The 114,345-nt window shown below is 49.6% G+C and carries 101 protein-coding genes and 2 tRNA genes (1 of these 103 only partly in view); 51 read left to right on the top strand and 52 right to left on the bottom strand.

Going from position 1 to position 114,345, the window contains the following annotated elements; all coding sequences use genetic code 11:
- Window positions 1-67 precede the first annotated feature (67 nt).
- Window positions 68-1,315 carry a site-specific integrase gene (locus tag JFC11_RS12700; RefSeq protein WP_198349686.1) on the top strand — a complete coding sequence of 416 codons (1,248 nt, stop codon included), beginning with the start codon at window positions 68-70 and terminating at the stop codon, window positions 1,313-1,315.
- A 50-nt stretch (window positions 1,316-1,365) separates the two neighbouring features.
- Here JFC11_RS12700 and JFC11_RS12695 read toward each other — a convergent pair whose 3' ends face one another.
- Window positions 1,366-1,584: a type II toxin-antitoxin system Phd/YefM family antitoxin gene (locus tag JFC11_RS12695; protein WP_198349685.1), complete on the bottom strand. Its 219-nt coding sequence runs from the start codon at window positions 1,582-1,584 to the stop codon at window positions 1,366-1,368.
- A gap of 174 nt (window positions 1,585-1,758) precedes the next feature.
- Between JFC11_RS12695 and JFC11_RS12690 the strand changes: the two genes are divergently transcribed.
- Window positions 1,759-2,070, top strand: a complete 312-nt coding sequence (locus JFC11_RS12690; protein WP_198349684.1) for a hypothetical protein — start codon at window positions 1,759-1,761, stop codon at window positions 2,068-2,070.
- A 127-nt stretch (window positions 2,071-2,197) separates the two neighbouring features.
- Here JFC11_RS12690 and JFC11_RS12685 read toward each other — a convergent pair.
- The 4 genes from JFC11_RS12685 to JFC11_RS19110 all read right to left on the bottom strand — a co-directional run bounded on the left by JFC11_RS12685 (window position 2,198) and on the right by JFC11_RS19110 (window position 4,319).
- Window positions 2,198-2,274 (bottom strand) — tRNA-Pro (locus JFC11_RS12685).
- Between the two features lie 126 nt (window positions 2,275-2,400).
- The gene (locus JFC11_RS12680) at window positions 2,401-3,210 is read right to left on the bottom strand and encodes an inositol monophosphatase family protein (RefSeq protein ID WP_198349683.1); all 810 of its coding nucleotides are present in this window, start codon (window positions 3,208-3,210) and stop codon (window positions 2,401-2,403) included.
- Window positions 3,211-3,304: 94 nt separating this feature from the next.
- Complete coding sequence (locus tag JFC11_RS12675) at window positions 3,305-3,760, bottom strand: anti-virulence regulator CigR family protein (RefSeq protein ID WP_198349682.1); 456 nt, start codon at window positions 3,758-3,760, stop codon at window positions 3,305-3,307.
- Window positions 3,761-3,923: 163 nt separating this feature from the next.
- The gene (locus JFC11_RS19110) at window positions 3,924-4,319 is read right to left on the bottom strand and encodes a prepilin-type N-terminal cleavage/methylation domain-containing protein (RefSeq protein ID WP_269769445.1); all 396 of its coding nucleotides are present in this window, start codon (window positions 4,317-4,319) and stop codon (window positions 3,924-3,926) included.
- Window positions 4,320-4,533: 214 nt separating this feature from the next.
- Between JFC11_RS19110 and pilB the strand changes: the two genes are divergently transcribed.
- Genes pilB through JFC11_RS12640 form a run of 6 tightly spaced genes read left to right on the top strand, consistent with a single transcriptional unit; the run spans window position 4,534 to window position 10,222 of the window.
- Window positions 4,534-6,288: a type IV-A pilus assembly ATPase PilB gene (pilB, locus tag JFC11_RS12665; protein ID WP_198349681.1), complete on the top strand. Its 1,755-nt coding sequence runs from the start codon at window positions 4,534-4,536 to the stop codon at window positions 6,286-6,288.
- Window positions 6,289-6,294: 6 nt separating this feature from the next.
- Window positions 6,295-7,524: a type II secretion system F family protein gene (locus JFC11_RS12660; RefSeq protein WP_198349680.1), complete on the top strand. Its 1,230-nt coding sequence runs from the start codon at window positions 6,295-6,297 to the stop codon at window positions 7,522-7,524.
- 55 nt (window positions 7,525-7,579) lie between these two features.
- Window positions 7,580-8,425: a prepilin peptidase gene (locus JFC11_RS12655; RefSeq protein ID WP_198349679.1), complete on the top strand. Its 846-nt coding sequence runs from the start codon at window positions 7,580-7,582 to the stop codon at window positions 8,423-8,425.
- A 41-nt stretch (window positions 8,426-8,466) separates the two neighbouring features.
- Window positions 8,467-9,063 carry a dephospho-CoA kinase gene (gene coaE, locus JFC11_RS12650; protein ID WP_038484647.1) on the top strand — a complete coding sequence of 199 codons (597 nt, stop codon included), beginning with the start codon at window positions 8,467-8,469 and terminating at the stop codon, window positions 9,061-9,063.
- A gap of 39 nt (window positions 9,064-9,102) precedes the next feature.
- Window positions 9,103-9,336 carry a DNA gyrase inhibitor YacG gene (yacG, locus tag JFC11_RS12645; protein ID WP_038484650.1) on the top strand — a complete coding sequence of 78 codons (234 nt, stop codon included), beginning with the start codon at window positions 9,103-9,105 and terminating at the stop codon, window positions 9,334-9,336.
- A gap of 13 nt (window positions 9,337-9,349) precedes the next feature.
- The gene (locus JFC11_RS12640; protein WP_038484653.1) at window positions 9,350-10,222 is read left to right on the top strand and encodes a DNA replication terminus site-binding protein; all 873 of its coding nucleotides are present in this window, start codon (window positions 9,350-9,352) and stop codon (window positions 10,220-10,222) included.
- Window positions 10,223-10,249: 27 nt separating this feature from the next.
- On the opposite strand, the gene JFC11_RS12635 is transcribed toward JFC11_RS12640, so the two are convergent.
- A complete protein-coding gene (locus tag JFC11_RS12635) occupies window positions 10,250-10,597 on the bottom strand; it encodes a hypothetical protein (protein WP_198349678.1) in 348 nt (115 codons plus the stop codon).
- Window positions 10,598-10,967: 370 nt separating this feature from the next.
- On the opposite strand from JFC11_RS12635, the gene JFC11_RS12630 reads away from it, so the two are divergent.
- Window positions 10,968-11,801 carry a helix-turn-helix transcriptional regulator gene (locus tag JFC11_RS12630; RefSeq protein ID WP_038484659.1) on the top strand — a complete coding sequence of 278 codons (834 nt, stop codon included), beginning with the start codon at window positions 10,968-10,970 and terminating at the stop codon, window positions 11,799-11,801.
- 77 nt (window positions 11,802-11,878) lie between these two features.
- Here JFC11_RS12630 and JFC11_RS12625 read toward each other — a convergent pair whose 3' ends face one another.
- The 8 genes from JFC11_RS12625 to JFC11_RS12590 form a co-directional block, all read right to left on the bottom strand.
- A complete protein-coding gene (locus JFC11_RS12625; protein WP_009724762.1) occupies window positions 11,879-12,253 on the bottom strand; it encodes a histone-like nucleoid-structuring protein, MvaT/MvaU family in 375 nt (124 codons plus the stop codon).
- A 285-nt stretch (window positions 12,254-12,538) separates the two neighbouring features.
- On the bottom strand, window positions 12,539-14,215 hold the full coding sequence (gene rpsA, locus JFC11_RS12620; protein WP_009724761.1) for a 30S ribosomal protein S1: 1,677 nt from the start codon (window positions 14,213-14,215) through the stop codon (window positions 12,539-12,541).
- A 184-nt stretch (window positions 14,216-14,399) separates the two neighbouring features.
- Entirely contained in the window at window positions 14,400-15,089 is a 690-nt protein-coding gene (gene cmk / locus JFC11_RS12615; protein WP_198349677.1) for a (d)CMP kinase, read from the bottom strand.
- On the bottom strand, window positions 15,079-17,370 hold the full coding sequence (locus JFC11_RS12610) for a bifunctional prephenate dehydrogenase/3-phosphoshikimate 1-carboxyvinyltransferase (protein WP_198349676.1): 2,292 nt from the start codon (window positions 17,368-17,370) through the stop codon (window positions 15,079-15,081). The genes cmk and JFC11_RS12610 overlap by 11 nt, the downstream gene beginning before the upstream one ends.
- An 11-nt stretch (window positions 17,371-17,381) precedes the next feature.
- Window positions 17,382-18,473 carry a prephenate dehydratase gene (gene pheA, locus JFC11_RS12605; protein ID WP_038484667.1) on the bottom strand — a complete coding sequence of 364 codons (1,092 nt, stop codon included), beginning with the start codon at window positions 18,471-18,473 and terminating at the stop codon, window positions 17,382-17,384.
- 5 nt (window positions 18,474-18,478) lie between these two features.
- On the bottom strand, window positions 18,479-19,582 hold the full coding sequence (gene serC, locus JFC11_RS12600) for a 3-phosphoserine/phosphohydroxythreonine transaminase (protein WP_038484670.1): 1,104 nt from the start codon (window positions 19,580-19,582) through the stop codon (window positions 18,479-18,481).
- Window positions 19,566-22,340, bottom strand: coding sequence for a DNA gyrase subunit A (gene gyrA / locus JFC11_RS12595; RefSeq protein ID WP_038484673.1), 2,775 nt, complete (start codon window positions 22,338-22,340; stop codon window positions 19,566-19,568). The genes serC and gyrA overlap by 17 nt, the downstream gene beginning before the upstream one ends.
- Window positions 22,341-22,493: 153 nt before the next feature.
- Window positions 22,494-22,928 (bottom strand): acyl-CoA thioesterase, encoded by a 435-nt coding sequence (locus tag JFC11_RS12590; RefSeq protein WP_038484676.1) that lies wholly within the window; start codon window positions 22,926-22,928, stop codon window positions 22,494-22,496.
- A 157-nt stretch (window positions 22,929-23,085) separates the two neighbouring features.
- On the opposite strand from JFC11_RS12590, the gene JFC11_RS12585 reads away from it, so the two are divergent.
- The 12 genes from JFC11_RS12585 (at window position 23,086) to nth (ending at window position 35,468) form a co-directional block, all read left to right on the top strand.
- Window positions 23,086-24,024 carry a recombination-associated protein RdgC gene (locus JFC11_RS12585; RefSeq protein WP_120386907.1) on the top strand — a complete coding sequence of 313 codons (939 nt, stop codon included), beginning with the start codon at window positions 23,086-23,088 and terminating at the stop codon, window positions 24,022-24,024.
- A gap of 58 nt (window positions 24,025-24,082) precedes the next feature.
- Window positions 24,083-25,264, top strand: a complete 1,182-nt coding sequence (locus JFC11_RS12580; protein ID WP_038484681.1) for a 1-acyl-sn-glycerol-3-phosphate acyltransferase — start codon at window positions 24,083-24,085, stop codon at window positions 25,262-25,264.
- Window positions 25,265-25,450: 186 nt separating this feature from the next.
- The gene (locus JFC11_RS12575) at window positions 25,451-25,732 is read left to right on the top strand and encodes a hypothetical protein (protein WP_038484684.1); all 282 of its coding nucleotides are present in this window, start codon (window positions 25,451-25,453) and stop codon (window positions 25,730-25,732) included.
- Window positions 25,733-25,831: 99 nt separating this feature from the next.
- A complete protein-coding gene (metG, locus tag JFC11_RS12570; protein WP_038484687.1) occupies window positions 25,832-27,868 on the top strand; it encodes a methionine--tRNA ligase in 2,037 nt (678 codons plus the stop codon).
- Between the two features lie 92 nt (window positions 27,869-27,960).
- The gene (locus JFC11_RS12565) at window positions 27,961-29,562 is read left to right on the top strand and encodes a sensor domain-containing diguanylate cyclase (RefSeq protein WP_038484691.1); all 1,602 of its coding nucleotides are present in this window, start codon (window positions 27,961-27,963) and stop codon (window positions 29,560-29,562) included.
- Window positions 29,559-30,140 carry an electron transport complex subunit RsxA gene (rsxA, locus tag JFC11_RS12560; protein WP_038484695.1) on the top strand — a complete coding sequence of 194 codons (582 nt, stop codon included), beginning with the start codon at window positions 29,559-29,561 and terminating at the stop codon, window positions 30,138-30,140. The genes JFC11_RS12565 and rsxA overlap by 4 nt, the downstream gene beginning before the upstream one ends.
- Before the next feature lie 5 nt (window positions 30,141-30,145).
- On the top strand, window positions 30,146-30,748 hold the full coding sequence (gene rsxB / locus JFC11_RS12555) for an electron transport complex subunit RsxB (RefSeq protein WP_038484697.1): 603 nt from the start codon (window positions 30,146-30,148) through the stop codon (window positions 30,746-30,748).
- Entirely contained in the window at window positions 30,735-32,414 is a 1,680-nt protein-coding gene (rsxC, locus tag JFC11_RS12550) for an electron transport complex subunit RsxC (protein ID WP_120386904.1), read from the top strand. Before rsxB ends, rsxC begins: the two co-directional genes overlap by 14 nt.
- Window positions 32,411-33,460, top strand: coding sequence for an RnfABCDGE type electron transport complex subunit D (locus JFC11_RS12545; protein WP_198349675.1), 1,050 nt, complete (start codon window positions 32,411-32,413; stop codon window positions 33,458-33,460). Before rsxC ends, JFC11_RS12545 begins: the two co-directional genes overlap by 4 nt.
- Entirely contained in the window at window positions 33,457-34,116 is a 660-nt protein-coding gene (gene rsxG / locus JFC11_RS12540) for an electron transport complex subunit RsxG (RefSeq protein ID WP_198349674.1), read from the top strand. The genes JFC11_RS12545 and rsxG overlap by 4 nt, the downstream gene beginning before the upstream one ends.
- On the top strand, window positions 34,113-34,814 hold the full coding sequence (locus JFC11_RS12535; RefSeq protein WP_198349673.1) for an electron transport complex subunit E: 702 nt from the start codon (window positions 34,113-34,115) through the stop codon (window positions 34,812-34,814). Before rsxG ends, JFC11_RS12535 begins: the two co-directional genes overlap by 4 nt.
- A gap of 15 nt (window positions 34,815-34,829) precedes the next feature.
- Window positions 34,830-35,468, top strand: coding sequence for an endonuclease III (gene nth / locus JFC11_RS12530; RefSeq protein WP_198349672.1), 639 nt, complete (start codon window positions 34,830-34,832; stop codon window positions 35,466-35,468).
- A gap of 53 nt (window positions 35,469-35,521) precedes the next feature.
- On the opposite strand, the gene JFC11_RS12525 is transcribed toward nth, so the two are convergent.
- Entirely contained in the window at window positions 35,522-36,580 is a 1,059-nt protein-coding gene (locus tag JFC11_RS12525) for a tRNA-queuosine alpha-mannosyltransferase domain-containing protein (RefSeq protein ID WP_198349671.1), read from the bottom strand.
- Between the two features lie 153 nt (window positions 36,581-36,733).
- On the opposite strand from JFC11_RS12525, the gene JFC11_RS12520 reads away from it, so the two are divergent.
- From JFC11_RS12520 to JFC11_RS12505, 4 genes are read left to right on the top strand one after another with little or no spacing between them, the layout of a single operon-like run.
- Window positions 36,734-37,108, top strand: a complete 375-nt coding sequence (locus tag JFC11_RS12520; RefSeq protein WP_038484719.1) for a response regulator transcription factor — start codon at window positions 36,734-36,736, stop codon at window positions 37,106-37,108.
- On the top strand, window positions 37,105-39,165 hold the full coding sequence (locus JFC11_RS12515; RefSeq protein ID WP_198349670.1) for a 3'-5' exonuclease: 2,061 nt from the start codon (window positions 37,105-37,107) through the stop codon (window positions 39,163-39,165). Before JFC11_RS12520 ends, JFC11_RS12515 begins: the two co-directional genes overlap by 4 nt.
- Window positions 39,162-39,365, top strand: a complete 204-nt coding sequence (locus JFC11_RS12510; RefSeq protein WP_120386899.1) for a hypothetical protein — start codon at window positions 39,162-39,164, stop codon at window positions 39,363-39,365. The genes JFC11_RS12515 and JFC11_RS12510 overlap by 4 nt, the downstream gene beginning before the upstream one ends.
- A gap of 2 nt (window positions 39,366-39,367) precedes the next feature.
- Window positions 39,368-42,136, top strand: coding sequence for an ATP-binding protein (locus tag JFC11_RS12505; RefSeq protein WP_198349669.1), 2,769 nt, complete (start codon window positions 39,368-39,370; stop codon window positions 42,134-42,136).
- 3 nt (window positions 42,137-42,139) lie between these two features.
- Here JFC11_RS12505 and JFC11_RS12500 read toward each other — a convergent pair whose 3' ends face one another.
- Genes JFC11_RS12500 through JFC11_RS12490 form a run of 3 tightly spaced genes read right to left on the bottom strand, consistent with a single transcriptional unit; the run spans window position 42,140 to window position 44,898 of the window.
- Entirely contained in the window at window positions 42,140-43,267 is a 1,128-nt protein-coding gene (locus JFC11_RS12500) for a DUF294 nucleotidyltransferase-like domain-containing protein (protein ID WP_120386897.1), read from the bottom strand.
- Window positions 43,268-43,297: 30 nt separating this feature from the next.
- Window positions 43,298-43,624 carry an HlyU family transcriptional regulator gene (locus JFC11_RS12495; RefSeq protein WP_120386896.1) on the bottom strand — a complete coding sequence of 109 codons (327 nt, stop codon included), beginning with the start codon at window positions 43,622-43,624 and terminating at the stop codon, window positions 43,298-43,300.
- 53 nt (window positions 43,625-43,677) lie between these two features.
- Window positions 43,678-44,898, bottom strand: a complete 1,221-nt coding sequence (locus JFC11_RS12490) for an argininosuccinate synthase (protein ID WP_038484737.1) — start codon at window positions 44,896-44,898, stop codon at window positions 43,678-43,680.
- A 209-nt stretch (window positions 44,899-45,107) separates the two neighbouring features.
- Here JFC11_RS12490 and rnt point away from each other — a divergent pair, with 209 nt between their 5' ends.
- Window positions 45,108-45,776 (top strand): ribonuclease T, encoded by a 669-nt coding sequence (gene rnt / locus JFC11_RS12485; protein WP_038484741.1) that lies wholly within the window; start codon window positions 45,108-45,110, stop codon window positions 45,774-45,776.
- 199 nt (window positions 45,777-45,975) lie between these two features.
- On the top strand, window positions 45,976-47,235 hold the full coding sequence (locus tag JFC11_RS12480) for a 6-phosphofructokinase (RefSeq protein ID WP_038484744.1): 1,260 nt from the start codon (window positions 45,976-45,978) through the stop codon (window positions 47,233-47,235).
- Between the two features lie 91 nt (window positions 47,236-47,326).
- Here the strand turns inward: JFC11_RS12480 and JFC11_RS12475 are convergent, their stop codons facing one another.
- A complete protein-coding gene (locus tag JFC11_RS12475) occupies window positions 47,327-49,042 on the bottom strand; it encodes a bifunctional protein-serine/threonine kinase/phosphatase (protein ID WP_095603012.1) in 1,716 nt (571 codons plus the stop codon).
- Window positions 49,043-49,299: 257 nt separating this feature from the next.
- On the opposite strand from JFC11_RS12475, the gene ppa reads away from it, so the two are divergent.
- The 8 genes from ppa to purH all read left to right on the top strand — a co-directional run bounded on the left by ppa (window position 49,300) and on the right by purH (window position 58,203).
- Window positions 49,300-49,830, top strand: coding sequence for an inorganic diphosphatase (gene ppa / locus JFC11_RS12470; RefSeq protein ID WP_009724723.1), 531 nt, complete (start codon window positions 49,300-49,302; stop codon window positions 49,828-49,830).
- A gap of 217 nt (window positions 49,831-50,047) precedes the next feature.
- Window positions 50,048-51,928: a protein-disulfide reductase DsbD gene (gene dsbD / locus JFC11_RS12465; RefSeq protein WP_095603013.1), complete on the top strand. Its 1,881-nt coding sequence runs from the start codon at window positions 50,048-50,050 to the stop codon at window positions 51,926-51,928.
- A 296-nt stretch (window positions 51,929-52,224) separates the two neighbouring features.
- Window positions 52,225-52,689, top strand: coding sequence for an acetyl-CoA carboxylase biotin carboxyl carrier protein (gene accB, locus JFC11_RS12460; protein WP_120386894.1), 465 nt, complete (start codon window positions 52,225-52,227; stop codon window positions 52,687-52,689).
- Between the two features lie 30 nt (window positions 52,690-52,719).
- On the top strand, window positions 52,720-54,060 hold the full coding sequence (gene accC, locus JFC11_RS12455) for an acetyl-CoA carboxylase biotin carboxylase subunit (protein ID WP_038484756.1): 1,341 nt from the start codon (window positions 52,720-52,722) through the stop codon (window positions 54,058-54,060).
- A 130-nt stretch (window positions 54,061-54,190) separates the two neighbouring features.
- A complete protein-coding gene (prmA, locus tag JFC11_RS12450; RefSeq protein ID WP_095603015.1) occupies window positions 54,191-55,102 on the top strand; it encodes a 50S ribosomal protein L11 methyltransferase in 912 nt (303 codons plus the stop codon).
- Between the two features lie 99 nt (window positions 55,103-55,201).
- The gene (gene dusB / locus JFC11_RS12445; protein ID WP_120386892.1) at window positions 55,202-56,242 is read left to right on the top strand and encodes a tRNA dihydrouridine synthase DusB; all 1,041 of its coding nucleotides are present in this window, start codon (window positions 55,202-55,204) and stop codon (window positions 56,240-56,242) included.
- Entirely contained in the window at window positions 56,239-56,562 is a 324-nt protein-coding gene (gene fis / locus JFC11_RS12440; protein ID WP_038484762.1) for a DNA-binding transcriptional regulator Fis, read from the top strand. The genes dusB and fis overlap by 4 nt, the downstream gene beginning before the upstream one ends.
- Window positions 56,563-56,622: 60 nt before the next feature.
- On the top strand, window positions 56,623-58,203 hold the full coding sequence (gene purH / locus JFC11_RS12435; RefSeq protein ID WP_198349668.1) for a bifunctional phosphoribosylaminoimidazolecarboxamide formyltransferase/IMP cyclohydrolase: 1,581 nt from the start codon (window positions 56,623-56,625) through the stop codon (window positions 58,201-58,203).
- A gap of 114 nt (window positions 58,204-58,317) precedes the next feature.
- Here purH and JFC11_RS12430 read toward each other — a convergent pair whose 3' ends face one another.
- Both JFC11_RS12430 and folE read right to left on the bottom strand, forming a co-directional pair.
- Window positions 58,318-59,775, bottom strand: a complete 1,458-nt coding sequence (locus tag JFC11_RS12430; protein ID WP_038484769.1) for an NAD-dependent succinate-semialdehyde dehydrogenase — start codon at window positions 59,773-59,775, stop codon at window positions 58,318-58,320.
- 119 nt (window positions 59,776-59,894) lie between these two features.
- A complete protein-coding gene (gene folE / locus JFC11_RS12425; RefSeq protein ID WP_038484772.1) occupies window positions 59,895-60,446 on the bottom strand; it encodes a GTP cyclohydrolase I FolE in 552 nt (183 codons plus the stop codon).
- Window positions 60,447-60,743: 297 nt separating this feature from the next.
- On the opposite strand from folE, the gene JFC11_RS12420 reads away from it, so the two are divergent.
- A complete protein-coding gene (locus JFC11_RS12420; RefSeq protein ID WP_120386890.1) occupies window positions 60,744-61,337 on the top strand; it encodes a hypothetical protein in 594 nt (197 codons plus the stop codon).
- Between the two features lie 56 nt (window positions 61,338-61,393).
- On the opposite strand, the gene JFC11_RS12415 is transcribed toward JFC11_RS12420, so the two are convergent.
- Window positions 61,394-62,368 (bottom strand): serine/threonine protein kinase, encoded by a 975-nt coding sequence (locus tag JFC11_RS12415; protein ID WP_198349667.1) that lies wholly within the window; start codon window positions 62,366-62,368, stop codon window positions 61,394-61,396.
- A gap of 33 nt (window positions 62,369-62,401) precedes the next feature.
- Window positions 62,402-63,121 (bottom strand): ComF family protein, encoded by a 720-nt coding sequence (locus JFC11_RS12410; RefSeq protein WP_198349666.1) that lies wholly within the window; start codon window positions 63,119-63,121, stop codon window positions 62,402-62,404.
- Between the two features lie 86 nt (window positions 63,122-63,207).
- Here JFC11_RS12410 and JFC11_RS12405 point away from each other — a divergent pair.
- Both JFC11_RS12405 and JFC11_RS12400 read left to right on the top strand, forming a co-directional pair.
- A tRNA-Leu gene (locus JFC11_RS12405) sits at window positions 63,208-63,292 on the top strand.
- Between the two features lie 98 nt (window positions 63,293-63,390).
- Complete coding sequence (locus JFC11_RS12400) at window positions 63,391-65,130, top strand: site-specific integrase (RefSeq protein WP_198349665.1); 1,740 nt, start codon at window positions 63,391-63,393, stop codon at window positions 65,128-65,130.
- A gap of 59 nt (window positions 65,131-65,189) precedes the next feature.
- Here the strand turns inward: JFC11_RS12400 and JFC11_RS12395 are convergent, their stop codons facing one another.
- A complete protein-coding gene (locus JFC11_RS12395; RefSeq protein ID WP_198349664.1) occupies window positions 65,190-65,591 on the bottom strand; it encodes a helix-turn-helix domain-containing protein in 402 nt (133 codons plus the stop codon).
- A gap of 1,698 nt (window positions 65,592-67,289) precedes the next feature.
- On the bottom strand, window positions 67,290-67,559 hold the full coding sequence (locus tag JFC11_RS12390) for a hypothetical protein (RefSeq protein WP_198349663.1): 270 nt from the start codon (window positions 67,557-67,559) through the stop codon (window positions 67,290-67,292).
- Window positions 67,560-69,300: 1,741 nt separating this feature from the next.
- Between JFC11_RS12390 and JFC11_RS12385 the strand changes: the two genes are divergently transcribed.
- The gene (locus JFC11_RS12385; RefSeq protein WP_198349662.1) at window positions 69,301-69,558 is read left to right on the top strand and encodes a restriction endonuclease subunit S domain-containing protein; all 258 of its coding nucleotides are present in this window, start codon (window positions 69,301-69,303) and stop codon (window positions 69,556-69,558) included.
- 1,283 nt (window positions 69,559-70,841) lie between these two features.
- Here JFC11_RS12385 and JFC11_RS12380 read toward each other — a convergent pair.
- On the bottom strand, window positions 70,842-71,573 hold the full coding sequence (locus tag JFC11_RS12380) for a hypothetical protein (protein ID WP_198349661.1): 732 nt from the start codon (window positions 71,571-71,573) through the stop codon (window positions 70,842-70,844).
- Window positions 71,574-71,964: 391 nt separating this feature from the next.
- A complete protein-coding gene (locus JFC11_RS12375; protein WP_198349660.1) occupies window positions 71,965-72,579 on the bottom strand; it encodes a recombinase family protein in 615 nt (204 codons plus the stop codon).
- A gap of 293 nt (window positions 72,580-72,872) precedes the next feature.
- On the opposite strand from JFC11_RS12375, the gene JFC11_RS12370 reads away from it, so the two are divergent.
- Window positions 72,873-74,591 (top strand): hypothetical protein, encoded by a 1,719-nt coding sequence (locus JFC11_RS12370; RefSeq protein WP_198349659.1) that lies wholly within the window; start codon window positions 72,873-72,875, stop codon window positions 74,589-74,591.
- 10 nt (window positions 74,592-74,601) lie between these two features.
- Here the strand turns inward: JFC11_RS12370 and JFC11_RS12365 are convergent, their stop codons facing one another.
- Window positions 74,602-75,159: a hypothetical protein gene (locus JFC11_RS12365; RefSeq protein WP_198349658.1), complete on the bottom strand. Its 558-nt coding sequence runs from the start codon at window positions 75,157-75,159 to the stop codon at window positions 74,602-74,604.
- Between the two features lie 276 nt (window positions 75,160-75,435).
- Between JFC11_RS12365 and JFC11_RS19010 the strand changes: the two genes are divergently transcribed.
- Window positions 75,436-77,526 carry a DNA recombination protein RmuC gene (locus JFC11_RS19010; RefSeq protein ID WP_232482893.1) on the top strand — a complete coding sequence of 697 codons (2,091 nt, stop codon included), beginning with the start codon at window positions 75,436-75,438 and terminating at the stop codon, window positions 77,524-77,526.
- Window positions 77,527-78,154: 628 nt separating this feature from the next.
- Here the strand turns inward: JFC11_RS19010 and JFC11_RS12355 are convergent.
- The 7 genes from JFC11_RS12355 to JFC11_RS12325 all read right to left on the bottom strand — a co-directional run bounded on the left by JFC11_RS12355 (window position 78,155) and on the right by JFC11_RS12325 (window position 87,751).
- Complete coding sequence (locus JFC11_RS12355) at window positions 78,155-78,718, bottom strand: hypothetical protein (protein WP_198349657.1); 564 nt, start codon at window positions 78,716-78,718, stop codon at window positions 78,155-78,157.
- Entirely contained in the window at window positions 78,715-79,047 is a 333-nt protein-coding gene (locus JFC11_RS12350) for a hypothetical protein (protein WP_198349656.1), read from the bottom strand. Before JFC11_RS12350 ends, JFC11_RS12355 begins: the two co-directional genes overlap by 4 nt.
- Window positions 79,048-79,540: 493 nt before the next feature.
- Complete coding sequence (locus tag JFC11_RS12345; RefSeq protein WP_198349655.1) at window positions 79,541-80,470, bottom strand: restriction endonuclease; 930 nt, start codon at window positions 80,468-80,470, stop codon at window positions 79,541-79,543.
- Window positions 80,471-80,474: 4 nt separating this feature from the next.
- Entirely contained in the window at window positions 80,475-81,587 is a 1,113-nt protein-coding gene (locus JFC11_RS12340) for an OST-HTH/LOTUS domain-containing protein (RefSeq protein ID WP_198349654.1), read from the bottom strand.
- Between the two features lie 24 nt (window positions 81,588-81,611).
- The gene (locus JFC11_RS12335) at window positions 81,612-82,928 is read right to left on the bottom strand and encodes a GIY-YIG nuclease family protein (protein ID WP_198349653.1); all 1,317 of its coding nucleotides are present in this window, start codon (window positions 82,926-82,928) and stop codon (window positions 81,612-81,614) included.
- Window positions 82,925-85,006 (bottom strand): DEAD/DEAH box helicase, encoded by a 2,082-nt coding sequence (locus tag JFC11_RS12330; protein ID WP_198349652.1) that lies wholly within the window; start codon window positions 85,004-85,006, stop codon window positions 82,925-82,927. Before JFC11_RS12330 ends, JFC11_RS12335 begins: the two co-directional genes overlap by 4 nt.
- Before the next feature lie 3 nt (window positions 85,007-85,009).
- Window positions 85,010-87,751, bottom strand: coding sequence for a DNA methyltransferase (locus tag JFC11_RS12325; RefSeq protein WP_198349651.1), 2,742 nt, complete (start codon window positions 87,749-87,751; stop codon window positions 85,010-85,012).
- 478 nt (window positions 87,752-88,229) lie between these two features.
- Here JFC11_RS12325 and JFC11_RS12320 point away from each other — a divergent pair, with 478 nt between their 5' ends.
- Complete coding sequence (locus tag JFC11_RS12320) at window positions 88,230-88,859, top strand: hypothetical protein (RefSeq protein WP_198349650.1); 630 nt, start codon at window positions 88,230-88,232, stop codon at window positions 88,857-88,859.
- Between the two features lie 39 nt (window positions 88,860-88,898).
- Window positions 88,899-89,939, top strand: a complete 1,041-nt coding sequence (locus tag JFC11_RS12315) for a hypothetical protein (protein WP_038484787.1) — start codon at window positions 88,899-88,901, stop codon at window positions 89,937-89,939.
- Between the two features lie 79 nt (window positions 89,940-90,018).
- Here JFC11_RS12315 and JFC11_RS12310 read toward each other — a convergent pair whose 3' ends face one another.
- Window positions 90,019-90,780 carry an SDR family oxidoreductase gene (locus tag JFC11_RS12310; RefSeq protein ID WP_038484790.1) on the bottom strand — a complete coding sequence of 254 codons (762 nt, stop codon included), beginning with the start codon at window positions 90,778-90,780 and terminating at the stop codon, window positions 90,019-90,021.
- Window positions 90,781-91,009: 229 nt separating this feature from the next.
- On the opposite strand from JFC11_RS12310, the gene JFC11_RS12305 reads away from it, so the two are divergent.
- From JFC11_RS12305 to JFC11_RS12290, 4 genes are all read left to right on the top strand, one after another.
- On the top strand, window positions 91,010-91,480 hold the full coding sequence (locus JFC11_RS12305; protein ID WP_038484793.1) for an FxsA family protein: 471 nt from the start codon (window positions 91,010-91,012) through the stop codon (window positions 91,478-91,480).
- Window positions 91,481-91,710: 230 nt separating this feature from the next.
- The gene (locus JFC11_RS12300; protein WP_009724706.1) at window positions 91,711-92,004 is read left to right on the top strand and encodes a co-chaperone GroES; all 294 of its coding nucleotides are present in this window, start codon (window positions 91,711-91,713) and stop codon (window positions 92,002-92,004) included.
- Window positions 92,005-92,062: 58 nt separating this feature from the next.
- Complete coding sequence (gene groL, locus JFC11_RS12295; protein WP_030072731.1) at window positions 92,063-93,706, top strand: chaperonin GroEL; 1,644 nt, start codon at window positions 92,063-92,065, stop codon at window positions 93,704-93,706.
- Between the two features lie 156 nt (window positions 93,707-93,862).
- Entirely contained in the window at window positions 93,863-94,597 is a 735-nt protein-coding gene (locus JFC11_RS12290) for an RNA methyltransferase (protein ID WP_198349649.1), read from the top strand.
- 74 nt (window positions 94,598-94,671) lie between these two features.
- Here the strand turns inward: JFC11_RS12290 and JFC11_RS12285 are convergent, their stop codons facing one another.
- From JFC11_RS12285 to fabI, 4 genes are all read right to left on the bottom strand, one after another.
- Window positions 94,672-96,018 (bottom strand): Na+/H+ antiporter family protein, encoded by a 1,347-nt coding sequence (locus JFC11_RS12285; protein ID WP_038484802.1) that lies wholly within the window; start codon window positions 96,016-96,018, stop codon window positions 94,672-94,674.
- Window positions 96,019-96,202: 184 nt separating this feature from the next.
- Window positions 96,203-97,438, bottom strand: a complete 1,236-nt coding sequence (locus tag JFC11_RS12280; protein WP_038484806.1) for an acetate/propionate family kinase — start codon at window positions 97,436-97,438, stop codon at window positions 96,203-96,205.
- A gap of 2 nt (window positions 97,439-97,440) precedes the next feature.
- The gene (locus JFC11_RS12275) at window positions 97,441-98,868 is read right to left on the bottom strand and encodes a bifunctional enoyl-CoA hydratase/phosphate acetyltransferase (RefSeq protein WP_120386884.1); all 1,428 of its coding nucleotides are present in this window, start codon (window positions 98,866-98,868) and stop codon (window positions 97,441-97,443) included.
- Window positions 98,869-98,926: 58 nt separating this feature from the next.
- Window positions 98,927-99,700, bottom strand: coding sequence for an enoyl-ACP reductase FabI (fabI, locus tag JFC11_RS12270; protein ID WP_198349648.1), 774 nt, complete (start codon window positions 99,698-99,700; stop codon window positions 98,927-98,929).
- Window positions 99,701-100,025: 325 nt separating this feature from the next.
- On the opposite strand from fabI, the gene JFC11_RS12265 reads away from it, so the two are divergent.
- The 3 genes from JFC11_RS12265 to JFC11_RS12255 all read left to right on the top strand — a co-directional run bounded on the left by JFC11_RS12265 (window position 100,026) and on the right by JFC11_RS12255 (window position 103,414).
- On the top strand, window positions 100,026-101,234 hold the full coding sequence (locus JFC11_RS12265) for an MFS transporter (protein ID WP_038484815.1): 1,209 nt from the start codon (window positions 100,026-100,028) through the stop codon (window positions 101,232-101,234).
- Between the two features lie 162 nt (window positions 101,235-101,396).
- On the top strand, window positions 101,397-101,846 hold the full coding sequence (locus tag JFC11_RS12260) for an ion channel (RefSeq protein WP_038484818.1): 450 nt from the start codon (window positions 101,397-101,399) through the stop codon (window positions 101,844-101,846).
- Window positions 101,847-101,875: 29 nt separating this feature from the next.
- A complete protein-coding gene (locus JFC11_RS12255; protein WP_198349647.1) occupies window positions 101,876-103,414 on the top strand; it encodes a cation:proton antiporter domain-containing protein in 1,539 nt (512 codons plus the stop codon).
- Here the strand turns inward: JFC11_RS12255 and JFC11_RS12250 are convergent.
- On the bottom strand, window positions 103,411-103,551 hold the full coding sequence (locus tag JFC11_RS12250) for a hypothetical protein (protein ID WP_198349692.1): 141 nt from the start codon (window positions 103,549-103,551) through the stop codon (window positions 103,411-103,413). The two genes, JFC11_RS12255 and JFC11_RS12250, sit on opposite strands and share 4 nt — an antisense overlap.
- A gap of 153 nt (window positions 103,552-103,704) precedes the next feature.
- Here JFC11_RS12250 and mntR point away from each other — a divergent pair, with 153 nt between their 5' ends.
- Window positions 103,705-104,181, top strand: a complete 477-nt coding sequence (gene mntR, locus JFC11_RS12245) for a manganese-binding transcriptional regulator MntR (protein ID WP_038484825.1) — start codon at window positions 103,705-103,707, stop codon at window positions 104,179-104,181.
- A 14-nt stretch (window positions 104,182-104,195) separates the two neighbouring features.
- Here mntR and JFC11_RS12240 read toward each other — a convergent pair whose 3' ends face one another.
- From JFC11_RS12240 to JFC11_RS12190, 11 genes are all read right to left on the bottom strand, one after another.
- A complete protein-coding gene (locus tag JFC11_RS12240; RefSeq protein WP_084183730.1) occupies window positions 104,196-104,912 on the bottom strand; it encodes an RES family NAD+ phosphorylase in 717 nt (238 codons plus the stop codon).
- Entirely contained in the window at window positions 104,906-105,304 is a 399-nt protein-coding gene (locus JFC11_RS12235; RefSeq protein WP_095603026.1) for an antitoxin Xre-like helix-turn-helix domain-containing protein, read from the bottom strand. The genes JFC11_RS12240 and JFC11_RS12235 overlap by 7 nt, the downstream gene beginning before the upstream one ends.
- A 309-nt stretch (window positions 105,305-105,613) precedes the next feature.
- Window positions 105,614-106,555, bottom strand: coding sequence for a glycosyltransferase family 2 protein (locus tag JFC11_RS12230; RefSeq protein WP_051626480.1), 942 nt, complete (start codon window positions 106,553-106,555; stop codon window positions 105,614-105,616).
- 79 nt (window positions 106,556-106,634) lie between these two features.
- Complete coding sequence (locus JFC11_RS12225; RefSeq protein ID WP_198349646.1) at window positions 106,635-107,846, bottom strand: CDP-glycerol glycerophosphotransferase family protein; 1,212 nt, start codon at window positions 107,844-107,846, stop codon at window positions 106,635-106,637.
- Window positions 107,847-107,886: 40 nt separating this feature from the next.
- Window positions 107,887-108,348, bottom strand: coding sequence for a glycerol-3-phosphate cytidylyltransferase (tagD, locus tag JFC11_RS12220; protein WP_089038491.1), 462 nt, complete (start codon window positions 108,346-108,348; stop codon window positions 107,887-107,889).
- Window positions 108,349-108,375: 27 nt separating this feature from the next.
- Window positions 108,376-109,296 carry a glycosyltransferase family A protein gene (locus JFC11_RS12215; protein ID WP_051626481.1) on the bottom strand — a complete coding sequence of 307 codons (921 nt, stop codon included), beginning with the start codon at window positions 109,294-109,296 and terminating at the stop codon, window positions 108,376-108,378.
- A gap of 88 nt (window positions 109,297-109,384) precedes the next feature.
- A complete protein-coding gene (locus tag JFC11_RS12210; protein ID WP_198349645.1) occupies window positions 109,385-110,599 on the bottom strand; it encodes a glycosyltransferase family 4 protein in 1,215 nt (404 codons plus the stop codon).
- A gap of 158 nt (window positions 110,600-110,757) precedes the next feature.
- Window positions 110,758-111,963 (bottom strand): DegT/DnrJ/EryC1/StrS family aminotransferase, encoded by a 1,206-nt coding sequence (locus tag JFC11_RS12205; protein ID WP_198349644.1) that lies wholly within the window; start codon window positions 111,961-111,963, stop codon window positions 110,758-110,760.
- Window positions 111,956-113,032 carry an ATP-grasp domain-containing protein gene (locus tag JFC11_RS12200; protein WP_198349643.1) on the bottom strand — a complete coding sequence of 359 codons (1,077 nt, stop codon included), beginning with the start codon at window positions 113,030-113,032 and terminating at the stop codon, window positions 111,956-111,958. The genes JFC11_RS12205 and JFC11_RS12200 overlap by 8 nt, the downstream gene beginning before the upstream one ends.
- The gene (locus JFC11_RS12195; protein WP_198349642.1) at window positions 113,025-113,648 is read right to left on the bottom strand and encodes a sugar transferase; all 624 of its coding nucleotides are present in this window, start codon (window positions 113,646-113,648) and stop codon (window positions 113,025-113,027) included. The genes JFC11_RS12200 and JFC11_RS12195 overlap by 8 nt, the downstream gene beginning before the upstream one ends.
- An 83-nt stretch (window positions 113,649-113,731) precedes the next feature.
- Window positions 113,732-114,345, bottom strand: partial view of a UDP-glucose dehydrogenase family protein gene (locus tag JFC11_RS12190; RefSeq protein ID WP_198349641.1) — the final stretch only. The gene runs 769 nt beyond the window's last position; only the last 614 of its 1,383 coding nucleotides appear in the window; the start codon falls outside the window, past its right edge; the stop codon is at window positions 113,732-113,734.

The following is a 114,345-nucleotide window of genomic DNA, read 5'->3' as shown; positions in this document are numbered from 1 at the left end:
TGAAAGGCGTTACTTTAAGAGCCTAACGGGTGTCTAAAATATCCGGGGCGATTCAATTAGTGGTTTTATGTGCACAATTTACAGACGTGACCTCATAACGTTCTCGTTTCGCTACCGCTCAAAACTGACTTCCAAGCGGCCGGTCATGAAGATTGGCCGATACCCATCTGTATCTGCTGACGAAGCCAGAGAAATCGCAAAAAAAATGTCGCTGGGACTGGCCAAAGGAATAGAGCCTAGGCTCGAAGAAGATGCCGCCATCAAGGCTCAAAAGCATATCGAAGAACAACAACGCCTGCAGGATGCAACGATTATCAAAGTATTCCTTGATACCGTTTATCGGCCACACAAAGAGCGTATGAAACGAGGCAACGAAGACCTTGAAAGACTTGATCGTCATTTTAAGCCCTGGTATCAGAAACGCATGCCTGAACTCAGCAAGGCTGACGTAACTAGGTGGCACCATGAGCTTGAAAAAACAGGCTTAGCGTTTCTCACCATCAAACGTTCCTACGATGTGCTTCAAAATATGCTTAACATCGCAGTTGAAGAAAAATTCATACATGAGAACCCAATCAAGAATGTAAGGCTTAAGAGACCAGTCGCTGGGGATGATCAAGGTATTGATGCTATCCGCTCCCGCCGTGCTTTAACGGACAGAGAAATCGACGGACTCTTTAGGGGGCTTGCCATCTATACCCAAGACCGGAAGGACATGCGGCGACGTTCACGTGCGAAAAAATCTAACCGTCACCTTCCCGACTGGGATCATCTGACCTATGTCGACTATGTGGTTCCGGCAATTCTCGTTATCTACCATGCTGGTTTTCGTCCAGGTGATGTCTATGGATTACGCTGGGAGAACGTAAATTTTGAAACACAAATTATTACCAAGGTCATTGAGAAAACAGCACACCACAGCATACGACCAACCAGCTTCCCTATTTCGGAACCACTCTTGGAGGTTTTGCAGGCTTGGTGGGAGCAAAACGGGCGGCAAAGAACTGGCTATGTCTTTCCGTCACCTAAAACCGGCCGCCGCTTATCTGCCAGTGCCCTAGGACGACATCCTTGGGCAGCTGTCAAAAAATTTGGGGGGTTAGATGAAAACCTTGACCTATATACGCTGCGCCACAATTTTGCATCCCAGCTCATTATGTCAGGGGCCGATTTGATGACTGTTATGAAGCTAATGGGGCATAGAGATATTGCAACGACCATAGAGCACTACGGCCACTTAACGGCAGACCACATCCGCAACGCTCTAGATGCTTTGAATCGTCCCGCCAAAGCAAAACCGCCATTCAAATACTGAAGACCTCAACAACCTCTGCTCTAGTGCTATCAAGAGCCAAGAGCAGAGGCTCAGTTATTCATGCCATCGAGCGGAGCATCCCATCCCTCAACATAATCAATCTCGCCTTTCATGCAACCATACAGCTGTTTAGCGCCGTCGATTACCTTGAAGGGCACAAGCTGAACGTAAGATTTTCCATCCAACGTGATATTGATCTCTTCCCCTGCAAGCGCCTTCTCGATGAGGGAGTGAAGTTGTTTCTCTGCCGTTTGAACTGAAATAATCAATTTAAAATCTCGTATAAGCTGTCTTCGATCAAACTGTTGCAGGGTTTATACCATCATTTTTGCTTACACTCTCGTGACATATACGCAAATATCGAACACTATAGAAAAAAACACATGCACAATTCGCTCTGAGGTTTTGACAACACACCAGAGTAGAAAGGAATGGCTCTTAAAATGTTGTTGCAGAAAGTTTTCAAATTTGGGGCAGTATGGGCTTTTTTCTTGATTGTGCCAATGGCTATATATTCAATGCGCTCCCCTACAACCGTCGATGATTATGTAGCCTGCGCAGCGGTAAGGGTAATGTATAAGGATGAACCGGGTGTGCGGAATTGGCTGGATCTAGCAATTGACCGTGCAAGCGAAGATGGCCAAAGCTTATACTACCACGATCTTATCCCGGCCTTGGATGCTTATGTGGAAAAACTACTCCAATCCAGTGATCGCAAACAACTAATGCGTGTTTACATAGACCGTTGTCGTTAATACAGAAAAACCCTTTCAGCGTGACGAGGTGTCATACCGAAAGGGCCAATTGCGGACTAAGGCAGGATCATTAGATATTAGCTAGAGAGCTGTTAGCTTTTGATAACCTACAAGTCCTTGAATTCTTTGGTCGGAGTGACAGGATTCGAACCTGCGACCTTTGCAACCCCATTGCAACGCGCTACCAAGCTGCGCCACACTCCGATATCTTGGATTGGCAACGAATGTTAACCAACATCGTTTGCCTCAAGACGGTGCGTATACTAGCGCTTTCTTAACCAAATGAAAAGCTCTTTTTGCGCTTTCTTTTCAATTGGTTGCCGCTTGCACTTAATCGATGCTCTTAAGTAGCGATGCCATGGCATCATATACCTTGGGCGTTGTGACGAGCAGTTGCTCTGGGTAGAGGTCAACTGGCACGCCGTCAGGTACCTCAGTTAAGTGGCCTACTTTCGCGCCTGCTTCGCGAGCAATGACCCAACCCGCGACAAAGTCCCATGGTGAAACGCTTTCGTAATACGCGTCTAAGCGGCCGCAGGCGACATCACAGAGGTCAATCGCAGCTGCGCCATTGCGACGAACATCCTGACAGTTCACCAACACGGCTTCCAAACGTGGTAGAAGCTGTTTGCGAGCCTGTTTATCGTAGGGAAAACCGGTAGCCACCAGAGTGCTTTCAAGCGTATCAGCATCACTCGGTTTGATTGGTTGCTGATTGCAGTACGCACCTAATCCTTGCGCGGCACTGAAGGTATCACCCAAGAAAGGCGCGTGAACCACGCCTACTTTACCGATGCCGTTCTCTATCCAGCCAATCGACACCGCCACATGGCGCAGGCCTTGGGCAAAGTTGACGGTTCCATCGATAGGATCTACCACCCACAGCTGCTCGGCGGGGGTATGCAGCGCACGCTCAGGGCTTAGTTCTTCACTCAGCCTCGCTTCACCAGGAAAATGCTCCTCCAGGCGCTGGCTAATTAGCGTATCAACTGCCACATCAACATCGGTAACCAGCTCAATGCCGGCTTTTAAACGTTGACTGAAGTCTTGCTGTTCGCGGGCGCGGCGAATCATATCGCCTGCCTCCTCCGCAATACGCACTGCCAGCGCCAGCCGCTCTTCTAGGGTGTAAGCCGTCATTAACGCTCCTTACTTGATGGTTTCACATTGCCTGAAATAAGCTCAGCTTAAGCGGTGACGCATGGCATTACCATGACGCCATGCGAAACAATCCTTAACGAAGTGCATCCACCAGCACATCGACAACGATACGGGTAGCCGCCTCAATGAGTACGACATCGGCCCCTACGCGCTCCCATTCGTAGCCGGGATACTGGGGAAGCTGAGATGCCAACGGACCATCAAAGCGTTTTGCAATTCCCGGAGGAAGGGGTTTACCGCGTTCTAAGTTGCGCTGAATACCCGGCGGCAATGGCTGGGCACGTGGCGCATCGTATTGCCGCAAGAGACGAAGCAGTTCACGTTCGTTGATACGAGGAAGATCTACAACGCGTTCGTCGCGATGGCGACGCTCATGTCGGCCTATATCCTGCCCGCCACGCTGGCGCTCGGAATGTGGGCTGCTGTCTCTAGCACCATGGGCGGGTGCGTGTGCTGGCTGTGCGACTGCCGCCACTTGCCACAACAGGGTGCAAACTAACAGGCAAGCGCTAAGAGAAATTGATTTCATTATCGGCTCCTTATGACCAGGAGCATTGAGTATAGAGAGCAAATGCGCAGGCAGTGTGAAGATTGAACAATATTAAAAATACGGGCAAAAGCCTGCAGATACAAAAAAACCATTAGCTGGCACAACGACCAAAGCTAATGGTTAGATTTTAAGGCGCTGTACACTATTCCTCGGAAGTCATAGAAATTATCCCGCTTCCAGATACATACACAGTTTCCTGACGATCCTGAGTTGAAACTTCAATAGCTTCTAATGATTGGTTATCTTCAGCGCCTGCAAATACATTGAACAGCTCCTCAACATCAGTGCTATCAGCACATGACTGAAAGCTGAATTCAGGCGCGCCCTCTCCGAGAGACGCTTCCGCGATTGAAAGTGTTCGATATGAGTTGAGTTCTCCAACACATGCTGAAGCCTCTGAGCGGTCCAAGTAGCTTCCATACTTGGGCACGCCGATGGCAGCCAAGATGCCGATAATAGCAATGACTACCATCAGTTCAATGAGAGTAAAACCACTCTGTTTGTGAATTGTAGTTATTTTAAAAAATCTTTTATCCATAACACTTCTCCTTTGTATTATTAAACTTCCTCTTCAATAACATGAAGACCGAAAGTGTGTTAAACAAATCAATGCCACAATATTTAACAACACCAACAGCTTCTCAATGCTATATTTAACCAACTATAGCAAGCTCACCGTTACATTTCCGTTGACCATTAATAATAATTAATATTTAACACAAAAAATAAAATAAACATGATTGAGTTTAGCCATGAACGATTTAACCCCCAGGCCGGCGCTGAGCAAGGCGGCCATGCATAGCGGCCTGCACGGTATCGCTAAACGGCTGATAGAACATGGCGTGCTGACCGAAGCCCAGGCGAATGTCGCGGAAAGCACAGCAACAGAGCTTGACGTGTCGCTGTTACAGCACGTGGTCGATAGTGGGCTAGTAGAATCAGGCGCAGCAGCGCTGGCCGCTGCTTGGGAGTATGGTTTACCGGTCGTTGACCTAGATGCCATTCGTATAAACGCGCTACCACCCGCCAGCGACTACCCCGTTAAAATATTAGAGCGTCTAGATGTTCTTCCCCTGGCACGCCACGGGCACCGCCTTACTGTCGCTGTACCCTACCCCGCTACGCTAACCCAACTGAATGAACTTCAATTTGCTACCGGGCTAAGTGTAGATGGAGTACTGGCTCCCGCTGATCAACTTAAAAACACTCTAACGCAGTATCTAGCGCAAAATGAGCGCAGCATGCTAGATGAACTGGAAAACGTAGATGATGCGGTCAGCGCGTTGAGTATTGTTCAGCTTGACGAAGATGAGGCGACATTAGACAAGGCAGTAACAGATAGCGAAGATGCCCCCGTCGTTAAATTCGTCAATAAAATACTGCTAGATGCTATCAGTCGCGGCGCTTCCGATATTCACTTTGAGCCCTATGAAACCCAGTACCGGGTGCGCTTTCGTATTGATGGCATGCTGCTTGAAATTGCTCGCCCACCTTTTGCGCTGCGGCACCGCATCGCGGCACGTGTAAAAATCATGTCTCGGTTGGATATCTCTGAGCGGCGCCTGCCTCAGGATGGTGCAATCAAGCTGCAGCTTTCACGCACACGCTCAATTGATTTTCGAGTGAACTCACTGCCCACCGTGTTTGGTGAAAAAATAGTACTGCGTTTGCTAGATCCTGCCTCTGCTCAACTCGCTATCGAGCAGCTAGGCTTTAGCCCTGAACAGCAGGCCGTTTATGAACACGCGCTTAAGAAGCCTCAAGGAATGATTCTGGTTACCGGGCCTACGGGGAGCGGTAAAACAGTGACGCTTTATACAGGTATCAACATTCTTAACCAAATTGAACGCAATATCTGCACCGCCGAGGACCCGGTAGAAATTAAAGTGCCGGGGGTCAATCAGGTGAACGTTCTCCCTAAAATCGGTCTGAACTTCGCCAGCGCTCTGCGCGCCTTTTTACGCCAAGACCCTGATGTCGTCATGGTGGGCGAAATTCGCGACTTGGAAACCGCCGAAATTGCCGTAAAGGCAGCCCAAACAGGCCACTTAGTGCTATCTACCGTACACACTAACTCCGCCGCTGAAACGCTAACCCGTTTAGCGAATATGGGCATCGCATCGTATAACATCGCAAGCTCCGTTAGTTTGATCATTGCCCAGCGCTTGGCACGCAAGCTATGCGACCTATGCAAAACACCCGCTAAGATTCCTAACGAAGCGCTGCATCAGGCTGGCTTTAGCCAACAGGACATTCGCAACGGCACGATTTATTCAGCGGTCGGCTGTAAACAGTGCACACAGGGCTATAAAGGTCGTATTGGTATCTATGAAGTGGTGCCTATTACTGATGCTATGCGCCAACTGATTATGCGCGATGGCGATGCGCTGGATATAGACCAACAAGCGCGCCGCGAAGGTTACCCTAGTCTTTATCAGCGTTGCCTACGTCGTGTGCTGGATGGCAGCACTAGTCTGGAAGAAGTTAACCGCATCAGTAAGGAGTAACGCGCCATGGCCAACGCTAAAGCATATCGCACCAAGCCAACGCCGCTACACCGTTGGAAGTGGGAAGGCAAAGGGCCACAAGACCGAGCTATGCGAGGCGAGCTGATTGGCCGCACCAAGCCGGAAATCATTGAACAACTGGCTAAGCAGCGTATCGTCGCCACAAAAGTCCAAAAACGCAGCAGCTTTAGTGGTCGCAGCAAGGTAACCAACGTCGATATCATGATTTTTGCACGGCAAATGGCCACTATGGTACGAGCAGGTATCCCTATTCTTCAGGCGTTACAAGCCGTTTCTGAAAGCCTAAAAAAACCCGCGATGGCAGCACTAACCCAGCAAATCATGGAAGACGTCTCTTCGGGTGATAGCCTTTCCAGCGCCATGGCAAAACACCCCAAACAGTTTGACCGCCTGTTTGTTAGCCTAGTCGACGCGGGTGAGCAGGCTGGTGCGCTTGACCAGATGCTGGAGCGGGTAGCCAGTTATAAAGAGAAAGTTGAATCACTCAAAAATCGTGTCAAAAAAGCACTCTGGTACCCCACTACGGTGATGATCATTGGTATTGCCGTTACCATGCTGCTACTCATCAAAGTCGTGCCTGAATTTGAGAGCATGTTTCAAGGTTTTGGCGCAGAACTGCCAGCGCTCACTCAGTTTACGGTTAACTTATCGGACATGGCCCAAAAGTACTGGTTACAAGCAACGGGTACACTAATCGGCAGTATCATGCTGCTGAAAACTGCAGCGCGACGCTCACCACGCGTCGCTTATCGGTTAGACAGCCTGATGCTTCACCTGCCTATCCTTGGCGATATTTTACACAAATCGGCTGTCTCACGATTTACACGCACTTTAGCGACTACCTTTACTTCTGGCGTGCCACTAATTGAGGGGCTCGAAACTGCCGCAGGTGCCGCGGATAATCGCGTGTACATCAGAGCTATTAATGAAGTGCGCCAAGATGTAACTACCGGACAACAGCTGCATTTCGCCATGCGTATGACCAACCGCTTTCCAGCGCTGGCAGTTCAAATGGTGAGTATTGGTGAGGAAGCCGGCTCACTGGATGCCATGCTTAACCGAGTAGCCGATTACTACGAAGAAGAAGTGGATAATAAAGTAGACGCCCTGACCTCGTTAATGGAACCGATTATTATCGTTGTCCTTGGCGCGCTAGTGGGCGGCGTTGTAGTCTCCATGTATTTGCCTATTTTTGAAATTGGCACCGCACTATAAATAAACCGTTCATACGCACTTCCTCAACAAGCACTTCCCCAACAATTGGAATACCATGGGTTTATCACCAAGCTTTTACCTCTTTTTTGCTTTACTAATCGGCCTCTGCTTTGGCAGTTTTCTTAACGTTGTCATCACCCGTTTACCCGTTATGCTGATGCGCCGCTGGCGCAATGAAGCACGTGCCTCCCTTGAGCTGGCCGAAGAAACATCCCCCCGCTTTAACCTTGCTACTCCAAGGTCAATGTGTCCACGCTGCGAACACCCAATTGCTTGGCACAATAACCTACCCTTAATAGGCTGGCTAAAAAGAAGGGGGAAATGCGCTCATTGCCAAACCTCCATCAGTGTACAGTATCCATTCGTAGAGCTGATGGGCGGAATACTTGCAATCGTGGTTGTGGCCTTGCATGGCCCGACGCTAAGCGCAATGTTTATCTATGGTGCTTGTATAACGCTACTGGCTTTGGCAGTGATCGACTTTCGTGCCTATTTACTCCCTGATATGTTGACCCTACCGTTGTTATGGGCTGGCTTAGCTTACCAATTGCTCTTTCAACCCCTGCTGCTCCCTGGCGCTGTTATCGGCGCAATGGCGGGCTATGTTGTGTTATGGAGCTTTTACTGGCTATTTAAGCTCATAACAGGCAAAGAAGGCATGGGATTTGGGGATTTCAAGTTACTCGCTGCCCTTGGCGCTTGGGTGGGTTGGAGCATGTTGCCGCTACTGATTATTTTATCTGCGGGTATTGGCGCAATCATAGGATTAGCCGCTCAAGCTATTTCTCCCCAGTTACGTGGCCAACCTCTCCCCTTTGGTCCCTTTCTTGCGCTGGCGGGCTGGATTTGCCTACTTGTAGGCAACGAGTTAATGACACTCTATACGTCGTTGCTGTATTAAGCCTAATGTCGGTTTTAATTCAATTTTTTTTAGGAGCATGCATGATCATTGGACTGACAGGTGGTATAGGTTCGGGAAAGTCTACTGTTGCCCGTGCGTTTGGAGAACTGGGGATTGGCTGGGTAGATGCCGATGATGTCGCTAGAGAAGTCGTTGCCGTTGGCGAACCCGCACTAGCTGCTATTGCCGAACACTTTGGCACAGACGTATTGAACTCCGACGGAACACTGAATAGATCAGCACTGCGTACCATCATTTTTGAAGATCCTGCACAACGGCAGTGGTTAGAGTCTGTCACTCATCCCAAGATACGCGAACGCCTTCTTTTGCATCTGGACCGTCTGCAGGCGCAGTCGCCTTATGTATTATTAGTGTCTCCTCTGCTTTTTGAGTCTGGTCAAGATAAGCTGGTCAATCGTACGTTAGTCATCGATGTGCCCGAATCGCTGCAATTATCACGCACACTTGCCCGTGATGGGGTGAGTGAATCCCAGGTGCGTGCTATCCTCGCCGCCCAACTTCCACGCGAAGAACGCCTTGCTAAAGGCAATGATGTCATCGACAACAGTGGTGACCATGCGAATATGATGCGCCAGGTCATCCAACTGGATCTTCGTTATCGCGCCGAGTGCACTTAACGACGTACTTGAGACGCACTTTTGAAACAGGAGTTTGTCATGCCCACACCGGCAAATGATTCACCGCTAGAGGTTGCTTGCCCCCAATGTGGCAAGAAAGTTATCTGGGGGCCAGAAAGTACTTATCGCCCTTTTTGTAGCAAACGTTGCCAACTGCTTGATTTGGGCGCTTGGGCGGAAGAGTCGCATCGCATTGCAGGTGAATCCGCCATGGATGAGGCAGACTTAGATACCCTGCTTGCTCAAGCAGATAGAGACACACCTCTTTCTTAAAGGCTCGCCCAACATGACTGACGCCACGCTGCCTCTATATCATCTACTGCATGAGCTTGATGCCCACTTTGATCAACTGGTAGCTACCATTGAGCGGGCTGCAGCGCTATACGAATTTAACCCACCACCTACTTGGCGGTTTCATCATGACGTTAGCGAGCCTATTTGGTTGCGGGATGCACTACTGGACATGTGGCATCAGCAGGGACAGGATGGCCGCGAAACGCGTAACTACATCGCAGTCATCGCCGCTAACGATGATTTATTAGCAGCGTGTCATCAAATTAACCACGCAAAGGCAAATATCAGCGACTTACTCGCGCGCATTAAGCAGTCTCATCCAAACGCGTTGAGCGACGCTAAGTCTCGTTTACCAAACCGTCATCCCCATATCGACGACATACTGCGTAAAAGCGGATTTGCAAGACTCCATCTAAAACAGTGCTGGCGACAACTCCCCATTGCCCCTGCGCCGGTGTCTAGAGTTAGGCTAGCGTGGTATAGCAGCGGTCGCTCAATCAAACGCGTTAGTGTTCAAGAGGCTGAGCAAAAATTATTACAGCTAGACAGTGATGCACCACATATCCGCATACAACTACGCAAGCTCGCCAGCATTCCAAGTGGAGAAATATTGGCGCAGGTGCAAACCCAAGCCCCTTTAATGCGCGCAAATCTGTTTTTTGTCGAACCGCTTGCGGATGGACACACGCGACGAGCACTTAATATTGCAATGCCGCTAATTGTGCCTGCAAATGAAGGACGATTACCACATCTCAAAGCCCCAGCAGAAACGCCTCCAACGACTCGCACAAGAGCTAAGCGGCGCGACGAAAAACTCGAAGATGACGTATATTTACCTAGCTTACGCATCTATCGGTATCGCTAGCGAGCTACCTCACCTCATAACGTCGCATTATCTACCTGCTACAGGCACGCCATCAAGCTTCCACTGCTTAGACTCCAGCAGCGCGTGTACGACCTCGCTTACATCTCGCTCCGACAAATCATATTCGCCAATCAGCACTTTTAAACGTTGATCAAACAAGCGCTCTTGCTCATGCGAATGTGCCACTTCGTCTGCAGCTTGATCGTCAGCTTCCAACGCCGCAATTGAACGTACTGGCGGTCCCGTTGGAATATTGAAATCGCTGTTAGGATCTTCTAACTGGCGCAGCGCTTGCGCGAAGGCATCATCCAACTCACGAAACTTACGTAGTTTTTCACGCTCATCTAGCTGTTTTTGAACCTTTTGATATTTCATCGATGTTTCATTTACACCTTACTTGAAATGGATGACAAGTCTGCTGAAACAGACCTTTTTCCGACAAAACTGTGCCCAAACGCGTAAAGCCTCTGAGCAAACTTGCCTTTGCTCTATCTTCCCAGCATAAAGGCATCACAGCTTAGTAATAAATAAGCTGCTCCCGATATAAAACAGGATGCTCCTACTGGCAGAGCAAAAACGCCCAGTTAAGCAACCTAAGGTGGCGCATATAGCGGCAAATTCATCTAGTAGGCAAGCAGCAATGTTAATCGCCTATTAGATCACTAGCAACGCAAGCACCGGGATGGTGCATTACAGGTGAGATGAGTAGCGCGACCTGTACGACTTAAGCATAGGAGGCCAGATAATGTTCAATGCAATGATGCGAGCTGAGATCTGGCTGCAAGACACTCTCGATAAACCGCTTGGAATCGAAGACCTTGCTAACCACTTAGGATACTCAGCATCACAAATACGCCGGCAGTTCCGCCACTGCTTCAACATTTCACCTAGTGCTTACCGTGAAAAAAGGCGTCTTGAGCGAGCCGCTGTCTTGCTTTCACTCACCTCACAAAATATAGCGCAAATCGCTATTCGTTGTGGATATACTAATCACTCTTCTTTCTCACGCGCATTTCAGCGCCGCTATCGGCTGTCACCCCGCGAATATCGCCAAGTGGTAAGCAGCCTGTATCTTCTGAACAGACCTGACAAAAAATTCACAATCAGCATTGAAAAAAACCGTCCCGCACATGTGGTTTTAATGCGCTTGTACCAAGCACCAGACCACATTCATGGGCTAGGCAACACAAAGTATCACGCTAACCATTTAGAGCACCTACAAGCCCAACTAGAGACATCTACCCCAACCATGGTATTGCCAGACCTTTTAACAGAGAAAGTGACGGCCGCTGTAGAAGAACCTGCACCGAACCACACTAGAACTGATATCGGGCTCTATCTAGAAAATAGAGATACTGCCGAATATCTAGCACTGCCAGTCAACTACCGTCGGGTAGACATTCCTTCACGCTACTATGCAAAAATATACTTCGATAACATTTCACAATTATCTTATGTAATGTCTGAAACGCTAGTGGCATTAATGGATGAAAAAAATCGTTTAAATATCAGCGGTGATGCACCGCAAGTATTATGGCATCCAGATCATATTGAGCTACGAATACCTTTATCTGCCTAGCCAGCCTGAATAGTTTTTATCCGCTTTCATTAAACCAAAACCGGCACTTCTTGTTAGAAATGCCGGTTTAAAACGACTCAGTCTTCCATACGCTCTAGCCAGGATTCGACAGCCTCATCACCATGCTCATCTTTCCAGCTACGCAGGCCTTTATGATTACCGCCGCGGGTTTCAATCACTTCACCAGTATGCGGGTTCTTATAAATCTTCAGACGACGCTTACGACGCGTAGAGGATGCCGCAGCACCTTTGGATCCACGCTGATCCGCGTTAGGGTCCAGCAATGCAATAACATCAGAAGGGCGCTTACCAAACTCGTTCATTAACGCTTCAAGCTTAGCTTTAAATTCAAGCTCGCTTTTCAAGCGCTGATCACCTTCCAAGCGCTGTAAGTCTTCTTGTAGTTGTTTTAGCTGCTGTTCCTTTTGAATATACTCATTTAATAACGACATGGGGATTCCTTTTAGCATAGGTTTGACTGCGTGAGTTAATCAATCTACCAACTCAATACGCACGAGTTCAGGATGCGCGCACATTATTGCTTTAAATGCGCCAGCTGACAATAGTCTAGTTGACTTTAGCTTAAATACTAATCAATTTTTATTGCTTAGTTGGAACTATAAAAACTAGCTTTATACGCAAGTCAAACATAGGCTAGTGATCTATTTCACATCATACAAATTCATAAAAAACGCCGCCCATTAGGGCGGCGTTTTTCTGGGCTATCAACTACTTAATTAGTCTTGGCCCATCTGCTGTTTGATTAGATCACCGATAGTGGTCGGACCACCTGCTTCCGGCTCTTGATCACGCAGCTTCTTCAGATTTTGACGAGTATCATCTTGCTCTTTCGCTTTAACCGACAGATTGATCTGACGACTCTTACGATCAACGCTTACGATACGCGCTTCAATGCTATCGCCTTCATTCAGCACGTTACGGGCATCTTCAATGCGATCAGCACTGATTTCAGACGCCTTGAGGATAGCAATAACATCCGTCGCTAGCTCAACGTGTGCTTCTTTGGCATCAACTTCTACGATACGGCCTGTAACGATGCTGCCTTTGTCGTTAACCGACAGATATTCAGCTACTGGATCGGAATCCATTTGCTTAATACCTAAGGAGATACGCTCACGCTCAGGATCGATTGAAAGAATAACGGCTTCAGCTTCGTCACCTTTCTTGAAGTTACGGACGGCTTCTTCGCCAGTTTCTGTCCAAGAGATATCAGACAGGTGAACCAGACCATCAATACCGCCTTCAAGGCCGATGAAGATACCAAAGTCAGTGATTGACTTGATAGTACCTGAAACACGGTCGCCCTTGTTGTATTCAGCGTTGAAAGTTTCCCAAGGATTAGCAGTACACTGCTTGATGCCCAGAGAAATACGACGACGCTCTTCATCGATATCAAGAACCATAACGTCAACATCATCGCCCACTTGGACAACTTTAGACGGATGGATGTTCTTGTTAGTCCAGTCCATTTCTGAAACGTGAACCAGACCTTCGACGCCCTCTTCCAGCTCAGCAAAGCAGCCGTAGTCAGTCAGATTAGTGACGACTGCGTGCACTTTGGTGCCTTCCGGGTAACGGTCTTTGATGTTGACCCAAGGATCTTCACCCAGCTGCTTAAGACCTAGAGATACGCGGTTACGCTCACGGTCAAACTTCAACACTTTGACGTTGATCTCGTCGCCAACAGCAACGATTTCAGACGGATGCTTAATGCGCTTCCACGCCATATCAGTGATGTGCAGCAGGCCATCAACGCCGCCTAAATCAACGAAGGCACCGTAATCAGTCAGGTTCTTAACGATACCTTTGATTTGCTGACCTTCCTGCAGGGTTGCCAGCAGTGCTTCACGCTCAGCACTGTTTTCAGCTTCCAGCACGGCACGACGCGAAACAACGACGTTGTTGCGCTTCGGGTCAAGCTTGATGACTTTGAAGTCTAGCTCTTTGTTTTCCAGGTGCGCAGTGTCACGAACCGGACGAACGTCAACCAGAGAGCCCGGCAAGAAGGCACGGATAGAGTCGACGTCGACGGTGAAGCCGCCTTTGACCTTACCGTTGATCACGCCCTTGACGACTTCGTCTTTCTCGAAGGCTGCTTCCAGAATCTTCCAAGCTTCTGCGCGCTTGGCTTTTTCACGGGACAGACGCGTTTCACCAAAACCATCTTCTACGGCTTCAAGTGCAACGTGCACGTCGTCACCGATAGCGATGGTCAGTTCACCGTTCTCATCGCGGAATTGTGACGCAGGGATCTGACCTTCAGATTTCAGACCAGCGTTAACGGTAACCCAGTCACCGTCAATGTCGACAACCTGAGCCGCGACAATTGCGCCTGGCTCCATGTTGATGTCGTTAAGAGACTGTTCAAACAGTTCAGCAAAGCTTTCGCTCATGGTTTTCCTACGTGATCAACGTTGTTGAGGCATAAATGCCTTCTCCGTACCACCAGCAAGTACGGGCCTAATGTCATTCAGCTTCTGGAGGTGTTAGCGCTGGTTAGACCTGACCGGGCTCTCTGATATGGAGTTATCGCCCTGCCACGTCGTGACACCTTTCCAAAAACGCCGCAAGGGAGAATCAAATGCCGCCTACTATGCCACGTTGGTCTAGTAATTCGGTCAACTGATCAACCACTTCCGGTATGCTCAGGCATGTGGTATCAAGCGTTATGGCATCATCTGCCGGCTTGAGAGGAGCCACACTGCGCTGCGTATCGCGTGCATCGCGTGCCTGAATCTCCTTTAAAAGACTCGATAGACTAGCATCCACCCCGGCTTCCTGCAACTGTAGATGCCTACGCCGAGCCCGCTCCTGCGCACTTGCAGTCAGAAAAATTTTTAATGGCGCATGAGGAAACACGACGGTTCCCATATCACGGCCGTCGGCTACTAGGCCTGGCGGTTGTTGAAAATCTCGCTGACGCTGAAGCAATGCTTCACGAACTTGCGGTAGAGCCGCCACACGGGATGCGCGCTCACCAGCCTGCTCTGTGCGTATCGCTCGGGAAACGTCTTCACCTTCCAAAAGCGTGCGAGGCTGCCCATCAAGCACTGGGAAGGCAACATCCAGCTGTGTGGCAACCAACGCCAACGACACTTCGTCATCCAAGGCCACGTCATGCTTTAAAGCTGCCTGAGCAGTAAGCCGATAAAGCGCCCCACTATCTAATAGGTGCCACCCCAGACGTTCAGCGACCAGCCCACTGATGGTGCCTTTACCTGCACCACCCGGCCCGTCAATCGTTAGCACAGGGGCTTTAATCGGCATTAGCTCCCTCCACATTTACCTGCATTCCGATACGCTGCGCCAAAGCCACAAAATCAGGGAAAGAGGTAGCCACATTCGCGCAGTCATCAATAATAATCTCATCGCTTGCACGCAAAGAGGCTATTGCAAACGCCATGGCAATACGGTGATCACCTAAACTATCAATTCGACCGCCACCGTAGCTCGCCACAGCATCGTCAACATTGCCAACAATATCAATACCATCTTCAACAACCGTGTGCTCAACGCCTAATATCGCCAGCCCATCGGCCATTGCCTGAATTCGATCAGACTCTTTGACCCGCAGTTCTTCAGCACCGCGCAAGCGCGTTTTGCCTTGCGCGTTAGCAGCAGCGATAAACAGTGCGGGAAACTCATCAATGGCAAGCGGTACTTGATCAACCGGGATATCAATCCCTTTTAAAGGCGCATAGCGAATACGGATATCCGCCACCGGCTCACCGCCTACCTCGTGCTCATTTTCAAGCGCTAGGTCAGCCCCCATCAGGCTGAGGATGTTAATCACACCAACGCGCGTAGGGTTGATACCTACGTGCTCAAGGGTAATGTCAGCCCCTGGCGTAATAGCCGCAGCGACGAGGAAGAACGTGGCAGAAGAAATATCAGAAGGGACATCTATCGGGCCTGCTGTCAGCTTACCGCCACCTTGAAGCCAGCAAGTATCGCCCTCGCGCGAGACCTCGTAGCCAAAACCATTAAGCATACGCTCGGTGTGATCGCGAGTAGGCGCTGGCTCACGCACGCGAGTTTCACCTTCGGCGTACATACCGGCTAATAGCAAGCAGGATTTCACCTGCGCACTGGCCATCGGCATGTCGTAGTAAATACCCTTCAATGCGGCGCCACCTTTAATTTTAAGTGGCGGACGCCCACCTTCAGCGGTGTCGATAGTCGCCCCCATCAAGCGCAGAGGGTCAGCAACGCGCCCCATTGGCCGTTTGGTTAACGACTCATCACCGGTTAGCTCACTATCAAACGCTTGGCCTGCCAATAATCCCGCAAACAGGCGCATGGCAGTACCTGAATTACCCACGTACAGCGGGCCTGCCGGGGCTTTCAAGCCATGCATCCCTACGCCATGGATAGTAACTCTCCCCTGATATGGCCCCTCAATGGCAACACCCATTTCACGGAAGGACTGCAAAGTCGCGAGGCTATCCTCACCCTCTAAAAATCCTTTAACTTCGGTAACACCCTCCGCCAGAGCACCCAGCATAATGGAGCGATGGGACATTGATTTATCGCCCGGCACGCGCAGACGGCCTTGCGCCTGGCCGCCCGGCTGCACCCGATAAGTCACTTTACCGTGTGGTTGCATATGATATTCCGCCTGATAGCTGGTTTTATTCAATAACGTATCGAAATAATGGCGTGCATGACTGGCACGATCAAACGTTGCAATAAGGGCATCGCTATCGCCACCTTCTACCGCCTTCCGCAACCGAGCGAGCCCCGCCTCAAAATCATCTAACGACGACAAGACGGCGTCCCGGTTGGCAATAAAGATATCTCGCCACATAACAGGGTCGCTGCCCGCGATTCGGGTAAAATCACGAAACCCACCGGCTGCATAGCGAAAAATTTCTAACCGCTCGTCTTGACGTGCCAGCGTATCGACCAACGAAAATGCCAGCAAATGCGGCAAATGACTGGTACGCGCCAACACTTGGTCGTGCCGCTCTACACTCATTTGCAGTACATCTGCGCCAGTGGCACACCACAACGCCTCAACCCGCGCAAGCGCTCCTGCGTCGACATTCGGCTCAGGCGTTAGTATCACTTTGTGATTGATATAGAGGGCGGGATCTGCTGCGGCAACACCACTTTTTTCAGAGCCTGCAATAGGATGACCTAGCACCACTGAAGGGGGCACCTCCCCAAAGGCACGCACAGCACAGTCACGGATCGTCGCTTTCGTGCTGCCCACATCGGTAATCACCACGTTTTTAGACGCACGGTGAAGCGAATCTGCCAGGGTGGCCATCACACTCTCCATGGCCAATACCGGTACGGCCAAAATCACCATAGAGACGTCATCAAGCAGTTCTGCTAGCTGCGAACCACCATGGTCTATCAACCCTAAATCAATCCCCAAGGCGATTTCTGACGCATTGGAGTCACACGCTGAAATATGTCCTTTGAAACCTGATTGCCGTAGCGCGGCGGCCAGCGACCCCCCGATCAAGCCAAGGCCAACAATCAGCAGGTGCGACTCTTGGCAAGATGACCGAACCCCAGCGCTAGATGCCAACGCTTGCACAGCACACTCCGTCACAGCACGCCTAGAGGATAGGAGCCAAGCACACGCAGCTCAGAAGCACGTAGTCTTACCTCTTCGAGCACTGCCGCGACCTGCGGCTCATCCCGATGCCCTTTGAAATCGATAAAGAACACGTAATTCCAAACACCAGTCCGCGAAGGCCGTGTTTCGATCCGCGTTAAATCAATGCGGTGACGATGGAACGGTTCCAACAGATCATGCAGTGCACCGGGCTGGTTACGCATAGCGACAACAATTGAGGTTTTATCCTCGCCAGATATCGGCACATCTTGATTACCAATAATCAGAAAGCGCGTGGAGTTATCAGGGCGATCTTCAATCTTTTCGGCAATGCGCTCTAGACCATACAGTTTGGCCGCCATATCTCCGGCAATTGCTGCACTGTGCCACTCTGTTTTGACCAGCTTGGCAGCTTCTGCGTTAGAGGAAACAGGCACCCGCTCAGCATGAGGATAGTGAGCATCAAGCCATTTACGGCACTGGCCAAACGATTGCGGGTGGGAATAGATGCGTGAGACCTTATCCCGACGCGTGGTTTCACTAATTAGCAGGTGGTGGTGAATGCGTAGTACTACTTCACCGCAGATCTTGATCGACGAGTCCATAAAGGTGTCGAGCGTATGATTGACGACTCCTTCGGTAGAATTCTCTACCGGCACCACCCCGTAATGAACGGCGCCTGCCTCTACTTCACGAAAGACTTCATCAATCGCCGCCATCGGCATACTGACAGCGCTCTCGCCAAAGTGTTTAAGCGCGGCCTGCTGGGTAAAAGTACCCTCAGGGCCTAAGTAGGCAACTTTGACCGGCTGCTCCAGCGCAAGACACGCCGACATAATTTCACGAAACAGCCTCGCCATCTCTTCTGAATCTAGCGGGCCTTGATTCAACGACATAATACGGCGCAACACCTGCGCCTCTCGCTCAGGACGATAAAATACGGCGTCTTTATCTTGAGCAAGTTTAACGTGTGCCACCTGCTGGGCGCAGTTGGCGCGCTCACTAATCAAACGCAGAATATCGCCATCCAACTGGTCGATACGTTGACGTAAGTCGTCTAAATTAATCGGCGTATCGGACATGATGGTTAGCCTCTTCGTTGTTCAAAGTCCGCCATAAAGGCGATTAGCGCATCAACGGCCTCTTCAGGCACCGCGTTATATAAACTCGCACGCATGCCGCCAACACTACGATGGCCCTTTAGGTTAAGAAGCCCCGCCTCGTCAGCTTCTTGCAGGAATACGCTATCTAAACTGCTATCGGCTAGCACAAACGGAACATTCATGCGGGAACGGTTACGGCTGGCAATCGGATTAGTATAAAAATCACTGGCATCAATAGCAGCGTAAAGCTTCTGTGCTTTGCGCTGGTTAATGTCATCCATCACCTCTAAGCCACCGATGTCATCTTTTAACCACTGGAAAACAAGGCCAGCCAAGTACCATGCAAACGTTGGCGGCGTATTGACCATAGAGCCTGCGTCTGCAAGCATTTGATAGTCAAACAGCGACGGAATGGAGCTAGGCGCTTTGCCGAGCAAGTCATCACGAATAGCAACCAGAGTTAAGCCAGCCGGGCCAATGTTTTTCTGAGCTCCCGCGTAAATCACTCCAAACTGCGTTACATCGATAGGGCCAGATAGAATGTTCGAGGACATATCGCATACCAGAGGCACATCAGCACCATCTGCGCGCTGCACCCTTGGCGTATAGTCGAACTCTAAACCACCGATGGTTTCATTTGAGGTGTAATGCAAGTAAGCAGCATCGCTGCTAATCGCCAGTGCATTTTCATCCGGCACCGCCGTATGACCATTATCTTCACTACTCGCTGCCACATTACAGTTAAACCCTAACCGCCGGGCTTCACTAATCGCCTTTTTGCCCCAAATGCCTGTTTGGATAAAATTGGCGCTTCCCCCTTGTCCAAGCAAGTTCATCGGCAGCATCGCAAACTGCATACTGGCTCCGCCTTGCAAGAAAAGCACTTTGTAATTACTGGGAATATCCAGCAAATAACGCAGGTCTGCTTCTGCTCGATCCGCAATAGCGACAAACTCATCACTGCGATGACTCATCTCCATAACAGACAAGCCACGCCCTTGAAAGTCCAGCAGTTCGTTGCGCGCACGTTCAAGCACGGCAACAGGCAGGGCCGCTGGCCCTGCACAAAAGTTATAATGACGTGTCATCGGTTCCCTGTTCCTGTTCGCCATCGTCAGCGCTATCTGGCTTGCCTGGATCAACAGCATCGCTATCGACGACATCGGTATCAATCGCACCGGTGTCTAGAACGTCTGTTTCTGAACTATCTGACTCAAGCTCATCTACTTCGGCAGGCTCATCCACACGGACAGTTTTAACTAGTTTTTCTTCTTTACCCAGGCGAATCAGCATAACCCCCTGAGTATTTCGCGAGGTCGTGGACACTTCTTCAACCCGAGTGCGCACCAAGGTGCCGCGATCAGTGATCAGCATCATTTCATCGCTGTCATAGACTTGCATTGCGGCTACCAGAGCGCCATTACGTTCGCTGGTTTGCATGGCAATAACACCCTGCCCACCACGACCACGCAGCGGAAATTCTTCTAGGCGCGTACGCTTACCGTAGCCATTCTCACTGGCCGTGAGAATATAGATTTGACCTTCCGCTTGAGCATTCTCGGCCGTGACAACCTGGCTATCAGCATCTACATCGGCGTCATCTTCAGCGTCAATTTGCTGGCTCTTAGGAATGATCAAGCTAATAACTTCAGCATCCCCCGCCAGACGCATACCGCGCACACCACGGGCGGTACGCCCCATGGCGCGCACATTGCCTTCTTCGAAGCGGATAGCCTTACCGTTAGAGGAAAGCAGCATGGCGTGATCAGAGCCAGACGTAATAGCAGCCCCCACCAAGCGGTCGCCCTCTTCCAAATCAATAGCAATCAAGCCGACACTACGTGGGCGAGAGAATTGCTCAAGACTGGTGCGTTTAACGGTACCTTTCGCCGTGGCAAAGAAAATGTAGTGCTCAGGATCGTAATCACGCACTGGCAAAATGGCGTTGACGGCTTCGCCTTCTTCAAGCGGTAGCATATTGACCAGTGGCTTGCCCCGAGAGCCACGACTGGCGTTGGGCATCTCATACACTTTCAGCCAATACACCTTACCCCTGTTAGAGAACAGCAGCACAGTGTCATGGGTAGATGCGACCAGCAGGTGTTCAATAACGTCTTCATCTTTCATCGCAGTGGCTGATTTACCTCGTCCACCACGGCGCTGAGCCTGGTAATCAGACAACGGCTGAGTCTTGGCGTAGCCTGAGCGGGAAACAGTGACCACCATATCTTCTTCAGCGATGAGATCTTCAATCGACAAATCAAGGTGGCTCGCCTGAATTTCCGTACGGCGGTCATCGCCATACTGCTCACGTACAGCATGCAGCTCTTCTCGGATCACTTCCATCAGACGATCTGGAGAAGCCAGGATGGTCGTAAATTCCGCGATTTTCTCAAGAATCGACAGGTATTCGTCTAACAGCTTCTCGGTTTCAAGACCCGTTAGGCGATGCAGACGAAGCTCTAGAATTGCTTGAGCCTGCGCGGGCGACAGTCGATATTCCGTCGCCGCCGTATTTAGACCAAACCCTTCATCTAGCTCTTCAGGCTTGCATGAGGTTGCGCCAGCGCGTTCCAGCATCGCGGTAACCTGTCCAGGCTTCCACGTTTTAGCCAACAATTTTTCACGCGCTTCAGAGGCATTGGGAGATGCCTTAATCAGCTCGATCACTTCATCAATGTTGGAGATGGCAACTGCCAAACCTTCCAACAAATGACCACGCTCACGGGCTTTTTTCAATTCATACAAGGTACGGCGAGTAACAACTTCACGGCGGTGGCGAATAAACGCCTCAAGCATCTCTTTTATGTTCAGAGTGCGCGGCTGACCATTTTCCAGCGCCACCATGTTAATCCCAAACACATTTTGCAATTGTGTTTGCGCAAACAAGTTGTTGACGACGACATCACCCGATTCGCCGCGTTTGATCTCGATCACTACGCGCAGGCCGTCTTTATCCGACTCATCGCGGAGTTCAGCAATACCCTCGATTTTCTTCTCTTTTACCAGCTCAGCGATTTTCTCGATCAATCGCGCTTTATTCACCTGGTAAGGCAGTTCAGTGATAATAATGTGATCTCGACCACTCTTATCATCATGCTCAATCGTGTGGCAGGCACGCACATAGATACGCCCGCGCCCGGTGCGGTAGGCGTCTAAAATACCCGCGCGACCGTTGATAATGCCCCCGGTAGGGAAATCCGGCCCTGGAATGTACTGCATGAGGTCATCAACGGTGAGCGTGTAATCATCAATTAACGCCAGACAACCATCAATTATTTCCCGCATGTTATGGGGCGGAATATTGGTCGCCATGCCCACCGCAATCCCTGATGACCCATTGATTAACAGGTTAGGAACTTTGGTTGGCAGCACGGCTGGAATGCGCTCGGTGCCGTCGTAGTTATCGACCCAATCAACGGTATCTTTTTCCAGGTCAGCTAGCAGCTCGTGGGCAAGGCGTGCCATACGCACTTCGGTGTAACGCATGGCGGCCGCGTTATCACCGTCAATAGAACCAAAGTTACCCTGACCATCCACCAGTACGTGACGCATGGAAAAGTGCTGGGCCATACGAACGATAGTGTCATAGACCGCACTGTCACCGTGCGGATGGTATTTACCGATGACATCGCCGACGACACGCGCCGACTTCTTGTACGGTTTATTCCAATCGTTGCTCAGCTCGTGCATGGCAAAAAGCACGCGCCGGTGAACAGGCTTGAGGCCGTCACGCACATCGGGAAGAGCGCGACCAATAATGACACTCATCGCGTAGTCGAGGTACGACTGTTTAAGCTCGTCTTCAATATTGACGGGCAAGATTTCTCTGGCGATGTCACCCATGAAAGTCAGATCCTTTGCACTGCATTGGCACTGCGAGAGTTGAAAGCGCTTAAAAAAGCCGCCCTTGATACCACACCAAGGCGGCGCGCAGAGTCAGCACCATCATACCACTGCATAAGCACCATGGGCAGTCAGTGGCAACGGCATTACGCTTTACGCTAAAAAGGCGCCTTTATCGACCACAAGCCCCTCAAACACCTCTCGCACGTCTCCTTCAATAGGAGCAGCCTTATTTGCCTTCGTATCTAGCAGCACAAAGGTCAAATCTGCCTGAGCAACCAGTACGCCGTCTTGACGCACAATTCGATGATGGCAAATCGCGCTACGATCACCCACATCTACTATGCCGGTCATAACCTGCAAATCATCGTTCTGAACAGCGGCTGCTCGATAATCAATATTCAGATTAACCACGACAAACGCTCGGCCTGCCTTATGAAGTTGATTTATCAGGCTCGGATGGTCATCAAAAAAAGCCCAGCGCCCCTCTTCCATAAATTCAAGATAGCGCGCGTTGTTGACGTGACCGTAGCCGTCTAAATGGTAACCACGTACTCGCAGTGCAACACTGGATATTGCTGTAGACATAACACCCCCATTTTTAAAAATCTGTTAACCATTCACAAAACCTCTCAAATCAAACACAAGTTTTAAACCAGTGCAACAACAAGGCAATCCCCTAAGGCGCTGGTAGGAAAGGCTTGGTTTCGCCATAATGTGCCACCTTTTTAATAGGATTGGTGACATGTGGTTTAAGCACCTACATTTATACCGCCTTCACGGCGCCCCTGAGCTTGATAGCGATACACTAGCGAATGCACTCGACGAGCATGCAGCCAAGCCGCTAGGCAGTGCGGATGCGCGTCGTTTAGGGTGGACAGCCCCGGCAGGACGACTAGGTGGTGGTCAGCGGCTGCATGAAATCCAAGGCCACCGACTACTTTCAGCCCTGCGCCAAGAGCGCTTGCTTCCTGCGTCTGTAGTAAAAGAGGAAGTGGACGATAAAGTCGCTGATATCGAAGCCAGCGAAGGGCGCAAGGTAACGCGCAAAGAAAAAACGGCGCTGAAAGAGCAAGTCACTGAGGAACTAATGCCCCGCGCATTTGTTCGCAGTCAGAAAATCGATTTATGGTGGGATACGCGCCGTCAATTAATTGGCGTCAATGCCAGCTCTCGTACACGGGCAGAAGACGTGCTGGATCTACTACGTGAAACGTTGGGCAGCTTGAAAGTCACGCCGCTCACATCACAAACACTGCCTATCCGTGCGATGACGCAATGGCTGGGCGAAGCGGAAAGCCGCCCTGCCGACCTTGTGTTAGGGGATCAGGTTGAGTTAAAAGCCAAAGGCGATGATGGCGTGCTGCGTGCTCGCCAAGTTGATCTAGACAGCGACGAGATCCAGCAATTGCTTGAAAGCGGACGTCAAGCCAGCAAGCTCGCAGTTAGCCTGGAAGGTCGTTTAAGCTTTGTTCTGCATGATGATTTAGCGCTGAAATCATTGCGTTTTGGCGATGCATTAATAGAGGAAGCTGATCACGCAGATGATGGCGATGATGCACTTGCTCGCTTAGAAACTGATTTTATTTTGATGGCGCAGGCACTTTCTGACGATATTCCTCGCCTAATCGAGTGGCTGGGTGGTGAAGCTCAGCGCGAAGCTGCTACGCAGCCAGACGCTTAATTCAGCCGTTAGCCTGCTGATATAAACTGTTTATTTCTGCCTATATCCAACGGATCGCATGACTCATCACAACAACGCACTTAACGCCGACACCGCCAACGACCCCTGGGCTGACATTCGCCCCTATATGGATCATGAAGTGGCCAATGTTCTTGAGCGCCTATCACATGATAGCGAGCTTTTAAATGCATTGACTCAGTTCAGGCTCCCGCGCATGGCCAAGTGGGCGCCCCCCATCGCCCGCGCTTTAGCAGGCCATGCCGTCCGTCGTGAAGTAAAGGGCGTTACATCCGTATATGACTTCCAGATGCGTATCGCCAGCTATATGGAGCGCATGATTCGCACCACCACGGATGCCTTCGAAGTCTCCGGGCTTGATAAGCTCGATAACAACAGCGCTTACCTGTTTATAGGCAACCATCGCGATATATCGCTAGACCCCGCCTTTGTGAACTATGCGCTTTATCTGGCTGGTCGCGATACAGTACGTATTGCGATCGGAGACAACCTCCTGAAAAAGCCTTACGTCACCGATCTGATGCGGTTAAACAAAAGTTTTATTGTACCGCGCAGCGCCCGAGGCAAGCGTGCGATGCTGGCGGCATATCAGCAGTTATCAGCCTATATTCGTCACTCAATTACTGTTGATCAGCACTCTATTTGGATGGCGCAGCGAGAGGGTCGTGCTAAAAATGGCATTGATCGCACCGATCCCGCCATCATCAAAATGCTGACCATGGCCAGACGCAACGCTGACCGGGATATGGTATTCGGTGACGCCATTGCCGAGTTGAAACTGGTGCCGGTATCAATTAGCTACGAATACGACCCTTGCGACCATCAGAAAGCTCAGGAACTCCACGATATCGCTACCGAAGGAAGCTACGCGAAAAGCGAATTCGAAGATATTCGTTCTATTGTGTCAGGAATCACCGGCTCTAAAGGTCGGGTGCAACTGCGTTTTGGTAGCCCAGTAGGCGCTGATATGGCAACGCCGGATGAAGTGGCAGCAGAGATTGATCGCCAAGTGATCGGTGGCTATCGCCTGTTTCCTAGCCATTATTTAGCACTGGAAGCCCTAGGCGAATCACCAGAACTGATCGCCCGCAAAACGATAACGCGTCAAGACAGAGAGCGCTTTAACGCTCGGCTGGCTAGCATACCTGAAGCGTTGCGGCCTTATTGGTTGGAACAATACGCCAACCCTGTCAAACACAAGGCTGGGCGCCTGAGCCTTTAAAGCGCAAGGGTACTGGAAACATACGTCCAGGAAGCAACCTTACTGGAACAGTGTGCTAGTAAAAGCCAATAGACTGCATCCAATGCTTCCAGGAACCCATGCTCAGCTGTAAAAAAAGTGCTATGGTCAAAGCATTCATTGGTCTCGCTTGAACATCCCTCAAGCGCGGTCTTAAGGAGAACTCCAATGTCCGCATCAGAAATTCAAAAAACACGTATTATTAATGAACTACGCGATTTTATTCGCAAGCTGCTCCAAGACCCAAAAATCTTAGAACAATCCCTAGCGATTGCACGACAGCAGCTAGTCGAAGGCAACAGCCCTGCCGTAATGGCCAAAATTGCCAACGAAATCTCCGACACTACGAGCGTCCATATTCCCGAAGACCCCACTGAGCACTCTGAAGCTGACAAGCTTTTTTTAGAGCTTCTGCGTGAAGTCGTTCAGGAAGAGCAGGCACTCTACTAATGGAGAAATAGCTGTAAGCAGCATGTTGACGTTACCGGCGAAGCGCACCCCTACTTCGCCGTCTTTATTTGCACTGCCTAACCGGAATTATCATTCACCATGTCAAATACTGCCCCGCGCAACATCTTGGTGACAAGCGCGCTTCCTTATGCCAATGGCGCCATTCACTTGGGTCACCTTCTTGAGTACATCCAAACCGACATTTGGGTGCGTTTTCAAAAAAGTCGTGGACAGCAGTGCTACTACGTTTGCGCCGACGACGCCCACGGCACTGCCATTATGCTGCGGGCTGAGCAGGAAGGTATTACGCCCGAAGCCCTGATCGAGCGCGTTTCCCAAGATCATCAAGAAGATTTCGCCCGCTTTGGCGTGGGATTTGATAACTATCATTCCACCCATTCAGAAGAAAACCGCTATTTTAGCGAACTGATCTACACCCGCTTGCGTGATAAAGGCCATATTGCCACCCGCGATATTGAGCAAATGTTTGATCCGCAAAAGGGTCTATTCCTAGCTGACCGTTTTATTAAGGGCACGTGTCCTAAATGTGGTGCCGATGATCAATATGGCGATAACTGTGAAAAGTGCGGTGCCACTTACACGCCTGCTGACTTAATCAACCCTGTCTCAGCTATTTCTGGGGCAACGCCAGAAGTACGTAGCTCTACGCATTACTTCTTCAAGCTGCCAGACTTTGCTGAATTTCTTCAGCAATGGATTAATGATGGCCATGTACAGCCACAAATTCGTAACAAGCTGATGGAGTGGTTCGAGTCGGGCTTTAATGAGTGGGATATCTCCCGAGATGCGCCCTACTTTGGCTTTGAAATTCCTGATGCTCCAGGTAAATACTTCTATGTCTGGCTAGATGCCCCCATTGGCTATCTAGCAAGTTTTAAAAACTTATGTGATCGGGAAGGTATCGACTTCGATACCTTTTGGAAGAAGGGTTCCGATGCAGAGGTTTACCACTTCATTGGCAAAGATATTGTCTATTTCCACGCCCTGTTTTGGCCTGCCATGTTGCACGGTGCAGACCTTCGTACGCCGACTGCGGTCAACTGTCACGGTTTCTTAACTGTAGACGGTGCCAAGATGTCAAAATCTCGTGGCACTTTCATCAAAGCAGCTACCTACGCTGAACATTTAAATCCAGAGTATTTACGCTACTATTTTGCCGCTAAATTAACGTCCAAAGTGGATGACCTGGACCTTAATCTCGACGACTTTTCTGCGCGAGTTAACTCTGATCTAGTAGGAAAAGTTGTCAATATCGCCAGCCGCTGCGCCGGCTTTGTGAAAAAACTGGGCGGCGGCAAGCTGGCTGAACACTGTGCCGAACCACAAATGGTCGCGCGCTTTATCGCGGCTGGCGATGAGATTGCTGACGATTTTGAGGCGCGTGAATTTAGCCGGGCCATGCGCAAAATTATGGAATTGGCCGATGAAGCCAATACGTACATCGCCGACAAGGCCCCCTGGGCACTAGCCAAGCAGGAAGACCAAGACGCCGAAGTACTGGAAATCTGCTCAGTAGGCATCAACTTGTTCCGCCAGTTGATGGTCTATCTTTCACCTGTGGTGCCAACCATGGCCGAACAGGCACGTGAATTCCTGGCGATTGAGTCACTTGACTGGGACAGCCGCAATACCGTACTAGTCAATCACTCAATTAATAAATTCAAGCCATTAATGACGCGTGTTGAACGGGCTAAGATTGACGCTATGATTGAGGCATCCAAGGAGGATTTAGTGGAAGAGCAGAAACTGAAAAACACTCCCAAAGGTCCCCTGTCGGAAGAACCGATTGCGGCAGAAATCAGCTTTGAAGATTTCGCTAAAGTTGATTTACGCATTGCCCGCATTGCCAAGGCACAGTACGTTGAAGGTGCTGACAAGCTGCTCCAGCTTACGCTGGATTTAGGTGGTGAAACACGTAATGTCTTCTCAGGTATTCGTTCTGCCTATTCACCAGAAGCACTTGAGGGCCGCTTGACGATCATGGTAGCTAATTTAGCTCCTCGTAAGATGCGCTTTGGTTTATCAGAAGGCATGGTATTAGCATCTGCTAACAAAGAAGGCATTTACCTACTTTCCCCCGATGCCGGTGCGGAACCAGGACAGCGCGTAACTTAATTAGGTATACTTTGACAAAGGGGCTGAGCACGCAACCTCAGCCCCTTTTTCATGAGTTCATACTGATATTTTAACCCTACTGAGTTCGCTATATGCACCAGCGTATCCCACGCTCATTGCGTTTTCGTTTTTTCGCTGCCCTTGGCGGATTACTTCTATGTGCAATAGCCGCGCTGGCATCAATAAGCGCATGGCTTATATTCCCGGCACTGCAAGCAGAAGAACGGGCTACGGTAAAACGGGAGCTGGACCGTGTTGAACGTAGCTTTGAGTTGGATCAACAGCAGCTACATTCGCAAGTACGGGACTGGGCTCACTGGGATGATACTTATCAGTTCATACAAGGAGAGTATCCACGCTATGCAGACGTCAACTTTAGCCAAGAAATGTTTGAAGACATGCGCTATCAGCTCATGGCATTTTTCACAGCCAGCGGAGACGTGCACTTTCTTGCTGGAATAAATCCAGTAACAGGCGACTACCAAACATGTAGAGCCCCTATCGATGACTGCAGTTGGATGAACCCATGGGTAACCAATATGCAGACAGCCATTGCCGAAAACAGAACCGATCAGAGTAGCATTTACCCTGACCGTCCTCCGGCAATAATGGCCTCTAGCCCAATTTTACGCACTGACAAAAGTGGCACGGCAGCTGGGTGGTTATTCAAGACGCGCTCATTAGATGATGATTGGTTGGCGTTTATGGAGGTTTATACAGGGCTACCTATCACCCTCAACCTCAGTAAGGAGACGATTTCTATCAGCGATGTTTTCAGCTTTTCAGGCAATACGGTATTTGCCGAACGTTACTTCCCTACATCGAGCTCTCTCAGCTCTGTATCGTTAGGCGTAGGCATTGAGCTTAATCGTACAAGTTATTTAACCAGCTTAACCACATTTCGTTATGTGCTGTTATGGACCGCTGGCTTGATGATCATGGTCATTGCCTTGGTACTACTGCTTCTTGAGAAAATTGTGCTAAAGCCGCTACGTTTATTAACTCAATTTACTCAGCAAGTAGGCATTGATGGGGCGGATGCCCATGGGCTTACCAAACGCAACGATGAGATAGGGCTACTGGCACGTACGTTTCAAGAGCAATTCGCCTGCCAGCAGCAGCTCAATGCCGAGCTGCTGAAGCTATCCACCCATGACGCACTAACGGGTCTACCTAACCGCCGGCTTTATGATCAGCGCCTAGAAACGGCCTTTTCAGACGCTGTCTCAACACCAAGTGAATTAGCGGTTATGATGTTGGATATTGATCACTTTAAGCTGTACAACGATCACTACGGTCATCAACAAGGCGATGAATGTTTGCAGCAAGTTGCTGGCGCTTTTAATAGCATCGCAACCAAATTCAACTTCCTAATTGCCAGAACGGGAGGAGAAGAGTTCAGCGCCATCTTGCCGGGAGCTTCTCCAGATTCTGCCAAGGGCATTGGCGAGCAACTGACGCGAGTGATAGACCAACTGCAGCTACCCCACGCCACATCACCCGTGAAGCCCTATGTAACGGTAAGCGTTGGTATCGCTACGCTGAAAGATAGCAAATCGCCTTCGCCAAGCGCCATAATGAGTACAGCCGACCAAGCGCTCTATCTTGCAAAAGCAGCCGGAAGACATCAGGTTGTGCTATTTACCCCCCCTAAAGCCAGTAACACTCTTTCTGCGCAAAATACGCCGCTATGAATGAACTCTTCTTGATTTTGGTCAGTACTGCGCTGGTCAACAACTTCGTATTGGTACAGTTTTTAGGGCTCTGCCCGTTTATGGGGGTTTCCAATAAGCTGGAATCCGCGATGGGTATGTCGCTAGCGACGACGTTCGTGCTGACACTAGCATCTGCCGCTAGTTATGTGGTCTATCATGGCTTACTTGTGCCCTTGGACGTTACCTATCTTCGCACTATCAGCTTTATCGTTGTTATTGCCGCCGTCGTGCAATTTACCGAAATCATGGTGCGTCAACTCAGCCCCCTATTGCATCAAGTGCTGGGGATCTTTCTACCGCTGATTACGACTAATTGTGCGGTACTTGGTGTTGCCCTGTTATCGCTTAACCGCGAGCTGAGTTTCTTTCATACGACTCTCTATGGCCTGGGTGCTGCGCTTGGGTTTTCGATGATTTTGGTGCTGTTCGCAGCGATGCGCGAGCGATTGGCCAATGCTGATATACCAACCCCGTTTAGAGGTGCCGCCATTGCAATGGTCACAGCGAGCCTTATGTCACTGGCATTTCTCGGTTTTTCAGGATTAGCACAGGGGTAACCGCCATGGGAGACATCTTTTCTTGGTGGGGCATTCTCAGTGCAGTGGGTGTGTTGACCGGAATTGGAATAACGTTTGGGGCACTACTGGGAATGGCCAGTGTGCGCTTCAAGGGCGAAGAAAATCCGCTGGTAGAGCAGATTGATGCGCTGCTGCCACAAACCCAATGTGGCCAGTGCGGCTACCCAGGCTGTCGGCCGTATGCCGAAGCCATCAATCAGGGCGATGCGTTAAATAAGTGCCCGCCTGGCGGCGAAGCGACTATTCACGCATTAGCCGACTTATTAGGCCGAGAGCCTGTGCCACTGGATGGCGAAGCAGCCACCGAAGATACCGTCGCATTTATTCGTGAAGCCGAGTGCATTGGCTGCACTAAGTGCATTCAAGCATGCCCAGTAGATGCCATTATTGGCGCTGCAAAGCAAATGCATACAGTGATAGAAGATGAATGCACCGGCTGTGATTTGTGCGTTGCGCCCTGCCCGGTCGACTGTATTGATATGTTGCCCAGAAGCAAGCCTCTCAACCAATGGCAGCCTGTCGTCACCAACGCACCTTTAATCACCAGCGATCGCCAGCTAACCAGGAGCCAGCATGCCGGCCTATGAATTTCCGGGCGGCATTACTCCGCCCGAACGAAAAGATCGCTCGAACCAATCGCCGCTTCGCAACGCGACTTTGCCTACCCAAGTAACACTTCCGCTCAAACAGCATTCAGGTAATCCCGCGATCCCCTGTGTTGCTATCAATGATACGGTTCAGGTGGGTAGCCTAATTGCCCAGCGAGACGGCATGGTATCGGCCAACCTGCACGCCAGTATTAGCGGGACAGTGACTCAGATTAGTGATAACGCCATCACCATCGACGCTGATGGCTTAGATCGCTGGCAAGTGCTGCCCTCTCTTAACTGGCGTGCCGAAGACCACCAAACGACCATTGCGAGACTAGACAGCTGCGGGCTAGTAGGCCTTGGTGGTGCCGGTTTTCCCGCTTATATCAAAGCCCAAATAGCGGATCATCACCGCATTGATACGCTCGTCGTCAACGCCGCCGAATGCGAGCCATATATCACAGCAGACGACTTGGCTCTTCGCCACTATCCAACCGAGATACTGGAAGGCGCGCAAATGGTCGCTAGGCTCTGCGGTGCCCATCAGATTGTGGTGGGTATTGAAGATAATAAGCCCGAAGCGATCCATGCATTAAAGGAGGCGCTCTCTCACTTTCAACAGTCTGACTGCCAGCATCCAGTGAGCATAACGATGAAGGTCATCGAGACCCGCTACCCCAGCGGTGGTGAGCGCCAATTGATCAAGAAACTGCTCAACCTCGATGTTCCCAGTGGTGGCCTTCCTGCCGATGTCGGTGTTCTCTGTCACAACCCCGGCACACTGCTGGCAGCGCTATACGCAGTTCGTGATGGCAAACCTTTGGTCGAGCGAATTGTCACCTTGACGGGAGACGCCATCAGCACACCAGGCAACTACTGGGTACGCCTTGGTACATCTATTGAAACGCTGCTTCAGCAGGTAGGGTTAGCAAACCAGCAGCTTCATCAAGTCATTGTGGGCGGCCCGATGATGGGCTTACCACTCACAACACTTGATGTCCCGGTGACCAAAACGACAAACTGCTTGATTGCAGCCACCCGTGAAGAACTTCCTCCAGCCCCCAGTGAGTCTCCCTGCATTCGCTGTGGCGCTTGTGAAAGTGTTTGCCCTGTTCAGCTTCTTCCGCAACAGCTGCATTGGTATGCCCGTGCAGAGAACGACGCTACATTGGAAAAATTCCACCTATTTGATTGTATTGAGTGCGGTGCCTGCAGTTATGTTTGCCCTAGTTATATCCCATTAGTACAAGACTATCGTTCGGCAAAGCAGCGTATTCGCGTTAAGCGCATTGAGTCCGCCAAAGCCGAGCACGCTAAACATCGATTTGAATTTCGTCAGGCTCGCCTGGCGCGCGAGAATGCCGAGAAGCAAGCTCGTCGCCAAGCGAGGCAGGCACAAAGTCGTCAGACGTCAGATAGCTCAAAGGCAACCGACAGTACAGTGCAAGTGGTGGATTTACGCAGCTTGCGCATTGCTCAAACCGCCGCTAAAGCGGCAGTGAGAAAAGCTGAAAAAACCCTCGCAAGGGCTGCAGCAGAAGACCCAAGTCAGCGCCACGATGATTTAGAAACTCAACTTGCCACCGCCCAAGAAAACCTTAAGGCAGCTGATACTCGGCTGGCTGAAGCTCGCGCCACGATGGCACAACAGGAATCGCCATGAGCATGATGCACGCCTCGCAGCGAACGACTGAATCATTAAATACGATGCCACCCACCGCCCATCTAATGCGATGGGTAATCGTCGCCACCGTGCCTGGGCTTGCCGCAATGACGTTTTACTTCGGCCTGGGCGTTATTAGCAATGTGCTTTTAGCAGCCCTGTTTGCACTCGGCGCAGAAGCGCTGGTGTTAAAACTTCGCCAGCGCCCGTTACAGCCTGCACTTAGAGATTCAAGTGCAGTATTAACCGGCGTACTGTTAGGTGCATCGCTACCACCTGCTAGCCCCTGGTGGCTCCTTGGGATAGGCGTTATTGCGGCCATCGTGGTTGCTAAACAACTGTATGGCGGCCTAGGACAGAATCCTTTCAATCCCGCCATGGTGGGCTACGCACTACTACTCGTATCGTTTCCCACTTACATGACGTTATGGTCGCCGCCGCAGCCTCTAATCTCTGAAAACCTATGGGTCCAGATAAGCGGTACCTTACCGACTTCCACACTTGATGCACTAAGTGGTGCTACGCCGCTAGATGCCTTTAAACATAAAGGTGAAACGGTACTGGCCAGCGAATTTTGGGCTAGTCAGCCTTTACCTGAAGGGACATTGAACGCTTGGCGCAACGTCGCGCTAGCCTGGTTAGCAGGTGGACTGCTATTAATTGCCAAACGGATTATCAGTTGGCATATCCCTGTTGCAATGCTTGTTAGCATAACAGTGCTCGCCACGCTTTTTTATGCCAGCGACCCAAGTCACTTTGCTTCACCACTGTTTCACCTAACCACAGGTGCAGCAATGTTTGGGGCCTTTTTCATTGCCACCGATCCCGTCTCGGCAGCGACCAGCCGCCGAGGAAAACTGTTTTTCGGCGCGGGGATTGGCGCGTTGGTCATGATTATTCGCACGTTTGGCGGCTACCCCGATGCCGTGGCATTTGCCGTTTTACTAATGAACTTATGTGTACCGCTATTGGATCTCTATACCGTGCCACGCCCTACGGGCCAGCCTAAAGCACAGCAGCATGCAAAGCACGGTGACTCACCATGACGCCCCGCCAAGCCATGCTACGCGGCGCTTTCGCCTTAGGAATGTTCTCACTGGTCACTGCTGGCAGCGTTGCGTTGACCCGTGCGGTGACTGCCGAGCGTATCGCTGATCATCAGCTAGCCTATCAACACCGCCAACTGCAGGATGTATTGCCTGCCGCATTAACAGATATAGCGGTTCAAACGGTTTTAGATGGCGTATTCAAGCTCCCTAACCCGGAACAGTTGGGGCACCGCGAACCTCAACATGGATGGTATGTCCAGCGCGATCATCAGCGGGTCATCATCCTGCCAGTCGTTACTCGCCAAGGTTACAATGGCGAAATTCGGCTAATGGTGGGCATTGACCAGCAACAACGCATTACCGGTGTGCGCGTTACCCACCATCAAGAAACGCCTGGGCTTGGCGATGACATTGAGCGCCAGCGAAGTGACTGGATAACCGAGTTTAATGGCTTGAGTTTAAACAGCCTGCCGCCAGGTGGATGGGCCGTACGTAAAGATGGTGGCCACTTTGACGCTTTTACGGGCGCCACCATTACGCCACGCGCAGTCGTCAACGCCGTCCATAGTGCACTGAGCTATGTCACCGAACATGTCGCCGAAAACGCCACCGAAACAGAACTCCCTATCACCTTCGAAGAGTCCAGCCAATGAGTCAGTGGCGCGAACTAGCCCGAAACGGCCTATGGTCGAATAACCCTGCTCTCGTTCAGTTATTGGGGCTATGCCCCTTACTGGCTGTTAGTGGTAGCGTTGTCAATGCACTGGGATTGGCATTCGCTACCCTGCTTGTCATGGTGGGCGCTAGCACTACTATTTCACTGATTCGCCACCAGGTTCCCAGCGCAGTAAGACTGCCCGCCTTTGTCATGGTGATTGCCGCTTTCGTGACCTGCGCTGAGCTTTTAATGGCTGCATTTGCCTATTCGCTTTACCAAGTGTTGGGGATTTTTATTCCGCTGATTGTCACTAACTGCGCCATTTTAGGGCGTGCAGATGCGTTCGCTTCCCGCCAGCCAGTCATACCGGCTGCCATTGATGGCTTTATGATGGGCCTCGGGTTCGGTGCCGTATTGATTCTGCTCGGGGCACTTCGCGAGCTACTTGGGCAAGGCACGCTGTTTAGCGATATGGCGCTACTATTTGGGCCTATTGCTACCAACTGGCAACTCACCTTCGTAGATGATTATCAGTTTTTGTTTTTCGTGCTGCCGCCCGGGGCTTTTTTCGTTGCGGGGCTATTGATTGCGTTAAAGAATGTACTTGATCAACGCCGTAGCGCTCGCGCGCAACCTGCTCAAGCAGTGCCCCGAACAGATCGTCGAGTACGTGTTACTGGCACTATCAAATAACCAAGAGAGCATCCGATGAATGCCCAAAAGCGTTATGAAATTTTTGCTCGCCTACAGGCGGAGAATCCCCATCCCACGACTGAGCTAAACTGGAGCACGCCCTTTGAACTGCTAGCAGCAGTGCTGCTGTCTGCTCAAGCGACGGACGTGGGCGTTAACAAGGCCACTGACAAGCTTTTCCCTGTGGCCAATACGCCGCAAGGAATTATTGACCTGGGTATCGATGGGCTAAAAAGTTATATTAAAACCATCGGGCTGTTTAACACTAAAGCCGAAAACCTGATGAAAACCTGTCACTTGCTGATCAATCAACATGGTGGCGAGGTGCCTAAAACACGCAAAGCGCTGGAAGCCTTGCCGGGAGTAGGGAGAAAGACCGCCAATGTGATTCTAAACACCGCGTTTGGTCAGCCCACCATCGCCGTAGACACGCACATTTTTCGAGTTTCTAATCGCACGGGTATCGCCAAAGGCAAAGATGTCGTTGAAGTTGAGCAAAAGCTACTACGCCATGTTCCAAATGCATTTAAACAGGACGCCCACCACTGGCTGATTCTACATGGGCGCTATACCTGCATTGCCCGCAAACCACGCTGCGGCAGCTGCATTATTGAAGACCTGTGCGACTATAAAGACAAAACCGAACTTGCTTAAGCCCACTGGTTGTTAACGTGAGCAAAGCAGGACCTCGACCAACAATTCAGTGATCAGTGCCCCATCAAAAGCGCACGGTAAGCGCGACGCCATTCGGGCCACTGCCACTGCTGGGTATTCAACAGTGCTGGTTGGCTAGCGGGATCGGTTAACCAAGCGTGCAGTCGTTGGTAAAGCCCCTCTTGCGTGCCATCAAAGCGATAGTCATTAGGGTAGAGTTCGGGGAAACACAGCCTGTCGGGTACTAGCGGAATCGCGCCGCGCTGGGCAGCTTCCATAATGGCTAACCCCTGGAACTCGTGCCAAGTAGTAGAGACCACAATACCACCACCCGCTAGCAACGCTCGGTACTCTGCTTCTGGCTGCGGCCCCCAGCAAATCGTGTGCGCCGCCAAGCGTTCTTCTGCCTCTTCAAAAATAGCGGGTACATCACGAAATCGCTGCCCAAGCACCGCCAGCTCAAAAGGAACCTGCTGCTCACTCAGCTTGAACAGCACCGCAAAGAAATCCTCGGGGTTTTTATCGTACTCCCAACGATGATTCCAAATAATCCGCCGTGGGTGTGCGTTAGTTGGGGAGGCTTTACCTGACGGCATTATTGGCACAGGCAACACTTTTGACTGTTGGCGTAAACGCTCTAACGGTTTAGCTGCTGGCAGGTTTTCAGGCATCTTTTTTAACCACCGCCGCGCGCCGTCAAAAAAAGAATCACGGTTGTAGGCGGTATTAAACACCAACGTATCCGCCGCCAACGCCGCGTATAAATTGACCATTTTGGCCTCCACTTGGGAGATTTGATCACTAGACTCTGGGTAAGCAAACTGGTTTTCATGAAAGTAAACAATCTTTCTGGCACGCCCTAAATGAGGGAATAAGCCAACGAGCGTGGCAATATCGACCATCGAAGTGGCTAACACAACCTCATAGGGTTCACTCAGTGTCTCATACTCTTTTAACCACCAACTCAATGGGTTACCGCGGATTCGCCACGAAAAGTGGCGTGGCGGCAAGCTCAGCAACGTCCAAGAGACATCATTTACTTCAGCCATCAGACTTTGTGCCCAATAGCGGTGACTAACAGCCTCATAAGCAGACAATAATAAAACGCGCATAAACACCTTAATAAAAGCCCATTAAGCGAAGTAAAAAGCAGCCACTTGATGAGAGACGTTACGAGCATTCGGCCAAGGTCGTCTTGGCCTAACCTGTCGCGCTACATACACTCTAATCAAACACCTAACAACGACCCCTTTAGGGAGGGCATCATGGCCAAAGTACTCGTGGTCGACGACGAGCCCAATATTGTACTGTCTCTGGAATTTTTAATGGAGCAGGCAGGCTTTCAAGTTGTCACCGCCTACGACGGAGAAGCCGCACTCGAACGTATCAACGATTCCGCCCCCGACCTGCTGCTGCTTGATATCAGCCTGCCCGGAATCAGCGGTTTTGATGTACTAGAGCATCTTCGCCGTTCAGAAGCGACGGCCCAACTGCCGGTCATTATGCTGACCGCCCATGGGCGAGATATCGAACGTGAGAAAGGCTTAGCGCTAGGGGCTGATGACTACATCACCAAACCGTTTTCGACCCAGTCGCTAATTGAAAAAGTTAAATCACTGCTCAATGGTAACCCGCAATGACCCGTGATGGGCTCCCTAAACGTCAGCGACTCATTGGCCTATGGCTGCTGCTAAGTGGTATCAGCTTGCTGGGGGGCGCTATTTTTGCTGCGTGGCTGGATGCTCAGCTTTCGCCTACTGGCCCTACCCGTGTAGCGCTCTGGTTGGGCAGTTTTTCCGGCGGCGCAACGATATTTTTAGTTGGCCTGCTACTAGAACGCATGCTGTTCACCCCTCTACGCCATTTACAGGTTCAGCTAGCCAGATTAGTGGCAAACCCAGATGCTCGTGATGAACACCCACCAGAAGGCTGGCTAAAAGGGCTTGGCCCTGACCTACGAAGGGTGCATGAGAGCTGGCGCATTGACCGCAATCAATTAGCCACGGCTCATGCCGATGGCGCACGCAGCGCCGCAAAAATACGCCGCGAATTAGAAACGCTGCTACAAGTACTCGAAACCCCTTTATTGCTATGTGACCACCACCGCCGTTTGATGCTATTCAATCAGGCCGCGGAAGATTTCTTTGGCGATAATACGGCGTTAGGCTTGGGTAAACGCTTAGAAGCGCTACTACCCGTTGCCAGCCTACAACAAGCTCTCAGCCAACTACCAGCGGATGGTTCGCCCCGTGAACTGCTTGCCCCTTGTGATAACCGCTGGTTAAAGGTTGTGCTACGTCGAGTTCCTGGCAGTGATGGAGAAACACTACTAACGTTTAGCGATGCAACCGCGTCCTGGTCAAATGAAATGGGTGTTAGAGCAGAACTCGCCACCAAGCTACCCCTCCTACGCCAACATACGGCAAGCCTGACCAGTGCAGCGGATGCACTGATACAACTGCGCCATAACGGCACTGAGAACCCTATGTTACGCCAGCGGTTCGAGCAGGTAATCCAAGAGGAAGGCGCCACCCTAGGTGATAATGTTGGTCAAATCGGACAGTTATTGGATGATTTGCAACATCAAGGCGAGCGCTTAACCCCCATGTGGTCGAATGACTTCTGGCAAGCCCTGGATGAACGCTTAGATCCAGCGCATCGGCTCATCACCCCCGTCGGCATGCCTGCCTGGTTTAAAGGCGACGCACCGGCACTGATTGTTCTGTTTGATTCCTTAGTCAAGCATCTTAATTCTCACCTGCCGGTTAGCCATTTTGAAGGTGAGATATGCCTTGGCAACAAGCGGGTTTATTTGGACTTAATTTGGCAAGGCAGCCCCTTACCAGAGCATGAGCTAGCGAAATGGCGTCGCCAGCCTCTGCCATCGCTGCCGCTTAATCCGCTGGTGTCAGACGTACTGCGCCAGCATGCGAGCGATATTTGGAGCCTTGCTGACGATGATGCTATTCATGCGCGCCTGCGCCTGCCGCTACCAGCCATGGAGCGCGTCGGGGCGCCTCGAGAAACCGCACCTCCGCGACCAGAGTTCCATGATTTCGGCATTGCTGACCTGCCGCCACCCGATGAAGAATTGGCTAACCGCACGTTACGCAGTTTAGAGGTGGTTGCATTTGATACTGAGACCACCGGCCTTGAGCTTCGCCGAGGGGATACGGTGATTAGCCTAGGGGCTTGTCGGGTGGTCAATGCGCGGCTGTTGGCCAGCGAGGTCTTTGATCAAAAAGTCGATCCGAAACGTCCAATCCCCCCTACCAGTACAGCGATACACGGATTGACAGATGCTGATGTGGCCGGCGCGCCGCCCCTTGATATTGTCCTAACGCGCTTTCGAGATTACGTCGGTGAAGCGGTTTTATTAGCGCATAATGCCGCGTTTGATATGCTCGCCATTACTAACAAAGGGGTTGTCTTTGATATGCCTGTCATCGATACCTTATTAATCTCAAGAGCATTAGACGAAGCGTTAGATGGGCATGATTTAGATACCTTGGCACAACGATACGATCTTACGTTCCCACCAGGCACTCGCCACACGGCGCTTGGTGACGCCCGTGTAACCGCTGAGTTATGGCTAGCGTTGTTACCCCGGCTTGAAGCACGTGGCGTGGATACGTTAGAGCAGCTGTTGGCGCTGCAGGCCAACGCGTTTGATCGCCAGGATGCCAGTGCCTCATGAAACATCCAGGCTCACGGCAAATCGAGCGTTTAATAGCCTTATTCGCCCTAGCAACACTGCTCTTCAGTCCCCCACTGATTATCATGGTTGACCGGCTCACCTCTTTGAGCATGAGCTGGCTGCCGCTTTATCTGTTTATTGCTTGGGGTGCGGTAATTGGCCTCACCGCCTGGTTAATGGAACAACGTTCGGGACGCTGATCATGCGTACAGATGCAGTGATTCTAGGAACGGCATTTGGCTATTTGGCGCTTCTATTTGTCGTCGCCGCGTGGGGGGACCGTCGTGCCGAGCAGGGCCGATCATTAATTGGCTCGCCCACGGTATATGCGCTATCGATTGCCGTTTACTGCACTGCCTGGACGTTCTATGGCAGCGTGGGACGCGCAGCAGACCATGGCCCCAGCTTCCTGCTTATCTATCTTGGTCCAACCCTGGCGATGCTTCTCGCCCCTGTCGTCATTCGCAAAATGGTACGCATCGCATCCCGCCAGCGCATCACTTCTATTGCTGATTTCATTAGTGCTCGTTATGGCAAAAGCACCAGCTTAGGCGCACTCGTTGCATTAATGGCCCTTATTTGTATAACGCCCTACATTGCACTGCAGTTAAAAGCGATCACCGTTAGCCATGCAGTACTTGTGAACTACCCCAATACAGCGGATGCCACCCTGGTTGATGAGCGTTTCTGGCTGGACAAATCGCTTTGGGTCGCCTTAGTGCTTGCGGTATTTATTATACTTTTCGGCACCCGCCATCTCGATGCCAGTGAACGACATGAGGGAATGGTTGCTGCTATTGCCTTGGAATCACTGGTGAAGCTAATTGCGTTTATGGCCGTCGGTATTTTTGTGGTGTTTGTGTTGTATGAAGGCCCCAGTGCGCTATTCGCCAGCGTCGCCACAATGCCAGAAATAGCGGAAAAAATGGGGTTGGAAAGCGTACCAGGCGGTGCCACTGGCTGGGCCGGAATGCTAATACTTGCTTTTCTGGCTTTTTTAACCCTGCCTCGTCAGTTCCAGGTGCTGGTTGTCGAAAACGTCGATGAACAGCATTTAGCCAGGGCGAGCTGGTTATTTCCGCTTTATATGTTGCTCATCAACCTGTTTGTTATTCCTATCGCCTTTGCTGGTCTTCTGTTAGGAGCTGGCGCGGGCGATTCCGATAGTTTTGTGCTGACACTACCCCTTTCTGCAGGGCTTGAAGGATTACCCTTACTCGTATTTATAGGCGGTCTTTCAGCAGCTACTGGCATGGTGATTGTTGAAACGATTGCACTTTCTACCATGGTGAGTAACCAGCTCATTATGCCCTTACTGCTAAGAACACAACGCCTTCACCTGAGCACGTCCGGCGAGTTGGCAGGTTGGCTGTTGGGCATTCGCCGAATTGCCATCGTTTTGATACTGCTGCTTGGCTATCTATATCACGCGCTGATTGGTGACTCCTACAGCCTTGTCACTATCGGGCTTGTCTCCTTTGCGGGGGTGGCACAATTTGCCCCAGCCCTGTTAATTGGCCTCTACTGGCGCGGCGCGACTCGCCAAGGAGCCACCGCTGGCTTAATCGCAGGCTTTTTAGTCTGGTGCTATACGTTACTGCTGCCAGGTTTTGCCCAATCCGGTTGGTTAGATGCAACGTTTCTAACTCAGGGGCCATGGGGCATTTCATGGCTGATGCCTTACCGCTTATTTGGCCTGGAAGATTGGGATATTTATTCCCACGCACTGCTGTGGAGTATGCTGGCAAATGTTGGCTTACTGATTGGCGTGTCACTTTTTAGCCGCCCTACGCCACTTGAGCAAACCCAAGCCGCCCTTTTCACTGGCGCCTTACACCCTAACTTGCAAACGACCTCTTTATGGAGAGGACAGACGACTCAAGGCGCCTTAAAAGAATTACTTATTCGCTACCTTGGCAACCAAGTCACCCATCGGGTGTTTAACCAAAGCATTAATAAAAGCGACTACCGCTCAGACGAACCGGCAACGGCCGATCTAATTACCCGTTCAGAGCAGGCGCTAGCAGGCTCTCTTGGCAGTGCATCAGCGCGCGTACTAATCAATTCAGTGGTACGCGGAGAAGCACTGGATCTTGAGTCGATTTTGAGTATTTTAGACACCACGTCACAAACCCTGGAGTACAACCGTCGACTAGAGCAAAAATCACAAGAATTAGTCGCCGTAAGTGACGAGCTACGCAGTGCCAATGAACAGCTGCGCGAGCTTGACCGCCTGAAGGACGAGTTTGTCGCTATGGTAAGTCATGAGCTTCGAACCCCGCTAACCTCGATACGCGCGTTTGCCGAAATATTACGCGATAGTGATCAATTACCCGATGAAAAACGCCAACATTTTCTGGGCGTTATTGTCCATGAGAGCCAGCGTCTTTCGCGTTTAATCGAGGAAATTCTTGACCTTGCGCGCTTAGAGAGCGGTCGCTTGACGCTTCATCCTGTCACCCTCGACCTAGCAGCCCTAGCGAGGCAGAGCATCGATGCAGTTGCCCGCTTACATGAAGATCGAGGTATTACCCTCGATATCAGTTTAGCGGCTGACCCCGCCATGGTGGTCGGTGACCAAGACCGCTTGGAGCAAGTCATTATTAACCTGCTCGATAACGCCAGTAAATTTGCTGACCGCCAGCAGCCTCAAGTGCGGCTGGCACTTTATCGGCACCGTAATCATTTTCGTTTAAGCGTTGAAGATAACGGCCCAGGTATCAGCGCTGACGAGCGTGAGCGCGTATTTGAGAAATTTCATCAAATACAGCAAAGCGGTGAGACACCACGCGGGCGCCCCAAAGGTAGCGGCCTTGGCTTACCTATCAGTCGAGGCATTATTGCTCACATTGGTGGAAGGCTTTGGGTGGAAGACGCTAAAACGCTAGGTGGCGCATGCTTAACCCTAGAGCTGCCAGCAGCCCCTAAGGAGTCAACTCTAAGTAACTCTTCGCAGCTTACAGGGGAATAGCCGTTATAAGCGCTTTACTTGGTTAACAAACGCTTTGATTTGCTGTAAATCAAATTTCAGCAGTAACCTCTGATCATCACGAAGACGTCGCAGGTCCACCCAGCCGTCAGCTGTCTGCCCGTGATACTTATTGTGGCGCTGCTGCTCTAGCAGCAAGTGCTGCATACGGTTAAAAGCGGCTATCAGTAAGTCCGATTGCTCCTTCGTCAACGCACGTGTGAAATGGGCAAGTGCCGTTAGCCGTTCACGTGTTCCTATCTCACTTCGCTGGTATCGCACACAGAGTAATCGGGCAGCGCTTATTAGAGGCATCAATCCTTGTCGCTTAAGATCGATTGCTTGGTCATAGGGAGCAGCTAGCCCAGGATGTGAAGCAATGCGACCAAACCGGTCAAGCGCCACCGGCAACTCATCTAACAACGCCGCCATTTCATCCATGAACAAAGGCGCGCTTGAGAGAGTTGAACGCACCCGTTGGCCTAACGTTTGTGCGAGCTCAGGATTCCCTGCCACAGGATAAAAATCGAGCCATATATTGGTTTGCTGCACCCGCTTAACCTGACGATCCGCACTCCAAATTGCAAATTGCTGCTGCCATTCGCTCAAGCGCTTGCGCCACATTGGCCAACGCGCCATGACATGGCCACGGCAAAGCGGAATGCCTGCTTCATCTAAGCGTTGTGTAAAACGTTCGCCTAGCGCCTGAAAGTAGCCATCAATTTCAACGTGTCGAGCGTCAGGATAGTCGTCAATAATCAGCGCATTGTCCTGGTCAGGCCCAAGCAAGCTTTCAAAGCGTGCCGCCGAGCCGAGCGTAACAACGCAGTAATCCACCGGCGGCTTACCCCACCCTTGTGCCTGCATTTCATCTAGCGCTGCTGCTATCGATTGGCGATAAAGCCAAGCGATGTGGTCGCTAATGAGTTCGCTAATACGCCAAGCAGGCAAGTCATAACGCAGCAATGTCTCAACAAAAGAGAGCTGTGCGGCATAGGCGTCAGATAAGGATGGATTAAAAAGAGAGGTATGCGCGTAAAAATCGCGAAGTGGAGCACTTAGCGCCGAGATATCCAATGAGCCATGATGACATACCAAGGAGCGCCAAGGGGAAGCACGGTACACCATGTGCATACTCCGCTCCTCAACTAAACGAAAAGCTTGCTAGGTTTCACTAGCATTACGAGGATCAGCCGTAAACATCTCCTCACCCACTTCATCAATAAAGCGCTGCGCTTTAGCGACCATCATCGCATCACAGGCTTCACGACCTGGCAGCATGTCAGAGCGTTCAAAGCGGTGCTCGTGAGTAACGCCCTCGCCATCCAACTTACGGATCCAACCGCTGACGCGAAATTGTCCACTTTGGTTATCAGGCTGAGACACAATTAAGTACTCTTTATATTCAACTGGCTCGGCCGCTTTGGTGCCTCCTTCCGAGGCTCCAGCACCCGCGCCACCCAACAGGCCAGAAAATAGTTTTTTAAACATTCGGACTCCTTCGCAACAAAAGCGGCCAGACTTCGCCTGGCCGCTTAGCATGCTTAGCTCTGTTGACGACCTTTACCGGCAGCAATCCGTAGACGCAATGCATTCAGCTTAATAAAGCCTTCTGCGTCTTTTTGATCGTACGCGCCCGCATCATCTTCAAACGTTGCAATCGACTCATCAAACAACGACTGCTCGGACTTACGCCCTACAACCGTTGCATTGCCTTTATAGAGCTTCATGCGAACAACGCCCGCAACGTTTTTCTGTGTTTCGTCGATCGCCGCTTGTAGCATACGACGCTCTGGACTCCACCAATAACCGTTGTAGATCACTTCAGCGTATTTAGGCATTAGTTGATCTTTCAAGTGCGCTTCTTCACGGTCAAGCGTCAGCGACTCAATGGCGCGGTGAGCACGGAGCATGATCGTGCCCCCCGGTGTTTCGTAGCAACCACGGGACTTCATACCAACATAACGGTTTTCAACGATATCCAGGCGGCCAATACCATTATCGCCACCTAGCTTGTTAAGCTTTTCAAGCACTTCATGAGGCTTAAGCGCTTCACCATCAATAGCGACGATATCGCCATTCTCAAACGTCAGCTCTACATAAGTCGGCTGCTCAGGCGCGGCTTCAGGAGAAACACTCCAACGCCACATGTCCTCTTCTGCTTCGGCCCATGGGTCTTCCAAAATGCCGCCTTCATAAGAAATGTGCAGCAGGTTGGCATCCATGGAGTACGGTGATTTTTTCTTTTTATTAGAAAAATCAACGGGAATATTGTGCTCTTCGCAGTAAGCCATCAACTTCTCACGCGAAGTGAGATCCCACTCGCGCCAGGGCGCAATAACCTTCACGCCAGGTTTGAGTGCGTAGCCACCCAGTTCAAAACGAACCTGATCGTTACCTTTACCCGTTGCACCGTGAGAAATGGCATCAGCGCCCGTCTCATTAGCAATTTCAATTAAGCGCTTAGCAATCAACGGACGAGCAATAGAAGTGCCGAGGAGATACTCGCCTTCATAGATGGTGTTCGCTCGGAACATTGGGAATACATAATCGCGAACAAATTCCTCGCGAAGATCTTCGATATAGATCTCTTTAACACCTAGTGCTTGAGCCTTAGCGCGTGCGGGCTCGACTTCTTCACCTTGACCGATGTCGGCTGTAAAGGTCACTACCTCGCAGTTGTAGGTCTCTTGCAACCACTTAACGATAACGGATGTGTCCAGGCCGCCTGAATACGCCAGCACAACCTTTTTGACATCGGACATTCTTTGCTCCTTGTTCATGAAAAGTAGTTCACCCAACGACACCGCGCTGAGCGCAGTGCAATAACATAAACTACGAGTATAGCGCTCTCAATGCTCAGCGAATACCGTCAACGACGCCTAAGGGGTAAAGCTGCTAGAATCATAGCCAACAAAGGGGTTGCTTTAACCGCTTATTTTAACTACTTACTCGCTTTACTAAGGAGAGCTGCATGAGCGAGGCATTTGCCCGCGAATTGATGGCCCAACGTTTTCGCAGTTATCTGCCGGTTGTCATTGATTTAGAAACGGGTGGGTTTAACGCCCAAAGTGACGCAGTACTCGAAATTGCTGCCGTGACGCTTACCATGGACCCTGACGGTAATTTATTACCCGACGCCACTTACGCGTATCACATTCATCCGTTTGAAGGCGCGAACGTTGAGCAATCTGCGCTTGATTTCACAGGCATTAATCTAGATGACCCACTGCGTCGCCAAGTGGCGCTAAGCGAATCTGAAGCGCTAGGTGAAATTTTTCGCCCCATCCGCAAATCAATCAAGGCACATGGGTGCTCTCGGGCAATACTGGTTGGTCATAATGCTGCCTTTGATCATGGCTTCCTAAATGCGGCGGCGAACCGCTGCAGCGTAAAACGGAATCCGTTTCACCCTTTTTCCAGCTTTGACACAGCAACCCTTGCAGGCTTTGTATATGGTCAAACAGTGCTTGCTCGTGCGTGCCGTGCGGCAGGTATCGAGTTTGATAACAAGTCCGCCCACTCGGCCCGCTACGATACCGAACGCACAGCAGAACTCTTTTGTGCGATGGTCAACCGCTATAAAGACTTAGGCGGATGGCGGCTGGCTCAGCAGGAACAAGAACTGGATGACAGCGAGTAATGAGCCCCAAGATGCACCCACTGAGGCTTTGCGCTAAACTTCGCCGCTGCAAACCCCGCGTTTGCACAATTTTATATAGAAGCGTGCTCTAGCATTACACGCGTCTAAACGCACAACGATTAACACAGGCAAAGGATAATTATTGTCCTTTGCTTGACTACTGTTTTAACCATCCGTTTTCAGGAGATGAGACGTTTCCATGGCCCAGCATAATGCCTTTTACGCCCAGTCCGGTGGCGTTACCGCCGTCATCAATGCCAGCGCCTGTGGCGTTATCGAAGCTTGCAGACAAGCGCCCGACCAGATTGGCAAGGTATATGCCGGTCATAACGGCATTATCGGTGCCTTAACGGAAGACCTCATCGATGTGACTCAAGAGAGCGATGAATCGATTGCTGCCTTGCGCCACACGCCTGGCGGTGCATTTGGTTCCTGCCGCTATAAGCTGAAAGACATTGACACTCACCGTGCTCAATATGAACGCTTAATCGAAGTCTTCAAAGCCCACGATATTCGCTACTTCTTCTACAATGGCGGCGGTGACAGCGCAGACACCTGCCTCAAAGTGTCCCAACTGTCTGAAAAACTCGGCTACCCGCTAACTGCGATTCATGTACCGAAAACTGTTGATAACGATCTGCCTATTACCGACAACAGCCCCGGGTTTGGTAGCGTTGCCAAATATATCGCCACCTCTACGCTTGAAGCCTCATTGGATATTGCGTCTATGTGCGCCACATCCACTAAAGTATTCGTCCTTGAAGTGATGGGCCGTCATGCTGGCTGGATTGCAGCTGCAGGTGGTTTAGCGGGTGAAGGCGAAGGCGAGCCGCCTCACCTGATTATCTTTCCTGAAGTATCGTTTGACCGTAAAGCGGTCATGGCGCGCGTTGAAGAGTGCGTTCAGAAGTACGGTTATTGCGTCATCGTTGTTTCTGAAGGCGCACGCTATGAAGATGGCACTTTCCTTGCCGATGCCGGCAATACGGATGCCTTTGGGCACCGCCAATTAGGCGGCGTAGCGCCGACACTTGCAGGGATGGTGAAGCAAGACCTTGGTTACAAATACCACTGGGCAGTTGCTGATTATTTACAGCGCGCGGCGCGCCATTTGGCCTCTAAAACCGACGTTGAACAAGCCTATGCAGTGGGCCGCGAGGCGGTAACATTAGCACTTGCAGGCAAAAATGCCATGATGCCCGCCATACGCCGTATTTCACAGGAACCCTATCAGTGGGATGTCATCTCGGCGCCGCTGTCACAAGTGGCTAACCAAGAAAAATTCATGCCACGGGATTTCATTAGCGAAAACGGTTTTGCGATTACACCCGCTTGCCGAGCGTATCTCTCTCCGCTCATTCAGGGCGAGGATTTCCCTCCGTTTGAAAACGGCCTGCCTAAAGTAGCTAAGCTAAAGCTCGCAAAAGTGGAACAGAAACTGCCTAAATTCACGCTGTAAATAGTTAGCGTGTTGTAAAAACGGGGCGATGAAATGATTCATCGCCCCGTTTTTTATGGTTAGCGTTTATTAAGTGAGCAACGTTAAGCTTTTAGCGCAATAACCAAGAAAGCACCAATAAGAGCAGCAGAATACCCGCCACCCCCTGCCAAAAACGCCGTGACTCTTGGCGAGGCTCCTCACGACTGGGCACGCGCCCTAACGGGACTCTTAAGGCATGAAGAAATTCGGAGAGCCGCCTAAAACGCAGTGCACGCTGAGGATCTAGAGCACGACGCAACGCGTCATCAAGCTCAGCCGATATTTCTGGATTGGTTGTTCGGGCGCTACGGTAGCTGAGCTCTTCAAGATCGGTGTGGCTGCGCAGTCGATTAGGCGTCAACGTATAAGGCAATGCCCCTGTCAGCAACCAATAGACCGTTGATGCTAATGAATACTGGTCACTGCGCCGACCTACGCTATCACCCAGTGCGTACTCAGGGGCCGTGTGTTCATTAAAACCAATTTGGCGAAGTAGCTCGCCCGAGTGGCGATGGCCATCCACCTCGCGCATGTGGCAGGCACTGAAATCTGCCAACACGAGTTTGCCGTGGGGGTCGATCAGTACATTATCAGGGGTAATTTGCTGATGAATGATATCGCGATGATGCAACGCTTGAACCGCTTTACCCAGTTGATTGGCGATATCCAGACGCTGCACCAAACTCGCTTGTGGGTGCCTTTCTGCCCACTGGCGGAGCGTTTCACCTTCAACGTGCTGCATTAAGTAATAAAGGTAACGGCGTGGTCGTGACGACTGCATTACTTTGACTACAAAGGGCGAATTTACACGCTCTACCACCCATTGCTGCAGTAAAAAATGTTCCAGATAAGCGTTACGCAAAGAGAGTTCTGGGCTGGGTGCTTTCATCACCATTTCACGCTCTGAATGCACATCACGGACGCGATAAACTCTTGATTGCGCATTACGTGACAGCACCGACAGCACCTCAAGCCCATCAAACCGCTCTCCTGGCGTCAGCTCAGGGGGAATAGGCAGGTCACCATAAATAAGCCCTGGGTGATCTTCAGACTCTTCCGGTAGCTCATCAATACGCAGCAGTTGGAAGCAAAATTGATCACCTCCATACCCCCTATCTTGGGCACGCTGCTTTGCTTCGCTCGCGAGGCACTCACAGGCTGCGTCTAGATCACTGGCATTTTGGCGGATCAGACGAACGTAATCAGATGGCATTAAGGTGCCACGGACGCCCTGAGTAGTAAAAACAAAAAAGTCGCCCTGTTTAAGCGGTAGATGGGTATAGTCGATATCGACGCTTCCATCCATCCCCAAAGCACGTGAGGGGTAACGATAGCCGCCAATATCGGTCACATGGTCGCGGGTTAGCTGCTCGAACTCAGCGCCTCGCAATCGAAAAACTAACGTATCCCCCATATGAAATAGGTGCGCTTCACGCTCGCGAAAGACCATCGCGGATAGCGAAGATACAAAACTTCCTTCTTTAACATGCTTGCTTTGGCTGTAGCACCAACCATTAAGAGCACGAAGTACCCGGGTGGCCGACGTTTTCGTGTCCCAGTGGTCAGGCGTAGAGTAATAGTCAGCCAAAAAACCGCGAACACTTAAATCACCTGCCTGTTTAGCCAAGGTGTTACGAGAAATCGAGTCACTAATAACTGCGCACCCCCCTTTTACTTTCAACAGCTGCGCATCAGGCAACCGCACCGACATGGAGCTACGGTGTAGACGCCTATCAGGGGCCACAAAGGCTTGGCCATAACTAATTAGTAACTGGGCGTGCGCCAACTCATCCTCCTAGGCTTTAGGCTCTTCATGGGAACCACACAGTGGTTATGATACACGCTGATCAAGGGAAGCGATGCCCGCCAAACGTCGTGATGGCGAAAAACGACGCTTATTTTTGGATTCATCGTCATTGTTAGCGGCACACACCTATGTCGCATTGGTAATCCACTAGCCAACTTCGTATAATTCTCCGCCATTAATGCAATGCATCAACTGCTTAGCCTTCGCACTAAATAAGCCAAGCCAAGGAATAAACGATGAACTTCGATAACATCCCCGCTGGAAAGGATCTGCCCAACGATATTTACGTGGCGATCGAAATTCCCGCTAATCACGCGCCGATTAAGTATGAAATCGACAAAGATATGGGTGCCCTTCTGGTTGACCGCTTCATGGCAACCCCCATGTTCTATCCGGCTAACTACGGCTTTATCCCCCACACCCTGGCCGATGATGGCGACCCGCTGGATGCTTTGGTAGTTACCCCCCACCCCGTGGCTCCGGGCAGCATTATTCGCGCTCGCCCTGTTGGCATTTTGAATATGACCGACGAAGCAGGCGAAGATGCAAAATTGGTATGCGTCCCGCATCCCAAACTGAGCACTCTGTATGATGATGTTCAAGAAGTGACTGATCTTCCTGAACTGCTACGTCAGCAAATCGCTCACTTTTTCGAGAACTATAAAGACCTCGAAAAAGGTAAGTGGGTGAAAGTAGAGTCTTGGGAAGGTGTTGAAGCGGCACGCAAAGCGATTGAAAAATCAGTCGCGGCTTACCAAAAAGCTTAATCTATCGGGTTGAGCAATAAAGTCAGACCGCACTTCCTCTTAAAGGCTGCCCATGTGGCAGCCTTTTCTATTATCTGTCGTTTAATTCCGAGGCCTGAGATTCAACATTAACGCAGCATGAAGAAGCGCGTCACGTCACCGCAGCATCTACGCTGACATCACAAGGTAGGATATGCTATTTCAAAATCTCCCTGATCCGTCTGCGTAAGGATACTTCGTGTTGCCTTTTAAGCGTTTAAGTCTGTTACTGTTACTCTGCTGGCTTCCCCTGCTAGCCCATGCTCAGTGGTTTTCCTCTTCCAGTAATCAAAGCGATTTTTTACCTGTTCTAGAAGCCTTTCAGCCTACTGCTTGGCATGATGGCAGCGCCATTTATATTGGTATCGATATTGCGGACGACTATTATTTATACCGCCACCAATTTAGCGTTAGCAGCAAAACGGACGCTGTATCCCTTGATGAACCGCTACTTCCGCAAGGAACATTCACAACTGATGAATTCATGGGCGATGTGTATGTTTTTCGTGACAAATTAGTCTTTGAAACGCCATTTTCCCCCTCCTATAGTGGCCCGATCGATATTGAACTGACGTTCCAAGGTTGTGCCGACGCAGGTCTTTGCTATCCGCCAGAAACTATATCGCTTGAAGCCTTAGAGTCATCTCCTCCCACGGCCTTTGCTGACTGGGACGCTGCAGATCATGCACTGTCAGGCGCTGAAGGCAGCGATGACCAGCAAATTAGTCAAACCGCGGGCACCAATAGCAGCACTGAATTTTCAGCTCCACAAAGCGAAGACAGCCGCTTTAGCGCATTGCTCGGCAGCGCCAGCCTCCCTCTTGCCTTGGGGTTATTTTTTATCGCTGGACTGGGCCTTACTTTCACGCCCTGCGTCCTACCGATGGTGCCTATTTTGTCTTCAATTATCGTAGGACAAAAACCAACTCGACCCCGAGCATTTGTACTCTCAGCCAGCTATGTTTTGGGCATGGCGTCCACCTACGCGTTAGTCGGTGTGTTGATGGGTCTGTTTGGCGCGGGCTTAAATCTTCAGGCCCACCTGCAATCAGCGCCGGTGCTGATTACCTTTGCTGTTCTATTTACGCTATTTGCCTTAGCTATGTTCGGGGCGTTTGATTTAAGAGTTTCGCCGCGACTGGCCGCTAAAATTGACGGCTGGCAAGCACGTGCACAGCAAAGCGGCCCTGCAGGCTTAGCCCTGGCAGGCGCACTATCGGTATTAGTGGTTTCACCCTGTGTAACAGCCCCACTTGCCGGTGCGTTGGTGTTTATTTCCTCGACCGGAAACGCTGCCATGGGCGGAGCTGTTTTATTTGCACTAGGCCTAGGCATGGGTGTGCCACTGCTATTAGTGGGTACCTTTGGGGCAACGCTGCTACCCCGCTCAGGCGCTTGGATGAACGGCGTTAAAATTGCTTTCGGATTGCTGTTACTGGGCGTTGCCATTTGGATGGTTGAGCGATTAGTACCGCCTTCGATAGCGCTTTTGCTCTGGGCAGCGCTGGCCATAGGTAGCGCACTCATGCTGGGCGCCTTAAATATGAATCAGTCACAAGGCTGGCCTAAAGCACGACAAACATTAGGACTGATGTTACTGGCATGGGGCATTGCTCTTGTCATTGGCGCTGCCCAGGGCGGCAGCAACCCATTGCGCCCCTTAACGGTATCCAGCTCCTCAACGGACAGCGGCACGCCGCAAGCAACGCTTGCTTTTCAGCAAGTTGATGAACTGAGCGCACTTGAAACCGCACTCTCTGAAGCCGCAAGCGCCCAACAGCCTGCCTTTGTTAATTTCACTGCTGACTGGTGTATCTCCTGCAAGCTAATGGAGCGCGATGTTTTTCCAGACCCCAATGTGGTCGCTGCATTGAACGATTTCCGCCTGATTGAGGTCGATGTCACCAATACGGATGCGCAAAGTCGGGAACTGCTAAACCGATTTAACTTATTCGGCCCACCAAGCCTGCTTTTTTTTAGCCAGGGCGAAGAAGTACGGGATGCACGCATTCAAGGTGAAATAACGGCCACCCAGTTGGTACAACACCTGGAAGCGTTACGACGCTGGCAACAAGGCTGAGCTGAAGCCTATGACCACCTAGTGTCGCGAACGTCGTCAAACGGTTGTTTAAATAACCAGCAACGAGCTTATGTCGGCCTTCACTAGACATGCCCGTACTTTTTCGGCAAACTTCGCAGCCATATCAGCTAAAATCTTCATGTTTTAGGACTTAGCACCGGGTAACGTTCAACATCGTGCAGCGTTCTCTTCATTTTCAAACAAGGTTTACTGCGCTGTAACGGCGCTCAATGCAGTTGGCGATACAATACTCAACTGCATTGCGATTAACTTTCATCACTTTTGGGGCAACAGGTATGGATATTCGTAAAGTTAAAAAACTGATTGAACTCCTCGAAGAATCAAACATTAGCGAAATCGAAATTCAGGAAGGCGAAGAGTCCGTCCGCATCAGCCGCCATCCGAATGGTGCAACATGGCAGCCTCAGCCGATGCCACAGTACGCTCAAATGCCGCCTATGCAGCAGGCACCAGCTCAACCCAGCGCTTCGGCTGCTGATGCAGAGCCCCAAGGCGTAAGCTATCAAGGTGAAGCGGTTAATTCACCCATGGTAGGCACGTTCTACCGTAGCCCAGCACCGGGCGCCAAATCGTTTGTGGAAGTTGGCGATACGGTTAAGCAAGGCGATACGGTATGTATCGTTGAAGCAATGAAAATGATGAATCAAATTGAAGCCGATCGCGACGGCGTCGTCGAGGCCATCCTAGTGGAAGACGGAGAGCCGGTGGAATTCGATCAACCTATGATCGTCATCGCTTAATCTTTCACAACAACACGGGTGGATTCTCCCATGCTGGACAAGGTACTTATCGCAAACCGCGGCGAGATTGCCCTTCGTATTCTCCGGGCCTGTAAAGAGCTAGGGATTAAAACCGTTGCGGTTCACTCCAAAGCCGACCGTGAATTGATGCATGTTCGCTTGGCCGACGAAGCGGTATGCATCGGCCCCGCCTCCTCAGCGCAGTCGTACTTGAATATTCCTGCATTAATAAGCGCTGCTGAAGTGACAGATTCAAGCGCCATTCATCCTGGCTACGGCTTTCTCTCGGAAAACGCTAATTTTGCTGAGCAGGTTGAGCGCTCTGGCTTTACCTTTATTGGCCCGCGCGCGGAAACTATCCGCCTGATGGGTGATAAAGTTAGTGCCATTGAAGCAATGAAGATTGCTGGCGTTCCTACCGTGCCTGGCTCAGATGGCCCGTTAGGTGACGATGAAGCCACCAACCTAGCCACTGCACGCCGCATTGGCTATCCGGTAATTATCAAAGCTGCTGCAGGCGGTGGTGGCCGCGGCATGCGGGTGGTGCACACTGAAGGCCATCTGCTTTCAGCCATTACTGTCACTCGCACTGAGGCGCACTCAGCGTTTGGCGATGGCACGGTTTACATGGAAAAATTCCTTGAGAAACCCCGCCATGTTGAGGTCCAGGTGCTGGCTGACGGCCAAGGCAATGCTATCCACCTTTATGATCGCGACTGTTCTCTACAGCGTCGTCACCAAAAGGTTCTGGAAGAAGCGCCGGCCCCTGGAATCGACCCGGAAGCGCGTGCAAAGGTGCTAGAAGCATGCCGCCAAGCATGCCTCGAAATTAACTATCGTGGCGCGGGCACCTTTGAGTTTCTATACGAAGACGGTGATTTCTTCTTTATTGAAATGAATACCCGTGTACAGGTAGAGCACCCTGTCACCGAGATGGTCACAGGCGTAGATATCGTTAAGGAACAGTTGCGCATTGCCTCCGGCCTGCCACTTTCGATTCGCCAAGAAGATGTAAAGATCAATGGCCATGCCTTTGAGTGCAGGATCAATGCGGAAGACTCGCGTACGTTTATGCCCTCTCCGGGCAAAGTCACCCTGTTCCATGCTCCGGGCGGCCTTGGCGTGCGTATGGACTCTCATCTGTACACTGGCTACACCGTACCGCCTCATTATGACTCACTGATCGGCAAGCTAATCACCTGGGGGGCTGATCGCGAGATTGCCCTGACGCGTATGCGCAACGCCCTAGATGAGCTGCTAGTCGAGGGGATCAAGACCAATATTGATCTGCAAAAAGATTTGGTGAGAGATAGTTATTTCCGCCAAGGTGGCGTCAACATTCACTATCTTGAAAAGAAACTCAGTAGCTAATACCAGAAATTAATATCTGCAAAGGCGCTGAGCTGAATAGATAGCTGATAATACTCAACGGGGTGGCCATAGCCACCCCGTTATTGTTTTTTACCTTTGCGTGAATGCACGTACGCAGTGGAGATTACTGATGCCCTGGCTCCAACTCAAAGCCCACGTTGCTCCAGAACAAGCCGAACTACTAGAAGATCTACTGTTAGAGGAAGGCGCGACGGCCATTGGCCTTCAAGATGCCCACGATGATCCTGTTTTCGAACCAGAGCGAGGTACTACCCCGCTTTGGCAAGATACAATTCTCACTGGCCTATATGACGACTTAGACGGCGTTGAAGCCATGCTTGAGCGCATTCAAGCCGCTTGGTCTGAGCAAGTCCCCGGCGAACCCTGTCCAGACATTGCGTATGAACTATTAGCCGATAGAGACTGGGAAAGAGAATGGATGGATGACTTTACGCCGTTGCGAATGGGCCAACGGCTATGGATCGTACCGAGCTGGCATGAGCCCCCAGAAGCCAATGCCGTCAATCTCATTCTTGACCCAGGCCTTGCCTTTGGCACTGGCACCCATCCCACGACAGCGCTTTGCCTGGAGTGGCTGGATAGCCTTGCGGTTAGCGGCGGACTGGAAGATAAAACCGTCCTAGATGTGGGCTGCGGCTCAGGCATTCTTGCCATTGCCGCGCTAAAGTTAGGGGCAACCCACGCCGATGCTACTGATATAGATCCACAGGCACTTCAGGCAAGCCGTGACAACGCAGCGCGCAATCAGATTAGCGACGCACAATTGTCCCTTTACTATCCTGAACAGCTGATCGACGGCCACTACCCAGTTGTCACCGCCAATATTTTAGCTGGGCCATTAGTTGAATTAGCCCCAATGATTGCAGGCCATGTCGCACCCGGCGGACAAATAGCATTGTCTGGCATTTTAGCGAACCAAGCGAATGAGGTCTTGCAAGCCTACGAAGCCCAGGGCTTGATAATGGAAGAGCCCACAATTCGCGAAGGGTGGGTTCGTCTATCAGGCTACCGCGCCGTTTAATCTAGCCAACGGCCTTCACCCCATCGCCGAGTAGGCGTATCATACGCCCCCTTGAAACGCCTACTCGGCGATTTTTATCTGTATCTACAGCGCAGCACAATGACCACACAAAACTTTCAGCCACCAATGATAGGGCCTCACCAACTACCCAACCAAGTCATCTTGGCACCGATGGCTGGCGTTACCGATCGCCCATTTCGCCAACTTTGTAGGCGTTTAGGTGCTGGATGGGTGGTCGGCGAAATGGTGACAGCCGACCCCTCTCTTTGGCATACCCGAAAGTCCAAGCTACGCATGGATCACCAAGGCGAGCCCGACCCACGGGTTGTACAAATTGCCGGGGGTGACGCTGAAATGCTTGCCAATGCTGCGCGCCTTAACGCCGAACTAGGCGCCCAGGTGATTGATATCAACATGGGATGCCCAGCTAAAAAGGTCTGCAATAAGGCTGCTGGTTCGGCCCTAATGCGTGATGAAGCCCTAGTAGCCGAAATTCTAGACGCCGTTGTAAAAGCCGTTGATATTCCAGTTACCTTAAAAATTCGCACAGGCTGGTCTGCTGAAGCTAACAATGGCCTACGCATTGCTAAACTCGCGGAATCTGCAGGCATCCAAGCCTTAGCAGTACATGGACGTCATCGAGAGCAGCGCTATACTGGATGGGCTGAGTACGACACTATCGCTGACATAAAATCGCACCTGACGATACCGGTTATCGCCAATGGGGATATTACCAACCCTCAAAAGGCCAAAGAGGTCTTGTCATATACAGGTGCCGATGCAGTAATGATTGGCCGCGGGGCGCAAGGCAACCCATGGATATTCGAGCAGATTACCCATTATCTTGCCCATGGAGAACTGCTAACACCCCCAACTCTTGATGAGCGCCGCAACGTTCTCAATGAGCACTTACAAGCTCTGCACACGTTTTATGGCGATACAATGGGTGTTCGCATAGCGCGAAAACACCTAGGTTGGTACTTGAACGAAGACCCTCGCTTCAACGACAAACAGTATTATCTGCTGAAGCAGCAATTTAATGCGCTTGCCACCCCAGCATCGCAATTTAATTGGATTAATGATGCCATGACGCAAGACGCTGCAGAGCGTCTGCTAGCTAAAGGAAGCCATGCTGCATGACTGAACGCGACCTGCTTTCGAACGAGCTCTCTCACCGTCTCTCAGGCACTCTGGCGGACCCCGCCGCGAGCGTACCGCCCCAACCACTTAGAGAAGCGGTTGAGACAGCGATACGCCGTTACTTCGAGCATCTCGATGGCAGCCAGGCAACTGATCTCTACGCGATGGTGATGGCCGAAGTAGAAGCGCCGCTACTTAGCTGCGTAATGGAACATACTGAAGGCAACCAAACCCGAGCCGCGGATGTATTGGGTTTAAACCGTGGCACATTGCGCAAAAAACTTAAGCTCTATGGATTGATTGAAGGTGACGCCCCATAAGGGGCGTTGTCGTTTGTAATTTTCGATGTTAACTCCTTGACTCTGCACACGAGCACTCTAATGGCTGATAGTACTGCTACCCCCGTCCGTCGCGCCCTTTTGAGCGTATCCGATAAAACCGGCATTGTTGAATTCGCCCGCGGTTTAAGCCAACACGGCGTAGAACTTCTTTCAACTGGCGGAACCTTCCGACTGCTTCAGGAAAATTCTATTCCTGTTAAAGAAGTCTCTGAGCACACTGGTTTTCCTGAAATCATGGATGGCCGTGTAAAAACACTGCACCCCAAAATCCATGGTGGAATTCTGGCGCGCCGCGGTCAGGATGATGCGGTGATGGCAGAGAACGACATCACCCCCATCGACATGGTGGTCGTTAATCTTTATCCATTTGCTGCCACTGTTGCCAACCCAGACTGCACACTGGAAGACGCCATCGAAAATATCGATATCGGCGGGCCGACCATGGTGCGCGCATGCGCAAAAAATCACGCCTTTACCACCATCGTGGTAAATGCCGATGACTATGCTCGGGTACTGGGAGAACTGGCTGCGCAAGACGGTCAAGTGAGCGCCGCTACCCGCTTTGATCTGGCCGTGAAAGCATTTGAACACACCGCCGGTTATGATGGCGCCATTGCCAATTACCTTGGCCGTAAAGTGACTAGCGAAAACGCAACGTTTGCTCGCACTTTCAACCTGCAATTGGACAAAAAGCAGGACATGCGATACGGCGAGAACCCGCATCAGCAAGCTGCTTTTTACGTAGACCCCCAAGCAAGCGAACCGAGCGTCGCCACTGCAAAAACTCTGCAAGGTAAGCCACTCTCCTTCAATAACGTGGCCGACACAGATGCAGCATTTGAATGCGTTAAAGCGTTTGATGAAACGGCTTGTGTCATCGTCAAACATGCCAACCCTTGCGGTGTAGCTATTGGCGCTACTGCACTTGAAGCATATGACAAAGCCTTCGCTACCGATCCGACCAGCGCTTTTGGTGGCATTATTGCGTTTAACGTGGCGCTAGATGCCGAAACCGCTCGGGCAATTATTGATCGCCAGTTTGTTGAAGTTATTATCGCACCCGGCGTGAGTGATGAGGCAGCAGCTATCGTGGCAGAGAAGCATAATGTACGCCTGCTTGATGTCAGTGCCCACTGGCCTGGCGAAACACAGCCTGCGTTTGACTTTAAACGTGTTAACGGCGGACTGTTGGTACAAGAGCGCGACCAGGGCATGGTAACCCGCGAAGAGCTGACCGTGGTTAGCGAACGTGTTCCAACAGAACAAGAACTTCGCGACCTCGGTTTTGCTTGGCGAGTCGCTAAATTCGTTAAATCGAATGCGATTGTATACGCCAAAGAGGGTCAAACAGTGGGTGTTGGCGCAGGCCAAATGAGCCGCGTTTACTCAGCGAAAATTGCGGGCATTAAAGCGGCAGATGAAGGTCTTTCAGTACCAGGCTCGGTAATGGCGTCAGATGCATTCTTCCCCTTCCGCGATGGTATTGATGCCGCCGCAGCCGCAGGCATTACTGCCGTTATTCAACCAGGCGGCTCCATGCGTGACCAGGAAGTCATTGATGCCGCTAACGAAGCGGGCATTGCCATGGTATTTACTGGCATGCGCCACTTCCGTCATTAATCGACTCGTCTTGCCATAAAATCAGGCCCCCAGCGGATTTTTCCGATGGGGGCCTGCTTGCTGATAGTGCTGTTTATTTATAGCACTATAAATTTATAGTACTTGCGCCTGCGCTTAACCTAGATCAATACACAGATATTTTGTCTCAAGGTACTCTTCCAAACCTTGATGCCCACCTTCACGCCCAAGGCCGGACGCTTTAACGCCACCAAAAGGAGCGGCTGCATTAGAAATAAGGCCGGTGTTAATTCCCACCATGCCATACTCAAGTGCATCAGCGACGCGCCAAACGCGACCCAGATCTTGTGAGTAGAAATAGGAGGCTAAACCATACTCGGTGTCATTAGCCATCTCGATAGCAGTTTCCTCTTCATCGAAGGGAAAAACTGCCGCCAGAGGGCCAAAGGTTTCTTCGTGAGCCACCTTCATCTTATCTGTTGCAAAGCTAATCAGCGTCGGAGTAAAGAAGTTTCCACCGAGTGGATGCGGATGGCCACCTAGCAGCAGCTCAGCCCCATTGTCGACCGCATCCTGCACATGCTCACTAACCTTTTTGACCGCCTCACCATCGATCAAAGGACCAATATTAATATTGGGCTCGGTGCCATTACCTACGTAAAGCTCACTATTCATAGCAACCGCCAACTTCTCACAGAAGGCGTTAATAACGCTGGACTGCACCAAGAACCGGTTAGTGCATACGCATGTTTGACCAGCATTACGAAACTTCGCAGCCATGGCACCTTCTACAGCGGCATCAAGGTCTGCATCTTCAAAAACGATAAAGGGCGCGTTGCCACCCAGCTCAAGGGATATTTTCTGCACGTGCTCAGCCGCCTGAGCCATAAGCTTGCGACCAACTTCCGTAGAGCCCGTAAAGGTAATTTTGCGCACTTTGGGTGATTGAGTAAGTGCACTGGCGATATCTGCAGCACTGCCAGGCACTACATTAAACACGCCACGGGGAATGCCTGCTCTTTCTGCCAACATGGCGAGAGCCGTTGCAGAAAATGGCGTTTGGCTTGCAGGCTTAACGACAATCGTACAGCCCGCTGCTAACGCGGCGCCTGCTTTACGCGTGATCATAGCAGCCGGAAAATTCCAGGGGGTAATAGCCCCCACAACACCGACAGGCTGTTTTGTCACCACAATACGCTGGTTCGATTTAGCGGCGGGAATAGTCTCGCCATAAACACGGCGCGCTTCTTCTGCAAACCAACGTAAAAAACTAGCGGCATAGACAATCTCGCCCTCTGCCTCTTTTACTGGCTTGCCTTGCTCGTAGGTCATGAGCAAAGCGAGATCGTGTTTATGCTCCAGCATGAGATCATGCCACTTCAGCAGCAGATCAGCTCGTTCTTGAGCCGTCAACGCACGCCAGGCGGGTAGCGCAGCATCCGCCGCATCGATAGCGCGCTCAGTCTCAACTTTGCCCAGTCGTGGCATATCACCAACGGGCTCGCCCGTCGCAGGGTTTAAGACATTAATTTGCTCACCGCTGTCGGCGGCTACCCAGCTACCATCGATATAGGCAAACGGGCAATACAGCTGTGTTTCTTTCAGCGCTTCCATGACAGACTCCTGACCAAATATTGGCCTCACGGGCTCATTGACCTGTTCATGCTAAGACGAAACCGCGTGTTTAACCAAATCTTTGCAATGAAATCTGCCAAAGATTCTTAGCCAATATTTCAGCTGATTAACGTTAAGAACTCCTGCCGCGTTGCTTGGTTGCTGCGAAAACTCCCCAGCATCACAGAAGATGTCATGCTTGAATTTTGCTTTTCCACACCGCGCATCATCATACAAAGATGGCGTGCCTCAATCACCACAGCGACACCTCTTGATTGGGTAACTTGCTGCACTGCCTCAGCAATTTCACGCGTCAAGTTCTCTTGAATTTGCATACGCCTAGCATACATATCAACAATACGGGCAAACTTCGAAAGTCCTAGTACTTTTCCGCTAGGCAGATAGGCGATATGGCATTTGCCAATAAAGGGTAGCAAGTGGTGCTCGCACATGGAGTACAGTTCAATGTCTTTTACAAGGACCATTTCATCTGTTTGTGACTCAAATACTGCGCCATTAACAATCTCCTCAAGTGATTGCTGGTAGCCAGCATTCAAGAACTGCATTGCTTTTGCGGCTCTTTTGGGCGTATCGCGCAGTCCTTCACGGTCAGGATTTTCACCGATTGCGGCGATAATGTGGCGATAGTGTTGAGCAATGTCGTCGGTCATTTGAAGCCTCATCAAAACTGTACGTGCTAGCCACTGAAAAACGTCTGGACTACTAAAGCGTTTAATCAACAGCGAAATATTGCTATCTATCAATAGCTGAGAGCTGTGAGCCAATCATGTACAAAAAATATACGCTAAACAACTTTTGCACAATAATAAACACCACATCCCGTTATTTTAACGCACCTAACCCTGCTGTGGCAGAGTGCCGCGCACCCCCCTTTGAGACTATTTAAGCTGTGCTATCATGGATCGAACTAGTCAGCTTAATTCGTAGCGCTCATCTGAGAGTTCCTTATGTCATTCAAACCTGCACCGTTTTTCTTAACTGCCCTATTGGGAACTGCATTGGCAACACCCTTGTTAGCCGCCGAACAGACATTAACACTACCTAAAGGTGCCAGTGTCGGTGTCGAGGTCATCGAAGAGTTTGCTTTTACCGACAGCCAATCGCGTTATGAAGATATCTTACTTCATCCCACCCAAGCTGGCAGTGCCTCGCATCAGTTGCCCGAATACTGCGTTTTAGTCGCCAATGCACAGTACACTAATGGACGCATTCGCATTACAACTCAAGACGCAACCTGCATTGAAACACACGATGCTGAAAGCGCTATTTTCACCGGTTCATTTAGTGCCGGTGCGTATGCAGAAGACGGTCAGTATGGTCTTGCCTGTGATGAGTCGCCTTGCACCTTATCGCCAGGCCAAGCATTCGTGGTGACACTGGATGAAAATATCGATATCAACGCTCAAGATAACCCTTCAGCGGAGATTAATGCTGCTCGACGAGAGGCTGATGGAGAAGGCGTAGCCAACCCCATCCCATCAGATCGGCCTGACCCGGATGCAAGCGCTGAAAACCCACGCTCCGTCAATCAACCTGAATAAAACCACGTCACTCATCATCAATGGGGCCGATGCTTAATTAACTACCGTTGCAATTGTTATGCTAGCCAAATAAGCTTTTCAAGCTGTAACAACTGCTGCTCAAGCTGGCGGATGTGCTGATCCCAATAACCGCTCTCCGCCAGCCATGGAAACGCACGAGGAAACGCTGGATCATCCCAGCGAGAAACAAGCCACGCGGTGTATCGGATAAGACGATAAGCCCGCAACGGCTCGATTAGCGACATCTGGTGTTGCGGAAATGTTTGCTCCTCTTCATAGCCTTCAACAATTTCACTTAGCTGTGCACGCCAGCCAGATGGATCATCAACGGGTAACAGCATCCATATATCTTGGATAGCGGGCGCCATAAGGCAATCGTCAAAATCCACCAAGGTAAATGATTCATCTCTTCCTAAAACATTGCCCAGATGACAATCACCATGCGTTCGAATCATTTGATTGCTGGCGATGGGGTGCTTTTCAAGATGACGAAGAATTTTCTGTACAACGTTGTGATAAGCGCGCTGCTGATGCTTGCTTAGCCTTTTACTCTCGATAACACGGGCCTCAGCATCATGAATATCGCCCTGCCACTCTAATGTTGGACGGTACACAAACGCCTTTCGTGATGACACTGCATGTAACCGCCCTAACGCATTACCTAATGCAAAAAGATGCGAAGGATTGTCTAACTCAGGCGCTTGACCACTGCATTGAGGGTAAAGCGTGAAGCGAAATTGCTGGTAAGTATGGAGTGATTTGCCATGCTGATCCCGCCAGGGCGCAACAACGGGCACATTAGCAGCAGCCAACTCTTGAAGAAAATCATGCTCTTCCTGAATGACCTCATATGCCCAACGATCAGGACGATAGAACTTCACAACCCAGCGCTTACCGTCATCGTCACGAAACATCAGCACTCGATTTTCATAGCTATTAAGTGCAAACGGTTCGCCAGCTGGCCAAATCCCAACAGACTCCGCAGCAGACATCACTGTGTCCGGAGAAAGCGTACTAAACGGGTGTGGCATATACCGCTCCTGTGCAATTAAGCCTGCATTCTATCAATTATGCACCAGAGGTGTTCGAGCAACTGCCCAAATATCGACACGTTTAGCACCCGCACGAAGCGCTTCTTCAGCAAGTGCTTGGCAGGTCGCGCCAGTAGTAACAACGTCGTCAATAATCGTGAGATGTGGTGGGAGTGGACCATTAATATGAAAGGCACCTACTAAATTTTTTGCTCGCTCATTTCTGTTTAACGTCCGTTGAGAAGGCAGCTGTTGACGACATTCAGCCGTTAACACGGGCAATTTGACCCGCTTGCCTAGTTGATCAGCCAACCAGCGAGACTGATTAAAACCACGCTGCCGCGCTCGAGTGGTATGCATCGGCACAGGCAAGAGACCTCCTCCCAAATAGCTGGGAGCTTTACTCATCATCAGCTCTACCAGCAACATTCCCGCACGGGGCGACGCATTAAATTTAAAGTCATGAACTAACTCTCTTATAGGCTCTTCAAATAAAAGCTCCACCGTCGCGACGGTAAACGCTGGAGGGTTCTCTCTGCAGTGACCACAAACAGATTGAACGGATGCTACGCCCCCAACACCCCAAGGCTCTTTACACTGCCAGCAGCCATTGGCATTCCACGGCAACTGTTCAAAACACTCCTGACACCAACCACCACTGGTTTGCCCGGGAGAAAGGCAAAACGCACAGTAGCCTGGCAGCCCCTTTTTGGCCCAAGTGTTTGCACCATGTACCAACCGCGTCAGAAACATACTTTTCCCAGACTGGTTTAATTAACAATTTTAATGATACACCGTTGACATTAATACGAATGCTGTTAATATACGTCTCGTCTTCAGCGGATGTGGTGGAATTGGTAGACACGCTAGATTTAGGTTCTAGTGCCGTAAGGTGTGGGAGTTCGAGTCTCCCCATCCGCACCAATTTTTGATCCAACTTATACGGATCATAGCTTTCAGCGATATCAATCGCATTGCCAACCGAAGGTGTGACACTTAGGTGTGACATTCGGAATTTAAAAATGGCATACGGAAGCTACCTTTCAAGAAATCGTCATAACTCAATTTTCTACGCTCGTGTAATCATTCCTCTCGCTCTTCGAAGCCATTTTGGCGGGAAGCGGGAATTTCGGCTTAGTTTGAAAACCCCCTGCAAAGCAACAGCCAAGCGTCGTGCTATGGAAATTTGGCTCAGCTTCCAGGTTGTCTATGATGCCTTGAGGAATGGTAAGTCATTGAACGACATTCATATCCCTTATGGTGCCCTTGCGGCTTTAAAACCCCATCAGAAGTCGCAGCAAGCCCAGGCCCCTCTCTTTGCTTTATCTGACATACCCATACCCATGCAACGTCCGCCCTCAAAGCCACTAGCGCTTAAGGGACTGGTGCTTCATTACATGAAAGACGCCTATCTTGGCCAAGAGGTAGAGGTAGATTTTGGTTGTCCCGAAAAAGAAGCGGACATCATCATCAGGCTCAGGGATGACCTCGATCGGCGTATGGGCAGGTCCGCGCTCACTCAAACAGCTCATTCATCTTCACATACAGCCGTTGCTGACCAGAAGCTATTTACCGAGGTAGCTGATGACTATATAGAGCTGTATAAACGGAACCGTGAATACGACAAGACACTGCGGTCGAGCACTTTCGATAAAGAATCTCGAAACGTTTCTTTCTGGAAGTATTATTTTCAGGAGACCTGTCTTCATGAGATCGACATCAACGCATGTCGAGAAGCCGAACAGCACTGCCGTAACTACCCCAAAAATGTAGACGCAAAGATCGCCGCAACTATGTGCCGTTCGTCTCACGACAGACCTATCACAGGTTCCCAGGCGACCAAGAACCGCTTACTAGTGCTAAAAAACATATTAGAGCACGCGCGTAAATACGGCTGGATTGAGACCAATCCCGCCAGCGTTATAGACACAACGCAAAGACGGAGTGCCAGTGAAGTCGACAAGCACCCCTTCACCATTGAAGAGTTGAAGCTGATATTTCCTGGCTCAAGCTATGGCGACAGCTTCACTACACGTTTCAAGAAGCGTGATACATCTTACGATTGCGCTAAATACTGGACGCCTCTCATCGCACTACTGTCGGGCGCTAGGCTTGGAGAAATCATCCAGCTTGAGCTAGACGACATCAAAAATGAGGCCGGAATCTGGTTCTTTGACATTACGACCGAAAGCAGCTCCAAAGATAGCGGCAAAGAGCTTAAGACCAAGGGATCACGACGACGTGTTCCCATCCATTCGGTGCTTATTAAGATTGGCCTGCTTGATTACGTTAAGCAAAGACGGGAGCACCCTCTTCGCCCCACTGGACTTTTTGATCAATATGTCCGAGGCGCACCAGGAAAAGGAAAAATAATCACCGAGTGGTTCAAAGGCGGGCCTAACGGAGTCGATAGACACGGTAAGCCACGTATTCGCTACGGCTATTTGGATAGATGTGGCGTTTTGTGCCGCCCAGATCAACGAGCTGATGGTTCAAGCGTGTCATTTCACTCGTTTAGACACACGTTTGCCGACGCTGCTCGACGAGGCAAACTGCCTAATGGCGAAATCTTGCGTGATGAAGACACCCGCTGGATATTAGGACACGCCAGCTCATTGATGACATCGCGGTATGGCAGGGGCAAAGAATTATCGTTTTTGCAGTCAGTAGTTGAAGCCGTCCAATATCCTGGGATTGAGTTATCGTCAATAAGATGGCAATCCTTTCAAAAGAAATCCGGTGTAAGCGCAGTCCATTCGTAAGCGAAACAACGAATACACACCGAAGCTGACGTCCAGCTTCGGTGCTGCTGCCTACTTCGTTAGGGCTTAGCAAGCTCTTCCTTGAGCCGCATAATGCTCATAAAACCCTTTCTCAACTCGTCGGTTATCTCGGGATCGCTACTGTCGGTAGCATGACGCCAAACCTCAAGTAGATTACGCTCATTCTGCGACGTAAACGCTCCAAGACTCTGCTCAATAGCTGCCAACGTATCCGGCACATACTCGCTCATCACTGCTCGGAATAACCACGCCAGGTCGACATCTAACACGCGCGCCATTGGCCGAACCTTATCCAGTGGCAGCCTTGTCTTACCGCTTCTTATCATGGTGATGACGTTATGGTTGCTGTAACCAAGCGCGTTGGCTAGATCTGCATTCGCCAAACCCAGCTCTTTCTGACGCTTCACAACAAAATCCGACACGCTGCTACCGTTCAACATCGCAATGCTCCTTCGTTAATGGACATGAGCATTATTTTCCGCTGAGGACTGGTGTGAAACGGAAATTTAGCGGCGTAGTCAGCCCAATGTGAGCGGAAGTTTTCACAGCAATAATGTGACGTTTCGCCACTTATACTAAGGCCGAAAAATGTGACGTTTGTAAGCCAAGTATAAGAGTAAATGTGACGTTTTGTTTTGACCCTCTGAAACAACCTCAAACCCCCATGATACGGGGGTTTTCTTTTGCTCAAGATACCCTCAAAACGCCAAAAACAACGTCAACATAACGTCACATTTTTGGGCGAATTTTCAAGACTTATAGTTAAGCGCAAAAGAAGCGTTTTAAGACGTTTCCCGATCCGACATATACGTTGACTAGCATCGAGCAGGGAAACGTCACACAGACGAAATTTGACAGCTTCCCGACACACTCAAGCATCCAACGTGAGCAGCAGGAAACAACATCACCCCGATCATGCTCAAAAGCGCTCAGAGAGACGAACATCCAGGCAGAAGGCTCGGCGGCCGCCCGCTCACTCCGACCAATTTCCCTTACTTGTATTATTACTAATTACTTCGGAGAGGATATTTATATAGAGGGAATGAGGCATTCAATACAAGAACTCTGCCTAAACTGAAATCCTCGGAACAGGGGTTTCTCCCCTCGCAGGCTCAGGGAAAGCAGACCACCAAAGGCACGGTCTCTTCCGGCTCAGGCTATCCCGTGTCCCAGGCTGTTCCGCTGACCCTCAGAATTCCGCCGAACACCACGAAAACAAGGTCTATTTTTTACAAGGCACAGCCTCGTCGGCACCCCCTCCCCGAACACCATGAAAACCAGACCGGTTTTTTCAAGGCACAGCGAATCAAACCGAAGAACCTCAGATAGAAACAAAATGCCAAGAGAGCAAAACAACAAGACCAGAACCGGAGAATCAACCGCTCATGGAGAAGCTTGAAGCCAGAGAAAAGGAATCTGATCGCGGAGACACCAGCCTATGAGAGAGCCGTGTAAGCAGCAGCCTACTCACAGAAGCCCGATTATTCACCGGTGAGAACTGTTTACGCCGTGTAAGTGGCAGAGCCTTGTGAGTTTTGCTCGTAGGCAGAGACCGTGTAGGAAAGACTGAGAGTGGCGAAAGCGTTAGGGAGGAGAATTTGGCGGGAATGCCGCCTCTGCCATCGCCACGCTCTTACACCGAACCTTGGCCGCCCACCATTGGGAAAGGCTTTGCCTAGATTTTTCGAGAGAGCCACGGCGCTGCGGGTCTGCCGTTACCTGATTAGCTCGGCATTGAAAACGGCTCTGCCTACATTCATCTGAAGCTGCCAAGGCGTCTCCCTAATAACCGTGGGATTGGGAAAAGCTCTGCCTACATAGGATAACGGCTGCCAAGGGAGCTGCCTCACGACAACCGCCACGCACAGGGAAAGCCGAACGATTTCCAATCACGCCAAGGCAGTGATCACGGCAGTGTCCATGAGGTGCAAACCGAGGAGTAAAGGATGAGGCGGAGTTCTTGTATTGAATGCCTCATTCCCTCTATATATAAACCCTATTCCGAAGGTATTAGAATCTTGTAGCAGTAGAGATGGTTGGCGGAAAAAACGCCTTACTTAGATAGAAAAACAAACTCTCGGAGAAAGAAGAGAAAAACTGGCCAAGACGCCCCGCACCTGCTTCTCTTTGGCCATCACCTACTGACTCAGGTCGATCTCAGCCCCAAGGTGCTGAAAATACATGTCCGCCTGGAACACAAACTCAGCCTGATAACCTCGGAACTGAGCCTCGGTCATCATGTCACTTAGACTCTCAGGAAATTCGCCTCTCCAGATGGCAATCGCCTCGGCCATAGTGACGCTGCGGCTAACCTTTAACCGCGCACCCTTCGCCTTAACGAATAACCTTGGCCCTCTCTCAGGGTGCTTGGTCATGTAGACGGTAATTTCGGCGAGGTCGTTTGTCATCGTCGCTCTCCAGGATTTTGCTTAGGCAATCGACAGCTAGATCATCCAGCGGTGCTTTCTTCACCTTGAACGATCACAACACATTTGTTCCTCTGGCCTTTTCCGCTTCAAAACCCATCAAATTCACTCACCAAGACGTTTTCTCACGCTGATAGCTAGGTAGTCTTAGCTTTCTGCTATCGCGCCTTTAAACGCACTACAGAGCGATTGGTGAGAGATCGCAAGCTTCACAATAAACACCGGCTATGACTCTTGGCCCTGCGCTCGCGTCCATGTGATGTATATTCCGTCCTACTGGGACCGCCCATTCCGTTTGAACATGATTTCGTATCCCGTTATACAGTGACCGATTTTAAGTCGTCTCTGGAATCATTGGTCACGTTCATGAGAATACCCATGCGGAGGGCTTATAGTTTTTAGTGCCAGGGCGTCATCACAAAAGGGGCGAATAAGTTTACCGCCACCACAACGCCTAACTGGATACCCGCTATGTCAATACAGGTGCAGCCGATGACTTTACTGCCCATTTCGGGCAAATACGGAGTGGAAAAAATGCAACCAATCAAAGCAACAAAACCCTCACGAAGCCCGCACCACTGCTGGCTTTCGACCATCTACGCATCAGTTAGTGTAGTAGCTGTTTAATTACACTAACTAACAGGTAATAAACGTGATTGAAAAAGAGACTGAACAACCGAGGTCAGTTACTCACTCTCTGCTGTGAAAGCATTGAAGATGAGGGGAGTGAGGGAATGAGCGCGCGGCGCGGCGCTCGTCAGATAGAGCTGATCACCCTTTCATGTCCGATCCAGCCTCTCCAGCACCAACGTATTGATACTGACCTTCACTCTCATCGTATCTCACGTAGCTAACTACGTTTTAGCCTTTCAGCATGAAAGGTGCAGAGCAATACCGTCTCCGAAGTAGCAAAGACTATTTTCTTAACGATAACGGTCTTGCTCAGCGTTGACCTCACTCTCTCTGCTTCGGTGAGCAGCTACGGGATTGTGTGTTCCGTTTGCTTGAAGGCGTGTTTGCTGAAATCGCTAGGATTAGTTTGCCTAGCGTTTTCCTACGACTTTCCGGTTAATAAGCTCGGCACTCTCAGAAAACAGCTCGAATCAAGTTACTGCTGGCCTAGAATTTTCACGTCACCAGTCACACTCACCCTTTCACTGATGAGTCACTCACCGCTGTAGACAATAAAGTAAATTTAGACTAGAAAGGTGCGTCCTAGAATAACTTGAGCAGCTAAGTCAGGAAGCAGACCATTGAAAGATAAAATCGAAAAAGCGTTAGTGTCACCGGGCTGGATGCGTCTGTGGATGGTAGGCAGCGCGCTCTGGTTCTTGCTGTGCGTAATCCTGTTCATCACTACTTTTTTTTCATCCCATCCTGTGTATTCCGAATTGGTTTTGATGGCTCTGTGGTCGGTGCTTCTACCAGCTCTGGCCTTTTGTTCCGGTCTCACCATCCGTTGGATTATTCGGGGTTTCCTTTCAAGCTAGCAGCAAACTACCATTGCTTTGCTTCCCATCCATAAAACACCTTCCAAAAGCCCTATTTAAGCCTTCCAGGACGTTCTTACTAGCGACCCAAGGAAAGCCCAACCCCCTCCCAGCTTCGCTCCTTAGAACGCAAATTTGGAAGCGTTGGAGCTTAGTTTCAACGTAATCAATTCGCTGTTCACTCGACTCAGGCTATTCTTGAATCAGGCGAAGTAAGTAAGGAGCTTAAGCAAATGAAAATCTCAGTTGATGAGGCGCAGCAACAGTTAGAAGAGGTCATCGCGTTGGCACAGCAAGGACATGACATCACCATCAGCGGGGACGCAGGCACCGTGAAACTCATGAAGATCCCGACGACAGCGAATGGTGATGACCATGGCTGGCAGTCAATATTCGGCGTGATGAAAGATCAAATCACTTACGAGGAAGGCTGGGACGCACCGCTTACGGGTGATCAAGCAAAAGAAATATTCGGCGAGGAAAAAGCCTAGAGGTAGTGAGTGCAAGCCTCATCCATGGCCAGCAATGCTATGCTCCAGGCTTCCCTGATCAATGCGGGTGTTGAGGTTCGCGAGTTTCGGCCTCGCTACTACATTCACATCCCGCACCAAGTATAAGAATAGTCAAGTATAAGCGCCATTGGCTCAATTTAATCAGCCACTTACGATCTACCTCTCCGAAGCAATAATCTGCTTGCCATGTCTCCATCCCCTGTAGATAATATCACTGTGCATGCAGCCAGTTCGGAATGCACACACCTGCGGAGGTATCGGAGAAACATACGTTCGGCCACAGGTGAAAAGTCAGTGAAGTTATCAGTGATTCATGCCAGAGGGAGCCGACGAAAGGTGACCTACGCAGACATCGATAAACTCACCGACGACAGCCAGAAGAGATCCGCGACAATAGGCTGTGCCTGAAGAGGTTCTCCTGATCACCATCAGGGGTCACTGAACGGGGCGTTGCGGGCGTTACATGGGATCGCCCGGATCTCACAGATCCATGTGACGTTGTTCAGTGCAGTGAGGGATGGCCCCATACGGATGTCGGATCGTTTGATCTTATACAAGCATGGGTGGCTGGAGGGGAAAAGCCTTACCGGAGCCTTGATGCGAATAGCGTCTGCTCTGGTAAGGAGTTTTCCACCCTCCCCACCGGATGCCATATTAAAAAGACTATTAAAAACACTACTTTTATAGAAAAAAACGAATAAACCCGAAAAAATCGACGATAACCGAATACCTCTGCTTATCACTGAAAATCACTTTACCTCTCAAGCCTTGCTCTTAGCCAACAAGCGCACTAGACACCCAACACTAAGTCCTTACACCAAGTCATTTTAGCCTCTCTGCTCTCTGCCTAACTGACCTACTGACCTACTGACCTACTGACCAACCAGAAAGTAACCGTTCAACAGCCGCTAATCCTAACTACCAAGTCAGAACTGAAATTCGCGAACGCGCGCGCCGACGTCGGGGACACTTTGCCGGAGAAGAGTTCGCCAATGAGACGGGCCTGAACTGAAACCCCTAGGTTTTTTCGCGGATGCTGTGGGGAGTGCTGCCTATTCGAGAGACGAAATAGGCGCCTCCCTTATAGAACCAAGGGGGCGGATTTTCTGGTGCCCCACTGCAACAAGCGACACCCTTATACGTAGAAGCTGAGCGTCAGCTCTCTGGCTAGGGCTAGATCGAGCAGAGAAGCGTCCCTGAGCGCGTTCGTATCCGACACGATCGATACATAGGGGAAACGAAACGGAGCTTATACGCGACCATTACGCACCTATAGTGAGGCGCTCACTTGCGCGATGTGTGCTTTCACTAAAATCAACAAGCCGTTCCAGGTTTTCAATGATACCTAGGATATCGAAATAAAGTAGGTAACCCTCCCTCGACAAACTGCCGACATTGCCGTCTTCCATCTGATGCAGCCACCCTTTCAGCTCATCGATTTGTTGCTCGACTGAAACGCCACTAATCCCTTCACCGGTCATGGGGTTAATCATCAGAGTCAAATTTCGTTGCTGCTGATTTAACAGCCGACCTGCCAATTCATCCACCTGGCTAGATAGTTCCGCGAATAGCCCCTGTTGCTTGATCTCGTCGATGGCCAAGAAAAATTCCGGTATTCGCTTATCGTAGTAACCTGAAACTCCGCCGTGCTGACACATAGTCAAGGTCAACATCTGTCGATAAACGGTCACTCGGCCTTCCTCAAGGCTTTTGATACCCCTTTCAGCCCCTCCGGTAAGCTCTTTGAGCCTGATGCCGTCACCGAAAATTTTTAATTCTGAAAAGCCGCCCCAAAGGGCGATGACAACTCCAGCCAGAAGCGATAGGCCAAGCAATGAAACAAATGCGCCGACTTCTAGCTGTCCATTGACCAGCAACACAATCGCCAGCACTGTCACAAGTAAAAGTGCCACCAAGGCAGCCGTCTTACGTTTATGCTGGCTGAGCAGTTGAATGAGCCTCGCCCAATGGCTCTTTTCAGTTTTCTGACTCATGCCCACCTCGGTAAATTAAGAATAGGTTGGTCATCTTGATGTCCGGCCAGTATTGACAAAGATAGGCAACGAACACAAACCATGTCGATAACTAAATGTTCACATTAGCCACCAGCTTCCGCCTTTCCTGAAATCCAAAATGGAAACAGCCTTATTGAAGGCTGGATGACAGACACTGCATGCAGAGGGTTTTACAGAGACCAGTAATGCTAATCATCCTGCCATCATCGGGATTAGTGGTTCTTCTTGCTGACGCGAAAACCTGCGGCTACACACTTCGCAAAAGATGTTTAAAAGCACGTAGCATTGCACTGAAGGGTTTCACAACGCAGAGAGGGAAAAGCGCTCAAGGTGCAAATTTGAGCGCTTGAGGGCATCATTTATGTCGGCGTCAACTTGCTTGCTTACTCATTTGCAGGTTAGCTTCATCCAACCACCCCTCCTCAGCAGCCTTACGGCAAGCTCGCTTCACAGATGGAGTGGAAATTCCAAAATGCTTAGCAGTCTTGGCTATCGACTGTTTGTTTTGTGATCGCCACAGCGCCACTGCTCGATCATCAATGACCTTCTCACGACCAAACTGTAAGCCGTCTTTCTTTGCCCGCGCGATACCGGCCATTTGCCGCGCCTTTATGTTGCTCCGTTCTAATTCGGCAATTGCGGCTAGCATCGTTAACATCGCCTTACCTATCGGGGTGCCCAACTCAAACCCCTCTCTAATTGAGATAACAGCCACTCCTTTCGCGTGCAGGGATTCGACGGTGTTTAAAACATCGATGGTATCGCGCCCTAACCTATCGATGGCATAAACAACCAAAGTGTCACCCTCGCGCACATAGTTCATTAAATTGCTAAAGCCCTCACGCTTCTCCGTTTTAACAACACCAGAGACAGCAGCATCTTCAAACCAACGATCAACTGAGTAGCGAGACTCTATTTCACTTTTTTGTGAACCAGTCTGTTGATCGTCAGTGCTCACTCTTAAATAACCGACAATAGCACCCATAAAAACTCCTTCGGCATATAGCTCACAACTTGGGTTAGCAGTATTATATATGGATCAAAGCTATTTTTACGTATAAGAGCCTGGCAGTCATGCACTTTTCAAACTGGATCTTAAAGTGAACCTTTTGATACACCAACTATAAGGCAGCGTGACTTTTAAATTAATAACGCATTAACGTGACTAATCACGCTCACCTAAAGAGCAATTTCGCAGAAATTTAAAGCGCTGCGTATAGACAAAAAAATACCGACCCAATAGAGGCCGGCAATCAACAAGTTGAGATAAATTGTAACATGAAAAAATCAAAAAAGTGCGCTTCTCGCACCGTCAGAACATCAACAAAAGAAGTAAATAACTCGTTACTTATTAATCATTCAAATGCAGATCGGGTAAGACGCTGGCACCTTCCACATGCCATCGGACAGCACTTTAGCCAATTCAAGGCGACTGCCGACAATCTCATAATCAAACGCTGGAAAGATCAGCAGCTCCGGCAAGTGCTAAATGGTCGTAGCATTTCCCTGGAGTTGCGATTCTATTTCTTGGTTCTTTGCGAATTAATAGATCAGCGAGATGGCTGGACTCTGGGTTTTCTGACCGTCAACTTCTCTCAAGCACTCAGCGAAAAGATTGCCAATGAAAAAACGCGCTCACCCGCCGGTAAGTATGCCAACCGTATCAACAAAAAATTCCGAGAACACGGGGTCAGAGCGTTATGGTTCGGGGTGCTTGAGGATCATAAAGGCAACCTGCACTGCCATGGCCTTATTGGATTTCACAAAGATGACGAGGCCAAGCTAAAGCAATGTCTCAAAGTTGACACCGACAAGGATTCGGGCATTAAGTTGCAGACTTCTTACAAGAAGCGACCTTCTCCAAACAGTCACACAGTGACAACATCGAAATCAGAAAATTGCAATATATTTCAAGAAGCCAATATCGACATTGGTGCTGCGGATTACATATCAAAGGCTTTGGAGAAGAAAAGCGACTATATGGAAAAAGGTAAATGCCGGATATATGCGCCTAACGAGCTGCGTTCAACAGCACATTCCCGCTATGAAGAAATGCGCAGTAAACAAAACCGTTTTCGAAGTGCAACTTTCGACACCACGACATTGAACTGCCATCAGGCGTTGACCTACCTGCTGAAGGGTTGGGTGCCAGAGACGATAGACCCTGGCCAGGCTCGCCTTGATGAGCAGCGCATAATAGACATAGATAACGCCTTAGCATGGGAGCATTTCCGCAACAGCGAACCCTCGTATGATTGGCAGTATGAGGAAGACGATCCGTCGGTAGATGCCTACTTTGACGCCGAGCAAGAAATAGCGGAAGGACTGTCAGAGGGCGAATATGACCGTGTGGTCGAAGAGGCAGAACGCTTTATAGATCAAAGTGCCCCTACTGGGGAAATGACAGAAGGCGAATACGACTGGCTGATGTCGGAAATTGCTGTGATCGCTAAGGAGCAGGAGAAAGCACGCTCATTATCGGAAGGCCAATACGAAGCGCTAATGCAGGAAATCAGCAGTGATATTGAGCAATACCGCCAGGAAGAGCTTTTATGGCAGGCTCCAACTGACCCGGCTGTATCGGATACTGAGCTTGAGGCCTTTATGAAACAGCAGGCGCTTAATGTTGCTGAAAAACCTTCGATAACGCCAGGGCAAAATAGCTCTCTAACGCTCACCTTAACGACAGACACGAAAATGGCGCTATACGCTATGTCGGTGGTCAATAACCCACCAAGTCAGTCATGTATAGCACGGCAAATTAACACCGCTTACGGTGCTCACCACCCTCCTCTAATAGCACCCCTAAACACCCCCTATAAAGCTCAAATTGCGCGCTTAAGACGTCTTAGCGCTTGGGATAGTTCATTATATAGAAAGACGAAAAAAACGCCCCTGGAGCTTCCTAGAGGCGTCATGAAACTCTGCCGACGTTATCAAATGAGTAGCCTGATAACTGAATGGCCACCGCCGATGGCAACTACATGCAGGTCATAGCAGCCAAGTATCAGCGGTTATCATTGTAAGCCTCTGATGAATCGTATTGGATGGTTTTGATCATTCGGCTCTTTTCTATGCGCATAAAATTCAGGCAGACGTAGGGCGCTAGTCCATTTACCAAGGCAAATTGAAAATCCCTGACCACATATACAGGGAGATGAACGAACGCTCTCCAGCCTTCTTGCCGATAGTTACGATTAAGATAGCCTATCGAAAACACGTCGTTAATGACCGGAACCAGCCTTTTGTCCTTTGTTTCAAACTGCGGCTGACCATCCTCCTCTTTGATTTGTATGTCAGAGACACGCATCGATTCCCATTCATGCGGTTTGGTCGTAAGTAATTGCACTGCACAAGTCTGACCCGCCTTGTTGTTAGGAGCCAGGATGGTGGTCTCAAGGTTTAGTGTCATACAATTGGAAAGAACGAGGTCATCGCCTGACATCAGCGAAATTCTACTAATATCCGCTAACCCTGCTGAATAGTGGCTATTGAATGAAATGACCTCTAAATCAAAGTGCTCGAATACCCTCTTCTTTCCTTCATGCCAGCTTGATGTTGTCATCACTCTCACTCTTGTTAATGCCCTCTCGCATCATAAGCAGTGTATTAACGGCTGTCGGGGTATTTTTTACGGCGAATACATCTCAGTCTTATCACGCCGAATATGGACAATAATTGATAATTTTGTAGGAGATCGTTTACATACAACCTAAGCCCTCTGAGGTATTGTTCAGAAACTTAACTTAATGTAACAACCTGGCTTGAAAGGTCTCACTGCGCAATACAGGCAGCCCGCCCAACAAGTCCCTTTGCCCTTTGGTCAGATCAGGAGTTCTCGATGGAACAGCCCGTAAGCCTTGCACTTATCGGCAGCGCCTTATTTATCTTGGGTGCATTGCTTACCTTTGCTTTCCAGCAGTGGCGCATTTCGTCGCTGCGAAAGGATAAAAATGCCGTTCAATTATCACTCCAATCAAAAGAAGCTGAACTTCAAGCCAGAGAATTTGATGTCAAGCAGCTAAATCAATCGCATACCGCCGTCACCGATGACCTTCAAGCTGCCCAAGAGCACTTATCTACACTGCAAAAAGCTCTGGATAGTGAGCGTGATAACTTGCAGAGCGTGAGGCTGGAGCACGCCACAGATAAAGAGGCGTTGGCAGGCGTTAGAAGGGAGTTATCGGATTACCGAGACACTGCCCAGCAACAAAGAGACGACCTTAAAGCGCAACTTGATGAGGCTCAGCAAGAGGTCAAAGCTCGTCAAACCCAGCAAGATGAGCTTAACAAGCAACTCACAGAACTTAAATCTGGACTGAGCGACCGCGAATCCCGGCTCGAATCACGAGAAACCAGCCTTCAAGAAGCTCAACATCGTATCAATACGCTCGATCAAGAGCTTACGTCGCTCCGAGAGTCATCCCAAGAAAAGCTCGGCGCACTCAATAAAGACCTAGCGCAGGTGCGCGAAGCATTAGGCAGCGCTCAGGCAGATCTGAAGTCACGCACTCTGGCCCTCGAAGAAACTCAGACAAAGCTAGCATCCACCGAAAACACTTTGAACCAACAGCGTCAGGACTATCAGAAAAAACTTGATGATGCCTATCAGATAATTGCCGAGTTACGGGAAGCCAACGGCAGCATCCAGTCAGACCTGCATGCGGTAAACACCAACCTCAAAGAAGCTCGTGAACAGCGAGATATTGCACAGAAGAGCCTTAAAGAGCTTCAGACCACCTACCATGCTCTGAAAAACGAGCATGGTGAGCTGCAAACTCGTATGGAAGAAAAGGAGCATCAATTCAACCGTCAGTTGCAGTGGATGGAAGACAGCAAAAAGCAGCTCAAAGTAGAGTTCGAAAACCTAGCCAACGAGCTGCTCGATCAGAAAGGCAAGGCATTTTCATCTCTCTCGGAACGTAACCTAACCGAGCTACTCAAGCCGTTCCAAACCGAAATAAAGGGCTTCCGAGACAAAGTGGAAAGCCTGCACACCCAGGAAACTGAACAGCGGGCCAGCCTACGAACAGAGCTAAAGAATTTACAGGATTTGAATAAGGACATTACCGATCAGGCAGCGCAGCTTACCCAGGCACTTAAAGGTCAAAAAAAGGTGCAAGGCAACTGGGGTGAGTTGATGCTCGAAAACGTCCTCGATAGTGCGGGGCTGCGCCCTGGGGATGATTATCAGCGCGAAAGAAGCTTTGATACCGAGGAAGGAAAGCGCCGTCCAGACGCTGTGATCTATTTGCCACAGGGCCGTCATCTGGTCATTGATGCCAAAACCTCGCTCAACGCCTATCTGGAGTATGTGAACGCAGATGATGACCTCTCACGGCAAAATGCGTTAGCGGAGCACACCAAGGCTGTTAGTTCACGCATTACCGAACTGGCGGACAAACATTATTACGATCTTCCGGGTCTTAACTCCCCTGAAGTCGTTGTGATGTTTATCCCGATTGAATCGGCCTACGTTGAGGCAGTTCGTTATGACAGCACGCTCTATCAACGTGCTATTGAGAATAATGTGCTGGTCGCCACCCCAATAACCTTGCTAACCAGCCTCAATATTGTCAGTCAGCTATGGCGATTTGAAAACCAGAGTAAGCACAGCGCTGAACTGGCTAGCCGTGCCGAACGTTTTTATAACAAGCTCTCCAGCTTCGTTGAGAGCATGCAGGACGTTGGTAAGAAGCTGGACGGTGCTCGGGGAAGCTATGACAAGGCGCTGGGACAACTGGTCAACGGCAGAGGCAATCTAATCAAGCAGGCACATGAGTTTAAAGAGCTTGGCGTCTCAGTGAAGAAAGAACTACCCGCTGACATTCTGGAACGTGCGAAGCTTGAGATCGGCTCATCATCTGACAATACCCACTACCTAAGAAACGAACACCGGACTGAAGAGAGCGCAGAAAATACAATTGACTAAATGCTTACTCGACGGCAGCACAGTGCGCTAATGACCTGACAACCTCTGCACTACCAAAGAGGATACAAAGACCAAGGCTTAACGATCGATTGGGTGGCGGATCACCTTATTCTAGCCCCCCCTTTTCATAAAAAAGTCTATCGGGGACATGGACTGATACGACAGACCTTATGCGATTTCCCCTGCCCTAAATCAAGGCACGATGGCCTATACCCGCACCTAGCGTTCTTCGTGCTTTACAACTGGAATCGGCCGCCTAACGATGCAACTAGGTAATTGGACTGGCCCTATGAGCGAGTATCAAGTCGCATCTTGAGGTCTCAAAATGTCAATTTGGCAGCGATTTCTGGTGGTTGTTTACCCTCAGTCGAGCATGCAGTGGTTATGTGCATATAGTGCTCACCAAGATAAACGCTTCGCGTGTAATGACGTGGGTTGATGTTTGCGCCCAGCGATAAGAAACCTTGACATTAAACTTGAGTGGTAATAACTGCCTCTGAAGGCCTGTGTGATTGCGTATAACTTAATTCAAGCTGTTACTTATTGGTTCAGATAGCAAAATTTATTGAAAGTTGGTGAGAGGATAAAAAAGCCACAAATGACGGCTGCCAATTTAGCTTATTAGAGATTAGCTATTTGAAGAATTCGAGGTATGGCTTTTATTAAGAGAAGTATTAATATCGCCAAATTTAATTTTTTCCAGAGACTTACAGGCCTCAATTAAACTAGACTCTAACTGGTCGACCTCCGAGCGATGAATATCATGAATATCTGTGCCAAGCGTCGGGTCAAGAGAATTATTAGAGCGCAATGCATCATCAGAAGGAATTTTGACAAAAGGTGCACTCGGATACTCAGCAAATAAATTAACTAATTTCTGAGAAAGTGAATTGATTTTCTTGATAATATCTTTTTCTTGATCCACTGAAACTTCATTTGGCTGCTGTTGTTGTCTTGGCTGCTGTTGTTGTCTTGGCTGGGTATATTGCTCAGGCTTAGCATTTTGACCAGGCATTGCCTGGACTTGTTGCTGCGACTGAACCTCGCTAAATCTTGGAGCAAAAACCCCAGTTTCTTCGAGATCCATCTGGGCATACTTACTTCGGGCCTTTACGAGGATTGGGACAAGCGCTCCTGCCGCAAGCAGAATGAGCAGTATCGGGAAAATCATCAACCAGTTTTGAAAAGTCATGTCCTTTCTGCTCCTTGATCTTGCCGTGCCTTATCCGCGGCGTGTCTTTCTATGACAAGATTTTTGCGTATAAGCTCCCTGACATTTTTAAGGGTCACATCGGATATTTCCTTTAAGTATCCAAATATTAAAATTGAACCAAGACCGAGGAAAATACCTATCCAAGCTGCGATTGGGGTCATAGCATTAGTTAAGGGGGCCAAGAGCCCGCCTATAAAGCTTAAAGCCAATACAGTAGCACCAAATCTATCAAGACCATCAAAGAATGCCCTTGCGAACACCAGCCATCTTTCGGTCTTTCTTAGCGCTTTAACAGTTGGTCTTGTCATTTTTTTATTTCACTAGTTTATATCTACTATAGCAGAATCTTACAGCTTGATGACTCAGCCAAGCAATTGAAAACAATGAGTGGGCTTTATAACCCCTAACCTATTGAAAACCCACACTCTGTAAACCTGTTATTTAGATGCACGCGGCATAGACTGCCTTGCAAAAAAATTCGTAGAGGCCGGCTCTCAGTCCTGGTGAAAGGTAGATGCGCCCTTGACTGAATCCACAGAAGACTGTCATATCAGCAGTGGCGTTGTAGCTGCTCTTGCCGATTTTCTGTCATCATTAAAGTGGCAATTTGCCAAGCGAACCCGTTTCATAATGAAGGCCGATTCTTGCTCGGCCATTTCGCCTGTATAAAGCGAAACAGCACAGCGGAATATTCTGTTGGGGTCATCATTTTCATTGGCAACGGCTATTTTATTACCCGCGAATTCTATTTGGCCAAATCACACAGCCTGAACACGTAGTAGACACCGTATTCAGGTCATATCACTCTGCAAAATAGTCGCTATCGAGTCGCTTGACGATGTATTGCTCTACAGAAGAAACCCCAACATCATGGTCAATCATCAAGCGAGCAAGCCGGCGACCGGTTATCAGAACTATTCGGCTATCAATCATTGTAGCGTATTCACTTGCTTCTTTAGTAAAGCCAGATGTAGTGATAAATACGCCCTTTTTAGCTCTTCGCCCTTGCAAGGCACCTGCAAATTTTTGTATTTCAGGCCTACCAACTACTCCTTCCCACCGCTTAGCTTGAATATAGATCACATCAAGGCCTAAAGGGTCTTCGTCAATAATTCCATCAATACCGCCATCACCACTTTGCCCTACAGCGCGGGATGCATCCGCTCTATCTCCTCCGTATCCCATAGCGACTAAAACATCAACGACCAATCGCTCAAAGAATTGAGGCGTAACTTGTTTTATTTGATCGAGAACTTCAAGCTCTAAGCTATCACGCATTTCTTCCCAAGCTTGCCCTAAAGCTTCTTCTGGGGTTTTTTCTTTAACAAATGTCGTGACATTAGTTGGCTGAAGTGCATCACCTTTAGACTGCTTTGATACTGTAGGCTTATTATTCTTAAACTCACGAAAGTCTTTAAACTGCATAAGATCATTGATACCAATATACGAATTGGTGTCTTTCAACAATTCTTGACCTCGCCCCGTTATTGAATAAACGCCTCTACGACTGGAATAAAGCGCCCCAGCTTTCTTTAAATATGTAACAGCCCAACCTACTCGGTTATTAAAAACTTTAGCACGACCACTTGGCAGCAACTCCTCAAGCTCCTCACCGGTCAGACTGAATTGCGTGGTCAATTCAGAGCAAATCTCCTTAACAGTCTGCTCCTTTCCATTTTCTAAAATCTCAAGAACTGGTCGCATCAATGATTGATAATCTGGGATACTCAAGACATCATCCTTTAATCTTTATATAAATTACTCGACTCGAAATTTGATCAGGCAATGTTTCTTTTTTTAGATCCAAAAAGCCCAACTCCTCCATAAAAGCTGACAATTTTTTCTCCTTTTGATACCAGCTTTTAAAACCTGGCTCGTTTTCTTTTATCCACTCGCCCACATTAGCTAAATTAGACCAACCAGAGCTTTCAGAGCACGCATCACAAGCCTCTGCTAAAATTCCTCTCAGCTCCCATTCTGAAAAAGTTATTGTTGAAGGCTCAGAACCAAGATCGCTAGACTTAGGCTCTAACTTTTCATGTGATAACTTATCGTAATCATCATGGTCCAAGATCATATAGCTTGAATTATTACCAGCAGAGACCAATGCTACGCCATGCTCTCTTAGAAGATGTGCTCTATAGTTTTTTTGTTTCCTCATTTTTTTTCCGCATAAGGCACATTCAATCTTGAACGAAGATTCATCTACACATGATTTTCTTTCGTTCTGCTTAGCTTTCAACGAGCTTTGAGCTGAATTTGTTTTTTTACCTTTAGAAATAATATCTGCTAGGGACCCTTGGAAGTATAGTTTTTTTGCCACATCATCTATAGGCCAAATTTCTTTTGTTGACTCATCTATACAACAAATTCGTCCAACAAATATGCGAGCATCCCCTCTTACTGACATAGAACGTTTAATTCCATTGCTAAATTTTGCTCTAAGCATCGATGTGGAGCTGAAGCTGTTGTATGAGCAAGAATCGGCCACTATAATTTTTGCGGTTCGGCTTAACGTTTTATTCTCAATATTAAAAATTGATTTTAAATTATTTTTTCCGACACTCGAAGAAGCATTATCAAAGCAAGCATGTTTATACCACGGGGGGCCAAGGGGTAAATCTAGCCACACGGCCCCGCCGTTATGTTTAATAAAAGCCACATCGCTCTTACAAATAGGGCACTGGGTTAAGTGATTTTCTGTTTCGACAGCACTATCAACTTTCAAATATGGCTGCCGATGATTTCCAAAATATCCACGACCACCACCAAAGTTTCTTCCTTTGTGTCCATCCCCTCCCCATCCGCATCGACAGTCCGGTGGGTGATTATTAGCGTTGCACCCCATACATAACTCCCTGTAGTTTTATTTTTACTTTTTCAACAAGCGCCCTGTTGTGTTATCCATCCGATACTGAACAATAGTGCCATCAACAATACGTGTGACAATTTCACGAGCGGCAACCAACTCCACATCGAACCATTCACGGGGCCGGTAGGTGCTACCGTCGCGACTATGCAATAAAACGTTAACCCGCTGCTGATGAAGCATGGCATGCACTAAACGCTCAAACCTTCTCGGATCGAGGTTGTAACACTCAAAAGAAGCGACAATCTGCACTGGCGCTTCCAAATATGTCTGCTGCCTTTCCGCTCCGGCAAGGCGCTTCTCCAACGCTTTTTCGGAGTAGCCGATCTTGTGAAGGTTACGGATGCCCGCTAGTGCTGGATCTTTACTCAGCGAGCGTAAAATGTAGATGACGCCAGTCCGCTTATCATGATGGGTAATGCCTTGCATCGAGTCGAATGTGCTATCGGGCCGCAAGATGCGACGCCCTGTTGCGTCTTTGTAAAGCGCTCTAGCAAGCGAGCGAAGTAGCAGGTTAGATTCGGTGCCGTTATCAAAGATCACGCGAAGGCGGGGATTGTAGCGGCCATTTTCACCCTCATTAGCCCCCACCTCATCCACCAAACACATCATGCCGTTAACAACGAAGAAGTCACCCTTCTCGATTTGCGACTCACGCTGAAAACGGATGGCCTCGGCATCACCTTCGGTGAGTTCGTCACGAACTTGGTCAAATAAGCCTGAGAACCGATAGAAATCAGAGCAATGCGTTCGTTGTGCGATCTCATCAGGCGAGTCGCGCTCGCTGCGTTCTGGAATATGAGTCATATCAAAGATTGACTCGACGCCCTCGTCACCGCTGCTCAACAGCCCTAGAGCATCACTGTTCCAAATGTCATCAAGCGAAGTAACGCTCTCAGGAGACAGGGACTCATCCGTCGTTGCAGGTTTAATCGCCTCGGCCTCAACTAGCCCACCTTCCTCATATTGCGAGGCTTCAGCATCACGTTGTGCCGTCTCCCCCATATCCTTCTTAGCGCTATCTAACAGCCCAAGCGAATCGACCTCTGCCAAAGCCCTAACATGGTCGGGATCGCGCCTTAGCGCTGCTAAATGAACTGCTAACGTGGCCTCAGACAAGTCATCAGCCGCTTGATCCGGCTCACGCTCATTCTGTGTAACAAAGGACTCGACCGCCTTCAGTGTTGCCACCAAACGCTGGTCAGCAGAAGGCACAGAGGAAGAGATAGCTGAAACATCCAACAACCCCAACTCATCACTATCTAAAAAAATGTCATCTAGCGTTCGACGTTTTAACGGCTCTCGACGGGTTCTGATCATGCCGACGCCCCGCGCATCCTCTCTCTCTTCTTCTTTTGGATATAGGCCAGTGCTTCTGCGTAACGAACCTCCATGTGGTCATCGCTGTGGATCGAAGGCGGGTGCCCTTTCTCTTGAGTAAAAGCAACAATCTTCGGCCACAAAACAACAGCTTCCTCCTCGGACATCTGCGTCCGATTCCCGACCACCGTATCTTGAATAACTTTCAGCACAGGTGCGGTTAACGCTTTGGACAGGATTTCGTAGGCACCCTGGAAGGGGTTGATTTGATTAATCAGGTCGACGTTGAGATGTTCGATATTGACGAACTTTTCGCCAATCTTGATGAACTGACGGCTACCCTTAACTTGGTCATTTCCAGCGTTATCAGCAAATTCTCGGCCATCTGGTGCCTGATCGGGATCTACCGGCTGACCATCACTATCAGTCTTATAAACTTGATTTGGCTCGTGGATTTCGGCCCCGTCCGGTAGATCTTCTTCACTAAACAAGCCGCCTGATGAACGAGCACCAATGGTGGTCAGGACAGTCTCGCGCAATAGCTCCTGCTCGCCCTCATCTAAATCAGGGTGCATCCGCTCGATGATCTTCGGTAGCTCAACCTGATTGATAACTTCTGGCTCGGCGTCTTCTTTAACGGCTGTAGCGGCTACTTCCGGCTTTTGTAGCAAAGCCGCAATGATGTCTTCCTGGCCTCCAGACTCCAAAATTCCCATTACCTTGTCGGATACTGGCTTCTGGGTGTCATCAATGATGACTGTATTTGGACCGACCTCTTCGTTTGGCCTCATGCGTGAACGTGGCTTGAAGGACACGCTAGGAGCCAGCACCTGCTCCATTAAGAGCGACACCGTAATAGCCTTGAGCAAATTATTGACGCTGACTTTTACATCCTTGTCGTCAGCATTCGGCTCGGCGATCAAGTTGGTAAATTGGGCGTGAGTTTTACCTTCACTATCACGGGTAGCCCGTCCAATGATCTGAACGATCTCAGTCATTGAATTACGGTAGCCGATGGTCAACACATGCTCGCAATAAGGCCAGTCAAAACCCTCTTTAGCCATTCCCAGGGCGATGATCACATCAACATCTTCAGGACGCTCAACATTGCGGAGATATTCTTGGACATCTCGACGGACAGGCGTATCAGTCACTAGGTCAGCGACCTTTAATACTTTGCCGCTAGGGTGTCGCACCGTCACGATACCCGTCTGACTGTCCTGCACTTCTACTTCACCCAGTGCATCCAGAATGTGGTCGACTTCGCCATACTTGTCTTTGGTGCTTTCCATGCTATTAACATTGGGAATATGAACGATGGTCTTTTTGTCAGGATCAAGCACCTCCCGAATGGCATCCAGATAACCACCTTGATAGAAGTGGTAGCCAATACCTAGCGATTTGAGGTAACGGTAGCCGTTTAGCTGCTCGTAATAGGTGTAGGTCACCTTATCGAACGCGGCTTCATCATCAGGAAGCAAAATGGGAGCAGCATCACCACGGAAATAGCTTCCAGTCATGGCGACAATATGCGCATCGGAGCCGCGCATGAGGTCATCAATCAAGCCCCCTAGCCGGTTCCCTTCATCGACGGAAACATGGTGAAATTCATCAATGGCGACCAGACAACCATCAAAATCAGAGGATTTCAGCTTGGCAAACGCATACCGCAAAGTAGCGTGTGTGCAAACCAGGGTGCGAGCGTTAGGGTCATCGAGGAAGCGACAAAAGGTATCCACCTTGCCGCTATCACTGCCCGCTCGGCATAAATCGTAGCGATCATCGACATGCCAATCGGCATCAAAGCCGTGCGAGGTAAGATCGGTGTTCTTGAAGGATGCGCCAATCGACATCTCTGGCACGGCCACAATGGCTTTTCGCAAGCCCAAGTGATGCAGCTTGTATAACGCCAGAAACATCAAGGCACGAGATTTTCCAGAGGCAGGCGGCGCTTTCAGTAGCAAGTATTGGCTATCGCGCTTTTCATAGGCTCTCGCCTGCATTTCGCGCATACCCAGGGCATTACTGGTCGCACTCTTTCCATTGCGGGCGTATTCAACCTTGATCAGCTCAGCCATATCTTATCCCTCCTTGGTAGTCTTTTTACGTGCTTTCTTGGTATTTCCGGCCTTGGCGACCTTTTCAGCCTCAATCAGTTTTTCATAGCGGGCCAGCAAGTATTCCTGGCGTTCAGCCGCATCACGGAAAGGTCGTTCGCGATAAAGCTTTTCAACGGCTTCATCGAGCGCCTGATGTGCCTTCAGCAAGTTTTCGGGCATTTTGTCGGGATCGTAGAGTTGCGCCATCGACTTATCAGGATGGTCAGCACGTGCAAGAATGACTGCACGGCCCAGTTTTTCAATCACTTCCTTTTGCTTATTTGAAGCGCTCGGCCAAGGAAATGTATTGTATACAAGGGTTGCTGAATAACCGTAGTCACTCTTTAGACGGCCACCTACCAGCCGCATCCAATCAAGGTGCATGATTGATGACAGGATCGAAAATTCATAAAGTTCACCGTCAGGGATTATGTAGTTCTTATTGTTCGTAATTACCTCGAAATTTATAACCCCCAAAGGCACATACGGCCTTCTTACCGAAGTAAAAGCTGGAACCAATATATAGCTACCCTCCTCAGGCTGTGCCACCTGGAGGAATTGATGAGGCCTTTTAGCTCCCTGAATAGCTGCGGCATGCCCGGCCTTAATACGAAGAGCGCGAACGGCATCAACACGCGACTTGACTGCTGGTATATTCAAAATTTCTTCAGGAGCCCCGATTAGCCATAGACACCAGCGACAGTCACCTCGTAAGAACTCTTGAGCCCCAATTAAGGGCTTAATCCAAGGTGCAAGCTGAGGCTCATTTTCAAGTAAATGTTCTTTCTCCGACTGAGAAAAGATTAAGTTTCCGCCATCTGTAGGCTTATTACCAAAGACCATTTTTGGCGAATTAACCAGAGGCCTGCTGCGACTGGCCACAATTGTGTTCCCGCCCTCCAATAGATACGGACTGATGTTATTTACAAACTTTATTCGCCACTCTCCAGAGACGAATTGGTATAGTCGCTTTTGAATTGGGTTCTTACTTAGACCAATAATTACAACATGAACGCCTGCGTTGCCTTGAGCGCTATTTTTCCAAGGAAATGTTTGATAACAGAAAGATATCTCCACACCAGAGTCTAGGATATCTGGCCATAGAGTTGCGACTTGCTGTCCTTGACAAATTGAATTGGTTGTAACAAAGGCGGCTTCACCACCGAACTGGAGGTAATTTGCCGCCTTTCGCAGCCAGCAAGCGACATAGTCAAGATAGCCAAGCGATTTTTTTCCAAATACACGTTTCATATCGCAAATCTGATCTTCGCTTCTACCAGCAGTGCCATGAAATGGTGGATTGCCACAAATATAAACCTCAGTCTTCTCCCCATTTTGGCAAACTTCTCGCCAGCTCAATTGCAAGCTATTTCCAGCAATAAGATGACCAGCTGCTTTAAGAGGAAGCAGTGGCTCTGCATGGCCAAACTCTTTAGCAAACAGCATATTCATCTGATGCTCAGCCAACCACAACGAGAGCTGCGCCACCTCATGGGCGAAGTCATCAATCTCGATGCCATAGAACTGGCTGAGTCGAATACCGCTCATAAATATTTCGTTCTGCTTTTGCTGGCCAACATCCTGCATGGCCCGAAACACTGCCATTTCTAGCCGTCTCAGCTCTTTGTAGGCAATAATAAGGAAGTTGCCTGACCCCATCGCCGGATCAAACACCTTGATATGTGCCAATCGCTCCAGCAATGCTTCTAGTTTTTTGCGATTACCGTTGGCCTTGTGCAGCTCGGCATACAGCTTGTCGAGGAAGAGTGGGCGGATCACCTTCATGATATTCGGCACAGAGGTATAGTGCTGACCCAGCGAATCGCGGCTTTCCTCATCAACTACCGCCTGAAACATCGAGCCAAAGATGTCAGGATTTACGGCCTCCCAGGCGAGTTGGCCGCACTCGATCATCATCCGACGGCCCTTGCCCCGAATTTCCGGCACAGGCAGGTCATCGCGGAACAAGCCGCCGTTGACATAGGGAAACTGGACAATATGAGCTGCCAAATCAGCAGGACGCTCATTGTCTGGCTGATTCATTACTCGAAATAACTGCGCCAACAATTCCGGCAATCCTTCACCATCTTCACCGCTGGCCTCCGTAATGACCTTAGTAAAGGCATTCTTGGGGAAAATACCGGTATCTTCGGCAAAATAACAAAACAGCAGACGGGTCAGGAAAACATTGAGCGAATGCAGCTGCTCCGGCGTGCTGAACTCGTTGACTTCCTTCAGACGGTCGAACAGCCGCCCCATCTTGGCCGCTGCCTTTAGATCAGCCGAGGCTTCAGTAAAGTGTTTGGTGCGCTCTAGCCCTGCCATAGGCGCAAAGAATAGGTATTGCGTGGCCAAATCGCTAAACGGCACTTCCAGACGCCCACTAGACTTGGTATCCAGCGCTGTCAGCTCATGAAAGTCTGTAACAACCAGAAAGCGGCATTTGTGTCGGGCTGGCTCATCTTCATCTGCCAACACCTGGAGAGCTTCATGAATGCTTTCGCCCTGTCTGACCGGCATGAAATACAACCAGTTTTTCAGAGCGACGTGGCCATCGTCCTTGCGGCTAGTTACGTTACGCTGCCCGCCATTTCGAACCTGAGTGATAGTGGCCTTGGGGAAGCCATAGGCATCGAGGAAGGCATAGATAAACTCGCTAGGCTCAGCATCTGACCGCGTTGCCGCATTAAGCGCATCCATACAATAGGTCTGATCAAAAGCCATTCGCCTAACACTCCCCCGCCAGTTAGCTCTCACTGAGCTTTAGTTCATTTTTATTAGAGTCTACTTAGGCAACCACTGCGTGTCACTTTAAAGACACCCTTATTGCGAGCCGCAGCCAAGGGAAGAAGTGACAAGAAAGCCTCTTTTGAAACGCGGGTTGTCAGCTGACAGATCAGCCGCTAGGATACGGAGCTGTTTTCACTCCACTTAGGTGTGACACTCTTGAAAATTGGTAAGCAAGCGCTATCCGATAAGCGATTGATTTGGAAGGGAGCTTTGGTGCCATGTGTGTGGGAGTGATCTTCTCCCCATCCGCACCAATTTAAAGGCCTTTGCCTTCGAAAAATTCGGTAGCTTTATGCTAACCGAATTTTTTTGTTTTACGACCCCAACATTACTCAACTAGCTGACCCCAACCTCTTTTTGAGCTACGTTAGCAGTTATCAATGCCACTTTGATTTGAGAAGGATCTCAACCCATGGAATGGCTTAAAGATAACGCCCAAGCAATCTCTGCGATTGCCAGCATCTGCACCCTTCTTGTCTGGGTATTTTATGCCCAACTGCTTTACAACGGCTATGTCCGCCAGCGACGCCCTAGGATTATCGTTAACAGAGGCAAGGGTGTTGGCAAAGACGCGCTCTGCTTGATAAGCAACATGAGCAGTGAAGCCATTTATATTCAGCATTTAGTTGCTGTATTACACACGAATGAGCAAAGCTATGAGCTTGATGTTGTGGAATATCAGCAGCAAAGCGGCGATGATGAAAAAGCAGGTTATCGGACACACCAAGGCCCCCTAGCGTCGGGCGACTATCTTCACATACAATCCTTTGGCGCTATCTTGCAGCAACTTATCCGCCACTATGGTATTGATGAGCACTCTTTAAGACAGCATACGCCTCAACTCGAAATACGCGTCATCGCTATTTATAGCTCTGAAGATATGCCTGTCGGCGCAACACGGCACTTTGAATTAAACTTGTCAGCCGACCCGCTTCAACAACTAACCCCGCTGCAGGTCGATACGAAACGCATGACCAGTCGCCGGGAAAGACAACGCGTACTGCAATGGGCTAAAGATATTGAAATGTACAAAGCAAAATAACAAATCGCATTCGGACAACATTCTTCTAGGGACCCTTCGATGAAATCAGTGCTCGCTGTCGTTTGCCTTGGCGTATTTTGTGCACTGTCGCCACTCTCTTATTCTGCTGAAACCTCTATTGCTGGAGCTACCACTGCAGAGACCTATGCTATTGAGGAGGAAGATAGCGACTTACCGGAGTGGGCTGAAGCGCGCGTTGAGCCATTTCGAGCAAGCATTGGCAACTGGGTAGACAACACATCAAGAAACATTGACTCTTTTTTTGGTGGTGATCAATCAGCTTCTGTCGATAACAGATCTTACCTCCGCCTTGGCCAGGAAATTGACTGGATGGAAGGCGAAGGCACTAGCGGAGACATTAGCGTGCGTTATCGCATCGATCTTCCCACGACAGAAGACCGCCTTCGCTTAATCATCGAAAGTGATCCAGAAGAATCACAAGGCACGTTGGCTGATCAAGGCTCTGGGCGGCTCTATAACGATCAGCGCGATCGTAGAACATCGACATTCGGCCTTGATTGGTTAGAAAGTAGAGACAAACGTGAGAACTGGAGCAACCGCTTTGGCGCTGGCGTACGCCTTCGTCTGCCTCTTGACCCCTATGTCCGCTTTACCAGCGAACGCCTGTGGGACTTTAAGGATAGCCCCTGGCAGCTAGAATCATTTAATCGACTATCCTGGTTTAACAACTCAGGTTATTCAGCACGCACCGAGTGGGATTTTGGCCGCCCGCTTTCCACCAATCGCCACCTGCGATTTATCACCAATGTGCAATGGCGTGAAGAGGAAGACACGCTTGAATACAGTGAGGTAGTGCAGCTAAACCAGCGTTTGAACCGCCGTAGTGCACTTCGCTATTCAGCTATCGCTATTGGCGAAAGCCTGTCTAACCCACGAATGACAAACTACTACCTGCAAACTCGCTACCGCAGAGATATTCATAAAGGAATACTGTTTGCAGATGTCATTCCAGAACTGCATTTTCAGCGAGAGGTTAGCTACGACCCGCGCTGGGCGATGACATTACGGGTAGAAATGTATTTCCAGCGCGAACTCCAGCGCGATTACTTCCACTTCTAGCAATTAGTGGCCCACCGCGAACACGCGATAGGCCACTGGCAGTTCAGCCAATGGGCTATTAGCTGGTTGCTACCGTTATTTAAAGCCGCAAACCACCGTCGCACTCGATAATTCGCGCCGTGAAGTAATCATTTTCAAAAATGAAGGCAACGCTTTTCGCGATGTCATCCGGATTACCCAACCGCTTAAGAGGCACACTGGAAGAGATTCTTTCCAACATGTCGGGGCGCATGGAAGCTGTCATGTCGGTTTCAACAAACCCTGGCGCTACGGTTCCAGTGCGAATACCGTAACGGGCAAGCTCTTTGCCCCAGGTAACTGTCAACGCATGGACACCAGCTTTAGCAGCAGCATAGTTACTTTGCCCCATATTTCCGGCTCGGGAAATACTTGAAATATTGACAATAACGCCCTGGTGCCCAGCTTCTACCATCTGCGTTGCCGCTTCCCGGCCGCACAGAAAAACGCCGGTTAAATTGACATCAAGCACTTTCTGCCAAGCAGATAGCGACATACGTTTTTCAACTACTCCTTCTTTTGCTTTGATCAGCAAGCCATCGTCAGTGATCCCTGCATTATTAATACAACCGCCTACCGGTCCCATGCGGGCCGCAATGTCAGCAAATGCCTGCTGCACTGACTGCTCATCAGCCACATTGGTCACAAATGCGTGTGCTTGAATATCTTGAGACGCTAACGCTGATACCGCCTCATCCAATGCTGCTGCACTCATATCCAAAAGCGCCAACCGAGCACCTTGCTTGCCTAGCCGCTCCGCCATAGCAAAGCCCAGACCGCGGGCTCCCCCGGTAATCGCGATCACTTTATTTGTCAGGTTCATCTGATTCTCCTTAGGCCGATACTTATAAAGACCGATACTTTAAATTGCTTGCTAAGCGCTACCTATATCGCCTCGTAAAATGGCGCCATTGTGCATCGCAGCATAGAAGCTATTGAGCGAAATATCGAGCATTAGAACACATACGCAAGCAAGCTAACCGAACGCTGGCTGCTTGTTTTCGTGAATTCTGCCACCATATTGACGAATTACGTTTGTTATGGAGTCTGTCATGCCCATTCTTCTTTTTATATCGCTGTTTACGTTAGTTGATTTTGTACTACTGTTTTCGATCGGTAGCCAAATTGGTTTATTAACTACTCTGCTTCTCGTACTGGGCACTGGTTTCATTGGACTACACCTAATTCGCAAAGAGGGTGTTTCCACTCTGGCGCGCGCGCGACAGCGCATGCAAGTGGGCGAAATTCCCTCTCAAGAACTGTTTACCGGGGCCGCACTAATTTTCGGCGGCGCCCTACTTTTAGCCCCAGGCTTTCTCTCTGACGCGCTAGGTATCGCCTGCCTGCTGCCTAACGCTCGCCAGTTAATATTTAAAGCCCTCACCTGGCTAGGCTTAAAAAGCACTGCTGACCAACAGCAGCAAGCAAGCTACGAACAGGCCCAGACATCACGCTCAAGCAGTCAAGAAGGGCCGATTGAAGGTGAATTCATTAGCCGCGATGAAACAGCAAGGCGGCGCTGAAGGCTCATCGAAGAAGAATGCCAAAAAACCACATTTTTTTATCACTTACCCCTTGAAAGGCTACGAGCAGCCCCCACTTTTGAGTCAGCACACAAGTTCGGCGGATGCACTAGCTTTCGCCATTAACATGAAGGTGACTTACCTTCACTTTTCGCGGGCAAGAGGCCCACGAAAATCTCATTTAGCTAACTGCCCTTATGGGCTTTGACGATACTCAGGAGAACGTGAGCATGAATATCCGTCCTTTGCACGATCGCGTCGTTGTTCGTCGCGTGGAAGAAGAGCAGAAAACCGCTGGCGGCATCGTGCTTCCGGGCAACGCCCAGGAAAAACCCACTCGCGGTGAAGTCCTGGCGGTTGGTAATGGTCGCATTCTCGACAACGGTGACGTTCGCCCGTTGGACGTTAAAGTTGGCGACTCGGTGATTTTCAAAGACGGTTTCGGCGTTGAGAAACAGAAAATCAACGGCGAAGAAGTTCTGATCATGAGCGAAGCCGATATCTTGGCAGTTGTCGAAGGCTAAATCTCGCCTCGACTACTTACTTTTCCTTTTTAATTTCAATGTTTAGGAAATAACGAACATGGCAGCTAAGCAAGTTAAGTTCTCCGATGATGCCCGCAAACGCATGGCACGTGGCGTTGACGTTCTGGCCAACGCAGTAAAAGTTACTCTCGGTCCGAAAGGCCGTAACGTGGTACTGGACAAGTCCTTCGGCGCACCGACCGTTACTAAAGATGGTGTATCAGTTGCCAAAGAGATCGAATTGAAAGACAAGTTCGAGAACATGGGCGCGCAGATGGTTAAGGAAGTTGCTTCCAAAACGTCTGACGCTGCAGGCGACGGTACCACTACGGCAACGGTTCTGGCTCAAGCCATTGTCGCAGAAGGCTTGAAAGGCGTTACTGCGGGCATGAACCCGATGGATCTTAAGCGCGGTATCGACCAAGCGGTTAGCGCGGCAGTTAAAGAGATTCAGGCAATGTCTGTTCCTTGCACCGACACCAAGTCGATTGCTCAGGTAGGCACAATCTCTGCTAACGGCGACAAGCGCATTGGCGAGATCATCGCTGAAGCGATGGAAAAAGTCGGTAAAGAAGGCGTCATCACCGTTGATGAAGGCCGTGGCTTCGAAGACGAGCTGGAAGTCGTTGAAGGTATGCAGTTTGATCGCGGCTACCTCTCGCCCTACTTCGTTACCAACCAAGACACTATGGCTGTCGAGCTGGAAGACCCTTACATCCTGCTCGTAGACAAGAAAATCTCCAACATCCGCGAATTACTGCCGGTGCTGGAAGCGGTTGCTAAGCAAGGTAAACCGCTCGCGATTATCGCTGAAGATATCGAAGGCGAAGCGCTAGCAACGCTAGTTGTGAACAATATGCGCGGCATCGTTAAAGTTGCTGCAGCTAAAGCACCTGGCTTCGGCGACCGTCGCAAAGCGATGCTGCAGGATATCGCTATCCTGACTAACGGCACCGTGATTTCTGAGGAAGTTGGCCTGACGCTTGAGCAAGCGAACCTGGATCACCTGGGTACCGCTAAGCGCATGACGATGTCTAAAGAAAACACCACCATCATCGATGGCGCTGGTGTCGAAAATGACATCGAAGCACGCGTTAACCAGATCCGTGCGCAAATCGAAGAAACCTCTTCTGATTACGACAAAGAGAAGCTGCAAGAGCGCGTTGCCAAGCTGGCAGGCGGCGTTGCTGTTATTCGCGTCGGTGCGGCTACCGAAGTTGAAATGAAAGAGAAGAAAGCTCGTGTTGAAGATGCGCTGCACTCAACCCGCGCTGCAGTAGAAGAAGGCGTTGTACCTGGTGGCGGTACTGCACTGGTTCGCGTCATGGCTAAAGTACAGGGCCTGACTGGCGACAACGAAGACCAGAACCACGGTATCAACATGGCGCTGCGCGCTATGCAGTCTCCGCTGCGTCAGATTGTTACCAATGCCGGTGAAGAAGCTGCTGTTGTTATCAACCGCGTGAAAGATGGTGAAGGTAACTTCGGCTATAACGCACAAACGGGTGAGTACGGCGACCTGTTCGAAATGGGTGTTCTGGACCCGGCTAAAGTAACCCGTACTGCACTGCAGTCCGCTGGTTCTGTCGCTGGCCTAATGATCACCACTGAGTGCATGATTGCTGACGATCCTGAAGAGAAAGACGCTGCTCCAGACATGGGTGGCATGGGCGGAATGGGTGGCATGGGCGGCATGATGTAATGCAACCCTGAGCCTATCGCTCTGACGTTTAACGTCGTTAAGAACCCCGCCATGGCGGGGTTCTTTTATGTGGCAATGCCTCTCTCTAGCTCTAACGGTAGCTAAAATCATGCTACCATCAGCGCCTTTATCCGGCAGCTGTAGGTCTTCATTACCGTGCTCTCCAATATTCGCATCGTACTAGTGCAAACCTTCCACCCAGGCAACATTGGCGCTACTGCTCGCGCGATGAAAACCATGGGCTTATCCGAGCTCTTATTGGTTAATCCGCGCGCATTCCCAGATGACGAAGCAACTCGCATGGCAGCGGGTGCAACAGATGTGCTTGAAAATGCCCGTTGTGTCAGCAGCCTTGAAGAAGCGGTTAGTGATTGCGTACAGGTAGTCGGTGCAAGCGCAAGGCTCCGCAGCCTACCGCTCCCGCATTTCGATGAACCTGATGACATGGCGCAGCAGGTAATTGAGAACGCCGCACAAGCGCCGGCTGCACTGGTATTCGGGCGTGAACGCTCAGGTCTCACCAACGACGAAATACGTTGCTGCACACACCAAGTCAGCATACCTGCCAACCCTGAATACGGTATTTTAAATCTATCGCAGGCCGTGCAGATTTTAGCCTATGAAGTACACCGTGCTTGGCGGAAGCGCGATGATAGTCACTTCATGTACCAACGGCCACTTGAAGCCACGCCGCCCAGCCGCGAGCAGTTTGTGCACTTTCAGGAGCATCTTGGACGCCTGATGCAGCAAAGTGGCTTTCTTACCCAGCCCCATGCCCGCACTGAAGAACAGCTTCAGGCGCTGTTTTCCCGCGCCCAACCCAGCCGCAAGGAACTCTCCCTGCTCCGTGGCCTGCTCAGCGCTTTCGAGGCACACCTACCTGGGCAATAATCATGGTTTTAGTATAAAAAAGGGCAGCTCATGGCTGCCCTTCTTGGTCTGCGTGTTGGTTTGGGTGTAAAAACTTAAAGCGACATCGCTGCCAACCACCCAAAAGCAATCAGCGGTATATTGTAGTGCAGGAAGGTAGGCACCACGCTGTCCCACATATGATCATGCTGTCCATCAACATTTAGACCTGACGTTGGCCCCAGCGTGGAATCAGACGCTGGCGAGCCAGCATCGCCCAGTGCAGCCGCCGTACCAACCAGCACAACCGTCGCCATTGGCGAGAAACCGAACTGCACCGCCAGCGGTACAAAAATCGCTGCGATAATGGGAATGGTTGAAAACGATGAGCCAATTCCCAGGGTAATAAACAAGCCTACCAGCAGCATAACAAACGCCGCTAAACCGCGGTTATCACCAAACAACTCAAACGCACCTGTCACTAACGACTCGATATCCCCTGTCGCCTTCATTACTTCTGCAAAGCCAGCCGCTGAAATCATGATGAAGCCGATCAACGCCATCATGCGCATACCGCTGGTAAATAGATCGTCTGCTTCACGCCACTTAAAAATACCGCCTAGCGAAAGCAAACCAATCCCCACTAGCCCACCAATAATCATAGAGCCGGTATATAGCTGTAAGCCTAACGCAGCAACAATAGCCACGCCCGACATCACAAGCCCAAACGTATGAGGCTTTGCAGGCGAGTGACCTTGGTGGGCATTAGTCGCCACTAGATCTTTATTAGTATATTCACGCTGCCCACGGTAGCTGAAAAAAAGTGCTACGAGTAAGCCAATGGCCATTCCTCCTACCGGAATAGCCATTGCCATGGGCACCATGCCCCGGGTAATTTCCAAGCCCAGTGATTCGCCGGCGCTATTTAAATTTGCCAGCAGAATATCATTCAAAAAGATCGCGCCAAAACCAACAGGTAGCAGCATATATGGAGCGGTTAACCCAAAGGTAAGTGCACACGCCACCGCACGGCGGTCAAGTTGGAGGCGATTCATTACCACTAACAACGGCGGAATCAGCACCGGGATAAACGCTATATGCACCGGAATGGCGTTTTGTGATGAGATAGCCACTAAGAGCACTGCGACGAGCAAAAACATCTTTACCCGTGCCTGATGTGCCGCAGTCGCTTCTTTTCCCAACATTGTAATCAGGCGATTGGCCAGCATATCTGGAAGCCCTGAACGGGAAATAGCCACCGCAAAGGCCCCAAGCGTGGCATAAGCAAGGGCTACTTGCGCGCCTCCACCAACACCATCATTGAATGCACTGAGCGTTTCATCCAACGAAAGACCGCCAACCAAGCCTCCAACCAGCGCGCCTACAACCAGTGCAAACACCACGGATACCCGAGCAAGCGAAAGCGCCACCATGACTAGCACAGCAAGAATTACCGCGTTCATTAAGATTCCCAGTTAGATAAGTGAGTGAGCTTACAAAAACTGGGGATTCTATCAGATCAGTGGTTTCTCGGTAGCGGTAATGACAGTAGTAATCACCACAACAATGACAACACTCAACCCTCTCTACGGTCAGTGGCTCAAGTAATCTCCTGGGCACTATCAGGTGGCAGAATTAAAACTCGGTTTAATCCGCCCTATTGAGAAGCGCTAGGCAATCACTGGCTATCACTCGCTCTTCATCGGTTGGAATGACCCAAACGCCCACACGGCTACTTGGCAAAGAGATGCAACAGGCATCGCGCTTATTGGCTGTTTCATCAAGCTGCATACCCAACCAGTCACACTGCGCCACAATACGTGCACGCACAGGTGCTGCATGCTCACCAATACCGGCGGTGAATACCAATTGATCAAGCCCGCCCAGAGCGCCAGCTAAGCTGGCGATTTCCCGCGCGGCGCGATAGCAGTAAAGCTCAACAGCCTCTTCGGCTTCAGGGGTATCACTTGCAAGCAACTCGCGCATATCGCTACTTATTCCGGAGACACCGAGCAGTCCTGAACGCTTGTATAAAAGCGTCGACACGTCCTCAACACTCATTTCTTCATGACCAATTAAGTGAAGCACCAACCCTGGATCCAAAGCACCAGAACGTGTCCCCATAGGCAGTCCATCAAGCGCAGTAAAGCCCATGCTTGAGGCTACGCTGACGCCATCGCGGATAGCACACATACTGGCACCATTACCCAAATGCGCCACCACCACCCGTGAACGGGGTGCATCATCCGGTAATACATTGGGTAGCGTGCGCTGAATATAATCGTAGGAAAGGCCGTGGAAGCCGTAACGTATCAACCCCTTGGCAGTCAATTCCCGCGGCAAAGCAAACTGCCGAGCCACCCAGGGCTGATGAGCATGAAACGCGGTATCGAAACATGCGATCTGTGGAACGTCTGGCAGCTGCGCCATCAGTAATTTGATAGGTGCAAGTCCATGAGGCTGATGCAGCGGCGCTAAGCTTGAAAATTTTTCCAACTCGATCACGTCGTTAGCGCTTAACTTAGTCGCTTCACAGTAGGTTTGGCCACCATGAACAACGCGATGCCCAATGGCAACCAGGGTGCTTTTATCCTCACGCTGCTCAAGCCATGTCATCAACTTTGTGATGGCCTCTTCATGGTTTATTGCCGGGGTTAGCCCCAGCGCCTCCAGAGTTTGCAAACCATAGCGATGCGGGGGCTGCCCAGGTTCGCGATGCGCTAACGACACGCGACATTGCGACGTTGCCAAGCCCGAAAAATGGCCACTATAGGCGAGCGTCAACGCCTCCTGAGTTCCACAGGCAGCGTCTTCAGCAGTGATATGATAAAGAGCAAACTTGACGCTGGAAGAACCACTATTCAGCACCAGTATTTCCTGCATGGTTATGCTCCTGAAGGACTACTTAGTAGGCTCCGACGCTGATAGTCAGCTAGTAGTAACGCTAATGCACTGGATGCCATGCGCGTCAATGCATCATCCGCGCGGCTTGTCAGCATGATGGGTACCCTAGCGCCGACGACAACGCCCGCCCCCGTCGCATCCGCCAGGTGAGTAAGTTGCTTCATCAACATATTGGCCGCTTCAAGATCTGGTGCAAGTAGGATGTCGGCACGCCCTGCCACTGGCGAAATGATGCCTTTGGTTCTTGCCGCCGCTTCTGAGACGGCATTATCGAAAGCCAGCGGACCATCCAGGGTGCCACCGGTAATCTGACCGCGCTCAGCCATCTTACACAGGGCCGCCGCATCAATCGTAGAAGTGATTTTGGGGTTGACGGTCTCAACAGCAGATAGAATCGCCACACGGGGATTGTCGTTACCCAACGCGTGAGCCAACTCAATCGCGTTTTGAACAATATCGCGTTTTTCAGCCAGCTTAGGATAGATATTGATCGCCGCATCCGTGATCAACAATGGTCGCGGGTAGGTTGGCACATCAAAGGCCATCACATGACTTAGGCACCGCTCGGTACGCAGCCCTGTGTCGCGCTTAAGCACTTCACGTAAAAGCTCATCGGTGTGCAGCGCACCTTTCATCAACGCACCTACGCGGCCCTGACGCGCTAATGCCACCGCTTGTTCAGCAGCCGCGTGGCTGTGGGGAACATCTATGAGTTCGAATGCACTGATATCCACCTCGGCTTTTTCAGCGGCGAGCTGGATTTTCCCCTTGGGCCCAACCAGCACAGGAATAATTAAACCTTGCGCCGCTGATTCAACCGCTCCACAAATGGCGCTTTGGTCTACCGGATGAACGACTGCGGTGGGCATTGGCTCCGGATGATCGGCAGCAGTTAGAATCTCATGCAACCTGCCACGCTCTGTTAAACGCACTTTGGGCAGTAACGCGCGGGGCCGTTGAATTTTTTTAATCGGTGCCAATACGCTAGCGTCACCTTCAATGACCGTATCACCGCGTTGATTTTCGCAACGGCAGGCAAAGGTGATCCTATGGTGCTGATCGTCTTTTTCGATAGCCCGCACGGATACCCGCAGTACATCCCCCAGCCTTACGGGTGCCTTAAACTGCAACGACTGGGTAAGATAGACCGTGCCCGGTCCGGGCAGCTGCGTTCCCAGCACAGTGGATATCAGCGCGCCGCCCCACATGCCATGAGCAATGACTTCCTGAAAACGGCTGCTCTCAGCAAAGTCGCTGTCGACGTGTGACGGATTAATGTCACCTGACATCACAGCAAACAGTTTGATGTCCTCCATGGTCAGGCGTTTTTCTAGGTGGGCTTCATCACCGACCGTTATTTCGTCATAGGTGCGATTTTCAATTAGATCATTAGCGTCATTGGCCGACATCGAGTGACTCCTTTAAACCACTTCCTTAAACTAGGAAACTTCCTTAATCACCCAAACGTTAGAAGCGAATATGGTGGCCTGCATCTACGTAGTGGGTTAAACCCGTCAGTGATGCTCCAGCATCAGAGGCGAGATAAACAACGGCATTGCCGACATCCTGCACGCTGGCCAAACGACGTAATGGTGAGCGCGTTTCGCCGTCATAGGCCAACTCATCAAACGCCTTAAGTCCAGATGCTGCCCGTGTGCGAATAGCGCCAGGCGATACCGCATGAACACGGATATCTTGAGGGCCAAGTTCGGCAGCCATATAGCGCGTGGCAGACTCCAATGCGGCTTTCACGGGGCCCATTAAGTTGTAGTTATCAACGACCTTCTCCGCTCCGTAGTACGTCATATTGAACAGACTTCCACCCTCTTTCATCAGCGGCTCGGCATGTTTGGCCATGCGAATGAAGGAGTGGCAAGAGATATCCATAGCGAGTGCAAACCCCTCTTTGGAACAGTCAACTACTCGTCCGTGTAAGTCATCAAGGGGAGCATAGGCAATCGAGTGGACGACAAAGTCTAGCCGGCCCCAGCGCTTGCGCGCGCGAGCGAATAACGCATCCAACTGATCATTGTGTTGCACATCACACAGCATTAATTCCGGCTCCCCCATATCGCCTACCAGCGGCGTGACAAACTTTTCGGCATTGGGAGAAGCGTAGGTCACTAAGCACTCAGCACCAGCGTGATGCAGCGCCTGGGCACAGCCAAAAGCGATACTGTCTTGATTAGCAAGGCCAGCAACAATCCCGACCTTGCCTTGCATAGAAAAAGGATTCAGCACCACTGGCCTCCTACTAATCAATTATGAAAAATAAGCCTACACCAACAAATGAAGAGGTTCGTCGGTATAACCCACACCTACCTGTCCTAACGTAAGCATTTTTTATGTCATTTAAGCGTCGCTAATAAACGTGGATCATTTGTGATACAAAACGTACGACTTTAGTCAAAGCACACTTGTTGCTTTGCAACATACTACCTAGTATGCCGCCCTCAACTTATTACCGACACTGCTAATTCGTACGACAGTTGATAGCTTCTAAAAAAATCCGACCCGTGAGATAGTTAGTTAACGCGTTAACAAACTACATAATAAGGGACGTAAAATGGTATTGCCGCGACATCGCACGCTACTCTTTATCGTGCTAGCAAGCTTGGTTATTTCCACTGCTATGGGTCTTCGACATGGTTTTGGGCTTTTCCTTGAGCCGATGAGCAGCGATTTCGGCTGGGGGCGCGGCGTGTTTGCCTTTGCCCTTGCGGTTCAAAACCTTATCTGGGGGCTCTCGCAGCCTTTCACCGGTGCGCTGGCTGACCGTTTTGGAGCGGCGAGAATTATTGTCGTAGGGGCCATTTTATATGTAGCTGGACTGTGCTTTATGAGCCTTTCCACCAGCGCACTAGGCATGACTCTAAGCGCTGGATTCCTCATTGGCTTAGGCCTATCTGGCACTACATTTTCAGTAATTTTGGGGGCAGTGGGACGCGCTGTAGCTCCCGAAAAACGCAGTATGGCGATGGGAATCGTGAGTGCCGCTGGCTCTTTTGGACAATTCGCGATGTTACCCGGCACACTGGGGCTAATTGAGTGGCTTGGCTGGTCAGCAGCTCTTCTAGCTATGGGTGCCATTGCTGCGCTGATGATTCCCCTGGGGGCGATATTAAAAGACCGTCCAAGTCCCAGCGCGCTGGGTGATTTAAGCTTACGCGACGCACTCAATGAGGCGGTCGGTCAGAAAGGCTTTTGGCTACTATGCCTCGGCTTTTTCGTCTGCGGCTTCCAAGTTGTATTTATTGCTGTCCATCTACCTGGGTATTTATTCGATAACGGTCTGGCCATTCAGGTGGGCACCACAGTGTTGGCACTGGTCGGTTTGTTCAACATTGTGGGTACCTACACGGCAGGATGGATGGGAGGAATTTGGTCAAAACCGCGCCTACTTAGCTGGTTATACTTAATTCGCGGCGCGATAATTGCCGCTTTTGTCATGTTGCCGCTGACCTCTACCAGTGCTTATTTATTTGGTATCGCCATGGGTCTACTTTGGCTCTCAACCGTGCCGTTAACCAACGGCATTGTGGCGTCTGTATTTGGTGTTCGCCATTTATCCATGCTGGGCGGCATTGTATTCTTATTTCACCAGCTAGGATCATTTATGGGTGTCTGGCTTGGCGGATATCTTTATGATCTCACTGGCCATTATGACACTGTCTGGAAGATTGCCATTGTGCTCTCACTGGTCGCCGCTGGTCTGCACTGGTTTATTAGCGAAAAACCGTTAGCACGAAACGTCGCCCCTCAGGTGGTCTCATGAAGCAACTAACAGCGTTTACACTGTAAATCGTACTAGCAACGCTACTGCTGGGCGGAGTGGTGCTAGCCTGGTGGGCTGGCACTCTTTAGATGGCTCGCTGCTGCTATTTGGCAGTCGATTGTGCTGAACATTTTCTCATAGCGACTTTGGGATTCTTACTACTTGACCATTCCATACCCCGAACATTTGGTCGTCGTAATAACTACTTTCATCGCTGTCGTACTAGCGGTGCTGCTTCACTACGAATCACTGTGGCTTATCTCACGACAAATTGAACGATCACATAAGCCTCATCGCCAGCGTATCCTTGGTATGGCATTTGGTGTTTTATTGACGCACGTTGCCGAAATTTGGCTGTTTGGTATGACCGGATGGTGGTTAACAGCGCTCAACGGTATTGGCGCCCTGCAAGGTTATGACAGCTTTAATCTATTAGATTATATATTCTTTTCTGCCGTCACCTACACCACAGTCGGTTATGGGGATATTTATGCAACAGGCCCCGTTCGATTCCTATACGGAACGCTGGCATTAACAGGCTTTGTCCTGATCACTTGGTCGGCATCGTTCACCTTTATTGAAATGCAAAAACATTGGCGGGTGGGAAGATAACCTAGCCACCTTTATGTTAGGGATTCAGCATGTTTGAAGTGCTTATTTTATCGTTTGCTCTTGTCTTCGGGATTATTGCCCGTCAGCTTAGCTTACCGCCCTTGGTGGGCTTTTTGGCTGCCGGGTTTGCACTCAACGCCTTCGGCCCTAGCGTTGGCCTGCCCAGTGAAGCAGGTCCATTACTAGAACATCTTGCCCACTTAGGCGTTCTATTGCTGCTCTTTACCATTGGCCTAAAACTTAACGTGAAGAGCCTTGCTGAGCCCGTCGTGCTTGGAAGCGCATTTATACACCTAGCCATTACCTGCTTATTTTTTACGATTGGCTTCGTCGTGTTTTTATCGCTATCTATGGATAAGGCAATATTGCTTGCCATTGCTCTGTCATTTTCAAGCACCGTTCTTGCCGCTAAGGTACTTGAGGCTAAGCGAGAATTGCGGGCTCTCCATGGCCGAATTGCCATCGGTATTTTAATTATTCAAGATTTGGTCGCCATTGCAGTACTCAGCTTTTATAGTGGCCAGACCCCCAGCCCATGGGCACTACTGGTATTTTTACTACCACTACTTAGACCCCTTCTTTATTGGTTAATGAGTATTGCCCAACACGATGAGCTGCTGGTGCTGCTAGGCGCTGTGCTAGCAATTGCTATCGGTGGAATGGGGTTTGAAGCCGTCGGGTTAAGCTCAGAGGTAGGTGCCTTAGTCATGGGTCTATTGCTTGCCAAACACCCGCGCGCCCAGGAGCTTTCAAAGGCGCTATGGGGAATAAAGGAAATGCTCCTAATCAGCTTTTTCTTACAAATAGGAATGGCTGGGCTACCCGACACCAATGCCTTGATTTTTGCCGGAGTTCTCGCCTTAGCACTGCCCTTAAAAGGACTATTATTTTTTGCGCTGTTGATCGCATTTCGTATCCGGGCACGTAACGCTTTTCTGGGAGGTTTAAGCCTAACTGCCTACAGTGAATTTGGCCTAATCGTTGCCTCTAGTATTTTAGAGGAGTGGTTGGTACCGCTCGCCATCGCTGTCGCATTATCTTTTGTCATTTCGGCACCTCTAAACCGCTTGGCTCATGGACTTTTCGATCGCTGGGAAAGGTCGTTAACACGCTTTGAGCGTGATACACGCCATCCAGATGAACAACCCGTTAATATCGGTAATGCTACCGTGTTAATACTTGGCATGGGACGCACAGGTAGCGCTGCCTACGACTTTTTTAACGATAAGGGGGTGTCAGTTGCAGGTATTGATTCTGATCCTAATAAATCGGAACACAAACGCCACGTCTACTATGGCGATATAGAAGACGTGGGATTTTGGCATCAATTAGATATTTCCAAGCTGTTGGCAGTAACGTTGGCCACCCCAGAGCTTGAAAGTAAATTAATTGCAACTCGCGAGCTGCGTAAAGCAGGCTTTACTGGACAGCTGCTTGCGGGCATACACTTTCAGGATGAAGCAGCCCCATTACATGAGGCAGGTGTCGACCAAACCTACTTATTAATGACAGGGGCTGGTATTGGCATCGCAGAAAAGGCATGGGAAAGTCTCCAATCTCGCTCTTAAGCGTTATCGGCAGTACCGATCTTACGATGCCCCCATAAGCGCATTAACACGCTGTGCCTGGGTGAAAACAACAGGATCAGGAAAAAGCAGCAAGTCGCTACTAGCACAATGATTAACCAGCCATACTGCTTGGTCATTATTTCTTCCTCCTATGCTAGGATCCCAATAAGTACAGCTGCAGCTCAACAAAAAAGCTTTCTGTAAACAGTTTAGCCATGGCTAACAATTATCTAAAAAAATGCGCTACCATCACTAATTAACGTTTCCACTAACCTTGATAAATTTTGCCAATGAGTGAATACCAACAGCAACACTCTCCTACCGCATACGGCCAAGATGGAGATGCGCTACCGCCAGTGGAACAGCATGCGCAGCAGTATGAGACGGTGCGTAATGCCCACGAAACGGAACTGATCGAAGATTATGTCGAGTTAATCGGCGACTTATTACGCCACCGTGGAGAAGCGCGCGCAGCCGATATCGCCACCCGAATGGCCGTTAGCCAAGCTACCGTCTCTAAAATGATTCGCCGCCTGAATGAGCTGGGCCTAGTGACAAGCAAGCCCTATCGCTCGCTCTTCTTGACCGAAGAAGGGCAAAAAATGGCCGAAATTTCCCGGTCACGCCACGATGTGGTGTTGCATTTCTTGCGTGCCCTTGGAGTTGATGACAGCACAGCGCGTATTGATGCAGAGGGCATGGAGCATCATGTTAGTGATAAAACACTCACGATCATGCAGCGCTTCACCGAGCAACAGCGAACATAATTACGCTACTGAATTCACTTGATGGGTACCGCTGAGAGGCGATTCACTTGGGCTATTCGCCCGTTCCAGATCATCTCAATATGAGTGGTCTGGATAATATCCAGGACGAACTGCGGCGTCATTAACGCCCAGCAAGTGGCACCTGGTTGCCGAACAGAATGATAACGCAAACCGGTACGTTGCTCTTTGCGAAGCTCTCTGCCTAACGTGCGCGCTGCTCGATAATCGTCGGCATCATAAATGACATGGGACGATTGAAGCACTAAGCCATCACGACAGGCTTTTTCATTAAATAGGCACTTAAGCCCACGGAAGATAAACCGTTCAAAATGTAACGATGGTACGTTTTTCCAATAGATTTCCTGATGGTGCCTCACTTCACTGATTGCCGTTGGTTGTGCATCCGCAATGTAAAGCACACCAAAGCTGCCGTCGCTAAAGCGAGAACCCTCCGGATTAACGTGGGTAAAAGGCGCTGTCGCATAAGAGCATCCTCGGATCCCAAAGGGAATCTGATTGTGAGGAATGAGCCCCAAATCACCAGCCTCGTTACGCAGCCTTGGATTCGTCAGCGCCTGCAGGGCATAAAGCGCTTCAAACTCATCGAGGCTCGCAACATCGTCAAACAGCCCAATGGGAGGAAATTTACTGTTGACTAAGCGATACCCCACTACCTCTTTCGATTGACAAAGGGGCAGCGAACCTTCGCTTATTCCCGCCGAATCTACCACTGAGCACCTCGCAAACTATCAATACGCTTGAAGGTTTCATAAAGTGCTGCGAAATCTCCAGTACCAATCACCTCAAGCGGCGTACGCCCGTTAAAGTAAGGATTGTGATTTGCCATAGAGACGAACCCGTAAACATTATCAGGGTTTTCAAACAGCATTCGCAGTGCCGCATGAATATTGAGCAAATAACTGATTCGTGCCAATTGATCACTGTCTAACTTGATCTCAGCTAAATCTCCCCGCCGCGCGCGGGCATAGCTGCTGTGGGAGACGCGTAGAATCGATTCGCCCTGCTCACCTGTCGCCCGCCATTTATCCAAAATACGCACAGCGGCTTTTAGACCAGCCGCAGCGGCGGCCTTATCCTGAATAACATTGCTGGCTGTTTGCATAAGCACCTCGAACTTTCCTGCACCTTCCTATCCATAAATACTAAATCAAAAAATTTGTGTCTGCAAAGACTATATCTGTCAATACCGTATCTACAAATACAACTTAATTCAAAAGACTATTCACCTCAATGCGTAACCCTAGGCTTATCAGTCACTTACTGATTAAGACGATAGTCTGCTGCTCCCTAAAAAATATTAAGTAAAAAAAATGCCTCGCCGAATATTTTTTTAATATTCGGCGAGGCATGTATAAAAACAATACTCGACTACCGCTAACCCATCACCACTCACCAATCACATAATTTCACGCTAAGATCTTTCTGGCTTAGCCAGGCCGAGGAGTAGCGCCAACCTGTACGTGGCTGAATAAGATTTAAAATAATAACACAACAGATAAGCTAAAAACCTCTCTGAAAAAGTCAACTCTTTTTCTAAAAACAACTTTAGCGCTTTTATTGGTGGGAAATAGCCTTTAGCTAAAATTATAATAAAACTTCTCTTCGAATTCTTTTTCATTTTATGCAACTGCCCTCCCATCACTCGCCTTCGTTTTTTAAGAATATCCTTTACATTTGAGCGTGCAGGATGGTTAACAATAACCTCCTGGGCGTATTCAACAGGAATCCCTTTTTCGCTCGCACGCACTCCCCATTCATTGTCACCGCCAGACATAAGGTTATCGTTAAAAAATCCAACTATTTCAAAGTTTTTTGACCAAGTCACCATATTAGCAGTCACCGCTCCTCCCCGCTGAGCATAGCGTTCTTGATCAAATCCAAAGGCCTTTTCATAAATTTCAACAAGCGTCAGTTTTTCAGATTTGAAGAAAAGCTCTACTTTACCAGCAACGCGTTCTGCACCTTTATCGAGTCGATTAATAGCTGTCTCCAGCCAATAAGGATCTGGGATACAATCAGAATCAGTAAACGCAACTATTTCACCTCGAGAAATCTTTAATGCGGCATTTCTTGCTGCATATGAGCCTGGTTTCGCTTCTTTGATCATGGTGAAGTTTTTGGGTAAGTAAAAGTCTGCTGGCGGAGAATCATCAGAGGCATTATTGACAATAATGACTTCAAAATTGTCTTGGGCAAGCGACTGGTTCTCTAATGCAACAACACACTTTTTTAGACGTGACCAGTCATAATAAGTCGGTACAATCACAGAAACCCTTGGAAAACCAACTCGAGCACCACCATTGGCATCGTCACCTATCTGCCTGCTCTTTATCCCTTTTTCATAAAATGACATGTCGCATCCCCATAAAATCATTGAGAAGCTAGCTTTATTCTCTATTCAAACTACGTACTCATCTTGTATTTACAGTCGTTCAGGCATGGCTGGTTACTTCGAGGCGACAGCTGTTACGCAGATGAGAGGTGACGCGTTCACACTCTCTGCCATCGTTCATAGCGGCATGTCGAGCTACAAAAGTTGCTAAGCGCTGGTGATGGACCTTTTTAGTCAAGGAGTCCCAGGCTTCAGGTAAATGCTCCCAAGATTCGATTACCGGACCTGGCGCGTCAGCAAGATAATCTCCATAAACCCCTACATCGAGGTTGAGATAATCATCCAGGTCAGGTGCCATCAAAATGATGGGGCGATTCAAACAAGCATAGTCGAACATCAAACTCGAGTAGTCAGTGATAAGTACATCCACTGCCGGAAATAAAGCATTTACATCTGGAAATATACTGACAGGCGCTTCACGAATACTCGCATTCCCCTCCATTAACGCTTGTACACCGCTCATTTTCAACGAGGTGTGCCCGCGGATGAGCAATAGCACTCGATGCTTTTCAAGCCATGGCAGTAATGCTTCTAGGCGTTCTCCTTGGGACACATCAAGCCCCCCCTTGCCTTGCATTCTAAGGGTCGGTGCATATAGCACTACCTTGTCGTACGCCAATATATCGATGCCAGCCTGTTGCAATAATGTTGACGCATTTTCTTGGAAAGCACTCCAGCGAGGATAGCCAAGGGCAGTGACACGATCGCTTGGTAAACCGAAGGCAGAGATCATTCGCTCTCGGCCGACGTCAGAAGCCACTAATACTTGCTGAGGCCTGCGCTGCCCAGGTAGTACTCGGCGCAGGTAACGATCAAATACGCCGGTAAAAACGCCAAGCCGGAAAGAGCGAGCATCCTGAACCAAGCGCTTAAGAGGGGTTCCATGAGTCAGATTGATTAGCTGTCCCCCAAATGACGCATGGGGATTAACATCTTCTGCCGAATGAGTGACAAGAAAAAGCCGCGCACGCAGCGACAACAGGATTCCTTTGACTGAGTAAGCAAGATAGGCTTCTCCGCCCTCTTCGCGAACTCGCTTAACAACCTCTTGATCATGCGCAAGCCAAACCGCTCTCAAGCTAGGCTCATGATCACGTACATGGCGATACAAATAGCTTGTGTTGTCAGCGAACTGGCGACCGTGCCAAGCACCAAATATCCATAAACGATCATTGCGGGGAAAGCATCCGCCGATCAGGCACAGCGGTAACCATGCCAGCTGTTTTGCTAAACGAAGTGTGTAAGAGGACATTGTGATTTCCTTGGCACTATCGCCATCAATCAAAGGAACATTAGCCGAAGTCTTTTCTTAACGTATCGAGCACGTCAAAGGCATTCATTAACTCATCACGTGAAACGCTATAGAAAGGATTAAGTGAACGTTTCAATTGAGTCGTAGAGACGCCATCGGTACGTGGCAGATATATCACTTCACAGTGGGGTGAAAGAAAGTCAAAGTGGCCTTTCCAATCATCACCAATGGCAAAGGTGTCAACTGAATAGCGCTGGATATCCTGAAGCTTTTGTTCCCAGTCGGTCTCGGGAATCACTTGGTCGACATAGCGCAAGGAGCGTACAATCTCAGCACGGTGCTCAAATGGAATCAACGTGCGCTTGCCTTTGAGCGTGTTAAACTCATCCGTTGAGATTCCCACTACCAAACGATCCCCCATTTCAGCCAAACGTCTTAGCAAATTCAGATGGCCAATATGGAACATGTCAAAGGTGCCATAAGTAATTACTGTCTTGGTCATGAGTGCTGCCCCCTTTGCTTGCAAAGATTATTTAATACGGCGACGTAACTGATTGTAATAAGGTTGGGGCACTAGTAATGAGATAGCATGCAGCCATAAACGCATGTTCATCCCTCCCAATCTTAATGCTTCTAAATCCAAGCGCACTGATTGGCCAAGCAGCTTCTTCTCAACGGCCCAAGAAAGAACTTTGCGATTTATTGCCAAACGCAATTGTCGCCGCTCACTACGCTTTAATGTAGATTCATACTGTTTAAAAAGATCAACACCAGGATGTAAACCAACAAGGTTGCGTTTATCACGCGTGATATCGCTGTTTTCAAGCAGCCATAAAGTAGTCACATTGGCGTTGTAGTGAATCGTTTTTAATTCGCAGAGCACTTTCAACCAGAAATATACATCGCCACCTCGGCGATAAAGCCCAGCAGGAAACCCTCCCATAGATAAAAAACGCTGACGCGAAATACACGCACCATTCATGTGAATAAAGTCGAAAAGTGCAAAGAATTCTAAGGCCTCCAAGCGACTCAGGCGACCACTAGCCCGTCCTTTTATTCTCGGCAGCCGCCGCCAGCCTTCCATCTTCTGGTAAGCATTGACGTATAACTCAATATCAGAATATTGACTAATTGCATTGGCAAAACATGACAAATGGTCTGATAACATAATGTCGTCAGCGTCAAAAAAAACCAACCACTCACCGGTTGATTTATCTGCCCCTAAGTTGCGCGCGGCATATCCTCCTGAACCGGGAGAATCACGCTGGTAAAGCCTTAATAAACCGGCCTTCTCATACTGCTGCAAAATGCCAAGAGAGCCATCTGTAGAACCATCATCTACGGCAATCACCTCAAAATCTTTGAAATTTTGCCTATATATACACTCCAGGGAATCACTTAAAGTGTTCACCTTATTATAAACAGGCATGATCACCGAGAAGAAAGCCATATCAATAGGTTCTCATAATTGTATTAGGAATAGAATTAATAGGTTTTATTCAACAGACCATTAAGCCTTAGGAAATAATTTTATATTTTCAGGCTTCATTAATAGCATTATTGTTAACTAGCGCTTGCTCTCGGCCACTCGATACCAGACCTTTTATTTCCATCGATTTAAGCATGACGGCATTAACTTTATGAACATCGTACCTATCTTTAGCAATTTCATACGAACGTCGGCCCATGCTTTGTACTAGGGCAGGACTATCAATGAACGCCTGCATGGCACCCTCAAGCGCATCGACATCTCTAACGGGTATCAAGTAGCCATTATCACCCTCAATGACAGTCTCACGGCATCCAGGCGCATCGGTAGTGATCACCGCCCGCCCCATCGCCATAGCTTCCAACACTGAACGGGGTGTACCTTCCCGGTAATAGCTGGGAAGTACATAAACACTGCAATTCGCTATTGCCGGGCGCACGTCATTAAGCCAGCCTAAATGATCAATTGAGCCCTCCTTAACCCAGATATCCAATTCTTCCCGAGTAATCGTATCGGGATTACTATCAATGTCACCGGCCAGTTGAAATACTATCTCGGGATGCCGCTGTTTGATTCGGCGTGCAGCATCAGCATATTGACGCACGCCTTTATCGCCCAACAGGCGAGCAATCAGTAAGAAGCGCGGTGGGCCTGCGGGTATAGGAGCTACCGTAAAATGGTTCATGTCTACCCCTGATCCATTGAGAACCTGCGAAGGCACCTTCTCACGCAGTATCCCCAGCTCACGAAACAAAGCGTTATCATCAGGATTCTGGAAAAACACCTTGTCTGCTCTATTGAGTGCCGCGGCATATAACCTACGCACGACTTGATAGACCAGAGCACGCTTGCCGCTGGCCTGACTAGCAAATGCGTAACCTAGCCCGGTAACTAATGCATAGCGGCGAGGAACTCTAGCCAGCCAGGCTGCTAGTAGTCCGTAAACAACTGGCTTGATCGTGTAGCTAAGCACCATTTCTGGGCGAATCCTGCACATAAGACAATAAAGTGCGTGCAGCGTTAAAGCATCGCGCCACGGGTTTAGTCCATTTCTCTGCATCGGAAAGTCGTGAGCAACAGCCCCCCAAGCTTCAAGTTGCTGGCGAGTAGTCATGTCTTCAAGAAGCCCTGGAGCAGCCACATGGACGTCTAATCCAGCTTTGATCAAGGCTTGCACCAGTGGCCCTCGAAAATTGACCAACGAATAGCTTGTGCCCGATATCAGCAAAAAACGCTTATTCGATGTAGCAACCTTAGGCTTCATAAAAACTCCTTAACGAAACACCAAGCCACACAGGTTGAGTGCTCGTTTGCCGACATTAGCTATTTTAAATAGTGAGCTTTAAATGCAGGTAGCTTTAAAGACAGCTGATCTTTTAAATACAGATGATCTTTTAAATTCTGGAAGGCTTGAAAAAATGATTAAACAGCTAGCGCCATGACCTCTTTGAGCACTTGACATGTCTTATCAATTTCTTCTTGGGAGAGTGTCGGATGGCACAAAAACATCAGACTGGTTTGACCAAGCTCTTGTGCAACTGGCAAATTGCTTTGTGGATGCCAGCCAGCGTTTAAAAAGGCCTTTTCGAGATATACTTCAGAGCAACTGCCTGGAAAACAGGGTACTCCTCTTAGGTTGATATCACTCAGGATACGATCGCGATCCCAGCCATCCCGTAGCTGACGCGGATCAATGAATACATAGCATTTATAAGCGGCATGCTTGGTATCTTGTGTTAGTGATCCAGAGGCCATATCTAAACAAAAATCAGGAACACGCAACCCTTTGCAATCCAACGCAGCTTGCCAGATATGTTGAGCATTCATCTGGCGAATCGCACTCCACTCAGGCATCCGTTTAAGTTGAATACGACCAATGACGGCCTGCATTTCAGTCATGCGCCAATTGGTGCCAAACGTATCATGCAACCAGCGGAAACCCGGTGGATGTTCTTGCACATAGACAGCGTCCCAGCTCTTGCCATGATCTTTATAAGCCCACATTCGTTTCCAAAGCGCGGAGTCATTGGTAGTGACCATTCCCCCTTCACCACCAGTGGTCATAATTTTGTCCTGGCAGAACGACCAACACCCCACATGGCCTATTCCTCCGACGCTTCGGCCTTGATAACGAGCGCCATGAGCCTGAGCGCAATCTTCGATGACATAAAGCCCGTATTCCTCTGCCAACGCCATGAGCTCCTGCATTTCGCAGGGCCATCCTGCTAGATGCACGGCAACAATAGCGCGAGTACGCGGGGTAATTTTTTCAGCGACCGTGGTGGCAGTGATATTTTGAGAGTCGCGATCAACATCAGCAAAGATTGGCACAGCCCCGACATTCGCAATGCATGATGCAGAAGCCACGAACGTTCGAGAGGTAACAATTACCTCTTCATGCTCTTTTTCGCCAATACCCAGCCCTTTTAGAGCTAAGTCTAGCGCGTTAGTCCCATTTGCTAACGCTATGGCATGCTTAGTCTCGGCAAATTGAGCAAACTCCTTTTCGAATTCAACGCACTCCTTGCCTGTCCAATAGTTCACTCTGTTGGAAAGCAGTACGTCCTGAACAGCCTGGGCCTCTTCCAGAGTAAAGGAAGGCCAAGGAGAAAATGGTCCGTTAAGCATGGCGGGGATCCATATCTAATAGATCTTTTTCATTCATGACAACTGGCTTTTCATCCACATCTCTTAAAAATATTGTGCCTTTTGGAAACTCATAATGTTTGTATACGTGTGAAAAGTTGTCTGGATTAAGATTCATCTCAAGATAGTCTAGAGGGAGATTAGCGCCTGCTTGAGCCAAAGAGGAAATAAAAGCAACAAACCTTACATTTATTTCGGTTATCATTGGATTCCCCTGCGCATCCTCTTTTAAATCTACTGTGAATATGCCATTCGCTTTCGATTGATAGTGATTAAAAAATGAACTAATCGCATCATCAGCAATATTCACAAGCTGAGTATCATTAATCATACGACCAAACGCAGTGTTGCCAGTTATTCCAGAAGGTGCAACCTTAGACATGATATACGTTACTCTCTCGGCACAAGCGGAGCGTATAATCTTGCCGTCCATATAAATAACCTTACACGCAAGATTTCTTCCCGGCAAAAACTCAGATGCGATGAATTCCTCAATGAGAGGGTTTATTTGCATCCATTCATCAAGTTCTTCTTCACTTGTAATTTTTAAAGAACCTAGCCCGCTTGAACCAATAGTACCGCGTACCCAAAAAGGATAATCAAGCGTCAAATCACGGCTTTTAAAGCCGTTTAAAAAAGTACAGTAACGGGGTATATAAGGCTTATCCATCAGTATTTCATGCAGCTTTTTCTTATCTATTATCGCTTCGGTAGGCTGGCTTGAAGAAATAAATGTTTTACAAGGCAAGCCTTCAAGGTCTTTCCGCTTCGACCATGCCACTACTTCAACTTCAGGCAATACAACCGCAAATTGAATCTGATGATGATCAATTATTTTTGATATTTCTAACCAGTAACGTTCATCATCAGCCCTTGGTACTAAATAGGTACGCTCATATGAAGACTTATCATAAAGACCAATCGCTAACGGGTTAGCATCAGCACCAATAAAACAATAACTATCAGTTCCAGAATCAAGGATAGACCTGACAAAGCTGCGTGGCGTTGGCCCACCGACGCCAGTGACAAGGATATTAATTTTTTTAGCCATTTTGTCCACCTTTGTCGTTTTTCAGTTTTGATTCTTTAAAGTTTGGCATCGCTACATCACCCGAGTAACTGATACCTTCGCGGAAAAAAACTTTTTTCACTGTTAATAGTAGTATTTTTATATCCAAAAGCAGTGTCTGGTTATCTATATACCAAATATCGTAATCAAACTTTTTTTCCCATGAGATACCATTACGACCATTTACTTGTGCCCAACCTGTCACACCGGGGCGGGCTTCATGCCGACGAAATTGGTGGGCGCTGTAATAAGGCAAATATTCCATTAATAAAGGCCTGGGGCCGACCAAGCTCATATCTCCTTTCAGTACATTCCATAATTCGGGTAGCTCATCCAGACTGGTAGCACGCAAACGTCGACCAAAAGGAGTCAGCCGCTCTTTTTCTGATAATTTTCGGCCTTGCTCATCATAGGCATCTCGCATAGAGCGAAACTTGATGATTTCAAATGGCTTACCGTTTAGCCCTGGACGATATTGACGAAAGAGAACTGGCGTGCCTAGTTTATAGCGAACAAGCAGTGCTATAACAACTAGCAAAGGGGATAGCAATACTAACCCTATTACTGAAATAGCAATATCAATCTGGCGCTTTAACATGAGCCACCTACCATTAAAAACACAATACAAAGCCAGCTACAACAATTAAATACCCAAAAAAACAACCATATTAGATATCGTCTTTAATTACTGGCAGTTACCAGATGGCGTTCAGCTTGGGATGTTATTGACAGCGTTGGGTTGGCTCTACCTACCGAGTAGTAGTTAAACCCTTTAGCTTCCATTCTGTGTGGCTCATAAAGATTTCGACCATCAAAGATAGTCGGTTCCGATAACTGAGCCTTAATAAGCTCAAAATCAGGCGCTCGGAAATTTTGCCACTCGGTAACGATAATTAACGCATCACTATTTTTTAACGCGGCTTCTTTGGTTCCACAAAGGGTTAAATGCTCACGACTGCCATAGATTCGCTGAGCTTCTTCCATAGCTTCCGGGTCATAGGCCTGTACCTTTGCACCTTCCGCCCATAGAGCCTCCATAAGCACTCGGCTGGGCGCATCACGCATATCGTCCGTATTGGGCTTGAAGGAAAGACCCCAAATAGCAAAGGTTTTACCCTTTAACTGTGCATTGAAGTGCTGATTTATTTTCTGGAAAAGTGTGGTTTTTTGCTCTTTATTACGGAATTCCACCGCTTTGAGCAGTTTGGCGTCAAAGTCGATACTATTTGCAGTGTGAATAAGCGCCTGTAGGTCTTTGGGAAAGCAGGAACCCCCGTAGCCTACACCAGGGTAAA

The organism is Vreelandella alkaliphila, from assembly GCF_016107625.1.
GTDB lineage: Bacteria > Pseudomonadota > Gammaproteobacteria > Pseudomonadales > Halomonadaceae > Vreelandella > Vreelandella alkaliphila.
The sequence above is the reverse complement of the archived record's forward strand: the minus strand, read 5'-3'. Positions and strand labels throughout refer to the sequence as shown.

Excerpts from the sequence above, each read along its gene's own strand:
- JFC11_RS12310 (WP_038484790.1), bottom strand. The coding sequence starts at position 90,780 with ATGAACCTGACAAATAAAGTGATCGCGATTACCGGGGGAGCCCGCGGT.
- folE (WP_038484772.1), bottom strand. The coding sequence starts at position 60,446 with ATGACCGACGACATTGCTCAACACTATCGCCACATTATCGCCGCAATC.
- JFC11_RS12375 (WP_198349660.1), bottom strand. The coding sequence starts at position 72,579 with ATGGGTGCTATTGTCGGTTATTTAAGAGTGAGCACTGACGATCAACAG.
- JFC11_RS12205 (WP_198349644.1), bottom strand. The coding sequence starts at position 111,963 with ATGCTTAACGGACCATTTTCTCCTTGGCCTTCCTTTACTCTGGAAGAG.
- JFC11_RS12675 (WP_198349682.1), bottom strand. The coding sequence starts at position 3,760 with ATGAAATCAATTTCTCTTAGCGCTTGCCTGTTAGTTTGCACCCTGTTG.
- JFC11_RS12660 (WP_198349680.1), top strand. The coding sequence starts at position 6,295 with ATGGCCAACGCTAAAGCATATCGCACCAAGCCAACGCCGCTACACCGT.
- JFC11_RS12575 (WP_038484684.1), top strand. The coding sequence starts at position 25,451 with ATGTCCGCATCAGAAATTCAAAAAACACGTATTATTAATGAACTACGC.
- JFC11_RS12285 (WP_038484802.1), bottom strand. The coding sequence starts at position 96,018 with ATGAACGCGGTAATTCTTGCTGTGCTAGTCATGGTGGCGCTTTCGCTT.
- rpsA (WP_009724761.1), bottom strand. The coding sequence starts at position 14,215 with ATGAGCGAAAGCTTTGCTGAACTGTTTGAACAGTCTCTTAACGACATC.
- JFC11_RS12630 (WP_038484659.1), top strand. The coding sequence starts at position 10,968 with ATGTTCAATGCAATGATGCGAGCTGAGATCTGGCTGCAAGACACTCTC.
- JFC11_RS12370 (WP_198349659.1), top strand. The coding sequence starts at position 72,873 with ATGAAAAAATCAAAAAAGTGCGCTTCTCGCACCGTCAGAACATCAACA.
- JFC11_RS12325 (WP_198349651.1), bottom strand. The coding sequence starts at position 87,751 with ATGGCTTTTGATCAGACCTATTGTATGGATGCGCTTAATGCGGCAACG.
- mntR (WP_038484825.1), top strand. The coding sequence starts at position 103,705 with ATGAGTGAATACCAACAGCAACACTCTCCTACCGCATACGGCCAAGAT.
- serC (WP_038484670.1), bottom strand. The coding sequence starts at position 19,582 with ATGACACGTCATTATAACTTTTGTGCAGGGCCAGCGGCCCTGCCTGTT.
- JFC11_RS12430 (WP_038484769.1), bottom strand. The coding sequence starts at position 59,775 with ATGGAAGCGCTGAAAGAAACACAGCTGTATTGCCCGTTTGCCTATATC.
- JFC11_RS19110 (WP_269769445.1), bottom strand. The coding sequence starts at position 4,319 with ATGGATAAAAGATTTTTTAAAATAACTACAATTCACAAACAGAGTGGT.
- JFC11_RS12585 (WP_120386907.1), top strand. The coding sequence starts at position 23,086 with ATGTGGTTTAAGCACCTACATTTATACCGCCTTCACGGCGCCCCTGAG.
- JFC11_RS12315 (WP_038484787.1), top strand. The coding sequence starts at position 88,899 with ATGAAATCAGTGCTCGCTGTCGTTTGCCTTGGCGTATTTTGTGCACTG.
- JFC11_RS12490 (WP_038484737.1), bottom strand. The coding sequence starts at position 44,898 with ATGTCCGATGTCAAAAAGGTTGTGCTGGCGTATTCAGGCGGCCTGGAC.
- coaE (WP_038484647.1), top strand. The coding sequence starts at position 8,467 with ATGATCATTGGACTGACAGGTGGTATAGGTTCGGGAAAGTCTACTGTT.
- JFC11_RS12655 (WP_198349679.1), top strand. The coding sequence starts at position 7,580 with ATGGGTTTATCACCAAGCTTTTACCTCTTTTTTGCTTTACTAATCGGC.
- JFC11_RS12365 (WP_198349658.1), bottom strand. The coding sequence starts at position 75,159 with ATGACAACATCAAGCTGGCATGAAGGAAAGAAGAGGGTATTCGAGCAC.
- gyrA (WP_038484673.1), bottom strand. The coding sequence starts at position 22,340 with ATGGGTGACATCGCCAGAGAAATCTTGCCCGTCAATATTGAAGACGAG.
- cmk (WP_198349677.1), bottom strand. The coding sequence starts at position 15,089 with ATGCCGATTAAAGCCCCTGTGCTAACGATTGACGGGCCGGGTGGTGCA.
- accB (WP_120386894.1), top strand. The coding sequence starts at position 52,225 with ATGGATATTCGTAAAGTTAAAAAACTGATTGAACTCCTCGAAGAATCA.
- tagD (WP_089038491.1), bottom strand. The coding sequence starts at position 108,348 with ATGACCAAGACAGTAATTACTTATGGCACCTTTGACATGTTCCATATT.
- JFC11_RS12680 (WP_198349683.1), bottom strand. The coding sequence starts at position 3,210 with ATGACGGCTTACACCCTAGAAGAGCGGCTGGCGCTGGCAGTGCGTATT.
- JFC11_RS12520 (WP_038484719.1), top strand. The coding sequence starts at position 36,734 with ATGGCCAAAGTACTCGTGGTCGACGACGAGCCCAATATTGTACTGTCT.
- JFC11_RS12330 (WP_198349652.1), bottom strand. The coding sequence starts at position 85,006 with ATGGCTGAGCTGATCAAGGTTGAATACGCCCGCAATGGAAAGAGTGCG.
- JFC11_RS12525 (WP_198349671.1), bottom strand. The coding sequence starts at position 36,580 with ATGCGCGTTTTATTATTGTCTGCTTATGAGGCTGTTAGTCACCGCTAT.
- JFC11_RS12535 (WP_198349673.1), top strand. The coding sequence starts at position 34,113 with ATGAGTCAGTGGCGCGAACTAGCCCGAAACGGCCTATGGTCGAATAAC.
- JFC11_RS12350 (WP_198349656.1), bottom strand. The coding sequence starts at position 79,047 with ATGACAAGACCAACTGTTAAAGCGCTAAGAAAGACCGAAAGATGGCTG.
- JFC11_RS12420 (WP_120386890.1), top strand. The coding sequence starts at position 60,744 with ATGTCATTCAAACCTGCACCGTTTTTCTTAACTGCCCTATTGGGAACT.
- metG (WP_038484687.1), top strand. The coding sequence starts at position 25,832 with ATGTCAAATACTGCCCCGCGCAACATCTTGGTGACAAGCGCGCTTCCT.
- JFC11_RS12265 (WP_038484815.1), top strand. The coding sequence starts at position 100,026 with ATGGTATTGCCGCGACATCGCACGCTACTCTTTATCGTGCTAGCAAGC.
- JFC11_RS12305 (WP_038484793.1), top strand. The coding sequence starts at position 91,010 with ATGCCCATTCTTCTTTTTATATCGCTGTTTACGTTAGTTGATTTTGTA.
- JFC11_RS12255 (WP_198349647.1), top strand. The coding sequence starts at position 101,876 with ATGTTTGAAGTGCTTATTTTATCGTTTGCTCTTGTCTTCGGGATTATT.
- JFC11_RS12275 (WP_120386884.1), bottom strand. The coding sequence starts at position 98,868 with ATGTCGGCCAATGACGCTAATGATCTAATTGAAAATCGCACCTATGAC.
- JFC11_RS12335 (WP_198349653.1), bottom strand. The coding sequence starts at position 82,928 with ATGATCAGAACCCGTCGAGAGCCGTTAAAACGTCGAACGCTAGATGAC.
- JFC11_RS12700 (WP_198349686.1), top strand. The coding sequence starts at position 68 with ATGTGCACAATTTACAGACGTGACCTCATAACGTTCTCGTTTCGCTAC.
- JFC11_RS12510 (WP_120386899.1), top strand. The coding sequence starts at position 39,162 with ATGAAACATCCAGGCTCACGGCAAATCGAGCGTTTAATAGCCTTATTC.
- JFC11_RS12235 (WP_095603026.1), bottom strand. The coding sequence starts at position 105,304 with ATGCAAACAGCCAGCAATGTTATTCAGGATAAGGCCGCCGCTGCGGCT.
- JFC11_RS12690 (WP_198349684.1), top strand. The coding sequence starts at position 1,759 with ATGTTGTTGCAGAAAGTTTTCAAATTTGGGGCAGTATGGGCTTTTTTC.
- groL (WP_030072731.1), top strand. The coding sequence starts at position 92,063 with ATGGCAGCTAAGCAAGTTAAGTTCTCCGATGATGCCCGCAAACGCATG.
- purH (WP_198349668.1), top strand. The coding sequence starts at position 56,623 with ATGGCTGATAGTACTGCTACCCCCGTCCGTCGCGCCCTTTTGAGCGTA.
- rnt (WP_038484741.1), top strand. The coding sequence starts at position 45,108 with ATGAGCGAGGCATTTGCCCGCGAATTGATGGCCCAACGTTTTCGCAGT.
- rsxA (WP_038484695.1), top strand. The coding sequence starts at position 29,559 with ATGAATGAACTCTTCTTGATTTTGGTCAGTACTGCGCTGGTCAACAAC.
- JFC11_RS12635 (WP_198349678.1), bottom strand. The coding sequence starts at position 10,597 with ATGAAATATCAAAAGGTTCAAAAACAGCTAGATGAGCGTGAAAAACTA.
- JFC11_RS12215 (WP_051626481.1), bottom strand. The coding sequence starts at position 109,296 with ATGGCTTTCTTCTCGGTGATCATGCCTGTTTATAATAAGGTGAACACT.
- JFC11_RS12415 (WP_198349667.1), bottom strand. The coding sequence starts at position 62,368 with ATGCCACACCCGTTTAGTACGCTTTCTCCGGACACAGTGATGTCTGCT.
- JFC11_RS12320 (WP_198349650.1), top strand. The coding sequence starts at position 88,230 with ATGGAATGGCTTAAAGATAACGCCCAAGCAATCTCTGCGATTGCCAGC.
- JFC11_RS12195 (WP_198349642.1), bottom strand. The coding sequence starts at position 113,648 with ATGTTAAAGCGCCAGATTGATATTGCTATTTCAGTAATAGGGTTAGTA.
- JFC11_RS12355 (WP_198349657.1), bottom strand. The coding sequence starts at position 78,718 with ATGACTTTTCAAAACTGGTTGATGATTTTCCCGATACTGCTCATTCTG.
- pheA (WP_038484667.1), bottom strand. The coding sequence starts at position 18,473 with ATGTCCGATACGCCGATTAATTTAGACGACTTACGTCAACGTATCGAC.
- rsxB (WP_038484697.1), top strand. The coding sequence starts at position 30,146 with ATGGGAGACATCTTTTCTTGGTGGGGCATTCTCAGTGCAGTGGGTGTG.
- JFC11_RS19010 (WP_232482893.1), top strand. The coding sequence starts at position 75,436 with ATGGAACAGCCCGTAAGCCTTGCACTTATCGGCAGCGCCTTATTTATC.
- JFC11_RS12395 (WP_198349664.1), bottom strand. The coding sequence starts at position 65,591 with ATGTTGAACGGTAGCAGCGTGTCGGATTTTGTTGTGAAGCGTCAGAAA.
- accC (WP_038484756.1), top strand. The coding sequence starts at position 52,720 with ATGCTGGACAAGGTACTTATCGCAAACCGCGGCGAGATTGCCCTTCGT.
- dusB (WP_120386892.1), top strand. The coding sequence starts at position 55,202 with ATGACCACACAAAACTTTCAGCCACCAATGATAGGGCCTCACCAACTA.
- ppa (WP_009724723.1), top strand. The coding sequence starts at position 49,300 with ATGAACTTCGATAACATCCCCGCTGGAAAGGATCTGCCCAACGATATT.
- JFC11_RS12250 (WP_198349692.1), bottom strand. The coding sequence starts at position 103,551 with ATGACCAAGCAGTATGGCTGGTTAATCATTGTGCTAGTAGCGACTTGC.
- yacG (WP_038484650.1), top strand. The coding sequence starts at position 9,103 with ATGCCCACACCGGCAAATGATTCACCGCTAGAGGTTGCTTGCCCCCAA.
- JFC11_RS12340 (WP_198349654.1), bottom strand. The coding sequence starts at position 81,587 with ATGGGGTGCAACGCTAATAATCACCCACCGGACTGTCGATGCGGATGG.
- rsxG (WP_198349674.1), top strand. The coding sequence starts at position 33,457 with ATGACGCCCCGCCAAGCCATGCTACGCGGCGCTTTCGCCTTAGGAATG.
- JFC11_RS12565 (WP_038484691.1), top strand. The coding sequence starts at position 27,961 with ATGCACCAGCGTATCCCACGCTCATTGCGTTTTCGTTTTTTCGCTGCC.
- pilB (WP_198349681.1), top strand. The coding sequence starts at position 4,534 with ATGAACGATTTAACCCCCAGGCCGGCGCTGAGCAAGGCGGCCATGCAT.
- JFC11_RS12625 (WP_009724762.1), bottom strand. The coding sequence starts at position 12,253 with ATGTCGTTATTAAATGAGTATATTCAAAAGGAACAGCAGCTAAAACAA.
- JFC11_RS12385 (WP_198349662.1), top strand. The coding sequence starts at position 69,301 with ATGAAAATCTCAGTTGATGAGGCGCAGCAACAGTTAGAAGAGGTCATC.
- JFC11_RS12495 (WP_120386896.1), bottom strand. The coding sequence starts at position 43,624 with ATGTTTAAAAAACTATTTTCTGGCCTGTTGGGTGGCGCGGGTGCTGGA.
- JFC11_RS12640 (WP_038484653.1), top strand. The coding sequence starts at position 9,350 with ATGACTGACGCCACGCTGCCTCTATATCATCTACTGCATGAGCTTGAT.
- JFC11_RS12580 (WP_038484681.1), top strand. The coding sequence starts at position 24,083 with ATGACTCATCACAACAACGCACTTAACGCCGACACCGCCAACGACCCC.
- JFC11_RS12480 (WP_038484744.1), top strand. The coding sequence starts at position 45,976 with ATGGCCCAGCATAATGCCTTTTACGCCCAGTCCGGTGGCGTTACCGCC.
- nth (WP_198349672.1), top strand. The coding sequence starts at position 34,830 with ATGAATGCCCAAAAGCGTTATGAAATTTTTGCTCGCCTACAGGCGGAG.
- JFC11_RS12280 (WP_038484806.1), bottom strand. The coding sequence starts at position 97,438 with ATGCAGGAAATACTGGTGCTGAATAGTGGTTCTTCCAGCGTCAAGTTT.
- JFC11_RS12410 (WP_198349666.1), bottom strand. The coding sequence starts at position 63,121 with ATGTTTCTGACGCGGTTGGTACATGGTGCAAACACTTGGGCCAAAAAG.
- JFC11_RS12590 (WP_038484676.1), bottom strand. The coding sequence starts at position 22,928 with ATGTCTACAGCAATATCCAGTGTTGCACTGCGAGTACGTGGTTACCAT.
- JFC11_RS12230 (WP_051626480.1), bottom strand. The coding sequence starts at position 106,555 with ATGTCATTTTATGAAAAAGGGATAAAGAGCAGGCAGATAGGTGACGAT.
- JFC11_RS12380 (WP_198349661.1), bottom strand. The coding sequence starts at position 71,573 with ATGAGTCAGAAAACTGAAAAGAGCCATTGGGCGAGGCTCATTCAACTG.
- JFC11_RS12545 (WP_198349675.1), top strand. The coding sequence starts at position 32,411 with ATGAGCATGATGCACGCCTCGCAGCGAACGACTGAATCATTAAATACG.
- JFC11_RS12400 (WP_198349665.1), top strand. The coding sequence starts at position 63,391 with ATGGCATACGGAAGCTACCTTTCAAGAAATCGTCATAACTCAATTTTC.
- JFC11_RS12515 (WP_198349670.1), top strand. The coding sequence starts at position 37,105 with ATGACCCGTGATGGGCTCCCTAAACGTCAGCGACTCATTGGCCTATGG.
- JFC11_RS12390 (WP_198349663.1), bottom strand. The coding sequence starts at position 67,559 with ATGACAAACGACCTCGCCGAAATTACCGTCTACATGACCAAGCACCCT.
- JFC11_RS12210 (WP_198349645.1), bottom strand. The coding sequence starts at position 110,599 with ATGAAGCCTAAGGTTGCTACATCGAATAAGCGTTTTTTGCTGATATCG.
- fis (WP_038484762.1), top strand. The coding sequence starts at position 56,239 with ATGACTGAACGCGACCTGCTTTCGAACGAGCTCTCTCACCGTCTCTCA.
- JFC11_RS12500 (WP_120386897.1), bottom strand. The coding sequence starts at position 43,267 with ATGCACATGGTGTACCGTGCTTCCCCTTGGCGCTCCTTGGTATGTCAT.
- JFC11_RS12200 (WP_198349643.1), bottom strand. The coding sequence starts at position 113,032 with ATGGCTAAAAAAATTAATATCCTTGTCACTGGCGTCGGTGGGCCAACG.
- JFC11_RS12300 (WP_009724706.1), top strand. The coding sequence starts at position 91,711 with ATGAATATCCGTCCTTTGCACGATCGCGTCGTTGTTCGTCGCGTGGAA.
- prmA (WP_095603015.1), top strand. The coding sequence starts at position 54,191 with ATGCCCTGGCTCCAACTCAAAGCCCACGTTGCTCCAGAACAAGCCGAA.
- JFC11_RS12505 (WP_198349669.1), top strand. The coding sequence starts at position 39,368 with ATGCGTACAGATGCAGTGATTCTAGGAACGGCATTTGGCTATTTGGCG.
- rsxC (WP_120386904.1), top strand. The coding sequence starts at position 30,735 with ATGCCGGCCTATGAATTTCCGGGCGGCATTACTCCGCCCGAACGAAAA.
- JFC11_RS12225 (WP_198349646.1), bottom strand. The coding sequence starts at position 107,846 with ATGTCCTCTTACACACTTCGTTTAGCAAAACAGCTGGCATGGTTACCG.